Here is a 108,597-nt window from a genome sequence, read left to right on the forward strand (position 1 = left end):
GCCTCTGGAATGCCGCGAGACATGAGGTAGAACAACTCAATGTCATCGAAGCGACCAACGGTGGCTGCGTGGCCGGCGCCGGTAATTTCACCAGTCTCAATCTCCAGGTTAGGGATTGCATCCGCGCGAGCGCCCTCGGTCAGGATCAGGTTGTTATTGGTCTCGTAGGTATCAGTGCCCTGTGCATTGGAGCGAATGAGAACATCGCCCACCCAGCAGGTGCGGGCCTCATTTTGCTTAGTACCCTGCAGCGCGCCCTTATAAAGAACATGGGAACGGCAGTTAGGAACGGAGTGATCCACGAGCATGCGGTTCTCAAAGTACTGGCCTTCGTCCGCGAAGTACACGCCCAATAGCTCTGCGTCGCCACCTTGCTCGGTGAAGTTCACGCGCGGCACGATGCGTACTACTTCGCCGCCAAAAATGGCAGAGTTATGGCGTAGCACGGAATCGCGGCCGAGCTGGGCAACGTGGTTGGACAGGTGAACCGCATCGTCTTCCCAGTCAACGTCAACGACAACGGTCAAGTGAGCACCATCGCCCACGATGAACTCGACGTTATCCGCGTGGGTGCCGGAGCCGACATACTTCAAAATGACGGTAGCTTCGGCGTGGTGGCCTACCTCGATGGAGGTGGCGCCAAAGGACGTTACGCCCTCTCCCCTGCCGGTATAGGTGATGACGACGGGTTCTTCGACCTGAGCCTCTGCATCGATGGTGACAACCTGGCCTTCTGGCATGGAGGTCCATGCCTGTGCCGCGACACGATCAGACGGGGTACCTACACGGCCCAATCGTTCATCATCACGAGCGACGGTCTCGGAGCTTACGCCCGGGTGCTCACTCACGGTGACATCCTGGGCTACAGCCTCAGCAAACTCGCCATTATGCAGGCCACGGAGCTTGCGCAGGGAAACAAAGCGCCAGACCTCGTCACGGCCGTGAGGCACCGGGAAGTCCTCCACGTTGGTGGAGGTAAAGACATCACCCTTGGTGATCTTATCCGGATTGAATTCGTTCGAAGCGACCATTTTCTTTAGCCGACCGATCCTTCCATTTGCAGTTCGATGAGGCGGTTGAGCTCGAGGGCGTACTCCATCGGCAGCTCCTTAGCAATCGGCTCAACGAAGCCACGCACGATCATCGCCATTGCTTCTTCTTCCGCAATGCCGCGGGACATCAAGTAGAACAACTGCTCCTCAGAAACCTGGGAAACGGTTGCCTCATGGCCCAGCGTGACGTGGTCATTACGGATGTCGTTATACGGGTATGTATCCGAACGCGAGATATTGTCCACCAGCAACGCGTCGCACTCCACGTTAGAGGTGGAATGGTGCGCGTTCTGATTGACCTGCACCAAGCCGCGGTAAGCGGCGCGACCGCCGGCACGTGCCACCGACTTGGAAACGATATTGGAAGAGGTGTGCGGGGCCATGTGGGTCATCTTGGCACCGGTGTCTTGGAACTGGTCCTCACCAGCAAAAGCAACGGAGAGGACCTCGCCCTTTGCATATGGTCCGGTCATCCACACTGCCGGGTACTTCATCGTGACCTTGGAACCAATATTGCCGTCGACCCATTCCATGGTGCCGCCCTCTTCTACCTTGGTGCGCTTGGTCACCAAGTTGTAGACGTTGCTGGACCAGTTCTGAATGGTGGTGTAGCGGCAACGGCCGCCCTTCTTCACGATGATCTCCACTACTGCAGAGTGCAAAGAGTCAGACTTATAGATAGGTGCGGTACAGCCCTCGACGTAGTGCACATAGGCGTCCTCGTCAACGATGATGAGGGTGCGCTCAAACTGACCCATGTTTTCCGTGTTGATGCGGAAATAAGCCTGCAGCGGAATATCCACGTGCACGCCCTTTGGCACGTAAATGAAGGAGCCACCCGACCACACGGCGGAGTTCAGCGCGGAGAACTTATTATCGCCCGCGGGGATGACGGTACCGAAATACTCCTTGAAGAGCTCTGGGTAATCACGCAGCGCAGTGTCGGTATCGACGAAGATAACGCCCTGGCTTTCTAGGTCCTCACGAATCTGGTGGTAGACAACCTCAGATTCGTACTGGGCTGCCACGCCTGCAACGAGGCGCTGCTTTTCGGCCTCTGGAATGCCCAACTTATCGTAAGTGGCCTTAATGTCATCCGGGAGGTCTTCCCACGTCTGGGCCTGCTCCTCGGTGGACTTCACGTAGTACTTAATCTGGTCAAAATCGATGCCAGATAGGTCCGCGCCCCACGTGGGGATGGGCTTTTTATCAAAGATATTGAGAGCCTTTAGGCGCTGGTTAAGCATCCATTCTGGCTCGCCCTTCTTGGCGGAAATATCGCGTACTACATCTTCGTTTAAGCCGCGGCGAGCAGAAGCACCAGCCGCGTCCGAGTCGTGCCAGCCGTACTCATATGCACCAATGGAATCAATGATTTCATCATCGGTCATCTTGTTGTCGGGTGCCGATTGTGCCTGGGTCATGACTCGCTCCTTTCAGTATTTGTATTAACGGGTGTCAAGGGGATGTTAGTGGTACAGATTCCGTGACCTCCAGCAATGGAAGCCAAAGGCTGTACGTGTTTGCCTAATAAAGCAGAAAAGACTTCCTGTTCCGCCTCACACAGCTCTGGATGCTCGGCCGCCACGTGGGAGACCGGACAATGGTGTTGACAGATCTGCACTCCTTGGCCGGCGCGGTCCACCGTGGCGGCGTACCCGTGCTCATCCAAGACCTCGGCCAGCTTGCGAGCCACGTCTTCAACAGACTCGCCCTCTTCTATCAGAGGCCGAACATCTGCCACGAGGCGCTCAAAGCGGACTTTGGCAAAGTGTTTGACGGCCTCGGACCCGCCGACCGCGCGTAAAGCTGTCAGGGCCTCTGAGGCCAGATCATCATAAGCGTGACCGAATTGTGCGCGGCCACGATCGGTGAGGCGGAAGTATTTGGCTGGTCGCCCGCGACCAGAACCGCTGACCGCAGAGCCGCGGGGAGCGGGGCGGCGGCGCACGACCTCCGTCAGTTCCTCTTCCACCAAGTTGTCTAAGTGCCGGCGAATTCCGGCAGCAGAAAGGCCAAGGCGTTCACCCAAGTGGGAAGCGGTAACGGGCCCGTCTTTCAACAGCAACAGCATAACTTGACGGCGGGTATCACCATCCGTGGTGCGGGATTCCTTCGCCGGCTTCGGCGTAGCCACACTACGTTGCGGACTGCTCATGCTGGGACCTCCCTTCGCGCTTCAGACACTTACTGCCGCCCCGCAACGTCCTCCCGTAGCTCCGGGATGCTCGCCGCAGTTCAACAGCGCCTTCAATATTAGACAACACTAGTGTTCCTTAATTCATTCCGGAATGCCACCATTGGCCAAACTTCGGCGTGGCACGGGGGTGGCAACACTCCCCTAACGGCCCGACTCGACCGTGCTGCCCACGATGTGGGCGGGCCCGCTGGGGTTTAAGCAATTGATTCGCGTAAAGTCATATGCCATGACAGGCAAAATCCGCGGCTTATTTTCTGGCGTGAAGGCAGAGCTGCCGCAGCTGGGTACCGCTGGTTCCCGGTCGGCACGGTTACACGCCGAAGACACGGGGGCCGCCGAACCTGATTCTCGGTTTGATTTTGTCCCCGCCAATGCGGATGGCCTCAAGCGCACCACCACAGCACAGTGGCGGACATTTTTCATTCTGCGCTGGGTAGGCACGGTAGGCTCCCTGCTCATTGCGTTCGGCGCCCTAGGCGCCGGCGCACTCCCCGTGGTGGGCAATCCCTACGACAACGTGCCCTTCGGCTCCTTGATGTCCCGCATGCTGCAAACCTCCTCCGCCATTGTAATGGTGGGAGTAGGCCTATTGGTCTCCGCTTGGGTGTTCCTCGCCCCCTTTGTCGGAACCCCCTTGCGCCAACCTCAGGACAAGGCCACCGCCCCAGCGGGTGCTCGCCGTCTGGTGACCACGCATCAACTGTGGCAAACCTGGGCGGGGTGGGTCATCCCTTTGATTTTTACCGCCCCGCTATTCACCCAAGATATCTACTCCTACTTGGCTAATGGTTCCATCGTGGCACAGGGCATGGATCCATATTCTGCCGGGCCCGTTCAATTGCTAGGGGCAGGTAATAAGCTCGCCCGCTCCGTGCCGTTTATCTGGGCTAATTCCCCTTCCCCTTATGGCCCGGTAGCACTCGGCCTAGCAGCTGTGGTCAGCGCGGTTACTTCTAACTCCATCCTCTTGGGCGTTATCACCCATCGCCTATTGTCCATCGCCGGGATTATTGTTGCTGGTTGGGCCATAAGCTGTCTCGCGCGGCGCTGCCGGGTATCTCCAGAATCTGCACTGTGGCTCGGCATCCTCAACCCGCTGACCATCTTGCATCTAGTGGGCGGAATCCATAATGAGTCCATCATGTTGGGTTTGCTATTGGTGGGCATGGAACTGGGTCTCCGCGGCGTCGACAAGCTGGATGCCTCCCGACGCAGTGCCTACCTAGCCCTGGTAGCTTCCGGTTTTTGCCTTTCCTGTGCCGGAATGGTCAAGGTTACTGGCTTTATTGGGCTGGGCTTTGTGGGCATGGCCTACGCTCGCCGCCTCATCAACGCACACGGTACGGCACGCTGGAAGGCCCTGGCCTACGCCATCGCTTTGCAAATAATCGTTTTAGTAGCAACCGTTGCTCTTATTAGCGTCTGCACCGGCATTAGCTTGGGGTGGATTACCGGGCAAGGCGGGGCGGCGTCCATTCGCTCGTGGCTTTCTACGTCCACCGCCGTAGGCGTAGGTACCGGTTTTATCGGAATGCTCCTAGGCCTTGGCGACCACACCGAAGCCATTCTCACAGTCACCCGCACCTTTGGTGTTCTCGTGGCGGTAGCCTTCATGGCCCGCATGCTCTTTGCCACCTTGCGCGGCCACATCCACCCCGTGGGAGGACTCGGCATCGCCTCTTTAGTACTGGTTATCTTTTTCCCCGTCGTCCATCCGTGGTACATCCTATGGGCCGTACTACCTTTGGCCGCGTGGGCTAATAGGCTCATTTTCCGCTTCAGCGTCGTAGCCTATTCCGCAGCGATGAGCTTCTTTGTGCTGCCGCGCGGTCTCGGCCTTCCCCCCAGCACCATCATTGTGGTCTACGTGTCAGCCGCCTGTGCCTTCACTGCTATCGCCACCCTGTGGTGGGTTGCAGTGCGGCGCAGCGGAATCCGTGTCCTAAACTAATGCCACGTGAATTCCATTTCAGCCGACCGCCCAGCCCTAACCTTGGACAACGTGGTGAAGAAGTTTGGCTCCACCACTGCCGTAAACGGCCTTAGCCTCAGCGTTGCCCAGGGCGAGGTCTTTTGTCTCCTTGGCCCCAATGGCGCCGGAAAGTCCACGACGATTGAAATGTCAGAGGGCTTTCTCCATCCCACCAGCGGCACCATCGACGTCCTAGGGCTAAACCCAAGTACCGAACCAGATAGGGTGCGAGAAAAGGTCGGCATCATGCTCCAAGGCGGCGGTTCCTATTCCGGCATCCGCGTGCTAGAAATGCTGGAGCTTTCTGCCCGATACAGCGCCCAGCCTCTCTCCCCGCAGTGGCTACTAGAAACGTTGGGACTTGAGGGGGTGGCTCGCACCCCTTATCGCAGGCTATCTGGAGGACAACAGCAACGCCTGTCCCTCGCCTTGGCTATCATCGGACGACCCGAGTTGGTTTTTCTGGATGAACCTACGGCAGGCATGGATGCACAATCCCGGTTGGCGGTCTGGGACCTAGTCCGATCCCTGCAGCGTGATGGCGTAACCATCGTTCTAACCACCCACCTGATGGATGAGGCGGAGTCGCTGGCAGACCGCTTGGCCATCATGGATCATGGTCAGCTGGTAGCTCACGGCACCCCCGCAGAACTTACCGCCCAGACGGAATCGGCAGGGCTTAATTTCAGCACCGACATCGACGTAGATATGGAGGCCCTAGCTGCGGCGGGGATTAATGCCACCAAATCCCGTCCCCTGCATTACCGCTTGAGCCAAGCCGGCACTCCCGAGACCATCGCCACGCTCAGCGCTGAGCTCGCCCGCCAAGGAGTCTTACTGCGGTACTTAGATGCGGCCCACCGCAATCTGGAAGAGGTATTCCTTGACCTCACGGGCCGCCACTTGCGCAGCTAGCTGCAATCCCATCTTGGGAAAATATTCAATTCATTGCGTCGAGGAAAGAAGCCATTTATGAGCACTACCTTTAAACCCGGGACCTTTACTCCCGCCCCCAAGCGGACCAGCGCCGGCGCTATGCTGCTCGCGCAAGGCACGATGGAAGCTAAGCTCATGCTGCGCCACGGCGAACAGCAACTGCTCAGCGTCATCATTCCACTGGCCATCCTCATTGGTGCGGCCCACTTGGAGTCCGTTACCAAGCACGGCCTGCACGAGGTTTTCCCCATGGTGCTTGCAGTTGCGGCCACCTCTGCGGGCTTTACCGGTCAAGCTATTTCACTTGCCTTTGACCGACGCTACGGGGCCCTCAAGCGCACCGGGGCATCCGGGGTGCCGGCATGGGCCATTATCGGCGGCAAAATCCTCGGCGTGCTCACGATGGTGGTATTCCAAATCCTTGTCTTGGGTATAGCCGCCTTCATTTTGGGTCTGCGTATCAGCGCGGGTGGGGTGTTGCTCATGCTCCTCTCCCTTTTCTTTGGCGTCGCGGCTTTTACCGCCATGGGGCTACTGCTTGGCGGCACGCTTAGTTCAGAGATGGTGCTCGCGCTGGCCAACCTCATCTGGTTCCTGCTCCTCGGCGTGGTCGGGTGGACCCTATACTCCCAGGGATTGGGCGATAATGGCATCCTCAACGTGGTCCCCACCGTCGCTCTGGCAGGCGCACTTACCGACGCCTCCAATTCCACCTTCCCCGGCCTCGAACTTATTTCCTTGGTAGCTTGGCTCGCCGTGGCGTCGTTCGCAGCGGCCCGTTGGTTCCGCTTCGAGGGCTAAATGTGACTTTTGTCCGGTTCCGCCCGAAACAAGAGGAATTTTTATGCCCAAAATCTCCCGACTAGTAGGATGCTATGCGTGAATTACTGGACAAAAATCAAGCGCTTCTTTAAAGAAGCCGCCCCTACGCTGCAGCAACAGCGCCTCATCGCGCTCATCCTTCTCTTATGCCAGGGTGGCATTACCGTGTCTGGGTCCATTGTCCGCGTGACCGGCTCGGGACTCGGCTGCCCTACCTGGCCCGAGTGCCAGCCTGGCTCCCTTGTCCCCATGGAAGGCGCCGCTCCTGCACTGCACCAGGCCATCGAGTTTGGTAACCGCCTGCTCACGTTCGTCGTCACCGCTGCGGCGGTAGCCGCCGTCATCGCCATGCGCATGGCACGTCGGCGCACAGAGCTTAAGGTGTATGCATGGCTCAATGTCGCTGGCATTGTGCTGCAGGCGGTCATTGGCGGAATTTCTGTCCATCTCGACCTGCGCTGGTGGTCTGTAGCACTGCACTTCCTGCCATCAATGCTCTTGGTATGGCTGGCGGCAATGCTCTATTCCCGCATCTTGGAACCCGATGACGGAACGCCACGAGCACGATTCCCCCAGGCGATTCGCTTGCTCGCTGCAGTCGCAACAATTGCCCTCAGCATTGTTCTTATCACCGGCACTATGGTTACCGGTTCGGGCGTCCACTCTGGCGATTCCGGGGTCGGAATGGAAGGCCGCTTGCAGGTGGATACCGAAGCCATGGCCGTCACCCACGCCATGTGCATGTACGTCTACCTGACGCTTACCGTTATTACCATCTTCCTGCTCTATAAGAACCGTGCCCCACAGGACGCGAAGAAGGCGGGCTGGGTCCTCATCGCCTGCATCCTTATCCAGTGGGCCGTAGGCGTCTACCAGTTCTATATGAGCATTCCGCGCTGGACTGTTCCTTTCCACATTGGGCTATCCTCCTTCGTCACGGCCTATACCGCACTACTGTGGGCACACGGCGTACGCCGTACCGATGGCACCGCGGATCTCATCACCGGCTCCCCTAGCGGCGATGAAAAGTACGCCGCACGCCAAGCCTCGCTAGAAGCAGCACGCGCGACGGCTTAACACGCAGCGCAACCAGCCGGCCGAAGTCCTGCACTCGGCCGGCTTTTTGCGCTAGCCTGGCTATATGCACGCAATTCAGGTCACAGAAACCGGCGGACCAGAAGTACTTCGCTATACCGAAGTTCCCGCCCCCACCCCGAATGACGATGAGGTCTTGGTAGACGTCATCATGGCCGGCGTCAACTACATCGATACCTATTACCGTGAGGGTATCTATAATGCGACCGCCCCTTTCATTCCCGGATTCGAAGGTACTGGGCGAGTCGTCCACGACCCAAAGGGAGAAATTGCGGAAGGCACAATGGTGGCGTGGAACCAGGCCTTCGGCTCCTACGCCGAGAAGGTCTGCGTCCCGCGCGAGGGACTGGTGGCAGTCCCAGACGATTTCCAACCTGAGGTTGCAGCATCCATGTTGCTCCAAGGCATTACCGCGCACTATCTGGCGCACGGGGTCTATCAATTGGGCGAAGGTGCTTCTTGCCTGATTACCGCCGGTGCCGGCGGCGTGGGGCAAATCCTCACCCAGATGGCATCGTCGCTAGGCGCTACCGTTTATACCGTCGTGTCCACGGACGAAAAGGAAGAACTATCCTACGCGGCCGGGGCGGATAAGGTTTTTCGCTACGGCGAGGGACTCGCCGAGCAAGTTCGCCGCTACAACAGTGACAAGGGCGTCGACGTGGTTTATGACGGCGTCGGCAAAGCTACCTTCCAGGAATCGCTAGAGGCAGTACGTCCACGCGGCACCGTCGCGCTTTTTGGTGCCGCCTCTGGTCCGGTTGAGCCTATCGACCCACAGCTGCTGAACAAGCATGGGTCCATCTTCCTGACGCGGCCTTCCATCGGCGCATGGACGGCACAAGAGGGCGAGTTTCAAATGCGCGCCCAAGCAGTCGTCCAAGCTGTCATGGACGGCGACCTACGCTTTAACGTCACGGCCTCCTATCCTTTGGCAGAAGCCGCTGCGGCTCACCGCGACTTGCAGGATCGCAAGACTACCGGCTCCATCGTTCTGCGCGTCCAAGACGCCGACGGAGACGAGGACTAGCCCCACCTACGCCTAGAGCGCGGGAGAAAAGCAGCATTGCTTCTCCCGCGCTCTTTTTGCCCTGCTCTTGGAATGGGGCGCAGTTAGAATAACGTGGCCGACCAACCCAGCATCCGGCCTAAGGGCTCCCAGCCTAAGACTGCGTCGATGGACAAACCGATAAAGAGCACCGAAAGGTAGTTATTGGAGTAGATGAACAAGCGCATCGGCTTAACCTTGGCGCCGTTTTTCACTCCCTTATGCAAACGGATAGCCATCCACAGAAATACCGCGCCCGAAGCAACCGCTGCGACCAAGTAGATCCACGAAGCTGCGGGGACGATGAGTAGGGTCACGATAACCGTTCCAACGGTGTACCACACGATCTGGCGAGTGACTTCTGCTTCGCCCGCCACCACAGGCAGCATCGGCACGCCGGCTTTTCGGTAGTCTTCTTTGTACTTCATGGCCAGCGCCCACGTGTGCGGCGGGGTCCAGAAGAAGATGATGAGGAAGAGCACCACTGCCTGCCACCAGCGGTCAGGCTCTCCGGCTGGGGCATTATCCCGAATTACGGCCCAGCCAACCATGGCCGGCATACAGCCTGCGAGGCCGCCCCAGACGATGTTTTGCGCATTGCGCATCTTCAAAAACTTGGTGTAGACGAAGACATAGAAGAAGTTCGTCAACACGACGAAGAAAGCTGCGAGCCAAGAATGGGCAAGGAGGCCCAGCCACAGCACGGAAATAATAAGCATTACCCAGGCAAAAATGGCTGCGTTCCGCTTCGAAATCTTCGCTCTTACGAGCGGACGAGCCCTCGTGCGCTGCATCTTTTGATCCAACTCGTAGTCCACGACGTTATTGAACGTGTGGGCGGCGCCAGCGCCCAACCAGCCGCCGAAAATGGTCGACACGATGAGCCAAATATTGTCTGACACAGCCTCCACGCCGCGCTGCGCTTGGAGCATCGCCGGGATTGCGGCCACGAGGAGGAGCTCAATGATCCTCGGTTTCGTTAGCGCAAAATAGGCCTTGATGGTCTCCAAGGAATTCCTCCACTATCTGAACGTTGGTGAACTGTGCCTCGCGCATCTCCTGCGCGCGGTCACCCCTAGCGGTCGCACATGCCCGTGAAAAAGTTCCAGTTCTCTCACTCACATTTTTCGGCGCAGGCGCGAGAGGTTACAGACCCATGTCCGCTAGATTTGGCACACGCTTTTGCGTGCTCGCGTGCACCGCTTAGCCATGCCAGCATACCGGTTATGCCTGGCTTTCTATAATTGCGCACCGCCGGCTAAAAAATTACTAGACTTAATAAAGTTAAGTACTTTTTGCCTAGACGTAAGCGAGGCTTTTCGTGTCGAAAGATAAGTTGTCCCCAGAGCTCCAAACTATGGTTGAGCGCCGTTATCCGGAGGATTGGTCGGAGCTTGACACCCGCGCTATCGACACCGTGCGAGTACTAGCCGCCGACGCGGTACAAAAGTGCGGTTCCGGTCACCCCGGCACGGCAATGTCACTCGCTCCCCTCGCCTACACGCTCTACCAGCGGGTCATTAATCACGATCCCGCTGACGTGCACTGGGCCGGCCGTGACCGCTTCGTACTTTCGGTTGGCCACTCTTCCCTTACCCAGTACATCCAGCTCTACTTGGGCGGCTTTGGCTTGGAAATGGAAGACCTCGAGCAGCTGCGCACGTGGGGGTCACGCACCCCAGGCCACCCCGAGGTCCACCACACCGACGGTGTTGAAATCACCACTGGCCCCCTCGGCCAAGGTCTAGCGTCCTCCGTTGGAATGGCCATGGCGGCGCGTAAGGAGCGCGGCCTTTTCGATCCAGAAGCCCCTGCTGGTGAATCCCCCTTCGATCACTACATCTACACCATCGCCTCCGATGGCGACCTACAAGAAGGCGTTACCGCGGAGGCTTCTTCTCTGGCTGGCACGCAAAAGCTGGGCAACTTGATCGTCTTCTGGGACGATAACCGAATCTCTATTGAAGACGATACAAATATTGCCTTCAATGAAGATGTGGTGGCCCGATATGAGGCCTACGGCTGGCACGTCCAAACGGTGCAATCTGGAGAAGATGTCGTAGCCATTGAGGCTGCTGTCAAGGCTGCTCAAGCAGAAACCGATCGTCCGTCCTTCATCCGCGTAAAGACGGTTATCGGCTACCCTGCCCCGAATAAGATGAATACCGGCAGTGTCCACGGTGCTGCGTTGGGCGATGACGAGGTAGCTGCCACCAAGGAAGTCTTGGGCTTTGATCCGGAGCGCAGCTTCCACATCGATGATGAGGTCATTGCGCACACCCGCATGTTGCGCGAGCGCGGCGCAGAAAAACACTCTGCGTGGCAAGAAAAGTTCGACGCATGGGCTGCAGCTAATCCGGAGAATAAGGCACTTTTTGACCGCATGAATGCGCGCGAATTGCCGCAAGACTTCAGTGCTGATCTACCGGAATGGGAACCAGGCGAAACTTTGGCCACCCGCAAGGCTTCTGAAGCCGCCATCCAGGCCTTGGCTGCTTCTCTGCCGGAGATGTGGGGCGGTTCTGCCGACCTTGCCGGTTCTAATAACACCGTGATCAAGGGCGCGGATTCCTTCGGCCCCGCGGCCATTACTACCGATATGTGGTCGGCTCAACCCTATGGCCGCAACCTGCACTTCGGTATTCGCGAGCACGCAATGTCTGCGATTATGAACGGTATTGCTCTGCACGGTAATACCCGCGTCTACGGCGGCACCTTCCTTATCTTCTCCGAGTACCAGTACCCGGCTGTGCGCTTGGGTTCCCTGATGTCGACCGATACCTACTACGTGTGGACCCATGACTCCATCGGTTTGGGCGAAGATGGCCCTACCCACCAGCCAGTAGAGACTCTTTCTGCCCTGCGTGCCATTCCCAACCTGTCCGTTATCCGCCCTGCGGATGCCAACGAGACTGCACAGGCATGGGCGGCAGCCCTTGAGTACAAGGCCGCGCCTAAGGGCCTGGCGCTGAGCCGCCAGGGACTACCAGTGCTGGAAGGCACCAAGGAAAAGGCGCATGACGGCGTCCGCCGCGGTGCCTATGTTCTGGTGGAAAAGTCCAAGGAGACACCAGAGGTCATCCTTCTTGCTACAGGCTCTGAGGTGCAGCTCGCTGTCGCTGCCGCGAAGGAGCTAGAGGCAGCTGGAACGGCGACCCGCGTTGTGTCCGCACCCTGCCTCGAGTGGTTTGATGAGCAGGATGACGCTTACCGCGAATCTGTGCTCCCCAGCAAGGTGCAGGCGCGCGTTTCTATTGAGGCCGGTATTGCAATGCCATGGCATAAGTACACCGGTTCCTTTGGCCGCAGCATCTCCATTGAGCACTACGGCGCATCTGCTCCTGCAGGCGAGCTCTTTGAAAAGTTTGGATTCACCACTGCAGCGGTAGTTGAGGCGGCACAGGAGTCCCTAGCCGCCGCGAATAAGTAACCCCTAACAGGACTGGATAAGGATAAAGCATGAACCATATCTCGGAACTTGCCCAGCTGGGAACCTCGACCTGGCTTGATGATCTTTCTCGCGAGCGTCTCGTTTCCGGCAACCTCAAGGAAATCATTTCGACCAAGTCCATTGTGGGCGTGACCACCAACCCAGCGATTTTCGCTGCGGCGATGACCAATGGCACCGCTTACGACGCCGAGCTGGCAACGCTAAAGGAGTCAAAGGCCAGCGCCGATGAAGCGGTATACGCCCTTGCCATTGAAGACGTTCAAAATGCGTGTGACCTCTTTGCGGATATTTACTCCTCCACTGATGGGGCAGATGGCCGTGTATCCATTGAGGTCGATCCGCGAATTTCGGATGACCCTACCGCCACACTCGAACAGGCCCGTGAGCTGTGGTCGAAGGTCGATCGCCCTAATGTCATGATCAAGATTCCAGCCACCACCGGCTCCCTCCCAGCAATTGAGGATGCCCTGGCGGAAGGTATCAGTGTCAATGTCACCCTCATTTTCTCTGTGGAACGCTACCGCGCTGTCATCGAGTCCTTCCGTACCGGTCTCAAGCGTGCCGCCGAGTCCGGAAAGGACGTCGCAACTATCCACTCCGTAGCGTCCTTCTTCGTTTCCCGTTTGGATACCGAAGTAGACAAGCGCTTGGAGGCCATTGGCAGCGAGCAAGCTCTAGCACTGCGGGGCAAGGCGGGCGTCGCCAATGCACAGCGCGCCTATGCCCTCTTCCAGGACACTTTGCTTGACGACGCCGACTTGCCAGAAGGCTCCCACCTTCAGCGTCCATTGTGGGCTTCGACCGGTGTGAAAAATCCCGATTACCCAGCCACCTTGTACGTATCTGAGCTAGCCGGTCCGCATACGGTCAACACCATGCCGGAAAAGACCATCGATTCGGTTCTCGACCAAGGCAATCTTCACGGAGATGCCCTATCGGACAGCCGCGAGACGGCAGAAGGCGTCTTTGCCCAGCTAAACGAGGTTGGCATTGATTTCGACGATGTCTTTGCCGTGCTAGAGCGCGAGGGAGTAGAAAAGTTTGTTGCCGCTTGGAATGAACTACTTGCTTCCATCGAGGAACGACTCGCGTAAACTAGCCGTGTGACTTGTGCCCCGCCGAAGATTCGGCGGGGCATTCTGCCGCTAGAATATTAGCGAGCTAAAGGCCCATAAACTCAGGAAGGATTCTTCGTGACCGACTCAGCCGCTTGGGTCAACCCCTTGCGCAATGCCAGCGACAAGCGATTGCCGCGAATCGCAGGACCCGCGGGCATGGTCATCTTCGGCGTTACCGGTGACCTAGCATATAAAAAGCTTCTGCCCGCAATCTACGACCTAGCGAGCCGAGGTCTCTTGCCCGCTGGTTTTACCCTGGTGGGTTATGGTCGCCGTGACTGGGACAAGGTCGCATTTTGTGACTACGTTCGGTCAGCTGTAGTGGCGGGCTCGCGCACCGAATTTAATGAAGATGTCTGGCAGCACCTGTCGCAGGGCATCGAATTTGTCCAAGGTTCCTTCGATGATGCCGGCTTCGATCGCCTCTCCGCCCGCTTGGGCGAGCTAGACCGAGAGCGAGGAACCGGCAGCAACTGGGCATATTACCTTTCCGTTCCACCGGAGTTTTTCTCCAATATCTGCCACCAGCTGGAGCGGGTGGGCATGGCCAACTCCGTTGCAGACTCATGGCGCCGCGTCATCATTGAAAAGCCTTTCGGCCATGACCAGGAATCTGCACGCAAGCTCAATGAGATTGTCAACGCTGTCTTTCCTGAGTCCGCGGTGTTCCGCATCGACCACTATCTGGGCAAAGAAACGGTACAAAATATCTTGGCTTTGCGCTTTGCAAATCAGATTTTTGAGCCTATGTGGAATGCCCACTATATCGATCACGTCCAAATCACCATGGCTGAAGACATCGGCCTAGGCGGTCGCGCTGGCTACTATGATGGCATCGGCGCAGCTCGAGACGTCATCCAAAACCATCTTTTGCAGCTCTTGGCCCTCGTCGCGATGGAAGAACCGTCGTCCTTCGAGCCGGAAGAATTGCGGGCTGAAAAGGTAAAGGTCTTGCGCGCTACCCATGCCGTTCACCCTCTGAATAAGACCACTGCTCGCGGCCAATATTCCGCGGGGTGGCAAGGCTCCGAGTTTGTCAAGGGGTTGCGCGAGGAAGAAGGCTTCGATCCGGAATCCACAACGGAGACCTACGCTGCCTGTACCTTGGAAGTCAACTCCCGCCGCTGGGGAGGAGTACCTTTCTACCTGCGGACGGGCAAGCGCTTGGGCCGCAGAGTGACCGAGATTGCGCTAGTTTTCAAGGCGGCTCCTAACCAGCCATTCGTCGATGGTCAAACCGATGCGCTGGGCAGAAACGCGGTCGTTATCCGCGTGCAGCCGGATGAGGGTGTCACCATGCGCTTTGGTTCCAAGGTGCCCGGCTCCACTATGGAGGTGCGCGACGTCAATATGGACTTTGCCTACGCTGAGGCCTTTACCGAGGAATCCCCGGAGGCCTATGAGCGATTGATCTTGGATGCCCTCTTGGACGAGTCTTCGCTATTCCCCACCAATGAAGAGGTAGAACTTTCCTGGTCGATTTTGGACCCCATCATCGACTACTGGGCCGAAGCAGGACAGCCCGAGGAGTACCGCGCTGGCACCTGGGGACCAGAATCCGCCGATAAAATACTGCGTCGCCGGGGTCACTCCTGGCGCCGCCCATAGGAGGGACGCAGACAATGATTATTCCATTGCCCAATACCACTACGCGTGAAATCTCCAAGAAGTTAGTAGAGGCGCAAGAACATTACACCCTGACTACCGGCCGAGTGCTCACTCTAATCGTGGCGGCCCGTGAGGATGATGACCTTGAAAGCATTCTCGCTTCCGTGCGCGATGCCTCCCACGAGCACCCGTCACGTGTGTTGGTCGTAGTAACGGGAGACCCGCAGGTCGAAACCCACCTTGATGCACAGCTACGCGTGGGCGGCGAAGCAGGTGCCTCCGAGATGGTCATCATGAAGTTGCACGGTGCTTTGGCAAACCAAGACGAAGCAGTAGTCACGCCGCTGCTACTACCTGATACCCCGCTGGTCGCTTGGTGGCCTACTCTGTGCCCACCGGACCCTGCCTCCAGCTCGGTGGGAAAGTTGGCGCAGCGCCGCATAACTAACGTTGCCTTTGACGGACGCGTGACCGGCGAAGATCTTCGCACCCTATCTGCCGGGTACACGCCGAGTGATTCCGATATGTCTTGGGCTGCCATCACCTTGTGGCGCGGTGTCGTTGCCTCCGCCTTGGACCGTCATCCCCACGAGCCGGTGAAGTCGGTAGAGGTAGCAGGTCCGGCCGGCCACCCAGCCCCGGATTTCGCCGCTGGATGGTTGCTCGACCGCCTGGCAGTTCCCGTACATCGCACAGTGGCCGACTCCGAGGAGGACCACTTCCCAGTGACTCATTTGCGGTTCAATCGGGAGACAACCCACGTAGACGTCGATGTCATTGACGAGCGCACGGTGCGTGTGTGTGTTCCGGGTTCGCCGGAATCCTTGGTGAGCCTCAATAAGCGCTCACAAGCTGAGGTGCTTTCTGAAGAACTGCGCCATTTGGATGCCGATAAAACCTATGCACAAGCGCTCCGTGCACTAGCCCAGGTAGACTACAGTAATCAGTAAACGGCTTTAATCTGAATCTTTGTAAAGGATAGCGATACGTAATGGTAACTCTTCACCGCGTGAGCGATGTGGATGACCTTATCTCCCAGGCCGCACTGAAATTCGTGGATACCGTAGCGCGTATCCAAGCATCGGGTGGCGGCCTCCACGACGATGGTGTCGCGCGTGTTGTCCTCACTGGCGGCGGAGCCGGAATTGGCGTTCTCCACGAGTTGGCCCGTTTGGATTTCGCCGCACAGCAGCAAGGTGAAAATTTTCCTGCTCAGCGCATCGATTGGTCGCGTGTTCACGTTTTCTTCGGCGACGAACGCAATGTACCCGTTTCCGACGCAGATTCTAATGAGGGCCAGGCGCGCAATGCGTTGCTCAACCACGTAGATATCCCAAACCAAAATATTCACGGTTTTGATCTGGGCGCGGTGTCTATGGAAGCAGCGGCAAGCGCATACGAACCAGAGTTGAAGGAATTTGCCCCTCATGGTTTCGACCTACACCTACTAGGCATGGGTGAGGAGGGCCATATTAATTCCTTGTTCCCGCATTCCTCCGCTATTCGGGAGCAAGAAGAACTAGCTGTTCCCGTCCACGATTCCCCAAAGCCGCCCAGCGAGCGCATTACCCTCACCCTTCCGGCGGTCAATAAATCCGATCGCATTTGGCTCCTTGTGGCCGGCGAAGCCAAGTCGGAAGCGGCCAAGCACGTGGTAGAGGGCGCTGCGGCCGAGGAATGGCCGGCAGCCGGCGTACACGGTAGGAAGGAAACCGTTCTCTTCCTTGCCGATGACGCTGCTTCCGAGATATAAGCAGGCAATCCGCAGTGTGCGTTCGGGCACATTGCTTTTAGCGCCTGACGCCAATCGAAAAGCGCCGGCACCGCTTCCCCACTTTCAGATCCCCTAGGAAAATTAGTGGTAGGAAGCTAGTGCCGGCGCTTTCGCTATCCTGGCTTTTCGCTTAAGCGAAGGCTTGGATCAGGTTTAGGCCCACAATGCAGGCCAGCCAGATGATAACCATCACCACGGTGTAGCGATCCAAGTTCTTTTCCACGACGGTCGAGCCGGAAAGGTTCGACTGCACGCCACCGCCGAAGAGGCTGGACAGGCCGCCGCCTTTACCTTTGTGCAGCAGCACGAAGATGGACATCAAAATAGCTGCGATGACCAAGATGATTTCCAGTGCCAAGACCATGAGGATAATCCTTATTTCTAACATGCGCCTTGTGGTTGACTCTTGCCACCCACTAGCGCGGAATCGTACTTTTAGGCTTTGCGTCCAGCAAAGCAGTCACACCGGCCCACTGTACACGATGGCGCGGGCCGGAACCATTCCAACCCGCGCCGAACGCGAACCTGTGACAGGTGATATCTCCTGTTAGTTCAGGGCATTAGCTGCGTTGGCAGCCAACTTGGCAAACTCTTCGCCCACCAGGGAGGCGCCACCGATGAGGCCGCCGTCTACGTCTGGCTTGCTGACGATCTCCGCAACGGAATCAACCTTGACGGAACCGCCGTAGAGAATACGAATGCCTTCCGCTACCTCGTCACCGGCGAGCTCTTTCACGAGCTCGCGGATGGCGGCACAAACCTCTTGTGCGTCGTCTGCGGAGGCTACCTTGCCGGTACCAATGGCCCAGACCGGCTCATAAGCAATGACGGTCTTGGCAAGCTGCTCAGCGCTAAGGCCAGCCAAAGAATTACGGGTCTGGTTAACCACGTAGTCCACGTGAGTACCGGCCTCGCGAACGGCCAGTGGCTCGCCTACGCACACGATGGGGCTAATGTCATTATCCAAGGCTGCGGCGGCCTTTTCTGCGACGAGCTTATCGGTCTCGCCATGATACTGACGGCGCTCCGAGTGTCCCACGACTACCCAGCTGCAGCCGAGCTTGGCTAGCATTTGACCAGATACCTCGCCGGTGAACGCGCCAGACTCATGCTTAGAGATGTCCTGCGCGCCGTAGGTGATCTGCAACTTGTCGCCTTCTACCAGCGTCTGGATGGTGCGAATATCGGTAAACGGGACCATATAGGCCACGTCGACCTTTTCGTAGTAGTCCTTAGGCAGGGAGAACGCAAACTTTTGAACGGAACCGATAGCCTCGACGTGGTCGAGGTTCATCTTCCAGTTACCTGCGATAAGTGGCGTACGTGCCATGATTTTTCCTCTCTTTTAGCAAGTGACTCAGCAGATTTTAGGCTTCAAGGACGGAGACGCCCGGAAGCTCCTTGCCCTCTAGGTACTCAAGGGAGGCGCCGCCACCGGTGGAGATGTGGCTAAAGCCATCCTCGTCCAGGCCGAGCATGCGCACGGAGGCCGCGGAATCGCCGCCACCGACAACCGAGAAGGAGCCGTTGTTTTCGGTGGCGTCGATAATAGCCTGCGCGACGCCCGCAGTACCCTTGGAGAAGGCCTCCATTTCGAAGACACCCATCGGACCGTTCCAGAAGACGGTCTTGGAAGAAGCAAGCACCTCTGCGAAGTGCTCCACAGACTTTGGCCCGATGTCTAGGGACATCCAGCCCTCTGGGATGCCGTCGAGCTCGACAACCTGGTGTTCCGCATCCGCTGCGAACTTGCTTGCGGCAATGAGATCCACAGGAAGGACCAGCTTGTCACCGAAGCGTTCGAGCAGCTCCTTGCAGTTATCAATCTGGTCTTCTTGCAGGAGGGACTCCTGGACGTTGTAGCCCTTGGCGGCCAGAAGGGTGTAGCACATGCCGCCACCGATAATGACCTTGTCTGCCTTATCTGCTAACGCCTCAATTACGCCGAGCTTATCCGAGACCTTGGCGCCGCCAAGTACTACTACGTATGGGTGCTCCGGCTTCTGGGCCACGGTGGAAAGGACGGAGAGTTCCTTTTCTACGAGCTTGCCTGCGTAAGCCGGCAGGCGCTTTGCGACGTCATACACAGATGCCTGGGCACGGTGGACAACGCCAAAGCCATCGGAGACGAAAGCGCCATTATCGGCTGCCAAAGCAACGAGCTCATCAGCAAATGCGCCGCGCTCCGCTTCATCCTTGGAGGTCTCGCGAGAGTCGAAGCGGACATTTTCCACCAACATGACATCGCCATCGTTGAGCCCGTTCGCACGCTCATGAGCGTCCTCGCCGGTGACATCGCCGGCCAAGGCAACGTACTGGCCAAGAGCCTCGGACAGAGCTTCAGCGACTGGGGCCAAGGAGTACTTAGCGTTTACCTCTCCCTTGGGGCGGCCAAGGTGCGCGGACAGAATGACCTTAGCGCCGCCTTCCACCAAAGCCTTGATGGTGGGAAGAGAAGCGTTAATGCGACCCGGGTCAGTAATGTTTCCTTCTTCATCAAGGGGAACATTGAAATCAGAACGAACAAGGACGTGACGAGATTCGACGCCTTCCTTGAGAAGATCATCCAGAGTCTGGAAAGCCATTATTTTCTCCTTCTTAAATACGGATTGTTCACAAGGCTATAGATATAAGAATACCGGCCGCGACACAATGCCGTTTAGGCTTGCATCGGGGCCGGACTCTCATTATTAAAGCTCTAAGTTTAGAGCTTGTCTGCTACCAGGCTAGTCATACGTACAAGCTGGGAGGTGTATCCCCACTCATTGTCGTACCAGCCCAGAACCTTAACGAGGTTGCCGTTGGAGACCTTGGTCATGCCGGAGTCAAAAATGCAGCCGTGCGGGGAGGTTACGATATCGGTGGAAACCAGCGGGTCCTCGGTATAAGCGAGGGTGTCTTTGAGCTCGCCTTCAGCAGCTTCCTTCAGGGCGGCGTTAATCTCTTCAACGGTTACGTCGCGGGAAGCGGTAAACGTCAGGTCGGTAGCGGAGCCGGTGATAACTGGAACACGCATGGCGTAGCCATCCAGCTTGCCTTCCAGCTCAGGCAGTACCAGGGAGACAGCCTTAGCTGCGCCGGTGGAGGTAGGCACCATATTTACAGCAGCGGCGCGGGCGCGGCGCGGATCCTTGTGCGGTGCGTCTTGGATGCGCTGGTCGCCGGTGTAGGCGTGGACGGTGGTCATCAAGCCCTTTTCGATGCCGAACTTGTCATTGAGGACCTTTGCCATCGGCGCCAGGCAGTTGGTGGTGCAGGATGCTGCGGAAATAACATTGTGGTTTGCCGGATCGTAGGTGTCAGAGTTAACGCCATAGACGAAGGTTGCGTCTACTTCCTTGCCCGGAGCAGAGATGATGACCTTCTTAGCACCAGCCTCGAGGTGAGCCTTGGCGTCATTGCCATTGGTGAAACGGCCGGTGGACTCGATCACGAGGTCTACGTCGTATTCGCCCCACTTGAGCTGCTTCGGGTCCTTCTCCGCGGTAACCACGATGCGGTTACCGTTGACGGTAATGGATTCATCATCATGGGTAATCTCGCCATCGAAGCGGCCCAGTACGGAGTCGTACTTGAGCAGGTTAGCCAGCGTACCGTTATCGGTCAGGTCGTTTACTGCAACAACTTCGAGGTTGTTGTCGCCCTGAGCGACTGCACGGAAAAAGTTGCGGCCGATACGGCCAAAGCCATTGATACCTACGCGGATAGTCACTGTATTTCTCCTCAAAGAGTCGAGTAAATGTGCGTATGGGTATGTGCGCGGGCCCTTCGATATATTCGGTGCTTGAGAAGCGCCCGAGCGTTTTCCCTTACAATGCCGATACTACCGAGCGTTTTTTAACAGTGCAGTGCGCTAGCAGCCTTGAGAACTATCGGATGACAGATTATCCAAAAGAGCGTACACTTTCCCGATCCTTTTTATTTCTCCGCCATAAACCCGCTGGATACGCCCGAACACGTGGGTTTATGTGGACTTGACACCGTTAACGTGAAATATATCACTGTATATCCTCAAGGGTTACGCCCGCCTCTGTCCGGTCGGACATTTCCGAGCCTCAGTCCTGATGGCAATCAAGTCGACCGAATTGTTTTCGCCTCGACCATCACACGATATGCTTTCAATACTCACTGGCTCACATTCGCGTTTCAGTCCACTACATCTGTTCCAGCGCAATCGTTGGTCACCGTGAGAATGCTTCAGGTGCTCGTTATTCTTCAACGGGCAGGACCACCGTAGAACCCAAGGACGTCTCTTGTTCGAAATTAATACCTCTGCTGTGGGTGACAGCCTCGGGCTTACCGCCCTGGTGGCGATTCTCCCTCTCATCGCATTCTTTATCATGCTGCTCGGCGTCAAAGCGCGCGCACACACTTCTGGCGCCGTCGCCCTCGCAGTATCCCTTCTTATCGCCATCGTAGGCTTTTCTATGCCGGTAGATATGGCCTTGTCCTCCGCCGTGCGCGGCGGCCTTTTCGGACTACTTCCCATTGTCTGGGTAATCATTACCGCAATCTGGTTTTATGAAATCACCGTCGCTTCAGGACGCTTCGAGGACCTTCGTAAAACCTTCGACCTTCTAGGCGATGGCGATATTCGCATCCAAGCAATTCTTATCGCCTTTTGCTTTGGCGGCTTGCTAGAGGCCCTCGCCGGCTTCGGCGCACCCGTAGCCATTACCGCGACCATGATTATGGCACTCGGTGTAAAGCCCCTACGCGCAGCAATCGTAGTGCTCATTGCTAATACGGCCCCGGTTGCTTTCGGCGCGGTGGGCATCCCAGTGACCACCGCTGGCGAGGTCGCTGGACGCAGCGCTGAACAAACCCATGATATTGCCGCACTTATCTCTTTGCAGGTGCTCATCATCGCCGCCGTCGTGCCTTTCTTGATCGCCTTTATTTTGGACGGTGTCCGCGGCGTCAAGGAAACTGCGCCGGCAGCCGCAGTGATTGGCGTTTCCTTTGCCTTGGCACAGTGGCTGGCCGCAACGTTCTTTGCTTACCAGCTCACCAATGTTATCGCCTGCATCGTTTCCCTGGGCTGTGCCTTTGCCTTCCTCCGAGTGTGGAAGCCTAAGGGTGTTAAGGAGCTGCGCGAGCGCCTCGAGCTGCCCGCCGCTGAGTCGACCACTGACCTGAATGGTCGCCGCATTTGGATGGCGCTACTTCCCTACGCTGTAGTAACTATTGTTTTTGCTGTTGCTACTGCGGCCCCAGCCATCTTTGGTTTCCTCAAGCTCCACTTTGCTTGGCCTTTGCTGGATGACGCGATTATCGACGCCGACGGCAACCTTATGGACACTAGCTTCAGCTTCAATGTCTTTGGTAACCCAGGTACGCTCCTGCTGCTCTCGGGCATTATCGTTGCGGTTGTCTACCACTTCTTTAATGAAAATGGCCGCTACAGTCTCAGCTTCGGGCAGCCGGTCAGCGCTTTTGGGGACGTCGCCAGCCGCATGAAGTTCTCGGCCCTCACCATCATTCTGGTGCTGGCATTGGCTTATACGATGAACTACTCCGGCCAAACGATTGCTATTGGTGAGTTCGTCTCTTCTGCGGGCGGCATCTTCGCACTCTTCGCTCCGGTACTGGGCTGGATTGGTACAGCGGTCACCGGCTCCGATACCTCCGCCAATGCCCTCTTCGCCAACCTGCAGGTAGCAGCGGCCGAGCGTATCAGCGTGAACCCGGACCTCATGCTGGCCGCTAATACCGCAGGCGGCGTTGTGGGCAAGATGATCTCCCCGCAGTCCCTCGCTATTGCGGCCACCGCTGTAAAGATGGAAGGCAAGGAGTCTGTCATCCTGAAAAACGTAGTGGGCTACTCCGTGGTCTTCTTGGCCGTTGTGTGCATCATCGTGTTCTTGATGACCAACGCCCTCGGATTCCTCGTTCCCTAGGCATTTAATTCTCCGCGGCTAGCTGGTTTCCCCACCAGCTAGCTATCACAGAGGAAACTCCCCGCAGTAGCGGCTACCGCTTAGGTATCCGCGCTGCGGGGAGTTGTGTATGTGCCGGTGATTGCGGCGTTTAGGACTCTTTGAAGAGGTCGTCGGTGATCGCTTGGTTAGTATCGGGGATATCAAGCTCTTCCGCTCGCTTATCGGCCATAGATAGCAAGCGGCGAATACGCCCGGCTACCGCATCTTTAGTCATGGGAGGCTCAGCCAAGCGGCCCAATTCTTCCAGCGAGGCCTCACGGTGCTGCACGCGCAGGCGTCCTGCATCAGCAAGGTGCTCGGGGACGTCATCACCAAGGATCTCCATCGCTCGGTCAACGCGGGCCGCCGCGGTGACTGCAGCACGAGCCGAGCGACGGAGATTTGCATCATCGAAATTGTCCAAGCGCCGGGACGTATCGTGCGCCTCTCGCTTGACGCGCTTCTTTTCCCAGCTTAATCGCGTCTCCTGAGCGCCCATACGGGTCAACAGTGCCCCAATGGCATCGCCATCGCGGACGACGACGCGGTCTTCCCCGCGAGTTTCCTTGGTTTTGGCAGAAATGCCCAAGCGGCGGGCGCAACCCACTAGGGCCAATGCCGCCTCCTGGCACGGGCACGTAACTTCAAGCGCAGAAGAACGACCCGGCTCCGTGAGGCTGCCATGGGCTAGGAAGGCTCCGCGCCACGCTGCTTCGCTATCAGCGACGGTGCCGGAAATGACCTGCGGGGGCAAACCCACTACCGCGTGGCCGGAGCGGGTAATAAGGCCGAGACGGCGCGTAAGTTCCTTCGCCCCGGTGGAAATGCGCACCGTAACTCGGGATTTCTTCGTGGTTCCTGCTGGGCCCGCTACGTGACTATCAGCGGAAATCCCATAAAGCTCATCGAGTGCAGCGATCACGCGCCGCGCAATAGCGTGGCTTTCTAATTCCAACTCATAGGCCATGTTGTCGCCGGAAATATCTAGCTCGCCGGCGAATCGCAGCATCGCGGCTAGTTCGGCAGCGCGAGCGGACTGGCGTGGCACAACGACAGCCGTCAATTCTTCTTTGACCTGGTCGGTCAATGGTGTGGTCACCTAGTTCGCCCCATTTCTTTTCTCACAGTCACAAGATATACGCACAGGCCAGGGCCACTATGCAAGGCCCGGTGCGGTGAAAGGATTTCTGCCATCATACCGCGCGCGCTCAGGCACCGCGCAGTCGGCCGAACCCGAACGACGCGAGCGATGGGACTTTGCCGAGATGTATCAGCTCCGGTTGGGATCGCCAGTGTTGCGATAGTCCGAATACAGGTCGAGGAGTGCCGCAGACAGCTTCTCCGGATCGTGTTTATTGATGCTCCGGCCATTGTCATCAACTTCGCTCACATCCGCGAACGTGGCACGGGCACCAAGGGACTGGGCGGCGCGCTGGATATACACGCGCTCACTATCAGTAGGCAAAGCCGCCCCGTCCACCAGAATGCGATCAATGCGCAAATCCGGAGCGTGCTGAGAAAGCACATGCAAATGGCGCTCTGCGGAAAAACCATGCGTTTCGCCCGGCTCGGCGGAAAGGTTTAAAACAACTACGCGCAGCGCATCAGACGCAGAAATGGCTTCCACGACCTCAGGCACGAGAGTATGTGGCAATACCGAACTAAACCAAGAACCCGGGCCAATAGTAATTAGGTCCGCGCGCTCAATGGCATCGAGGACATCCGGATTTGCTTTGGGGTTTTCCGGCACGATACGCACACGCCGGACTTGCCCCGGTGTGGAGGCAACCGCGACCTGCCCCCGGACTTGGCGCATGACACGGGGGTCGTCGTCAAGCCCGGCTACTTCCGCCTCAATCTCTAAGGCTTGGTTGACCACAGGGAATACCCGGCCCTGGGAATTAGTAAGCTCTGCGATGGTATCTAACGCGGCCTGGTAATCACCGAGCACCTCGGTCAACCCTGCAATCATTAGATTGCCCACCGCATGCCCCGCCATTGCACCGGTGCCTCTAAAACGGTGCTGCAAGGTACGCGCCCAGAGGTCACCCACCGGATCACTATTAGCCAACGCAGCTAGCGCCATGCGCAGATCTCCAGGCGGGATTATTTCTAGCTCGCGGCGCAATCGGCCGGAGGAGCCACCATCATCTGCAACAGTAACAATGGCGGAAATGTCGCCTGCTCCGCTCAATCGGGCGGACAAAAGAGTCTGATAAAGTCCATGGCCGCCTCCTAGGCAGACCATGTGTGAAGGATTGGTCATAAAAGCGTTAAAACTCCTGCGCTCTAGCCTCGAGCAATATCCCTGTGCAAGGTGCTGACGTCCAAAGTGTCATTGTCCCGCAACCGTGCCGCAATAGCCTCTGCTACGGCAACGGAGCGGTGATGGCCACCCGTACAGCCCACGCCTAAAGTTATGAAATTCTTCCCTTCGTGCCGGTAACCATCCAGCATGGTGGAAAACATCCTTATGAAATTATCCACGAATTCCTGTGCCGCTGGCTGTGAGAGCACATACTGAGCAACCGGCTCATCCGTGCCACGGTATCTACGCAGCTCCGGTACCCAATAGGGATTGGGTAGGAAACGCACATCAACCACCAAATCTGCATCGCGGGGTGAACCATTTTTAAACCCAAAGGATTCAACGGTCACATGCTGCTTTTCATTTTGCATCTCACCAAACGCCGCCTCAATAGCACGGCGGAGATCATGAATGGATAGGTTGGTGGTGTCAATGATGATGTCCGCATGAGCTCGCACGTCTGCTACTGCTTGACGTTCGCGTTGGATGCCTACTTTGAGTGTGTCGCCCTCTTGCAACGGGTGGGTGCGGCGTACTGAATCAAAACGACGAATGAGCACGTCATCACGAGCATCCAAAAAGAGCACGGTGGGCTTCATATTTAATTCCGTGAGCTCTTCCATAATCTCTAGCAGAGACCCTGGAAACATGCGCGAGCGCACATCCGTTACGGCAGCAACCTTACCCACCGGAGTTTCTTCCTGATTGCACAACTTAAGCAGATCCACAATGGCGCGAGGCGGAATATTATGGGCCACATAGTAGCCCTTATCCTCAAATACTTTGGCAGCGGAACTCAACCCGCCGCCGGACATGCCGGTTATCAAAATGGGTGGAGTTTCGAAATGCGTCATGACTTTCAGTCTAGCGCTTTAGGATTCGCCGCTTCTAGGAGAATGCCGCTTATTTAGCCGCAGAACCGTGCAAATTCTCGTACACGGTCTGGGCAAGCTTTGGCCCAAAGCCATCAACCTCACAGATCTCTTCCACCGTGGCGGCCTTGAGCTTTTTCACCGAGCCAAAATACTTCACCAGATCGGTGCGCCGCTGCGGACCTAGGCCCGGAACTGAGTCGAGTACTGAAGAGCGCATTCGCTTAGAGCGCTGCTGCCGGTGATATGTAATGGCGAAGCGGTGCGCTTCATCGCGAATTTGCTGCAGGAGAAATAGAGCTTGCGAGTTTCGCGGCAAAATGACCGGCTCATCATCGCCGGGAACCCAGATTTCTTCGAGGCGCTTAGCCAGGCCCACCAAGGTCACATCCACGATGCCTAACTCATCGAATACTTCTTGAGCTGCGGCAACCTGGGGTGCGCCGCCATCCACAATGAAAAGCTGCGGTGGATACGCAAAGCGACCGCCTGCCTCGGCAGATTCTTCCGCCACTTTTTCTTCCGCGAAAGAGGACTCTTCTACTTCCTCATCCGGTTGGGCCAGCTTGTCTTCCTTATAGCGCTTAAACCGACGGCGAGTGACTTCTGCGATAGATCCGACGTCATCAGAGCGGCCATCGCCCGCTGCCTCTTTAATGCGGTAGCGCCTATAGTCCGACTTCTTGGGCAAACCATCTTCAAAAACAACCAAAGAAGCAACCACATCTGTGCCCTGAATATGGGAGATATCGGTACATTCGATGCGCAATGGGGCTTGCTCCATGCCCAAAGCCTCTTGAATATCTTGCAAAGCCGCCGACCGGGCGGTGAGGTCTCCCACCCGCTTGAGCTTGTGCTGGCGCAACTGCTCCTTGGCGTTTTTCTCCACCGTGGCCATGAGCTGCTTTTTATCGCCGCGCTGGGGAACGCGCAGGTCCACCTGGGCGCCACGCAGTTCCTCTAAGAGGGCGACGACCTGATCGGGTTCATCCGGCAGGGCCTGCACCAAAATTTGGCGTGGGATGACTTGGACACGGCGGGACTTCATGTGCGATTCCTGGTCCACCCCGCGCCGTTTTACGTCCGCAGCAAGCGCGGCGTCCTCGCGCGCCTCCTGCTTCTCTCGCTCCATTGCATCCGAATAGAACTGGATGAGGAAGTTTTGTACCAATGCCGGCAGCGCGGGATCAGGCTGGCCTTCTTCCAAGGGCTCAGAGCTAGCTTGGTCACCGGCTCGTTCTACTACCCACCCGCGCTGCCCGCGGATGCGTCCGTCACGCACATGGAAGATCTGCACCGCTGCTTCGAGTTCATCCGAGTTAAAAGCAATGAGATCGGCATCTGTACCGTCGGTGAAGACCACGGCCTGTTGCTCCATGATCTTGTCAATAGCGCCCAAGTCATCGCGTAGGCGTGCGGCGCGTTCGAACTCTAGATTCTCGGCGGCCTGCTCCATGTCATGGGTGAGTTTGCGGCGGACTGCACCGGTGTTTCCATTCATGAATGAAACGAGTTCATTGACGGTATCCCGGTGTTCTTCCTTGCTTACCCTGCCGATGCAGGGGGCATCGCATTTGCCGATGTAGCCCAATAAACACGGCCGCCCAAGGCGCTCGTGCCTGTTATAAACGCCCTTCGAACAGGTGCGCATGGGGAAGACGCGGGTGAGCAGGTCTAGGCTTTCGCGCACGGCCCAAGCATGGGAATACGGGCCGAAGTAGCGCACGCCCTTGCGGCGAGGGCCGCGGTAGAAAAAGGCGCGAGGAACTGTTTCTCCGACCGAAACCGCGAGCATAGGATAGGTTTTATCGTCGCGGTACATGACGTTGAAGTGGGGATCAAAGCGCTTAATCCACGTGTACTCCAACTGCAAGGCTTCTACCTCGCTGGCCACTACCGTCCATTCCACGGAATTGGCCGTGAGCACCATTTGGCGTGTGCGCGGGTGCAGCTGAGTAATGTCCTGAAAATAGTTCGATAGTCTCGCGCGCAGATTCTTGGCTTTGCCCACGTAGATTACGCGGCGGTTTTCATCGCGGAACTTATAGACGCCCGGGTCAGTGGGAATGGTTCCCGGAGCCGGGCGGTAGGTAGTGGGGTCAGCCAATTGTTAATCCTGTGGCATGTACTTAGCTTCCACGTCGCGGAAGCGGCGGACGTTGTCGATGACGGTGTCTTTATCACCAGACTGCAAAGCCCAGACGGGAACGAACTCGAACTCGGGAAGCTCAAGACGCGCCATACGTTGGCCCACGGGGAAGGACAGCCCATAGACCACCTGCCAGGGATAAAAGCGGGTACCCACAATATTGCGGACCTCTACCCCATCCTCATTGGCGCGCAGGCGCGGCCGGTTAAGGGCAACCCAAGACAAAATGGAAATAAGGAGGCCCACGCCGGGAAAGGCGAATTTGTCAATGGTGGTGACATGCGCGCCGGTAAAAGACACATCCAAGGTGATTCCCATGAAGATATGGATAGCCATAACGAGGATCACCCAGCCGATTGCCACCTTACGCAAAAAGGGCGAGGTCGCCTTAAACTCCCACGGCTTAGACGTTGTTTGGGCAAAGGGATCGGCACTGGTATAGGCCAATACTTCGGCGTCGCTAAGCTGCCGGCTTCGCTGCGGATTCTTTGGGGCCTGCGCCTCGTTCATGTGCATACTCCTCTGGAACGCCCCATAGTCCACCATGGTGGTCTAGCGTGGGGCGCTGACGCATTGCTAAAGGTTACTTTTCTGCTGCGTTTAGTCTACGCAACTGCAGGGCGGTATCTAAAGCCGCCATCATTGCCTCGGCGCCCTTGTTTTCTGCTGAGTCCGCAAAGCCGGCGCGATCAATTGCCTGCTGCTGGTCATTGACGGTAAGGACGCCGTTCGCTACCGGGGTGGATTCATCGAGCGCGATGCGGGTAAGCGCCTGGGTAACCGAGTCACAGACGTAGTCAAAATGCGGCGTTCCCCCACGGATAACGCAGCCCAATGCCACCACTGCATCGTATGTGCGGGCGGCCGCCTGGACAACAACGCCAAGTTCCAAGGCGCCAACTACGCGGTACTCGGCAACCTCGGCGCCATTTTCCGTAGCGGTCTGAACCGCCTGGGCGTGGAGCTGATCGCAGATCTCCGCGTTCCATGTCGCAGTCACCACGGCAACGCGCAGTCCACTGCCATCTACCTGGGCAATTTCGGGTAGGCCTTCTTTACTCATTTCTTTCCTTTCGCGTGATCTCCACAGAGCTACTAAAGATTTACTTATGCGCCTCATCCCACTGGGCAACCTGCGGAAGATCGTGGCCCATGCGGTCGCGCTTCGTACGCAGATATTCAATATTATCCGCATGCGCCGGGGTTGCTAGCGGGGTGTGATGACTTGCATCCACACCAAAACCGCTCAGGCCTTCGCCCTTATGTGGGTTATTAGTCAGTAGGTTCGCGGACTCTATTCCAAGATCACGCAGGATCTGGCCGGCTACGGAATACTCGCGTGCGTCTTCGGGCAGGCCTTGTTCTAGGTTGGCATCGACGGTGTCCATGCCAGCATCCTGCAGCCGGTATGCCTCCAACTTATGCAACAGACCAATGCCACGGCCTTCCTGACCGCGCAAGTAGATAACCACGCCGCTGCCTTCCTGACTGATAAGGCGCATGGATTCATGCAGTTGCGGACCGCAATCGCAGCGCCGCGAGCCAAAGGCATCACCGGTTAGGCATTCCGAATGGACTCGCACCATGACCTCACGCGCGCCGCGCAGCTGGGCGGGATCGCCTGCCACCAGCGCGACATGCTCCTGTCCATCTATTTCATGACGGTAGCCAATGGCGGTGAAATGACCATACTCGGTGGGAAGCTGGGTGCTTACCTGGCGAATGACCTGGTTCTCATTATGGCGGCGCCACTCGATGAGCTGTGCAATAGAGATCATAGACAGGCCGTGCTTATCTGCGAAGCGGCGCAGCTCTGGCGACCGTGCCATGTCCGTGGGGTCATCCTCAGACACGATCTCACACAGCACACCGGCCGGTCGCAGGCCCGCCAATCGGGCAAGGTCAATGGAAGCCTCCGTATGGCCATCACGCTCTAGAACACCACCAGGGCGCGCGCACAACGGCACCACGTGACCCGGGCGGGTGAATTCTCCCGGCGTGGTATCAGGGTTTGCTAGCCGGCGAATAGTTTCTGCCCGCGAGGTCGCAGAAATACCGGTACTACCCGTAGCTGCGTCCACCGTCACCGTATAGGCGGTGCCGCGCACATCCTCGTTGACCGCCAACATCGGCGGTAGATTCAGGCGGTTACAATCTTCTGGCAACAATGGTGCGCAGATATATCCAGAAGAGTAGCGCACCATAAAGGCCACCAGTTCCGGGGTGGCTAGCTCAGCGGCGAAAATCAGGTCGCCTTCATTTTCGCGATCCTCGTCATCGATAACAACTACCGGCTTACCAGCGGCGATATCCGCTATGGCCTGCTCAATGGAATCAAGACGGATACAATTATCACTCGCGCTCATAAGGTAGCAGTCTAGTCCTTGCCCTCAGGGGTTAGCGCTTCGGGGTGAAGCATCTTTTCTACGTACTTGGCCAGCACATCCACCTCGAGGTTGACTTCTCCTCCCACTGGCAATGCACCGTGAATGGTATCCCGCAAAGTGGTGGGGATAAGGGATACCTCGAACCAGTCCGGCCCCACGCCGCTAATAGTCAGCGAGGTGCCACTAACGGCAATTGAGCCTTTTTCTACGACGTACCGGGCAAGCTCGGCGGGCAAGCTAAACCGGAGGATATCCCAGTTCTCGGAGGTAGTCCGGCTCTGCAGCGTCGCGGTGCCATCCACGTGTCCTTGCATGATGTGACCGCCTAGCCGGGTGGTAGGCAGCAATGCCGGTTCCACATTGACCGAATCGCCCTCAGCTAGGCGGCCCAGAGCTGTCCGGTCGAGGGACTCCTGCATCACATCTGCGCAAAATATATCTCCAGATAAATCCGCCACGGTGAGGCATACGCCGTTGATAGCAATGGAATCCCCCAGTGCAGCCTCCGCGACGGTGCGCGGGGCGCGAATGCTCAAGCGCAAGGCGTCCGCGTGCGGTTCCATACCGGCTACGGTGCCCAACTCTTGTACTAGCCCAGTAAACACATCCAGCCTTTCTCGTTATCTGCTAATCCGCGCGTCTAGCGCACGTATTCAATTAGAACGTCATCACCCAGCGCCTTCATTCCCACGCGCTGGAATCGGGTGGCCCCCGCCAGAGTCTGGGACATGGGATGGGCGAGCACGCCACGGCCTTCCCCCAGCAACAGGGGCGCAATATAGGCAGAGATAGCATCGACCAAGTCGGCCTTGAGGAAGCTACTGGCGAGTCCGGCGCCGCCTTCTACAAGGACGTCGCGTGCCCCGCTGGCGTAGAGCTCGTATAACGCTTCCTCGATGCTGTCGTAGTGCTCGTACCCCAACTCGCGCAGGTTGCTGGCCGCATCACCGGCCGATTCCAAATCACGCTTGCCAATAATCACGCGGCGCGGCTGGTGTTCCCGCAAACTGCCGTCGCTAAACCGCGCGGTAAGTGACGGGTTATCAGCAAGCGCAGTGCCGGTGCCGACGATGATGGCGTCGCGGTGAGCCCTATCTGCATGCACCCAATCGCGCGCCGCTTCGCCCGTAATCCACTGGCTTGACCCATCCGCTGCGGCAGTAAAGCCATCCAGCGTCTGGGCGAACTTTAAGGTTACGTGCGGCCTGCGTGCTTTCATGGCAAAGAGCCAAGGCACGAGCGCATCATCGGCGTGCGGGGGCTTTTCCAGCTTGGCGACGTCCACCCCAGCCTCCGCCAACACGCGCGCTCCACCGGCGGCCTGCGGAGTGGGGTCTGCATGAAGGTAGTACACGCGAGCCACGCCGGCATCGATAAACGCCTGTGCGCACGGACCCGTGCGACCGGTATGCGCACACGGCTCCAAGGTGACCACGGCGGTGGCTCCTCGCGCCCTATCGCCAGCCTCGCGCAACGCCATGACCTCGGCATGCGCGCCTCCCACGGGCTGCGTAGCACCGACGCCCACGATGTCACCGGCAGTGGACACGATGACCGCGCCCACTGGCGGGTTGGGGCTCGTGGTTCCACGCACCTCAGCTCCCGCGGCCATTGCCCGAGACAGCGCTGCGGAAAGGGTACTCTCCTCTAGCTCCGCGCCCACTAGGCACCAGCCGCCAATTCACGCAGCTGATGTACGATCCCGGCGGGATCTTCTGCCTTGAATACGGCCGAGCCAGCTACAAAAGCATCGCACCCAGCCGCGGCGGCTTGGGCGATGGTGTCTGGCGAAATTCCGCCATCAATCTCGATGACGGTGTCGAGCCCCTGCTCATCAATGCTTTGGCGCAGCACCCGGACCTTTTCCAGCATCTCTGGCATGAATTTCTGCCCGCCAAAACCAGGCTCCACGGACATCACGAGCACCTCATCAAAGTGATGCAATTTATCCAGCCACGGTTCGATAGCCGTACCCGGCTTAATGGAAAAGGCAGCACGCACCCCTAGTTCTCGAATGCTCTGCGCCACATCCACCGCCGCCTGCTCATCGGCGACAGCCTCCACGTGGAAGATAATGGTATGCGCACCCGCCTTGGCATAGGTCTCCACCCATTGCTCGGGTTCCTCGATCATGAGGTGGACATCCAATGGTTTATTGGTAAGCCGATGGACCGTTGCCGTGATATCCGGGCCGAAGGACAGGTTGGGCACGAAGTGCCCGTCCATAATGTCCACATGGACCCAGTCTGCGGTTTCAATCGCCGCTAATTCCTCGCCCAAGCGAGAAAAATCAGCGGCCAAGATGGAAGGGGAAATAATCGGTGCGGACATGCCCACTAGTCTATCGCGATTAGTCAGCAGCGCGGCGCAGAGCCGCAAAGAACATAGCATCGGTACCGTGCCGATGTGGCCACATTTGCACGGATTTTTCGTGCCCCACATCGCCCATATCAGGAATGAGCCCATGTGCGTCTAGCTCTGTGGCACCGAGCTCGCGTACGGCGCGGTCGACGATGCCACGAGTCTCGCGCAAGTCTGGCGAACACGTGGAATAAATGACCACACCGCCTGGGCGCACCAGGTTTAAGGCCGAGGATAAAAGCTCAAATTGCAGCTGAGTAAGCTCGGCAATGTCGGACTCAGACTTGCGCCACCGCGCCTCGGGGCGGCGACGGAGTGCGCCGAGTCCGGAACACGGGGCATCGACAAGCACTCGGTCAAACCCCTGACCCACGCCCGGATTGCGTCCATCTGCCACATGAACGTCCACAGGTAAATCACTTACCGTTTTTTCAATCAGAGCCGCACGGTGCGGGGATACCTCCACCGCGTCCACGTGCGCGGAGTCGATGCGGGCAAGCGCACCCATTAAGGCCGCTTTACCGCCGGGACCGGCGCAGAGATCCAGCCACCGACCAGTGTCTTCGCCCTCCACCGGCGCTTCACATACCGCGCGGGCGATAAGCTGCGAGCCTTCATCTTGGACTGCAGCCAAACCCTGACGTACCGGCTCCAATTGGCCGGGATCGCCGGACTCCATATACACGGCGTAGGGGGAAAAGCGCCCTTCCTCATTGCCGGTCACAAGTGCTAATTCTTCGGCCGAGATTTCCCCGGGACGGGCCACCAGATGCACCGCAGGCCTATCGGAGTCCGCAGCCAGGGCGGCCTCTAGCTCGCCCAGCCCCAGCACACGACTAAACGATTCCGCGATCCAGGTGGGATGGGCATGTTTGAAGGCAATGCCGGCGATTTCTCCCTCCGGGGCAAGCTTGTCCAGCCACGCCTTGGCCGACGTGCGGGTAATGGTGCGCATAATGCCATTGGCAAAACCCTTGGCCTTGACCTCACCGCTGGCTTCCACCAAGCGCACGGTGGTATCAACCGCCGCATGGGCCTCCACGCGGGTATAGAGAACCTGATACGCGCCCAAGCGCAAGGCATCAACCACAGCTGGAGAAATGGCTTCGAGGCTGCGCGAGGAGCATTCTGCGATGACGGCATCTACTACGCCGAGGGTGCGGAGGGTGCCGTAGGTGATCTCGGTGGCAAAGGCGGCGTCTCGCCCGGTGAGCTTTTGCTTACGCAGTGCTGTGGGCAAGATGAGGTTGGCAAAGGCATCGTCATCGCTCACCCGACGCACGACGTCGAAAGCCACCGCACGCGGCGCGTCCACACCAGCGGTCAGTGCAGCCTGAATCAGACTGCCTTCCTGGCGCTTGCCGGAACGCTGACCAGAAGCATGAGCCTGTCGACCTCTGCGGTGGCCGTTACGTCCACCATGTTGCTGCTGGTGCGGGCGGCCACCACGGCCTTTCGCTCCACCGGATTTCCGGGGGTCCTGCGGCTTGCCTTCCGGCGACTTATCACCAGATTTACTACGGGAACGGAAACCACCACTCATTGGAACTTCACCTCGGCATCCTTGCCTAGTCCGCGGGCCCAGTCGGCCGCATTCATCATTTTCTTGCCTGGTGGCTGGATTTTACCCAGCTGGACCGGCTGCGTTGCGGTACCAACAAAAACGGCGTTCTTTGCAATGTAGAGCTGCCCAGGCTCTAAGTGCTCCGGTACCGCGGCTGCTGCCTCCACGGGGCTTACTGGTCCCACTTTTACCCGGGCCTCGTCCCACATGGTCCATGCGCCAGGACCTGGGGTGTGCGCACGAATATGCCGGTCGATGGCAAAGGCAGGCTGGGACCACTCCACGCGAGCTTGTGCGGTAGAGATTTTCGGGGCATAGGTGGCCTCGCCCTGCTGCGGTTGTGCCTCCAACTGACCCGCCGCTAGGCCATCCATGGTGGCGACGAGCAGATCGCCGCCGGAATAGGCAAGGCGAGTGAGCAGGTCATCGGCAGTATCGGTGGTGCGGATTTCCTCCGTCACGGTGCCCAGCACCGGACCGGTATCTAGGCCTTCTTCAATGCGGAACGTAGATGCGCCGGTAATCTCATCACCGGCAGCTATGGCAGCTTGTACCGGTGCCGCGCCACGCCATGCCGGGAGCAGGGAAAAATGCAGGTTCACCCAACCATGCTGCGGCAGCTCCAGCAGGTCCTTGGTGACCAGATTGCCATAAGCCACCACCGGAATTGCCTCGGGTTCGAGCTCCCGCAGGCGGGCACGCAGGGCCTGCCCGTCCTCCGTGTCTGGACGCAAGCTGCTAGGAGTTAGCACTTCGATGCCATGTTCTTGGGCTACTGCTTTCACCGGGCTGGGGTGAAGGCTACGGCCGCGGCCCTTCCTAGCATCTGGGCGGGTAATTACCGCCACCACCTCATGCGAGGAGGCAATTAGCTTTTCCAAGGCCACAACAGCGGGCTCAGGGGTACCGGCAAAAATAATCCGCATGCGGGGAAACTCTCCTATTAATCTCGTTCAAACTACTAGGCTACAACGCCGTAGCGCTGCCGCCACAGTAAGCGGGCTATGAGGCGTTAAACCACTCGGATTCACGGATGGCGCGCATAACGTCTTTTCGGTCCACGGCATCGAGGCGCTGCAGGAAAAGCACTCCATCGAGATGGTCTGTTTCATGCTGGATGCACCGAGCCATCAGCCCCGCAGCCACCATGGATAAGGGGCGGCCCTCTATATCCTGACCGCTGACAAAGACGCGGTTGAAGCGGGTGGTTTGCGCGCTAATGCCGGGAATAGAAAGACATCCTTCCGGGCCTATTTGCTGCTGCGCGCCCAACGGCGTCCAGACGGGATTAACAATCGCGCCACGCAAGCCAGATTGGGTATGCGAGCAGTCATAGACAAAAATCCGTTTGAGTATGCCCACTTGATTGGCCGCCAGCCCTACTCCCCCAGCTTCGTCCATGGTCTCGAGCATACCGTTGGCCAAAATGCGCAGTCCGCGATCGAACGTGCTTACTTCTTCTGCGCGACTGCCCAAGACAGGGTCGCCGTAGATACGGATTCCGCGAAGAGACATGGCAATCACACCTTTCTGATGCGCCGAAATAAAGCCGGACTGACAATGGAGGGTTTCCCCGTCGAGACTAGCGCATAAGCCCTAGCCACCCGATACGGCTAACCCACGTGGATAGGATCAACCACGATACGCAGTGGCAAGTCATCCTTGCGCGCGCTACGCGCCGCGTTTGCACTGCGCAAGGCGCGCCCTAATTGGGAACGAGGCCCCAGTGGGGTGCGGATCACCAGCCGCTGCGCGGGACCAAAGCGCTGGCTATCGTAGTCGCCGGGCAGGCTATGGCCCGGGGGAAGAGGAACTGGGCCCAAAACCTCCGCATGCTCAGGAAGATCCACAAGCTCAGCAAAGCCATCCAGGGACGCATCCGCACCATCAATGGCGGCAAAGTGCACCGCAGGTGGGAATCTTACTTCTCGTCGGGCAGCAAGCTCGGCTGCGGCCGCGCCAACCATATCCCAGCGCAAGAAATGCTGAACCACGCTAAGAGACTCATCGGCAGCCACAATTACCCGGCCGCCCTTGAAATGCGGCTGCACTAGCGTGGCCGCCTGCGCCCACTTCGATAACGTGTCTTCAGTAGCACGCAGATCTTGGCGGTTGAGCAATGCACCAGCGTCCAAGAGCAGCGCCGCACCGTAGGCGCCATCTCGTACATTCGGTTCGGCGCCAGGGGTGGCGATGACAAGGGCCGGCGCATTATCCACTGCCTCGAGGATCTTATTTCCGCCAGAGACCACTACCCGGGTATTAGGAAAGGCACGGCCCAATTCCTCCGCGGTGCGCTCTGAGCCTAAAACGATGGCGCGCAGGCGCGGGGATCCGCATTCACTGCAGCGATGGCGCGCCTCGATGCGACCGCACCAGCGGCAGGTGGGCATTCCTGTCTCCTCCGCGCCGCCCTTGCTTGGCGACGCCCCCGTCGGCGGCAGCCCCAATGGCCCGTTGCAGTGCCGGCAGCGCGCCGGCGCGCGGCATCGGCCGCAGGCCAAAATTGGTGCGTATCCCTTGCGCGGTACTTGCACCAATACCGGCTCTCCCCTATCCAGCGCCTGATGGGCGGCTTGGAAGGCCTGTGCCTGAACTGAAGTGGTGCCGCCTTCTAAATCGCGAGCAATCGATAGACCGAATGGGCCTACCGCCTCAATGGCTGGGCAACGCGCCCCGATCGTTTGTTCTTTGGCGACCACATCGTGCGCCCAGCCTGACTCCACGAGGAGCTGCGTTTCCGCAGTCCGCGAATGGTTTGCCAAGACCATGCTGCAACCTTCAAAAGCAGAACGGGTGGTTAGCACTTCCCTGGCATGGACATAAGGTTTGAGGTTATCTACCAAATTATCGTTGCCATCATCGAGGATAACCGCCAGCTGTAGATGTTTTACTGGGGCGAAGGCGGCGGACCTAGTACCAATTACGACGCGCGCCTGGCCTACCAGGGCTGATAGGTAGCGGCGGTAGCGGGCCTGCGGGCCCATACTATTAGTCAGCACTGTAATCTGCTTCGCCCCTAATACCTGGCGAAGGGCGGCTTCTACCGCATCAACGCTCTTCTGGTCCGGGGCAACTAAGAGCACCCCGCCTCCGTCTAACGCCACCTTGGCCGCGAGCGCAGCTAAGGCATGCGCCCAATCATCGCCCGGGGCGATTTGCCATGCGGCACGGGCGAGCTTGCCAGACAGGATTGAATCAACGAAAGCCTCACCATGCTCATAAGCAGACCACCCCGAAAGGTCAGGCTCGCTCGTGGTACCGAGCTCCTCCCACGGGGTTTCCAAATCGGATTCCTCCGCCTTGGCGTGCCTAGGTGGAATAGCAGAGCGGATAATATCTGAGCGCACTCCGCCATAGCGGTCCGCTAGGGCGTCGATAAGCCGGGCAAGCTGCGGCGGATACACCTGGAACGGTGAGATGATGCGCTCGATAAAGCGCAGGTTACCGCCAAATTCAGAATCATGCAGCCGCTCTAGCACTATCGCATCAACCAAGCGTCCATTAAAGCGGATGCGGACCTTAATGCCCGGCTGAACGTCCTCCGAATCTGCCTCTTCTACAAGGTAATCAAAACCCCGGTCAAGGTGCGCGACCCCTAAAAGAGGCAACACCCGCACAACCGGTTTCCGGGTGGCGGGTGTTTTCTTAGGCATAAGCCCCGATTCTACAGACCGGCGGCCGCGCGCAGTGCTTCTACTCGGTTCAACTGTTCCCATGGCAGCTCAACATCGGTACGGCCAAAGTGACCATAAGCCGCAGTCTGGGCATAAATGGGCCGTAGCAGGTCGAGTTCGCGGATAATCGCGGCTGGACGCAGGTCGAATACCTGATTTACCGCAACCTGAATATTCGCATCGCTCAGGCCTTCCTTAGCAGTGCCGAACGTCTCCACGTACAAGCCCACCGGCTTAGCACGACCAATTGCGTAGGCAACCTGAACTTCGGCGCGATCCGCCAAACCAGCGGCGACGATATTCTTAGCCACCCAGCGCATTGCATAAGCAGCGGAGCGGTCTACCTTGCTGGGGTCCTTACCGGAGAAGGCGCCACCGCCGTGACGAGCCATACCACCGTAGGTATCGACGATGATCTTCCGGCCGGTAAGACCGGCATCACCCATGGGTCCACCGAGAATGAAAGACCCTGAAGGGTTGACCAACAACGTCGTGTCTTCGGTGTAGTACTTCTCCAAGCCCGCGTCCTTAATGACCCATTCAAGGACCTCGCTGCGCAATGGGCCCTCCAGCCAAGCGCTATCAACCTCAGTATCGTGCTGAGTAGAAATCACCACGGTATCTAGGTGGGAAGGCTCATTGTCATCGGTATAGGCGAAGGTCACCTGGGTCTTGCCATCCGGACGCAGGTGATCCACGATGCCCTCCTTGCGCACCTGCGTCAGGCGGCGAGAAAGCCGGTGTGCCAAGGCGATAGGCAGGGGCATATACTCGGCGGTCTCATTGGAGGCATAGCCGAACATCAAGCCCTGATCACCTGCACCAGCGGTGTCATTTTCCTCGTCATAGTCCTCGTCATGGGCGCGGGCTTCGGTGGAGTTATCTACGCCGGCGCCGATCTCCTGGGACTGCTCACCGATGGCAATATTGACACCGCAGGTATTGCCATCAAATCCCACCTCAGAGGAGGTAAAGCCAATGGACTTTAGGGTATCGCGCACGAGCGCCGGGATTTCTACATATGCCTCGGTGCGTACCTCTCCCACCACGTGAACCTGACCGGTGGTAACCAACGTCTCAACGGCGACGCGGGATACGGGATCCTTTTCCAGCAGGGCATCGAGGATGGCGTCCGAGATGGCGTCACAAATCTTATCGGGATGGCCTTCCGTAACGGACTCGCTGGTAAAAAGACGAGTTGCCACTGCAGCGTTATCAGTCACAAAAACTTCCTTCGTTCTCACTGTTGATTCGATGCTGTGGGTTTTCTACGCCCAAGCCTAATACCTCGCAATCCTAGACCAAGCGGTCTATAAATGCAATTTTAGCTGTCTACACCCGAAACATTTCATTCACAGCCGCCAAAATCTGTGCGGCGACTACTTGTTTCGAGCCATGTTCCACCCGTTGCGGCGCGGAATCTGGCCGCAAAATCCATCCCTCATTCGACTTTTGGCCAAAGGTCTTGGCCCTACCGACCTCATTGGCCATAAGCACATCGCAGCCTTTGCGAACAAACTTTTCTTGGGCATATTCCAAGGCAGACTTGTGGGCGTCACCCGTTTCGGCGGCAAACCCCACAATCACACACTCCGCCGGAATCTCCGAGCGCTCTCGTGCGGCCACAAGCCCTTTGAGGACATCCGGGTTTTCTACCAAATGTAGGGCCGAGAGTGCGTCGTCTGCTTGCCCCTTCTTCATCTTTGACTCAGCTGCCTCCGCGGGGCGGAAATCAGAAACTGCGGCAGCCATAATGATCACGTCCGCATCACGGGCCTCTTCGTGCATCGCTTCCTCCAGTTCCCGGGTGGAAACAATGTGGCGCACCTTCGTACCGCTGGGGACAGGCAGCTGCGCAGTATTCCCAGCCACAAGGGTGACCTGAGCCCCCTTCTGGGCGGCCCATTCCGCGAGCGCGAATCCCTGCCTACCAGAAGATCGATTACCCAAGTACCGCACTGGGTCCAGTTCTTCCTGGGTGCCTCCCGCTGATATGACTACCCTTTTGTCTTGCCAGGTATGTTCAACCCGGTAACCAGCCAATTCGGTGCGCACTACCTCAGCAATCTGCTCCGGCTCCGGAAGGCGACCAGGACCTGAGTCCTTGCCGGTCAAACGGCCATGGGCGGGCTCAATAACCGTAATACCGCGCCGCCGCAAAGTAGCGACGTTGTCTTGCGTGGCGGGATTGTGCCACATCTCTGTATGCATGGCCGGAGCAATGATGACCGGGCACGTCGCCACCAACACGGTCGCCGTAAGTAGATCATCAGCCCGACCGGCGGCCAGTCGCGCGATTAGATCCGCAGTTGCGGGCGCAATTACCACAGCATCCGCCCGCTGCCCGATGTTAACGTGCTGCACCTCATCCACAGCCTCAAAAACGCTGGTGGAAACCGGGTGGCCGGACAGGGCTTCAAACGTTGCAGCGCCAACAAAGTTTAGTGCGCTTTCCGTAGGGACAACGCGCACATCATCGCCCGCCTCCTTGAGATTGCGCACAAGGTGGCACGCTTTGTAGGCGGCGATGCCGCCAGCAACGCCTACAACAATATTGCGAGAGCTATCTTTTTCAATCACACCGCACGATGGTACCTGGCGGCACAAAGAAAGGCCCCACTCGCCGCCCCGGGAAGGTGCACCCCTAGCCGGGGATACACGTCCGTGGCGACGCGTGGAGCCTACAAGCTATTGCACGCTTGTGCGCTAGCTACTTGCCTTCCTCGTGGTCCAGCAAGCCAGCGTCAATTTCGCGCAATGCGATGGACAAAGGCTTTTCGCCTGGCTCTGGAGTAACCAGTGGGCCTACGAATTCGAAGACACCTTCATCCTGCTCTTGGTAGTAGCTATTGATCTGGCGGGCGCGCTTAGCAGCGAAGATGACCAAAGCGTACTTAGAGGAAACCTTGTCCAAAAGCTCATCGATCGGGGGATCAGTAATGCCGATCGGATCATCAAATACTGGCTCCGCCTTTGCGGCTTCAGTGTTAGAAGGGGTGGTCACGTTAGTCACATGCACCTTTACATTGATTGAAGATGGTCAAAAAGGAGGTCTATGCCTGCAGGATATCACTGATGGCAGCCACTGCCTGGTCCAAATCCTCGTTAACAACGACGTGGTCGAACTCATCCTGTGCGGCTAGTTCCTCATGCGCAGTTTGCAACCTACGGTCAATGACGTCTTGCGGCTCGGTACCGCGGCCGGTGAGCCGCTCCACAAGCACGTCCCATGATGGGGGTGCCAAAAAGACCAAGTCTGCCTCCGGCAGTGCTTTCTTAACACTCCTAGCGCCCGCAAGATCAACCTCAACGAGCACTGGGCGTCCTGCGGCCAAAGCTTCCTCTACCGGCTGAGCAGGGGTTCCAGAGCGCTGCAATCCACCGTGAATATCAGCCCATTCGAGCATTTCCCCGGCGTCGATTCGCTGCTGGAAGGCTTCTGGGGTGACGAAGAAGTAGTCGACACCATCCTGCTCCCCGGGACGGGGCTGGCGCGTAGTCATCGACACGCTAAAGTACAGCCCCTCGACGTCACTGCGCAGACGCGAAACCACGGTGGATTTTCCCACTGCGGATGGCCCCGCCAGAACGACGAGGCGACCGCGTGCAGTTGCGTCAGCCATGGTTGTAACTATTCGCCGTAACCGAAACGCTCGAGGAGAGCACGACGCTGACGCTCACCCAAGCCGCGCAGACGACGGGTCTGAGCGATCTCCAGGTCCTCCATGATTTCCTTAGCCTTGACCTTGCCAACCTTCGGCAGAGCCTCGAGGAGTGCAGAAACCTTGGTCTTGCCGATGATCTCATCGGTCTCAGCCTTTTCGAGCACGTCCTTCAGGTCGGTCTCGCCGCGCTTGAGCGCAGCCTTGAGCTCAGCGCGAGCCTTACGGGCCTCAGCGGCCTTTGCGAGAGCTTCCTTGCGCTGCTCATCAGTCAACTTTGGAAGGGCCACGGGTTTCCTCCGATTCATTAGATTGATTCTGTTACGTCTAGTACTTGGTACCAGATTACGGTTGCCTAACGCAGTTTATACACCGCGGAAAGTTATCAATAACCTTCGGGCAAACCGACTTCTGGTAATCCTAGCACTGCTCATTGAACGGTGACGATTAGCGGGTCCAAAAGCACGCCTATTTTAGCACGTCACCGCACATACCTTAAACAAAGTACCAGGTAAGCAGCGCGGCCAGTAATCTGCCACGCCGCCCCTTTTAGTCCCGGAACTCCTGCGCCACGCGATTCACCGCTTTGCGCAGGTCAGCGACAGCAGGTCCTTGTTCCAATACTGCTCGGGACACGTTCGCGAATCCCAGCGATGGCCGAGCAGAGACAATGCTGTGCACCTGCTCTGGGCCAGCACCTTGGGCGCCAACGCCTGGCAGAAGAACCGGGCCATTGAGCGCATCCAGGCGAGGTGGATTGTCCAAAGTAGCCCCAACGACTACCCCGATGTCTCCCGGCTTGTCGGCCTTGTGCGCCGCTACATTGAGCGCGGCACATTCATCGACCACTCCTTGTGCGATGGTGCTCTCCTCGCCTACTGGGACGGCTTGGATGGCACGTGCCTCCGGGTTGGAGGTAGCCGCCAAGACGAATACGCCGCGGCCGGTTTCTTCGGCCTTGCTAAACACCGGGCCTAACGCACCAACGCCTAGATAGGGAGACACGGTCACCGAATCTGCGCGCAGGGGTGAGCTATCACCTAGCCAAGCATCTACGTAGCCGGCCATGGTCGAGCCAATATCGCCACGCTTGGCATCGGCCACGGTCAGGCATCCCACCTCGCGTAGGGACGCCAAGACGTCCTCGAGGACCGCAAACCCCTGGGAACCGAAGCGCTCGAAGAAGGCAACCTGCGGCTTTACCAAGGCAGCGGTATCGCTGAAGGCTTCTACGCAGCGCATGCTGAAGGTCCGCAGACCATCAGCGGTGGGCTCCAGTCCCCACTTTTCCAGCAGATACGGATGCGGGTCTATACCCACACAGAGGCGACCACGCGCCTGGCCCGCTGCCTCAAGCAGCTCACCAAATCCCTTAGTTTTGTGGGCCATGCTCAAGCTCCTGAAGCGCGCGTACCTGCAGGTTGCCAATGCGCATCGCTTCGATACCTTGGACGGCTGCGGTTACGCCCTGCACGGTGGTTACCAGCGGGATTTCCATGTGGACCGCGGCAGCGCGGATATCGTAACCGTCGTGGCGCGCGCCTGCAGAGCCCGCAGGGGTGTTGAGAATCCAGTCGATTTCACCGTTGAAGATCTTATCCACGATGGACTCTTCGCCTTCCTTAGCCTCAGAGACCTTGGCGGCAACCTCACATTCGATGCCATTGCGGCGCAGCATCTGCGCCGTACCGGCGGTAGCGACGATGTTGTAACCCATGTTCGCCAAGCGCTGGATCGGGAAAATCAAGGTGCGCTTGTCCCGGTTGGCGACGGATACGAAGATAGTGCCCTCCGTAGGCGGCACGGCGAAGGCAGCGATTTCGCCTTTGGCGTAGGCCGCACCGAAGTTGGTAGCCAAGCCCATAACCTCACCGGTGGACTTCATTTCCGGCGACAGCAGCGTATCGAGCAGGCTGCCATCGGGCCGGCGGAAGCGGTTAAACGGCAAGACCGCTTCTTTGACTGCGATCGGGTGCTCCAGCGGCAAGGAACCACCGTCATATTCAGAAGGAATCATGCCTTCGGCGCGCAGGTCCGCGATGGTAGAGCCCATCATGACGCGAGAAGCTGCCTTAGCTAGTGGAACGCCGGTCGCCTTGGAGACAAATGGCACGGTACGGGAAGCACGTGGGTTGGCCTCGATGACGTAGAGGATGTCGTCCTTCAGGGCGAACTGAACGTTCATCAGGCCCTTGACGCCAATACCCTCCGCTAGAAGTCGGGTGGAGGTGCGGACCTTTTCGATATCCTCTGGCCCCAGCGTCATAGGCGGCAGAGCACAGGAAGAGTCACCCGAGTGGATGCCGGCTTCCTCGATGTGCTCCATCACACCGCCCAAGTAGACCTCGTTGCCGTCGCAGAGTGCGTCAACGTCGATCTCTATGGCGGAGTCCAAGAAGCGGTCCACCAAGACCGGGTGGTCCGGGGAAAGCTCGGTAGCACGCTCGATATAGTCTTCCAGCGCCTTTTCGTCGTAGACGATCTCCATACCACGGCCGCCCAGGACATAGGACGGGCGGACCAATACTGGGTAGCCGATAGAGGAGGCAACCTCGCGCGCCTCAGCAAAGGAGGTGGCGGTGCCATACTCTGGTGCTGCCAATTCGGCTTCGTCGAGGACCTTGCCAAACTCGCCGCGGTCCTCAGCGGAGTCAATAGCTGCTGGGCTGGTGCCAACAACTGGTACTCCTGCCTCCTCCAATCGGGCTGCAAGGCCCAGTGGAGTCTGGCCGCCGAGCTGAACAATGACGCCGGCAACATCACCGGAAGCGGCCTCCGCGTGGTAGACCTCCATAACGTCCTCGAAGGTCAACGGCTCAAAGTAGAGGCGGTCCGCGGTGTCATAGTCAGTGGACACGGTCTCTGGGTTGCAGTTGACCATGACGGTCTCATAGCCCTGCTCCGAGAGCTCGAGAGCTGCGTGCACGCAGGAGTAGTCAAATTCGATACCCTGACCGATGCGGTTCGGTCCGGAGCCCAGAATAATGACCTTACCCTTGGAGCCCTCCGGTGCGGGGCGAACCTCGGTCTCGGCTTCCGGATCAAGCTCATAGGAGCTGTAGTGGTATGGGGTCTGTGCCTCGAACTCGCCGGCACAGGTGTCAACGGTCTTGTAGACAGGGCGGATACCCATGCGCCAGCGCAGGCTGCGTACGCCATCTTCGCCGTTGAATTCGGGGCGGAGGGCGGCAATCTGGGCGTCGGAAAGCCCAAAGACCTTGGCCTCGCGCAGCAGCTCCTCGGTGAGCACTGGGGCATCGATAAGCTCCTGGCGGAAGGCGACCAACGTGGCCAGCTCAGCAATGAACCACGGGTCTACGCCGGAAGCCTCATGGACCTCGTCCACCGAGGCGCCGAGGCGCAGGGCCAATTCAATGTCGTACATGCGGCCCTCGGTCGGGCGCTCTAGATCCTTGAGTACCGCCTTGAGGTCACCAGCGCGCTCGCCGGCGAAGTACTCATCTGGCTTGGTCCAGAAGCCATTGGGCTTGTTTTCCAAAGAACGCATGACCTTATTGAGGCCCGCGATGTAGTTGCGGCCAATTCCCATGGCCTCACCCACGGACTTCATGGTGGTCGTCAAGGTATCGTCTGCGCCTGGGAACTTCTCAAAGGCAAAGCGCGGGGCCTTGACAATGACGTAGTCCAAGGTGGGCTCGAATGCGGCCTTGGTCTCGCCGGTGATGTCGTTTTGTACCTCATCCAAGGTGTAGCCGATGGCGAGCTTGGCAGCCAGCTTGGCAATGGGGAAGCCGGTGGCCTTGGACGCCAGCGCGGAGGAACGGGACACGCGCGGGTTCATCTCGATGACGATAATGCGGCCATCATCCGGGTTGACGGCGAACTGGATATTGCAGCCACCGGTATCGACGCCGACCTCGCGGATAATCGCGATACCAAGGTCGCGCATCTTCTGGAACTCACGGTCGGTCAGGGTCAGCGCTGGGGCAACCGTAACGGAATCGCCGGTGTGCACGCCGAGGGCGTCAACGTTTTCGATGGAGGCCACGACCACGACGTTGTCGTCGCCATCGCGCATGAGCTCGAGCTCGTATTCCTTCCAGCCGAGAATAGACTCCTCAATAAGCACGTTGGCCTCAGGGGACGCGGCCAGGCCGCCGCCGGCAATGCGGTCTAGGTCCTCACTATTGAAGGCCAGACCTGAGCCCAAACCACCCATGGTAAAGGAGGGGCGGACCACTACGGGCAGGCCGAGCTTGTCGACGATCTCGTGTACCTCATCCATGTTGTGGCATACCGCGGAGCGAGCGGACTCGCCGCCAATGGAGGCGACAATATCCTTGAATTTCTGGCGGTCTTCGCCGCGCTCAATGGCGTCAATATCGGCGCCGATGAGCTCAATGCCGTACTTGTCCAGAATCCCCTTGCGGTCCAACTGAACCGCCGCATTCAGCGCGGTCTGACCGCCCAGGGTGGCCAGCACGGCGTCAATGGGGTGGCCCTCTTCTTGCTCTTTGACCAGAATCTTTTCGATGTAGTCCGGCTCGATGGGCTCAACGTAAGTGTGGTCCGCGAACTCGGGGTCCGTCATGATGGTGGCCGGGTTGGAATTGACCAGGGTCACCCTCAAGCCTTCCTCCTTGAGCACGCGGCAGGCCTGCGTGCCGGAATAGTCGAACTCGCAGGCCTGGCCGATGACGATAGGGCCGGAGCCGATGACCAGGACGTGGTTGATGTCGTTGCGCTTTGGCATAGTTTTTCTTCCTTTTCCTGGTTGTTTACTTATTCGGGGTGTGGTTAGCCATCAGTTCTTCGAACTGATCAAAAAGTGGATTAGCATCGTGCGGTCCAGCTGCGGACTCGGGGTGATACTGCACGGAATAGGCCATGCCATTCTTCAAAGCAACGCCCTCTACGGTGTCGTCATTGAGGCAGATGTGGGTGACCTGCGCGGGGCCAAAGTCCGTGGCGAACTCTGCGTCCTTGCTGTCTAGGTCATAGCCTTCCGGTGCCTTGAGCGCGAAGCCGTGATTCTGCGAGGTGATGTCGATCTTGCCGGTTAAGTTATTGCGCACCGGAACGTTGATGCCGCGGTGACCGAACTTCATCTTGTAGGTATCCAGGCCCAGCGCGCGCCCGAGGAGCTGGTTGCCAAAGCAGATGCCGAAGAACGGAATCTTTGCTTCAAGTACTTGCTTGATGATGCCTACCATCTCATCGGCCGTAGCCGGGTCGCCCGGGCCATTGGAGACGAAGACGCCATCCGGGTTATAGGACTTCACCTTGTCAAAGGAGGCATTTGCAGGCACAACGATGGTCTCAATCCCGCGCTGGGAGAAGTGGCGCGGAGTCGCGGTCTTCACACCCATATCAAAGGCAACGACGGTGTACTTCTTCTCCCCCACGGCCTCAACCGTGTAGGGCTCGTCCGTAGATACCTCCGCGGCGAGATCAGCGCCCTCCATGGAGTCCTGGGCTTTTACTTCCTTTAGCAGCTCCTCTACTGGACGCTGCGCATCCTCGCCGGAAAAGAGCCCGGCGGCGATAGAGCCGTAGTTGCGCAGATGGCGTACCAAGGTGCGGGTATCAATACCGCGAATACCGATGACGCCCTGCTTCTCCATCTCTTCACTCAGGCTGCGCTCTGCGCGCCAGTTGGATACGCGCTGGGCGAGGTCGCGGATAACGAGGCCAGCAACCCAAATACGGTTGCCATGGGACTCATTGTCCTCATCATTCCACCCGGTATTGCCAATATGCGGTGCTGCGGAAACCACAATCTGGCGGTGGTAGGACGGGTCCGTCATGGTTTCCTGGTAGCCGGTCATCGCCGTGGTAAATACGGCCTCACCCAAGGTGGTGCCGGTGGCACCAAAGCCATAACCGCGGAAGGTGCGCCCGTCCGCGAGAACGAGGATTGCTGGGGTTCTATCAGTCACGTCGTGGCCTTTCTCTGCCATATAGGTGGTCTCAGTGTGCAAGGTTAGTCTTCTTCGGAGGCTGCCAAGTCAAAAGTGACGGCTCCTCGCAAAATGGTGTGGGTAACGCGGGCGCCGAACTCTTCACCTGCATACGGGTTGTTTTCGGACTTGGATGCCAGCTTGGAGGAATCAGACACCCAGTGGTGGGCTGGGTCCACAATGGTCAAGTTCGCGGGCTCGCCTTCTGCGATGGGACGGCCGTGACCCGGCAGGCGGGTGATTTCCGCCGGGCGCTCGGACATGACGCGGGCGACAAAACGCCAATCGGCCAGCCCGGTCTCAACGAAGATTTTGGCGATAACGGCCAGGGAAGATTCCAGGCCCAGCATGCCTGGGCGGGCATTTTCAAACTCCACGCACTTGTCCTCGGAGCCGTGCGGGGCATGGTCAGTGGCCACGCAGTCGATGGTGCCGTCGAGCAGCGCCTGGCGCAGGGCTTCGGTATCGCGCTCCTCGCGCAACGGCGGGTTAACGCGGAAGAGGCCATCGTAGGTGCGCAGCTTATCGTCAGTCATCAACAGGTGGTGCGGGGTGACCTCAGCGGTCAGCGGGATGTCCTGCTCCTTGGCCCACTTGAGTAGCTCCACGGTTCCCTGAGTGGACGCGTGACAAATGTGTACGCGATTGCCATAGTCGCGCGCCAAGAGGGCATCGCGGGCGACGATAGATTCTTCCGCCACGCGCGGCCAACCGCGCAGGCCTAGTTTGGCTGCGGTCTCGCCTTCGTGGGCCGAAGCACCCCCGGTCATGCGGTCATCCTCGGCGTGCTGAGCCAGCAGTACATCCATACCCTTGGCGTATTCCAAGGCGCGACGCATCAGCTGCGGGTCCTGGACGCACTTGCCATCATCGGAGAACATGCGGACCTTGGCATCCGAGCGGGCCATCATGCCAAACTCGGTAAGGGTCTTGCCCTCCAGGCCCTTGGTAATAGAGCCCACTGGGTGGACGTCGCACAGCGCTAAGGCCTGGGATTTAGCCCACACTGATTCCGCGATGATCGGCTGATCGGTCACCGGGTTGGTATTGGCCATAGTAAACACGGCGGTGAAACCACCCTTAGCGGCAGCCTTGGAGCCGGTCTCGATGGTTTCGGTGTCCTCACGGCCGGGCTCGCGCAGGTGCACGTGCATATCTACGAGCCCCGGTAGCAGAACGTTGCCCTCGCCATCAATGACCTTAGCGTCTTGTGCCGCAACGTCACCGCCAATGGCTGAAATAACGCCATCTTTAACCAGCACACTGGTGGGCTCGCCTTCGCCATACAAGCGCACATTCTTAATCACAAGTGGGGATTCCGCCGGCGCGGAAAGGCGACCGGTTTCTGGGTAAGTAGTCATTTTCTCTCCCTAAGGTTGATTGCGGGTCGCGATATTAAATGCCGGCGTTTTCGCCATTGGTCAGCAGCGTAAACAGCACGGCCATGCGGGCGTGCACGCCGTTGTGTACCTGCTGCAGGACGGCGGTTTTATCCAGATCAGCCACGCCATAGTTGATCTCCATGCCGCGCAGCATAGGGCCAGGGTGCATGACAATGGCGTCTTTGTGCATTGCCGCCGCGCGGTCCTTGGACAGGCCGAAGAGGTTGGCGTATTCGCGGTGGGACGGGAAGAAACCGCCATTCATGCGTTCTTGCTGCACGCGCAGCATCATGACCACATCGGCCTCGGCGATCTCTGCATCAAAGTCATAGGACACGCGCACGGGCCAATTCTCCACCCCGAAGGGCATGAGCGTAGCTGGCCCCACGAGGGTTACCTCTGCCCCCAGCGTGTTAAGCAAATCCACGTTAGAGCGCACCACGCGCGAGTGCAGGCAATCGCCCACAATTTTCACTTTGAGACCGGCAAAGCCTTGCTCGCCCTGCAAGCCGAGTCGTTGCCGCATGGTTACCGCGTCAAGCAGCGCCTGCGTTGGGTGCTGGTGGGCGCCATCACCGGCGTTGATAACGGAGGGGCCCTTGCCCTCAGGGGCTACCCACTGGGCCAGCTGCTGCGGTGCACCAGAGGAAGGGTGACGCATGATGATCGCATCGGCGCCGATGGCGGCCAAGGTAAGGCCCGTATCCTTCAGGGACTCGCCCTTCTTTACCGAGGAGGTGGAGGCGGATAGGTTGATGACGTCCGCCGACATCCACTTGCCGGCCGTTTCAAAGGAGGAACGGGTGCGAGTGGAGTTTTCATAAAAAAGCGTATAGATGGTGCGCCCGCGCAAGGTAGGAAGCTTTTTAACTTCGCGACCTTCGAGGGCCTCGCGGAAGCGATCCGCTTCATCCATCAGGCCGATAATTTCAGCCTTATCGAGCTCCGCCATATCGATGAGGTGCTTCATGGTTATGCCTCCCCCTTCTCAGTGCCTGCGGCATCGAGGTTGACGGCAGCTCGGGTCAGCACGACTGCGTCTCGACCGTCAATCTCATTGTTATATACGGTGACGTCTTCTTCTCGCGCGGTAGGCAGGTTTTTGCCCACATAATCTGCGCGGATGGGAACTTCGCGGTGGCCGCGGTCTACCAGAACTGCGAGCTGGATAATATCGGGCCGGCCAACGTCGCTTAGCGCATCAAGGGCGGCGCGAATCGTGCGGCCGGAATACAAAACATCATCAACCAGGATGACAATCGCGTTATCGATACCGCCGGTAGGAATGGTGGTGGGTTGCAATGCGCGATGCGGCTTATTGAGCAAATCATCGCGGTAGAGGGTGATATCGAGGGAGCCCCATGGGACTTCTACCCCGGAAAATTCTGCGATCTTAAGTGCAAGACGCTGTGCTAGCGGCACGCCACCAGAGGGAATGCCAAGCAGAATGACCCGCGGAGCCTCCGCGGAATCGAGCGCCGTTTTTTCAATGATCTGGTGCGCGATGCGTGCAACGGTACGCGAGACATCATCGGAGCTTAAAAGCTCCAATTGTTTCGCGGTAGCGTTAGTTTCACTCATCGTGACCTCCTTCCCCGCCTCACGGTGCGGTCTTTAAAGGATGCCGATAGATGGTCTCAAAAGTGTCTATGGTGTTAGACACAAGATACTTTAGCACCCCACCCGCCATTCGGGTGAGGCAACCCAGAAAGGTACATCGACGGTGAGTTTTTCTGTACAGCACGTAGTCCCTGCACCCCGCACAGATGTCTGGGCCTGGCATACCCGCCCAGGTGCTCTCACCCGGCTCAACGCCCCGTTCGCCTTTATGACCCCAGTGCAACAAGCACAGAGCCTGGGTGATGGCACTTCGATTCTGCGCTTGCCTGGTGGCCTGCAGTGGAAGGCACAACATGTGTTGTCCCGTTACCAGGAGGGTTATTCCTTTAGTGATGAGTGCGTCAATTCCCCGCTGCGCCAGCTGACTCAGTGGCGCCACACCCACACCTTCGCCGAGGACCCAGCCGGTACCCGGGTGACGGATGAGGTGGACACGCGCGTTCCTTCCGCCGCATTGAAATCAGTCTTTGCCTATCGTCAGCATCAGCTGATTGAAGACTTTGCCTTCTTCAAGCGGCTGCGCGATGCAGGACTTAATACCCAACCATTGACCATTGCGATGACAGGTTCGCGCGGCAGTGTCGGCACGGCGCTTACCGCGCAACTACGTACCGCCGGCCATACAGTGATCCAGCTCGTGCGTGGTAAGGCGGGCAGTGGCCAGCGCCACTGGAATACCAACCTCCCCGATCCGCACTTGCTAGACGGCGTGGACGTCCTTGTCCACCTTGCGGGCGAGCCCATCTTCGGCCGTTTTAATGAGGAACACAAGGCTGCCATTCGGGATTCCCGCGTGGGCCCTACCCGGAGCTTGGCTCGCATCGCCGGCGAAACGCCATCCGTAAAAGCCATGGTCTGTGCCTCTGCTATCGGCTTTTATGGCGCAAACCGGGGCGAGGAAGTCTTAACTGAGGACTCCGAACCGGGCGAGGGATTCTTAGCCGATGTCGTGCGCCAGTGGGAGGACGCCTGCGAACCCGCCCGCGCAGCGGGCACCCGCGTAGTCAATATCCGCACCGGCATTGCCATGTCAGGCGGCTCCGGCCTACTGCCGCTGCTCCGAGCCCTCTTCTCCACCGGACTGGGTGGCCCCTTTGGCGATGGGGAATTCTGGTTTAGCTGGGTTGCCATCGATGACCTCACGGATGCCTATTTCCGCGCCATTGTGGATGATTCGCTTGCCGGCCCGGTCAATGCGGCCTCCCCCAATCCTGTGCTCAATAAGGATTTTGTGGCTGCATTGGGCAAAGAACTCCACCGGCCGGCTATTGTGCCCGTGCCCTCCTTTGGTCCTGCGCTCTTGCTCGGGCGCGAGGGCGCCCAGGAGTTAGCCTTGGCAGAACAGCGCGTAGCCCCCACCGTGCTCACCGAGCTCGGTCATAGCTTCCGCTACTCCACTATCGACGCCGCCTTGGCGCATGAACTGGGTGGCGAAAGCCTCTGCTAGTTGCGGGCCACTCCCCGTGGACGCCCCAGACACGTTTGGCGCAGCGCCACCGGAGTGCGACGCAATTTGTCGGTCAGCCAAAGGTTGTGGGCAGTGATTCACCATCGCAGCTCTTTGCGGCAACGCGCACGTACTGCACCACCCCGATATAACTTCCGAGCAAGACCTGCGGTGTTCTTCTCCTGCCGGAAAGCACGGGTGTAGTTAGGTAGGCTAGGAAGGGTTGACCTTAACCCCGATTAGTACATGGATTGAGACTGTTTAAGTGTCTGAAGAACCAACACTGTATCCCGATACGCCGGTAGAGCCCGTTACTCTCGAGCGTATTGGTGAGATCTTTGAGTCCGAAAACCTCGAGTACCGCCTAGAAGAGCAGCCTGTAGGCGAGGACGAGACCGTACGTATCCTGCGTACCGGCTTTTCCAATGTTGCCATTGCTATGCAGGTTCGCGATAACGTCCTTGTCGCCGATTCTGTCTGGCGCGGCAACGTCCCTTCTTCTGAGGGACCAAGCCTGCTGATGGTTCTCAACCAGTGGAACCAGCAGCACTTTGCACCGACCCTGCGCTTTTTCGAATCCGCAGAAAACAATCTCGCGGTCTCCGGTGTGCGCGAAGTTAATGTGGAGCACGGCCTTTCCCGAAACCAGATTGGTTCCTTTGTGATGTCCACCCTGGACTCCATGCTGCAGTCCTTCGCCTTCGTCGAGGAACATTACCCACAGCTCGTGACCTGGGAGGAGCACAACCATGACTAATGCATCTACGGAAAATAACCTGCCAGAAATCAGCCTGGACCGCGTTATCGAGGCGATGCGCGCCTTCGATATCGAGCTGACCACAATGGATGCAGATATCGAGGCGGCCACCGCTAACCTCAATGGTCTGCCTACCATGTTCGCGGTACTAGACTCCGTTGTTATCGTTCGCTGCGACGTGCCTACCGACGCCGCCTATTCCAAGGCCGACGCTGGCCTATTCTTGGCTGCAAACCAGATCAACTCGGTAGCTTTCGGTGCGCGCGCGGTTATCTCAGAGCACGATGACATGCTCGTCGTGCGCACCGAGCGCGATATCCCCGCTGCCGCTGGTATGAATGACGAACAGCTGCAGGCAGCCTTAAAATCTGCAGTAGACGGCGTAATTCGTGGGCAGGACGCCATGGTCTCTGCTGCAGAAGAGATGGCCAAGCTTGGCTCCGAAACTGCTGGCAAGGCCAGCACGGAAGGCGATAACTCGGGTGCTGGAGATGCCACGAGTTAGCTAAGCCCGCCAAAGAACCAAGCTCCCTGAGCCCGCCGTTCCTCACATGGAAAAGGCGGCAGAAAGGGAGCTTTTTGTGCACAATTACTCGGCGTCGAGAATGCGTTGGCGTTCTTCTTCCGGATCAAAATTCGGTGCGGGCCAAGAAAGCTCTAGGTGGCGCAACGCGTCCACGATGAGGAATTTCAGCGCCATGCGGGCATATTTCTTATTGTCTGTGGGGATTACGTACCACGGTGCCCAGATTTCATCCGTTCGGCGAATGGCATCTTCATAAGCAGCCATGTACTCGTCCCAGTATCCGCGCTCCTCAATATCGGATGGGTCGTATTTCCAATATTTGTCCTCGCGTTCGGTGCGCTCAAGCAAGTTTTCTTTTTGGAACTGTGGAGAGATATGCAGGAATATCTTTAAGATCTTGACGTTTTGGCCGGCAAGTTCCTGCTCATAGTCCCGGATGGCTGCAAAACGGCAGTCCACTTCGTCTTCGTCTACCCATTTATGCACCCGCTGGATGAGCACATCTTCATAATGGGAGCGGTCGAAGGCCACAATCTGGCCCGGCACGGGGTCATGTTTGCGAATGCGCCACAAAAAGTCGTGCTCCAGCTCCTCCTCTGTCGGCTTACCAAAGCCGACAGTTTTGGTGCCCTGCGGGTCAAAGACCGAAAAGACATTACGGATGGCGCCGCCTTTGCCGGAGGTGTCCATTCCTTGTAAAACTACGAGCAAGGAAGGAGCGCCTTCTTCGTGGGCGCGGCCATTGGCAAAGAGACGCTCCTGAAGGTCGTAAAGCTCTTCATCGTAATGCCCGAAACGATCAGCTAGGTCAGATTTGGAGCCACTGAAGCCTGGTGTAGTGGTGGGGTCCACATCAGCGAGGCGGAAATTCCTCCCTGCCCTCAGGCCCAGTGCATCATGAATCTTAAATTTGCCCATGCCTACCATGGTACAAAAATACCGCCCGCAGCCAGCCTGGTATTTCAACCAAGCCAGCTGCGGACGGAAAATGGCTCACGCTAAGGGGCGCGGCTACTACTCGCCGGTATTACTGGGCCGAGTCTTCCGCTGGTGCGGAGGCCTCATCAGTTGCGGCTGCGTTGCCCGCAGTCTCTGCTGATTCGACCGGGGACACGGTATCCGTCGTGTCTTCATCCGCAGCAGTATCGTGCCCGTCTTCTTCTAGGCCCTGGTGTTCTGCAGACATTGGGCTTTCGGCGGAGCGGGACTGCGCCACATCGTCCAATACCGCGTGGATATACGGTGCCGCCTGCTCATTGGAGTACTGAGAGGCGATTTCGACGCCTTCTACTACAGCGGTAGCAGTAGGAATATCGGGATTGAAGAGCAGTTCCCAGACCGAAACGCGCAGGATAGCACGATCTACTGCAGGAATGCGGTGTAGCTCCCAGTCCTCGGAAAGGTAGCGAGAGATAGTCTCATCGATGACATCAAGCTCTTCCGCTGCCCCCTTGATAATGACCTTGGTGTACTCGGCAATCGGCGCTACCGCATTGCGATCCTCGCGCGCCAAAGCGATGCGGTCCTCCACGATGGCTACGGGATCGATGTCTCGATTCTCAGCTTCGTATAGGATGTCCGCGGCGCGGCGACGTGCACGATAGCGCGCGGTGTGCCGCTTGTAGTTAATGTCGCGCTTAGGGGTGTTATCAGACACAGCCAGATGCCCTAGTTGTTGACGCGGGAGAGGTACTCACCGGTGCGGGTATCGATCTTGAGAACATTGCCGATCTCGATAAACAGCGGAACCTGGATCTCCGCGCCGGTCTCCAAGGTGGCAGGCTTAGTGCCGCCGGAGGAACGGTCACCCTGCAGGCCAGGCTCGGTGTGCTCGACCTTGAGGTCTACGGAAATAGGCAGCTCTGCGAACAGCGCCTCATCCTCGTAGAAGGAAACTTGTACGCGCATGTTCTCCAGCAGGAAGCGAGCGGCATCGCCAAACTTCTCCGGCGGGAGCTCGAACTGCTCAAAGGTCTTCTCATCCATGACGACGTAGCTGGTGCCATCGTTGTAGAGGTAGGTCATATCGCGGCGGTCCACGGTAGCGGTCTCTACCTTCACGCCTGCGTTCCAGGTCTTGTCCACGGTCTTGCCGGAGACAACATCCTTAAGCTTGGTACGCACGAAGGCTGGGCCCTTGCCCGGCTTTACGTGCTGGAACTCAACGATCTGCATCAGTTTGTTGTCGATCTTCAGAACGAGGCCGTTCTTGAAATCAGTAGTATCAGCCATTGCGGTTAAACTCCCGAAATTGTGGACTAAAGGTTGAAAACAATGATCAAGCCTACCGGACAACTGCCTTTCGGGGTATTACTGGTCCCCCATTTCCGCCCCACACTTCTGCCCTATCTTGGCTAAAAGAGAAACTTCCGCAGCTTGTGACCATACGCAGCAGGTGGAGAACAGACACGTAATGGTTTTTATCCAACGATAACTGGCTGTACGGTACAGTCTTGCCGTATTAATTTTTCACATTTCTACCAAGGATTTTTGCGATGCCTTTCAAGAAGCTTTCTGCTGTGGCTACCGTGACTGGCGCAGCTTTAGCAGCACTTAGCGCTCCCCAAGCATTGGCGGCGGATGCCCAAACCGTGATGTTCGGCGATTCTATCTTCGCTAACCCTACCTATGGCCAGATCGGGACAACCTCCAGCCTGTCCCCCGCAGCAGACACTGCTCTCTCGTCTGCTACCCATGGCATTGAAGACACCCCGGGTGCACCTTCCCCGCAGGGCTGCCCGCAGGGTCACAGCAATGTAGGCCGCGAACTTGAGCGGGTTTCTGGCCAGCACGTAGCCAACTACGCCTGTTCTGCCGCGAAAGCCGCCGGCCAGTCGCACCGCAAGGACTTCGAGGAGCAGATAAACGGGGCCATTGCCAATAACGATCTCAATGGTGCGACCAAGAATGTTTTGATTCAGTTCGGCGCCAACGACCTCCAGGAAATTTTGCGGCCATCGCTGTCTTCCGCCAATCCTTATTTTGACGGCATGAAGCGTTCCATCCAGCGCGTCCGTCAGGCCGCGCCTCATGCGCACATCACCGTGGTAGGGTATCCCGCCATCTCCGCCCGTAACGGCGCCGTATGCCCAATACGCACGTCTGCGCCGGGTTCCACCGACGCCGGTTTTAATCTGGATTATGCAGGCCTAGTGCGCACCGGCGAGGACCAAGTCAATAGCGCGATGTACAAGGCAGCACGTGCCAACGGTGTCCAGTACTACGACCTACGCGCCGATTCCATCAACCATGGCATGTGTGCGCCGGATAGCACACGCTGGATTTCCGGCAAGTGGGAGTACTCCGTACCGCACAACCTTTTCAACCACCTCACGCACCTGGGCAACCGCAACGTCGCCCAGCTGCTCAACTCCAAGGTGCTCAGCCACTAGGCGGGTAGCTCGGTAAACTCCTTCGTCGCGGCGGTGATGATCTTCGGCGCGCCATCGGTAATGATAAGAGTATCTTCGATGCGCACACCGCCCTTGCCAGGCACGTAAATGCCCGGCTCGATGGTCAAGGTCATGCCCGCGGCCAGTTCGCCCTTCCCGGTCTGGGCGGCGAAGGGCGCCTCGTGTACGTCGAGGCCTACTCCGTGGCCAGTCGAGTGCACAAAGTAATCGCCATAGCCGGCGGCGGAAATAATGTCGCGGCAAGCTGCGTCGACGTCGGCAAGCTTAGCGCCCGGCACCGACGCTGCCACGCCCGCTTTCTGGGCGCGTAGCACCACATCATAAATTTCTTTAGCAAAGTCATTCGCCGCGCCCACGACGTAAGTGCGCGTGCAGTCGGAGTTGAACCCCCGCAGATGCGCACCGAAGTCGATGGTCACCAAATCTCCGTCCTCGATGACCCGATCGTCCGCACCATGGTGTGGCATGGCCGAATTGGGACCGGAAGCGACGATGGTATCGAAGCTCACCCGCTCCGAGCCGAGCATGCGCATCCGGTACTCCAAATCGGCAGCCACCTGGCGCTCCGTGCGGCCGGCACGCAGCTCGCCTGCGGCCAGGAGATCCTCCAGCGCCTGATTAGCCAGCGCGGCAATTTCCTCCAGCTTTTCCAGCTCGAGTGGGTCTTTAAACAGCCGAATATCTTCAATCACGCCAGTAACGGGGACCAAGGTGACTGACTCTGGGGCCGAATCTTCGAGTTCCTTCAATTCAGATACCGTCAGGTAGTCTGCCTCAAAGCCCACGCGGACCGGTCCTTGCACATCGGCGAATTGCTGCAGGAGCACCTTGCCTACAGCGCGCCCCTGAATAGCTTCCAGATCAGGGACCTCGCGGGAAATCTGCGTGGTGTAGCGGCCATCGGTAGCAACCTGTGCGGAAAGATCCTTGCGCAAAAGCAGACCACCATTGGATCCGGAAAACCCCGAAAGATAACGCACATGCGTGAGGTGGGTTACTAAAACGGCATCGATGCGCTGGCTGGCCAGTGTCGCGGCAAGCTTGCGGCGCCGGTCACTAAAGCGGGTATCTGCCAAAGCCATGATTTAATCCTCCTGGGTTGACTGCGGTGTTGAAAGTATTCACCCAGTATATCGACCTTGCCACCGCGGTCGGGCCGTTTTCTTTCCGCCCGGACGCCACGAAGCCCAGTGGGACGCTTCTATTGGCAGAGGTAGTCCACTGCCGCAACATAACCAAAGACCCCCAAGCCAGCAATCACACCGCGGGCAATCGGACTGAGATAGGAGTGATGGCGGAAGGGCTCGCGTGCATGCACATTGGAGATATGCACTTCGACGAATCCGGCTCCCTCCGCCACTTCAGCCAGGGCATCGCGCAAAGCCACCGAGGTATGGGTAAACCCGCCAGGGTTGATAATCACGGGATAGCCCGCATCCGCGGCGGCATGTACCTCTTCAATGAGCTCGCCCTCATGGTTGGATTGAAAACATTCCACCTCTACCCCGTGTTCGGCGGCACGCGAGGCAATCATGCGCTCCACATCGGCCAAGGTGGTTGAGCCGTAGACATCCGGTTGTCGCTTTCCCAAGCGGTTTAAGTTCGGGCCGTTGAGAACAATAATCTTCATCTTCTACTCCGAAATCGCGGCGTAGGCCGCCTCGAGCTCGTCCAAGTCAGGGCCTTCCAGGCGGGTGGTCTCACCCACCCCAGTCAAGGCCACAAACCGAATTTGGCCGTCCCTGTTCTTCTTATCATGGGTCATGGCCTCATACAGGTCGGCGAAATGGCCTGCCTTATACCGCGTGGGAAGCCCAATGCTGTGCAGGATCCGGCGGTGCTTTTCCACCAGTTGAGCATCAATGAGGCCGCGGGAATGCGACAGGTGGGCGATAAACATGATGCCCACTGCCACCGCGTTGCCATGGCGCCATTCGTAGTTCTCATGGCGCTCTACAGCATGGCCAAAAGTGTGGCCGTAGTTCAGCGTTTCGCGCATACCTGACTCTTTCAAGTCTTGGCTTACCACGGCGGCTTTTACTGCGATGGAGCGTTCTATTAATTCTGGCAAGAAGCCCTGCGGGTCCACGCAGGCCCCAGGGTTGTCCTCATAGCGTTCCAGAATTACCGGGTCATGGATGAAACCAGTTTTGATGATCTCCGCCGAACCGGCAACGATTTCCGCCTCGGGCAGGGTGTCAAGGCGCTCTAGGTCCACAAAGACGGAATCCGGCTCGTGAAAGGCGCCGACAAGATTCTTCCCGGCCGCCGTATTGATGCCGGTTTTGCCGCCCACGGCGGCATCAACCATGGCCAATAGCGTTGTAGGCACCTGGATAATCTTGATGCCACGCATCCACCCAGCCGCCACAAACCCCGCCATATCGGTGGTGGCACCACCGCCTAGGCCGATGATGACGTCACGCCGGTTAAAGCCGTTCTCCCCCAGCTTGTCCCATACACCGCCAACGACGCTGAGCTGCTTGGCCGCCTCAGCATCGGGAACCTCAATGAGCACGGGCACGACCCCCTGGGTCCCAACGAGTTCCGCTAGGTGCTCGGCGGCGGCGCGCAGCGGCGGTTGGAAGACAATGCCTGCCCGGCTAGCGCCAATCTCCGCGCAGCGCTGCGCGATGTCTTCATTGAGACCGGCGCCAATGCGAACTTTATAAGGCTGCGGTCCATTAACGGCAATGGTGGGCATGGTGGTCCTTTCCGTTCGCCGCCGAGGCAGTGTGGCGAGGAACAAGTACGAGCGCAGCGGGCAGCTAAAGGGTATCGAGGAAACCGAGAATATCGCCTACTACCTGCTGCGGGGTTCGGGTATCTGTGCGCACTCGATAATCGGCAACCTCCTGGTAATACGGGCGCCGCACGTCCACTAGGTTTCGGTAATGTTCGAGGGGGTCAGCGGCTGCAAGAACCGGCCGATTGCTATCACCGGAGGTGCGCCTTGCTCCTTCTTCAGGGGAAATATCCAAAAAAATTACCGTGTGCCGCTCCAGGAGGTCACGAGTGGACTCCGTGAGCACTGCCCCGCCGCCGAGACTTACGACCCCATCGGTACGCAACGCGGCCGCAACGTGTTGCGCTTCAAGCGCACGGAAGTCCTGCTCACCGAGCTCGCTAAAGACTTCCCCGCAAGGCTTTGCTTGTGCCTGTTCAATAAGGTGGTCAGAGTCAGTAAATTCACAGCTCAGGGCATGGGATAGGCGGCGGCCAAGTGTGGATTTACCCGCGCCTGGCGGGCCAACCAAAACAACGCGTGGGCGGGGTTGGCCCGTAACGGCGGTTGGGGTGGTCATAACTTACTCCTGGTCAAAAGCAAGGCGGTCCGAAACGTATCTATCATACGCGGCAATAGCCTGAGAGGTTTCTTCGAGGCTATCTCCGCCGAATTTCTCAAGCACAGCGCGCGCAAGAACAAGGGCAACCATGGCTTCTGCTACGACGCCGGCCGCCGGAACCGCGCAGACATCGGAGCGCTGGTGAATGGCAGTTGCCTCGGCGCCGGATTCCATATCAACGGTGCGCAATGCGCGCGGGACGGTAGAGATTGGTTTCATCGCCGCCCGGACACGAAGCTGCTGCCCATTAGTCATGCCGCCTTCGAGGCCACCTGCGCGATTGGTGAGGCGGGAAATGCCCTCAGCGGTACGCACCATTTCATCGTGAGCAGCGGAGCCGCGCCGCCGAGCCTCTGCGAAGCCATCACCGATTTCCACGCCCTTGATAGCTTGAATGCCCATCAAAGCGCTGGCTAATTGCGCATCCAAACGGTCATCGCCGGAAATGTGCGAGCCCAGTCCAATAGGCAGGCCATCTACCACGACTTCGACGATGCCGCCCAAGGTATCGCCTTGTTTCTTGGCGGTTTCGATTTCTGCAATCATGGAGGCCTCTGCCTCCTTATCACAGGCGCGCACGGGTGAATCATCGATAGCCTCGATGTCCGCGAACGCCGGCGCAGGGCCCTCATAAGGCTCAGAAGCCCCAATAGAAATGACGTGGGAGAGTACCTCGATGCCGAGGGTCTCGCGCAGGAAGTTGCGCGCGACGGTAGCGGCAGCCACACGCGCTGCAGTCTCACGCGCGGAGGAACGCTCCAGAATGGGGCGCGCTTCACTATGGCGGTATTTCACCATTCCGGCAAAATCCGCGTGGCCTGGACGCGGCCTAGTCAGGGCTGCACCCCGTCCAGAATTCATGGCCTTTATATTTTCTTCATCGTCCATATCCAGTGGATCGGCCGACATGATGGTGGTCCACTTCGGCCACTCCGTATTGCCAATCATGATGGCAATAGGGCTACCCAGAGTCAGCCCGTGGCGGACTCCGCCGAGCACGGAAACCTCATCAGCCTCAAACTTCATGCGGGCGCCACGGCCGTAGCCAAGGCGGCGCCGGGAAAGCTGATGCGAAATATCGGCGCGGGTAATTGGGACCCCGGCGGGCATGTGCTCCAGCAGAGAAATAAGAGCTTGGCCGTGGGATTCACCTGCAGTAGTCCAACGAAGCATGCGGGTATTATCGCACGATGAGGCCAATCCGGTATGAACTTGGCCCCGCAATATATTCTTCCACCCCCTCAAAAAGGGTAAACACAAGCCACGACGATTGCCGCCGCCAATAACATCGCGGGGCCATGCGCGCTTTCTTTCTGCCCAGCACACACAGACCAGCCGAGCGTTAACAGGGACGCGCAGCCGCTCGCCGCCACCACCCCTATAAACCCAGCAAAATGCCCTACCAGCATCCCCAAGGGCACGGCCAGCTTAATATCGCCGCCACCCACCCCTGCATGGGCCAGCCCAAGCACGAGGTATATCCCCGGCCACCACAGCCCGCCCCAGTTGGCAAGTACAAGTGACAACGCAGCGGCTGGCAGCGTCAACCAGTCGGGCAAGCGGCGATGCCGCAAGTCCCACCAAGACAGCGCCGCGGCCCAAAGGCAATAAACAATTCCCCCAAAGATCAACACGGGACTTAGAGTAAAGCGAGGTACCGCCTAGCGCTCGAGGCTTTCACTCAGAGGGCGAATTGTGCAGCGTGAGCCAGACGCGAAGGATAGCCCGCACTTGTCCAGGCCTCGTTTTATTTGACAGTTTGCGACCGCCGCTGCAATTCCTCATTCAATGCATTTAGCATCTCTTCCCGCGGTGCGGCCACGCCGGTAAATTGCTCGAACTGGCTAAATGCTTGATATGCGAGCATGACATGTCCGCCGACGGACTTGTACCCGTTGGCCGCCGCGCACGTGGTCAGCGGCGTGGGCCAGGGATCATAAATGACGTCGAGCACCGGTGCGTGGGCGATGTCGAAGACGCAGTCCTCCACCGCAGCGGCGGGAACGGTGGATACAATGACATCGGCTGCGCGAGACAGTGCAGATAGGTCACCATCGAAACCGGTGAAAGAAAGCTCCAGTCCCAGCTCTTGGGCAAGTGGCCGTAGCTCGGCGCTACGGTCCGAGCGATTGAGCACGGTGACGGTAGACACTCCGCGCTCAGCCAGCGCCCACAAAGCTGGACGCGCTGTGCCCCCAGCTCCAATGAGCATCGCGTGCCGTGCGGGGGAATCCCCCAAAAGTTCTATGAGCGCGCCACGCACGCCTTCGGTGTCGGTATTGTCTGCAAACCACCCTTCTTCTTTACGCACCAGGGTGTTTGCGGAACCTATCAGCTGTGCGCGCTCGCTTACGGTATCCGCAAAGCGGAGGGCGGCGAACTTACCCGGCATGGTGACGGAGAACCCTACGAACTCAGGGGTACTCCCCCTCACCAGATCCGGCAAGCCCTCCGCAGCCGTTTCAAAGCGGGTGTAGTCCCAACCTTCGAGCCCAGCAGCCTCGTAGCCAGCATTGTGGAGCACCGGAGACAGTGAGTGCTCGATGGGGCTACCAAGGACTGCCGCACGTGGCATCGGTTCTACCTCTTCGTGGTTTTGCGACTTTATTTGGCGGGCTGCTCGGCAGCGGCGTCGCCGTTGCCGGAACCAGCGCCCTCCCCTTCGCGCTTGGAGTCAAGCACGCCGGAGCGGATGGCGTCATCAACGCGGCCCAAGTGCTCATCGTAGGTATCGGAGAAGACGGTGGTGCCTTCTTCGTCCACGGTGACAAAGAACTTCCAATTGCCCTCAGCAGGCTGCTCCATGGCCTTGATTGCATCATCCGAAGGAGAAGCAATCGGGGTATCCGGCAGGCCCTCTTTTGCGTAGGTATTCCACGGAGTCTTTTCCTCACGGGCCTTATCGGTGGTGGCCAGCTCAACGTCTTCCAAGCCATAGTTCACGGTGGAGTCAAACTCCAAGCGCATCGGCTCGTCCAGACGGTTGAGGATGACGCGGGCGACCTTGTCGAACTCACCTGCTGGCGCCTCGCGCTCCACTAGGGATGCGGAAGTAAGCAGCTCATAAGGGCTCAGACCGATAGCCTGGGCGCGTTCTTCGATCTTGGTCTCGTTGTAGCGCTTGGTAGAGCGGGTAATGAGGTCCTTCAAAATATCCTTGGCCTCCATATTGGGGTCCAGGACGTACTGGCCTGGAGCGATAAGGCCCTCAATGCGCTTAGGATCGTTGCCGCGCTTGTTGATGGCCGCGAGTGCCCACTGTGGCGCACCCAGCTCAGCAGGATCAGTTTCCGCAGCGACCTTTTCTAGGTCTTCCTTCTTCAGGCAGTTGCCATCGTTGCAGCTGACCTCAGAAATCAAGGAGTAGATGCCATAACGAACGTCTCCACCAACAACCTTGACGTCCTCCAAGGTTGCGCCGCCTTGGACTTCGAGCATGTCGACGCGGTTATTCTTATCCAATAGCGCCTCTACCGCGGCGTTGGCACTCATCTCTTCCTGCAGACGGTAGAAGCCAGGTTGGATTTGGCTTGCGCTATGGTTCATAGACGCAGCAGAGTCAAAGGCGTCTTGGGTCTTGACCACATTCTTTTCCACCAGTGCAGGACCGAGCTCGGACATCGACGAGCCTTCCGGCACCTCCACCAGCTGGGTGGTACCGTTGCCGGTTCCCTCATAATCGGCAGAGGTATTGCCGAGACGGAATCCGATGTAGATAAGGGCACCAAGGATAACGATGATCGACGCAATGATAACGGCAATGCCGCGCTGGCGGCGCTTGACGTGTTTCGGCTCCATCGATCGACCGAGACGTTCTTGATTACGGCTCACTTGTTTTAGTCTCCTGAGTTTGAAGGCTGATCTATTGCATCCCTTGGACGGAGAGCATTTGCACGCCCGTCCAACCATGTCTGCAATATCTCCACCGCTGCTGCTTGGTCGATGACTTTACGGCCCTTCTTTTCGGACACGCCTGACGCGCGCAGCGCGGTGGTCGCTGCCACGGTAGTCAAACGCTCATCAGCCAAACGTACTGGTGGTGGAACTTTATCCATATTTGCATTTCGATTCAACCGACGGCGGATCCGAAACGCAATTTCTTTAGCATGTTTTACGCTTTTTGAGCCATTTCCCTGCAAATCTCGTGGCAGCCCCACGATGACCTCGACCGCCTCATAAAAATCAATCAATTCTAGGATCCGGTCGATATCACCCTTATCGCGGTCCTTAAACCCGGTTTCGCGGTGAACGGTCTCCACTGGGGTGGCAAGCGTTGCTTCCCTATTGGACACTGCTACGCCGATGCGCACAGTACCGACGTCAAGCGCGAGCCGGCGGCCCTGCCCCGGATCATCAACCCCGGGGATATCTGGTTCCACTTGTGCCACGTTCGAACTCCTACAGGGACTCGAGCATATCCTCGACGGCGGCAAAGCCGCGCTCTGCACCTGCAGCTGAAGAACCGGAGCCCTGGGCCATGTCCGGCTTACCGCCGCCGCGGCCATCAACGTACTGGCCAAATTGCTTGACGACGTCCCCGGACTTCACACCGCGTTCGACGGCCTTGTCGGTGGCTGCCACGATGAACGGGAACTTGCCCTTGTCCTGGGCGCCCAAGACGATGACGGCTTCTTCCTCGCGCAGGCGGTTACGCAGGTCCGTAGCCACGGTGCGCAGGTCCCCACCGGTGGTTCCATCCGGCAACGTCAGCGCAATAACCTTGAAACCATTGATGTCCTTGGCGGCGCCGACAAACTCGGAGGCACGCGCAGCCAGCTGCTGCTTGCGCAGGGTTTCGATTTCCTTTTCTGCTGCCTTGAGCTTCTCAGATAGCTGAGCAATGCGCTCAGGCAGGTCCTCGGTCTGCACCTTAAGCTCGCGGGAGACTCCTTCCACCAAGGCGGTTTCCTTGGAGTAGTAACGGAAGGCATCCATACCGGAGTAAGCCTCAATGCGGCGAGCGCCAGAGCCTACGGAAGATTCACCCAGCACGGAAACCGGGCCGATTTCAGCGGAGGATCCCACGTGGGTACCGCCGCATAGCTCGATGGAGAACGGTCCGCCGATTTCTACCACGCGGACTTCCTTGCCGTAGTTCTCACCAAAGAGCGCCATGGCGCCCATGGCCTTAGCCTCTTCCAAGGAGGTCTCGATGGTGTTGACGGCAAAATTGGAGTCAATTGCCTGGTTGGTAATCAAGGCAATTTCTTCCAGCTGGGCCTGGCTGAGCTGTTCGGTGTAGTTGAAGTCAAACCGTAGGTAACCCGGGCGGTTCATAGAACCAGCCTGGACCGCGGTGGGGCCAAGCACCTGGCGCAGTGCGGCGTGAATGAGGTGCGTAGCAGAGTGAGCCTGGGCAGCGCCGTGGCGCCACTGCTCGTCGACGCCCGCCTCAACCGACATGCCCAGGTCTAGGCCGCCAGCCGTAACCGTGGCTTTGTGGACCCACAGCTTCTTGCCAATCTTTTGGACGTCATTGACCTCCAGCAAGGACTCGCCGGCCACAATGCGCCCGCGATCAGCCATCTGGCCGCCCGCCTCGGCATAAAGTGGGGTGTGGTCCAAAATGACCTCGACCTCTTCACCCTCGTGGACTTCATCGACCTTTTCTCCGCCGCGGACAAGGCCGATCACGCGGGCGTCGGAAGTAAGCTCCTCGTAGCCGGTGAAGACGGTGGGGTTATTGTCTACCCAGTCGCGGTAGAGGGAAAGGTCAGTGTGCCCGTGCTTCTTGGCCTGGTTATCGGCCTTGGCGCGGCGGCGCTGCTCACCCATGGCATCGTTGAAGCCATCCATGTCCACCTCAAGGCCCGCTTCCTGGGCCATTTCCAGCGTCAAGTCGATGGGGAAACCATAGGTATCGTGCAGCTCAAAGGCCTTCTCACCAGGCAGGACCTTTGCGGTCTTCGCGCGAGAGGTGGACTTGAGCTCCTGCACGGCATCGTCGAAGAGGCGGGTTCCGGACTCCAGAGTCTTGAGGAAGGCCTTTTCTTCGTTGACGGCCACGCGCAGAATGCGCTCACGGTTGTCCGCAATCTCCGGATAAGACGGAGTCATGGTATCCATGACCGTGTTCATGAAGCGCTCCATGGTGGCACCGGTAGCGCCCAGCAGCTTGGCGGAACGGATAATGCGGCGCAGCAGGCGACGCAGGATATATCCGCGGCCCTCATTGCCCGGGGTTACGCCATCCAAGATGAGCATCATGCCGGTGCGGGAGTGGTCCGCTACCACTCGGAAGCGGATATTGTCTTCCTGAGAGGCTTTATCGCCGTAGGTGGCACCGGTAAGTTCCTCAGCTACGTCAATGACTGGACGCAGCAGGTCTGTTTCGTAGACGTTGTCTACGCCCTGCAAAATGCAGGCCACGCGCTCGATGCCAAGGCCAGTATCGATGTTCTTCTTGGGCAGCTCGCCAACGATTTCAAAATTGCCCTTACCAATGCCCTCGCCGCGTTCGTTTTGCATGAAGACCAAGTTCCAGATCTCCATGTAGCGGTTATCATCGGCAATGGGTCCGCCGTCCTTGCCGTACTCAGGACCGCGATCGAAATAAATCTCGGAGCACGGGCCACATGGTCCAGGGATACCCATGGACCAGTAGTTATCCTCCATGCCGAGGCGCTGAATGCGCTCTTCAGGAACGCCAATCTTATCGCGCCAGATTTCGGCGGCCTCATCATCATCCAGGTACACCGTCACCCACAAGCGTTCTGGGTCTAAACCAAAACCGCCCTCCTCAACGGAGCGGGTAAGCAAGGTCCAGGCATTGGTGATGGCGCCTTCCTTGAAGTACTGGCCAAAGGAGAAGTTTCCGGCCATCTGGAAGAAGGTGTTGTGGCGGGTGGTAATGCCCACCTCTTCAATATCAAGGGTGCGCACGCACTTCTGAATAGAGGTGGCTAGCCCCTTGGCAAAGGGCGGATTCTGCTGGCCCAGGAAGTAGGGCTTGAATGGAACCATGCCCGCGTTTACGAAAAGCAGGTTAGGGTCATCCAGGATCAGCGAGGCACTTGGTACCGCCTCGTGACCAGAATTGACGAAGTGCTGGGTAAACCGTTCCCGGATCTCATGAGTCTTCACGAGCAACAATCCTAACTGTATGAGCTTTCATCTTCTATCGAGAAGTTTCTAACCCGCCCAACTTTACCCTTCGCCGCACCGCAATTTCCCTTGGGTAGGTATCAGCGCGGCCGGCGAGCGTTTTTACCGAGAGAACGCTTGCCGCGAATAATGCTGCGCAAGCGGCCTATATAGTCATAAACGCGCTTTTCAGCTCCATGATCGGTGGGTTCATAATATACGGAGCCTTCCAACTCATCGGGCAGGTATTGCTGTTCTACTACGCCGCGGGGATCATCGTGGGGGTAAACATAGCCCACGGCATTTCCCATCCGCTTTGCGCCCTCGTAGTGTCCATCGCGCAGATGCGCCGGCACGTGGCCCACCTTGCCGGCGGCCACATCTGCCTGGGCCTGCGTGATGGCGGAGATTACTGATGGAGACTTCGGCGCGGTGGCCAGATGGATGGTGGCCTGCGCCAAGGGAATTCTCGCCTCCGGCATTCCGATGAGCTGTGCGGCCTCGGCCGCCGCCACAGCTACCTGGAGCGCAGTGGGATCGGCCATACCGATGTCTTCGGAGGCATGCACTATGAGCCTGCGCGCTATAAAGCGCGGATCCTCTCCCGCTTCCACCATGCGGGCTAGATAGTGCAGCGCAGCATCAACATCGGAACCACGAATGGATTTAATAAACGCAGAGACCACATCGTAGTGTTGGTCGCCGTCGCGGTCATAGCGCACGACCGCCTTATTGACGTTGTCTGTGACCGTCTGTGCGGTAATTTCCCCGCCGTCGGCGACCGCCTCGGCCGCCGCCTCCAGGTAGGTCAATGTGCGCCGCGCATCACCGCCGGCCAAAAGAACTAGCTGCTCCAAGGCCTCGTCGGCGATCCGAATCTTGCGCTCGCCCAAGCCTCGATCGCTTTCTAGCGCGCGTTTGGCGACGCCCCTTAGGTCGTCGTCGCTTAGCGAATGCAGCTGCAAAAGCAGCGAGCGCGACAGGAGCGGCGCCACAACGGAAAATGAGGGATTTTCCGTCGTCGCCGCCACGAGCAGTACGGTGCGGTTTTCCACGGCCGCGAGCAGCGCATCCTGTTGGGTTTTAGAAAATCGATGTACCTCATCGATAAAAAGCACCGTCCGGCGCCCGTGAATGAGCTCTTGCCGGGCGTGGGTGATGACCTCGCGGACCTGCTTCACGCCCGAATCGAGCGCGGATAGACCCACAAAATTCTGCCCCATCTGGCTCGCAATAAGAGAGGCAATCGTGGTCTTGCCAGTACCTGGCGGGCCATACAAAATGACAGAGGCCTCCCCTGAGCCTTCCACTAGGCGGCGCAATGGCTTGCCAGGAGCCAAAAGGTGGTCTTGTCCGACCACTTCATCCAAGCTCTGCGGGCGCATGCGCGCCGCCAGCGGCGATCCTGCGTGGGTGGCAAAGAGGTTCTTCCCAGGCAAAGACGCGGCATTGTCCCCGGGAGTGGGCCCGCCAAAGAGTGAGTCTTGAGACACTAAAAACCTACCTCCTAGCAGTGTGCGGGCACATCAAAGTTATCTATTCATCATCCAAGCGACGCGCAATTGCGCTGCCAAACTCTGCGATGGGTGCGCAGGCGGGGCCGTCGCAGCGCGCGGCATAGCGCGACAGCGCCTCAAAGGTTTCGTACAGATCGCGGCGTACCAGCAATTCATCTTCCGTAAACGGCCCGTGATCGGCCGGGCGCAAGATCGAATGCTGCGGATCGTGGAAGACCTCGGCTTCTCCCCTGACCAAGGCCACCAGCCCTTCAATGCCGCCTGCTTGCATGGTGGTCACGCTCGACAGCGCCCAGCCGATAAGTGAAGCCACGATGAGTCCATGGATCTCTTCCGGATCAGAAAACAGCGGCCACACGTCTGCTACCGCACGAGACCAGGCGGAGATAAAAATATCTGCCTCCTCGTCCGTAATCGGCTTAGAAAACAGGAACTGTGGGAAACCGGCAATAACGCAGGCTACATCGAAGCCCACATTGCGGAATCCCGCCCATTCATAATCCAAGAAGTGCAGGTGCTGCGAGACGATAATATTATCTGGAGAAAGGTCAAAGGGGGTAAAGGCCCGGTCTTTTCCGGAGGCCAAAGACCTGGCTGCTTGCCTTGCTAGCTCACGGAAGCTTTCGGGGGCTTCGAGCCCTGCCGTATCCAGCAAATCAAGGCCGATTCCGATGGAGCCTTCCAATGCCTCATCACGCACGGATTGGTGCGGGGCCAATTCCGGGTTCTTGCGCAACATGCGGCTAAGCAAGGTTTCATAATCCTGCTCATGCCCGGCGGTCCCCGCATGCATGTGGCCCAGTGCGCTGCCCAGCGAGCGCAGCACTCGGACGCGGTCGGCATCGGTGGATTGAACCAGGACATCGGCAAGCGTTTCGCCCTCTCCCAAGTCCGTCAAAACGATAATGCGCTTATCTAAATCATGAGCGAGCAGCACCGGGCCAGGGCGCACATCTTCAGATAACGCGGTAGTAAATTGATAAGCCACAACCTCACGCAGCATTGCGGCATCATCAACGCCATAGCCTGTGACCGGGTTGTATTTAATGACTACCGAGCGGTGAGGCAGGAAGGCGCCGGGGGCAATCCTTGCGCGCAGGACCATTGCATTGCCGGAGCCGTCCAAGCGCTCTACGCTCGACATCTCCGGGGTGCCACCAAAACGGCGCGACAACATCTCCGAGGCGGCCTTGATGACGTCCTCGGGCGATAGCACAGTATCGTTTTCATCCATAGTTCTATCCAGTATGCCCCCTCACACCAAAGCGGGGCCACAAGTTCGCCCGCAGCGAAAATGGCCACGGCCTACGATGTGCCCCGCACGGTGTGCCTCAGCGGCTGAGGTTCAAGCTATCTGCTTATTTCTCCTCAGCAGTCTCTCCCGCAGTGGAACCGGCCTTGTCCTGTTCCTTCTTCTTTTCCGGCTTGTAGTCTACGCCGGTTTCCTTGCGCTGTGCGGCAGGGATTGGTGCAGGGGCATCGGTAAGCGGGTCTACGCCGCCGCCGGACTTCGGGAACGCAATGACGTCGCGGATGGAGTCGAAGCCGCCCAGCAGGGAGACAATGCGGTCCCAGCCAAAGGCGATGCCGCCGTGTGGCGGGGCGCCATAAGAGAAGGCATCGAGCAGGAAGCCAAACTTCTCCTGAGCTTCCTCGTCCCCAATTCCCATGACATCAAAGACGCGCTTTTGCACGTCTTCCTGGTGGATACGGATGGAACCGCCGCCAATCTCATTGCCGTTGCAGACAATGTCATAAGCGTAGGCGGTAGCCTCGCCCGGGTTCTGGTCAAAGGAATCAATCCACTCCGGCTTCGGGGAGGTGAAGGCATGGTGGACCGCGGTCCACTTGGAGTGACCCAAAGCGACGTCACCGGACGCGGTTGCGTCGGCAGAAGGCTCGAAGAGCGGGGCATCAACAACCCACGTAAAGGCCCAGTCGCCTTCCTTGATAAGGTCCAGCTTCTTTGCAATCTCGCCGCGCGCAGCACCCAGCAGGGCACGTGAAGACTTGGTGTCGCCAGCGGCAAAGAAGATGGCATCGCCTGGCTTGGCGCCGACGTGCTCGGCGATGCCCTCGCGCTCGGCGTCGGTAATGTTCTTAGCTACCGGGCCGCCCAATGTGCCGTCCTCACCCACGGTGATATAAGCCAAGCCCTTCGCACCGCGCTGCTTAGCCCAGTCCTGCCAAGCATCAAACTGACGGCGCGGCTGGGAGGCGCCGCCCTCCATAACCACAGCGCCCACGTATTCATTCTGGAAGACGCGGAAGGTGGTGTCCTTAAAGAACTCGGTGCACTCTACAATCTTGATGTCGAAGCGCAGGTCTGGCTTATCAGAGCCGTAGTACTTCATCGCATCAGCGTAGGTCATGCGCGGGATAGGAGTCTTAATCTCGTAGCCAATGAGCTTCCACAGCTCGGTAACGATCTCTTCTGCCAAGGCGATGACATCGTCCTGGTCTACAAAGGACATCTCCACGTCCAGCTGCGTAAACTCCGGCTGGCGGTCGGCGCGGAAATCCTCATCGCGGTAGCAACGAGCAATCTGGTAGTAGCGCTCCATGCCAGCGACCATGAGCAGCTGCTTGAACAGCTGCGGGGACTGTGGCAGTGCGTACCACGTGCCTGGCTTCAAGCGCGCCGGCACCAGGAAGTCACGCGCACCCTCCGGGGTGGAACGAGTCAAGGTCGGAGTCTCAATTTCTGCAAAGTCATGAGAATCCAGCACCTTGCGGGCTGCACGGTTAGCAGCAGAACGCAGGCGCAGGGCCTTCGCCTGGCGCTCACGGCGCAGGTCCAAGTAGCGGTACTTCAAGCGAGTCTCCTCGCCTACCTCACCCGAGGTCGAAGGATCATCAACCTGGAACGGCAGCGCTGCAGATTTATTGAGCACCTCGAGATCCGCGACATTGACCTCAATCTCGCCGGACGGCAGGTTGGGGTTCTCAGAGCCTTCCGGGCGTGGCTCTACGGTACCGGTAACCTTCACGCAGTATTCGGAGCGCAGGTCGTGGGCGCGTTCTGCCACGTCAGATTCACGGAAGACAACCTGGGCGATGCCAGAGCGATCGCGCAGGTCAATGAATATCACACCACCGTGATCGCGGCGGCGGGAAACCCAACCGGTTAGGGTGACGGTCTCTCCTGCGAGTTCTTTGCGGAGCTCACCAGCTAAGTGGGTACGCAGCACTGTTGTTCAATCCCTTCTGAAAATTGTGTCACTTGCGGGTCCCGCCACGCGTAAACAGCGCGCGCCAAACCAAGCACAAGACTAGGAACGTGCACAATCCTACATCCCTACCGGTACATGCAGCGTAGTAAGGTAGACGCAGCACCGCCCCGAAAGCGGAAAAGGTTGCTTCCTCCCCCTGTTTCCTTGCCCCCTTGTGTACCCATCTTCATCCTGTGTTTTAAGGGGGCCATGTGGCACTATTTAGACATGACTTTTAGATCTGGTGCCGATTTCGGCGGCAAGGAAACTCGTTCCGGTGGCGGCGGCGGTGGCATCGCCATCGGCGGTGGCGTCGGCTCGATTGTTTTGCTTGGCCTTTTCTTCCTACTTGGCGGTAACCCCTCAGACTTGGGCGCGATTTTAGGCAACGAACAGTCTCAGTCCGATGGCGCCGCGCAGGGCGATAGCCCAGAATGCAAAACTGCAGAAGATGGCAATACCAAAGATGAATGCCTGGTAGAGTTCACCGGCCGCAGCGTGGACAACGTTTGGTCCAAGGTGCTGCCAGAACAGGCAAATATCCAATACACCGAACCGGAGCGCGTGGTCTTCCACGGTGGCGTTAATACCGGATGCGGCGCGGCATCCTCTTCTACCGGCCCCTTCTATTGCCCACGCGATGAGTCCGCCTACTTCGATACCGAGTTCTTTGATTCCCTGCGCAATTTCGGCGCGGAAAATGCCCCTTTGGCCCGCATGTACATCGTGGCCCACGAGTTTGGCCACCACATTCAAAACCTGGAGGGCACCCTCGGCTTGTCGGACTATAACAACCCCGGCGCCGATTCCAACGCCGTAAAGATCGAGCTGCAGGCTGACTGCTACGCCGGGCTGTGGGCCTCCTACGCCGACAAGGGTGACAACCCCTTGCTAGAGCCCATTACCAAAGAACAGGTCTCGGATGCTGTCGCCGCTGCCCAAGCGGTGGGCGATGACAATATTCAACGCCGTTCCGGCGGCCAGGTCCAGCCTGACTCCTGGACCCATGGCTCTTCTGAACAACGCGAGAAGGCATTCCTCGCTGGCTATAACTCCGGCAAGATGTCCCAGTGCGACACCTTGGAGCGCGGCGCTTACCGCGGCTAAAAACTACTTTTGGCCGCCGCCTATCCTCTAAGAGCCAAGACCGACTCTCCACCTCCGCTAGCCATACCGACTGTGCCGGGGCTAGCGGATTTTCTTATCCCTATCCCAGGGCGCTGCAAGCACTCCGCGCTTGGCGACGCCCTCCCTTTCCACCTTTCTCCACACTGGCACCTATCACCATTCACCGAGCTAGTGCATTCTTGGTCGCTTTCATGACCTTAAAACCCTGCGCTCCATTGTGAACGCAAAGAACTCCTTTCCCACGCCCGCTATTACAAATCAGAGCTCATCGCTCAGCCGCACGCAGCAGTGGTACAGCAGATTTCCACCCTCCGGGACATAGTGGTGTCCCCTCCCGAGACCCTTCGCGTCCTGCAGCCGCATCGATGGGTCGCCGCGGATTTCAGCGATAAGCACAAACTCGATGCCGCCGACAGTGCGGATAGAGCGAGGTATCAAGAGCCCAGCGATCGCGCCATCTTTCTGGCCCGCACGGTAAGTGTGCAGGAACCGATGGATTGCCCATCAGAAACCGATAGCCTGGGGAACCGCCCGTGCGCAGCCGTCATCACAGAACACGGCAAAGTAAATGAGACTCCGCTGTGGTTGGTTGCACCGGCGGACCTACCGGTACTAATGGATGCCCTAGAATGGGAATGATTCGCCAGCCGTTCACACTGCGTCTTTTACCCCTGGGCACCGCAGAGAAAGGTAACCATGCACTTCGGCATCTTCAGTATCGGGGATTTAACCACTGACCCCAACTCAGGAAAAACTCCCTCTGAGGCCGAGCGCATCCGCAACTTAACGGAGATTGCACTCAAGGCCGAGGAGGTAGGCCTTGATGTCTTTGCCACCGGCGAGCACCACAACCCGCCCTTCGTGCCGTCCTCACCTACCACGCACTTGGCCTATATCGCCGCGCAGACTAAGCGCTTGCAGCTCTCGACTGCAACGACTCTTATTACTACAAATGACCCGGTCAAGATCGCAGAGGACTATGCCTTCCTGCAGCACCTTGCACAAGGACGAGTAGACCTCATGCTGGGCCGCGGAAATACGGGCCCGGTCTATCCGTGGTTTGGCAAGGATATCCAGCAGGGCATTTCCTTGGCTATTGAAAATTATCACCTGCTGCGCAGGCTCTGGCGCGAGCCAGTTGTTAATTGGCAAGGAAAGTTCCGCACAGGCTTGGAAGGGTTTACCGCCACCCCGGCGCCGCTGGATGGAATTCCACCCTTTGTCTGGCACGGCTCAATTCGTTCGCCGCAAATTGCCGAGCAAGCTGCTTATTACGGCGATGGTTTCTTCCATAACAATATCTTTTGGAATAAGGAACACACTGCTCAGATGGTAGATCTCTACCGCCGTCGTTTTGCAAGCTACGGCCACGGCCAAGCGGACCAAGCGATTGTAGGCCTTGGTGGCCAGGTCTTTATCGGCGATACCGAGCAAGAGGCTAAAGATTTCTTCCGCCCCTACTTCGACAATGCCCCGGTCTATGGACACGGCCCCAGCCTCGAAGAATTCACGGCCCAGACCCCATTGACCGTTGGCACCGTGGAGCAAGTAATTGAAAAGACCCTCAGTTTTGCTGACTGGGCCGGGGACTACCAGCGTCAGCTTTTCCTCATCGATCATGCCGGGCTACCGCAAGAAGTAGTCCTCGAGCAGATAGAAATCCTTGGCACCCAAGTAGTCCCCGAGCTGCGACGACGCTTTGAACAACGCCGTCCCAGCCACGTTCCTTCTCACCCGCCGACGCACGCTAGCTTGCTCGCTGAGCCCAATTCTTCTCACCTGCAGGTCAGCCCTGGAAAGGAACACTAGTTATGCGCTCCCTACTCGTTATTTCAGCTGGCTTATCGCAACCGTCTTCCTCTCGCCGGCTGGCAGACATGCTTGCAGAGGCTACCCGCGCCAAAATCTCCGCGCGCGGTGAAGGGACCCAGATCGACGTCATTGAGATTCGCGATCTGGCTTTCGAACTAGCTACTGCCATGACAGATCGGACTGCGTCGACGCCGGAGTTGGCCCGGGCCCAAGAGTGCATTGCTCAGGCCGATGGACTTATTGCCGTCACCCCTGTATTTCAGGGAAGCTACTCAGGCCTCTTCAAGATGTTCTTTGATACCTTGAAGCCCCATGCACTAGACGATCTTCCCACCATTATCGCAGCTACAGCTGGTTCTTCGCGCCACTCCCTAATTTTGGATTACGCGCTTCGCCCACTGTTTAATCAACTCCACGCAAATATCGTGCCAACGGGAGTTTTTCAGGCTGCGGAAGACTTGGGCACTCCAGAAGGAGAACGCATTGTCACCCGCATTGAACGCTCTGCCATTCAGCTAGCTGACCAAATGGTTGCCCCCAGGGACAGGGTGTCTGGAATCGCTGGCGAGCTGGAGGGGTTGGGTGGCCGTTCTACTGTGCGGCTAGCCAAGGAGAACTTCATCCCCTTGGGAAAGCTCCTGAATGGATACGGCGACTAGGCCACAGGCCGCGGTCTGTACTTCGCATAGGCGGCGATTGATAGAAGGTGTGACTTTCGCTACGCTGGGCACAGAAAATTTGCCTCTCCCCTCGCTTCCGGCTTTGCCCCTTGATACGAGAAAAGCCCCTAGGAGCCAAACACATATCCACCCAGAAAGGTTCGGCACAGCTTAACTATGACAATTAGCGTCACGGACATCTTCTCCATCGGCATCGGCCCGTCCTCTTCGCACACCGTTGGGCCTATGCGCGCGGCTAAGCAATTCCTCGATTCCCTCGAGAAGCACCCGGCGAAGGTGTATACCGAGTTGCGTGGTTCTCTTTCCGCCACTGGCCGCGGGCATGCCTCTGACCGCGCGGTCATCCTCGGTCTCGCTGGCTGGGATCCACTGAGCGTGCCTATCGACGCCGAGCCGCACGCAGGTGGATTTATCCCCAGTGAAGGATCCATTTCTGGCCCCCGCGGCACGGTGGACTATGAGATCGTCTTTGATAACGAGCCACTTCCTCAACACCCCAATGGCATGATTTTTAGTGCTTGGGACGAAAGTGGCAACCTCATCGCAGAAAAAGAAGAGTACTTTTCTGTCGGCGGCGGCTTTATTCTCTCTCGCTCCGAGCTTGATGCAGAAGTCGCCGAAAGCAATGAGGTGCCCGCTGGCGTAGCCGCAGCGCAGGTTGATGACACCGTTCCTTATCATTTCACCACGGGCGAAGAATTGCTCAATCTGTGCGAGGCTCATGACAAGGCAATCTGGGAGATTGTGCTAGCCAACGAAGAAGCCTTGCACCGTGACGAGGGCGGCGCCGAATTCGTTTTGCGGCACCTTGATCTGGTCTGGGACATCATGCGGGAGTGTGTGACCGAAGGTATTTCCACCAAGGGCCTACTACCGGGAGGGTTGCGTGTGCCGCGTCGCGCCCCAAAGATGTACGCCCAGTTGCTGGAAAATCAGGATGACACCAGCTGCGGTTTCTCCGCCATGGAGTGGGTTAACCTCTATGCCCTCGCAGTCAATGAGCAAAACGCGGCCGGTGGCCGCGTCATTACCGCACCGACCAATGGTGCGTGCGGCATCATTCCAGCGGTACTGCATTACGCGCGCGATTTCCGCGCAGACTTCACCCGTTCTACCGCCCGGCGCTACCTATTGACCGCCGGTGCTATCGGCATGATCATCAAAGAAAATGCGTCCATCTCGGGAGCTGAGGTGGGCTGCCAAGGCGAGGTAGGTTCCGCCTCCGCTATGGCCGCTGCGGGTATGGCAGAGCTGCTCGGCGCTACTCCGGCGCAGGTAGAAAATGCCGCGGAGATCGCATTGGAGCATAACTTGGGCCTGACCTGCGACCCAGTTGGCGGATTGGTGCAGATTCCGTGCATCGAACGCAATGCGATCGGTGCGGTTAAATCCATCAATGCCGCACGCATGGCCAAGATGGGCGAAGGCACTCATCATGTGACCTTGGATAATGCAGTGCAAACTATGGCAGAGACCGGCCGCGATATGCTCTCCAAATACAAGGAAACCTCCCTGGGCGGATTGGCTAAGACCATGGGCTTTAGTGTGTCCCAGGTGGAGTGCTAAAACAGACTCCATGCGCGCAGATGCCCTTCACCGCCGCACAGCTATTATTGCCGCGGCGTGTCAGTTATTCCGATCCCACGGCGATAATGTCGCTTTGGATAAGGTAGCCGCACAGGCCGGGGTGAGTGTAGCCACCGTCTATCGCAACTTCCCTAACCGCGCGAGCCTTATCCGCGCTTGCGCAGAATATATGGGCGATGCCTTTGCGAGGTTCCAACAGCGTCTCATCGCTGACTTTGAGGATCCTAAGCATTCCGGCAATGATTATGTCCGCGCCTATGCCACCCATATCCTTACCATGGAGCTTAATACCCTTATCCCTGCCTTCATCCCCCAGGATTTGGATTCTCTGAGCCCCGAGCTAACCGCTCAGCGTGATCTCTTGGAGAGCAATGGGCGCAGGTTTATTGAGCTTGGGCAACAGCACGGCGAGATCGGACCCGGAGTCACCCACCTCGAATTCATTGTGGGACTCCTGAGTCTGGCGCGGCCCCGCGAGGTCGATGTTGAGGCCTACCAACCCGACCTGCAAGAAAAGATTATTGATCTTTACCTGGCGGGCATTAAAAGAGGGCACCGCGCCTAAGCGCGATGCCCACCAGCTACAGAAACTTAAGCCTCGCCGTGCATTTCGCGTGTAAGGACGGAAACTAGGTCAGAGACATTGACGTCGTGCTGCTCGTGCGCGGCTAGGTCCTTGAGCGCAACGGTGCCGTTTTCTAGCTCCTGCTCGCCCAGTACCAGAGCGAAGCGCGCACCTGCGCGGTCCGCACCCTTCATCGCGCCCTTGAGGCCACGGTCTCCAAAAGACATATCCGCGGAAATGCCGGCTTTGCGGAGATCATTGATAAGAGTGGTCATGGTGCGCTTTGCAGAGGCACCCAGCGCCACGCCAAAGACGTCCACGCGAGAATCTACGCCTTCTAGGGTGATGCCCTCGGCTTCAAGAGCCAGCAGGGCGCGGTCGACGCCCAAGCCATAGCCGATGCCGGATAGGTCTTGGCCTCCTAGCTGGGCCATCAGTCCGTCGTAGCGTCCACCGCCACCGATACCTGACTGCGCACCAAGGCCGTCGTGGACGAACTCGAAGCAGGTCTTAGTGTAGTAATCCAGTCCGCGCACCATGCGCGGATTAATCTCATAAGCTACGCCCATATCATCCAACATGCCGGTTACGGTCTCGAAATGCTCGCGGCATTCCGCATTAAGGTGGTCGAGCATCAAGGGGGCATCGACAAGCTGCTCTTGGACCTCCGGACGCTTATCATCCAGCACACGCAGAGGATTGATCTCAGCACGGTGGCGGGTCTCTTCATCCAAATCGAGCTTAAAGAGGAACTCCTGCAGCTTCTCCCGGTAAGCCGGGCGGCAATTGCGATCGCCTAAGCTGGTGAGCTCGAGGCGGAAGCCGCTGAGCCCCAGCGCGCGGAAGGAACGGTCTGCCAAAGCAATGACCTCGGCGTCTAGCGCGGGATCGTCGACACCAATTGCCTCCACGCCCACCTGCTGGAGCTGGCGGTAGCGGCCGGCTTGCGGGCGTTCGTAGCGGAAGAACGGACCAAAATAGTTAAGCTTCACGGGCAGTTGGCCACGGTCCAAGTTGTGCTCGATGACAGAACGCATCACGCCGGCGGTGCCCTCTGGGCGCAAAGTAACGGAGCGGTCACCGCGATCGGCGAAGGTGTACATCTCTTTAGATACCACGTCGGTGGACTCGCCTACGCCACGAGCAAAGAGTGCGGTGTCTTCAAAAATGGGCAGCTCAATGTGCTGGAAGCCGGAGAGATGTGCCTGCTCCACCATGGTCTGGCGCACCTTATAGAATGCGGCCGACTGCGGTGGGAAATAGTCTGGGACACCTTTAGGAGCGGACAGGGCCTGAAACTGCTTTTTATTACTCACGGGTATTACAGTACCTCCCTCAATGTAGCGAAGAAGGGATTGGTCGCCCTCTCCTTACGCATGGTTGTGGTGGGACCATGGCCGGGCAGAATGTCGAGGTTATCCGCCAAACTCCATACTGGTCCCGCGAGGGACTTCTGCATGGCTTTGGGATCCGAGTGAGGTAGGTCGGTGCGACCAATGGCACCGGCAAAGAGCACATCACCAGTTAAGGCAAAGTCCTCAGCGACGATCATGGTGCATCCCGGAGAATGCCCGGGTGCGTGCTTCAAGCTGAAGGTGTGGCCGAGGAGTTCTAGGGTTGCTCCGTCTTGTAGCTCGCGCACGTCGTTGATGGGGGTCATATGGGCGGCGTCGAAAAGCTCCTGTGCCTGGGGCGAAACACCTTCGCCGCTGGCGAGCATAAACTTGTCAGCGGGGTGGATATAAACAGGGATATCGAGCTTTTCGGCAAGGGATCCGGCGTCGCGGGTGTGGTCAATGTGGCCGTGGGTAAGCACGATAGCCTCATAGTCCAAGTCATGCTCTAGGACTTTTTCCATCGCATCCATGCCGGGATCGACGATAAAGGCGCGACGGCCCTCCGCAATCACATAGGTATTGGTCTGAAAGGGACCGGCAGTAAAACCGAAAATTTCCATACCCACCACCCTAGCTGCCCAGATAATAAAGAGCCGTCCGGCCCCGTCTTCGTAGATGAACCTCGACCAGCAACGCCGTGAGGCCTAGCTCAAAACATCCCACACCTTCTCGTAGTCAAGCTGGGTGACAACACCTGGAACCATTTGTGTGTGCATCACCCGGTGATTTTCATCGGCCACGACCACGGAGCGGGCAAGGAGGCCTTCCAATACGGAATCGCGTACGGTCACGCCGAACTTCTCTCCAAAATCCGATCGAAATGCGGAGGCGGCGATGACATCAGCAATGCCTTCCGCAGCGCAAAAACGCTTGAGGGTAAAAGGCAAGTCACGAGAAACGCAAAGAAGCTTAGTGTTATCTAGCTGCGCAACCTGCTCATGGAAACGGCGCAGTTGCTCCTGGCAGGAAGGGGTTTCGATAGAGGGAAAGATGGAGATAATAAGGCGCGTGCCCGCGAAAGTCTCATTGTTAATCTGACTCAGGTCCGTACCGATGAGTTCGAATTCGGGCAGCGGGTCTCCCACTGCGGGAAGTTCACCAACGGTGGGTGTTGGCGGGTCGATAAAATCTGGTTCAACCATAGAAACCAGAGTACTTATGACTTGGCTCAATAGCCATTGACTAGCCCGATTTACGTGCCCACGCTTTCTTCGAAGTATGGAACCGCTAAACTCGGTCAGGTTGAATCATGCCACCGAAAATCGCTAGAAAGGTTGACTCCCGGTGCCAAATAATAAAAAGCGCGGCGAAGAGGCGCTGAGCAAGCTCGAGCGCGAGCTAAAATCCCGCGAACGCAAGCAAAAGACACGCCCGCTGGGCGTTGTCTTCGCGTCCCTCGTAGTAATCCTCGCCCTGGTAGGCGGTATTTACTACTTGTCGACCCGCGAAGGCGACGATGAGAAGGTACAGGCTGAGGAGTCCTCCGCAGCTGAGACCTCGCAGCAAACCCCACAGGCACAGCCCGTTGCAGATAAGCGTGCAAAGGCTCTGCCGGATACCGTGACCTGTAAGTACGAGGACACCGGTCAAGATTCCAATGGTGCGACTAAGCCGAATGGAAAGGATATTTCCACCAAGGGCACCGTTACCGTTTCCTTTGAGACTTCTCAGGGCACCATTGAGATGGAGATGGATCGTGCCAAGGCGCCGTGTGCCACCAACGCAATTTCTGAGTTGGCAAAGTCTGGCTACTACGACAACACCGTTTGCCACCGTATGACCTCGGGTGGTCTCAACGTCTTGCAGTGTGGCGATCCGACCGGTTCCGGTTCCGGCGGCCCTGGCTTCAGCTTCGCTGATGAGTACCCCACCGACGAGGTGGATGAGAAGGATGCCCAGAACCCCGTTATCTACCCGCGCGGCTCCGTCGCCATGGCAAATAGCGGTCCAGACACCAATGGTTCTCAGTTCTTCCTCAACTATGACGATTCTGAGTTGACCCCGAACTACACCTACTTCGCCACCATTACCGATGAAGGTATGAAGACGATGGACAAGATTGCCAAGAACGGTGTCGAAGGCGGCCAGCCAGACGGCAAGCCAGCAAAGGAAGTCAAGATCAAGAAGGCAACCGTCAAGGCCTAGGCGCTTTAAAAGCCCTGCTTGGCGACGCCTCCCCCTGCCACCACCGCACACCCCCTAACGGGGGCAAGGGTTAAGCCCCGCACATTCGTCACTTTCACAACGTACGGACGCGCCGGGGCTTTTACTTTCCTTAATTTAACCTGAGCCTGAATATGAGCCCTTAGCTGCAGAAACACTAAGCCTCTAAAATTCCCCTAGTTCACACTAGCCACAAGAGTAAACTTGCAGCACACAGCAGACTTTCAGATATTTCAGCGAGTAAACAGAGACCTGCCAATACTGTTGCGGAAGCCTGTCAGCCTGTCTAGTATTTGAAACGTCTTTGAACGCACCAAGCTTGTTAGGAATCAAAAATGAAGCTTTTCTCCCGCAAGGCACTCGTTGCCGGCGCAACCGCTCTGTCCATGACCTTCGCTGGCACCACCGTTGCTACCGCTGCCGAGACCACTCCAGCGTCCTCCACCGAGAACAAGGAGTCCGCCGCTGCGACCACCACCAATGGCGCTGAGCCGACCGAGGAGGGTTCCTCCATCAAGGATATGGATCCTAAGGAAATCAAGGCTTGGATCGGCGTTGTTACCTCCGTCATCGGCGCTCTGGGCACCCTGTTCGCCTTCGCAAACAAGTACCTCGACCTGCCTTTCGGCAACAAGTAAGGTCACCGCTTCATAGCGATTCTTAAGCCGCTGCATTCCAAATGGGAATGCAGCGGCTTTTTTGTAGGCTTTTGAGCAATCGGAAGAACTGCTCGACGCTAGTGCTTTCGAGTCTTAGGAATGCTTCTAGGACTCTTTGGCGTCTTCAATGTACTCGGACCCTACGAGGTCTTTGAAAAGCTCTGGATCGATTGTTTGACCGACCCTGATGACAGAGATATGACCCGTGGGCTCCAGGATCATAATCTGTACGTCCTGCATACGGCTAATGCCTGCCTTGCGGGCAGCAGAATAGATATCTGACTTAGTAATATGTGCCAGGTTCAAGTTATCCTCAACCATTTTCCCGCGAAATACTAGGAGAACTGGGCGCCGGTCAAGAAAGCGAGTCCACTTCACCACTTTGCGGATAGTACCGAACGCGGCCTCTAGAGCCATCAGAGTAGTCAAACCGATTACGCCGGCGGCCAGGGTCGGTGGATTACCCACAATGACACGGCCTGCAACCGCGCCGAACATAATGATGATGATGGCATCTGAGGCCGTCATGGAAGTAAGGACCCGGGAGCCAAATATCTTCACTAGGACCATGAAGGATAGATAAATGCCCAAAGTGGCCAATACGACAACGGGGATACGGTGCCATTCAATGCCTAGTTGATAGGTAATTTCGCGCAGGAAGAGGTCTAGAGTATCCACGGTTGATTAGGTTACCTGGCTGCTGCACGGCATACAGAAAAGGCGGAGCGATACTCCCCCGTTCAGGAAGAACCGCTCCGCCTAGCGCCGTGATGGCTTAGAGGTGGAATTGCTTGCGCAGGTCCTCAATCATCTTGCGCGCTGGGGCAGGAAGAATCTGCGGGTTCATACCCACAACCGCAACACCAGCTACCAGCGCCGCAACAATGGCAAATACTGCGCTGCCCATGGAAGAACCGTTAGAGGACAAGGAGGAACCCTTCGGCTCGGGCTTAGCACCCGGCTCCTGGGAGCCCTCGCCGCTTACCTCGATAGGCAGAGTTGCCTTTGTGCCGGCGTCAGTGGTGATTTCGAGGTTTTGCTTGCCGCTGAGGTTTTCTGGAACGGTGAGCTTTACCGTTGCACGTCCGCGCTCGCCAAATTGCGCATCGCCTTCCTGGGCAGCGTTGTCGATGTCGACGGTCTGCTCAGCGTCACCCAACTTCACGGTTGCCTTCTTGGCAATCGGCTCACCCTCGGTGGAGTAATTAAGGCTAGACAGATTGACGGTAATTTCCTTACCCGGCTTCACCTCACCTTCAACGTGGGCACCGATTTGACCTTGTCCGGTGCGGACCTCAGATTCACCCGACTTGATGTAGTCAATCATGGCCTGAGTGTCCATGTAGCCCACATCGTTTTTGTCCTTGATGGAACCAGCGTTGAAATAGCCATCGCCGCCGGCTTCTTCGTCACTAGAAGCAAGGAAGGACGACAACGCGATGGAATAATCCTTCTTCGGGTCAATCTGTTCGCCGTTGATGGTCACGGACTTTACCCGCTCACCCTTATTGGCCTTCTGGTCGTAGACCACCTGCACATTATTGGAAAGCCCCATGGCCAAGCGCGGACGGCTGCCTTCCTGCCACTGGTTTTCCAAAGCATTGATGAACTCCTCGCCGGAAATCTTTGCGGTAATCACGGAGTTACCAAACGGCTGCACCTCAAAGATGTCCTTGTAGGTAACGTCGCCACCCTTCAGGTCAGCACGCACACCACCGGCGTTCATGACACCGATCTCGATATCCTTACCTACCTGCTTGCTCATGGCATAGCGTTGGCCATCTGCGATGAAGTTATTGAGGGTGGATTCTACGCCACGGTTGGAGCCTGCCTCTGCGCCTTTGTCAGAGCCACGGAACAGGTCCTGCTTGACGTTTCCTGCAGTCTTGGAGCCTTCTACCTCGGCTTCCTTTTGTGCCTTTTCCACCACAGCTGCAATGCCAGCGTCCGGCTCGACAGCGGTAGCGTCGGTAGCATCGTACTGGCTGAGTTTGATGTCGGTTACCTTCTTGGCGGACTTGTCAAAGGTAATGTCGACGTCGTTAAGCAACTTGCCATACTCATGCCCCTGCGCCCATTGCAACGGGAGTGCACCTTCGCGCGGGACTTCGCCCTTGGTGCGCTGGTGAGTATCGCCGCCGAAAAGCACGTCTACGTCTTTACTGAAGCCCTCGGCATATTCTTGGGCATCCTCGTGGAAAAGGGCGACAACAACGTCCGCTTCGCCGGACTCCTTTAGCCGGGCGGCCTCTTCATTGGTTGCCTTTACTGGATCCGTGAAGGTAACGCCCGGGATCTTGGCCGCAGATACCTTGTACTTGGTATTTTCCGTCACGGTTCCGACATAGCCCACCTTGACGCCGTCCACGTCTTCAACGTGAGAAGGCTTAAGCAAGGGCTTGCCGTCTTTCAGCACGTTGGCACCCAAGATGGGATACGTGGAGTTCGGCTGAATGCGCTCGGTTAGATCCTCGGTGCCCTTATCAAACTCGTGGTTGCCCACTGCGGATACCTTCATGCCCATCTGATTGAGAGCCTCAAGGGTGTACTTGTCATCAGAAATTGCAGATACAAAGGCAGAGCCGCCTACGTTATCGCCCGAAGAAGTCAGGTTGAATTCCTGACCTTCATTCACCTGCTTGATTAGGGACTGCAAACGAGCCACGCCAATTTCATCGCCGGCCTTTGCTGGGTCGCCGATCTTGTCCTCCAAGTGACCGTGAATATCGGTGATATTGGTGACAGAGATGGTGGTCTTGTTTTCTTGTGCGACCGCCTGCGCGCCGGAGAGAGCTACAGCGGATACGGTAGTGGCGGCCACAAGTTGGCCGATGCGGCGAAACTGCATTGAAATACTCCTAGATTGTAGAAAGCAACAGGATAATTTATATCGCTTTACTAACAACTTGGCAGGAGAAACTAAGCTCGCTTGCTGGGGATTTACCTGGCAGAAGCCGAAAATTCATACACTGGTAACCAGCCCGAAGCCTTCGCGTTGCTTGCCCCGCCCCTCCTTGAGGGTAAGGAGAAAGCGCGCTAAGCAGTTACTCGGTAAACGTCGAAGACGCCTTCCGTATTGCGCAAGGTCGTCATTAACGTGCCCAGCTGCTTGGTGTCTGACACCGAGAACGTAAACCTAACCGTCGCAATGTGGTCATCTCCCCGGTTGGAGTTCATAGTCAAAACGTTGATGTTCTCATCACTCATAACGCGGGTGAGCTCTGAAAGAAGGCCTTGCCGGTCAAGGGCTTCCAATTGCAACGTCGCAGAGAAAGCACCGGTAGCGGAGGTCCCAGAAGACCAGGCCACCTCTAGCATGCGCTCGGGTTCTGCTTTGAGCTTTTCCGCGTTGGTGCAGTCGGCTCGGTGCACTGATACTCCGCCGCCTCGGGTTACGAAACCAAAGATGGTATCGCCTGGTACAGGCTGGCAGCATTTGGCGAGCTTGGCCATTACATCAGGGCTGCCCTCCACCAAGATGCCGGTGCCCGATGCGGAGTCCTCGGTGTGCTGGGCACGGGAATTTTCAATCTCAGACAGCGGCGTGCGCGAGGCCAAAGTGTCAATTGCATCGTCCTGGTCCCCAAACATGGCAACCAATTGATTGGCAACATGTTGCGCAGATACTTGGCCCGCGCCGATGGCGGTATACAGCGAATCGACATCAGCGTGGTGCAGCTGCTCCGCCACCTGCTTCATAGATCTGGCGGTAAACAGGCGGTGCATCGGCAGGCCGCCTCGCTGGACCTCAGTGGCTAGGGCATCTCGCCCTGCCTCCAAATGTTCTTCGCGGCGCTCTTTGGCAAACCACTGCCGTACCTTGGTCTTAGCGCGTGCAGATACCAGAAAGTCCTGCCAATCACGGGACGGGCCTGCGTTAGGGTCTTTAGAAGTAAAGATCTCAACCTTGTCACCGGATTTTAGCTTCGATTCCAGTGCTACCAGCTTGCCATTGACCTTGGCACCGATACACCTATGCCCCACTTCGGTATGTACTGCATAGGCAAAGTCCACCGGAGTAGAACCTGCGGGCAGATTTACTACGTCACCCTTAGGGGTAAAGGCAAAGATTTGCTTAGCGGTAAGGTCATAGCGCAAGGAGTCTAGGAACTCATTAGGGTCAGCTGCTTCCTTCTGCCAGTCCAGAAGTTGGCGCATCCACGCCATCTGGTCCACTTCTTCTTGGTGGCCCGAGTTTTTGCCCTTGGTTTCCTTGTAGCGCCAGTGAGCGGCCACGCCGAATTCGGCATTGTAGTGCATCTCGTGGGTGCGTACCTGGACCTCCAGCGTGGCACCACCATCGCCTAGCACTGTGGTGTGCAGCGATTGATAGACACCAAATCGCGGCGAAGAAATATAGTCCTTAAAGCGCCCGGGCAGAGCTTGGTAGATCGAGTGAACCACGCCAATTGCGGCATAACAGCTATTGACATCCTCTACTAGGATGCGGATACCCACTAGGTCAAAAATCTCTGCAAAGTCGCGGCCACGTACGATCATCTTTTGGTAGATGGACCAGTAGTGCTTTGGCCGGCCCATAACCTCAGCTTCAATGCCGTTTTCCTTCAATGCCGCACTAACTTGGCTAATGATCTCTTTGAGCGCGCGGTCACGCGAGGGGGCGCGGTCTGCCACCATGCGCACAATCTCGTCGTACTTTTTGGGGTACAGGATGGCAAAGGATAGGTCCTCCAGCTCCCACTTCACACTGGCCATGCCTAAGCGGTGAGCTAATGGAGCGATAACCTCGAGGGTTTGGCGCGCCTTTTTGGCCTGCTTTTCGGGCGGGAGGAACCGCATCGTACGCATATTGTGCAGGCGGTCGCTTACCTTAATGACCAAGACGCGCGGGTCAGTGGCCATGGCTACGATCATCTTGCGGATGGTTTCCGCCTCTGCGGCCGAGCCCAGCGCCACCTTATCCAACTTCGTCACACCGTCAACCAGCCGGGCCACCTCGGGGCCGAAATCCCTGGTGAGGTCGTCTAAGGAGTAGTCCGTATCCTCCACCGTATCGTGCAAGAGCGCTGCCACGATGGTGGTGGTGTCCATACCAATTTCCGCAGCGATCGTAGCAACGGCAAGTGGGTGGGTGATATAAGGTTCTCCAGATTTGCGGAAAACCCCTTCATGCAGACGCTCGGCGGTGTTATAAGCACGATTGAGCAGGTCTGAGTCGGCCTTAGGGTGAAACTTGCGGTGGATGGACATCAGCGGGTCCAGCACCGGATTCACCCTGACTCGGCCGCCTGTGAGCGAACGGGCAAGGCGAGCCGACATGCTACGCATACCGCCGCCGGTCTGGCGCTTTACGGGTTTATCCATGGCCATTTCTACCGCCCTTCACAGTGCCACGGGCCATATTGGCCTCATATTCGTCTAGATCGTGGGATCTAGCTTAGACACTTCATCTTAGTCTGTGGCATTTAGCACAATGAGCGGCGGGCCGGATAAACGCTCACGCCCATTGAGGCCTTTGACTTCCAGCACAACGACGTTGCCGGCAACCTCGGCACCCGCGGACTCGAGCAGAAGTTTCGCACCATGGAGGGTGCCACCGGTGGCTAGGACGTCGTCGACAAGCACTACGCGCTTGCCCTTGATGTCGACGCCGCTGGCCGGAATCTCCAGCGCCGCCGAGCCGTATTCCAGCTCGTATTCCTCGGTGTATACCGGAGGAGGAAGCTTGCCCTTCTTGCGGATGGCTAGGATACCCAGGCCCATCTTGTAGGCCACGGCCGAGCCGAGGAGGAAGCCACGGGCATCTAGGCCACCGATCATTTCCGCGCCCAGTTCCTCGCAGGCGGCCGCTAAGCCGTCTACGACGGTGCGAAAAGCCTCTGGGTCTGCCAAAACTGGGGTGAGATCTTCGAAGAGGATACCCTCCTCTGGGAAGTCTTGAACGAGGCGAACCTTATCCTTGAGAGCCTGTGCTGCTGATTCGTAGTGCGAACTCATAATCTTCCTTGAGAAATAATTGCGAGAGGTCGTTAACGGCCGCTGTTGCGGGTCCTACTTCTTTTCGGTTGGAGCGGTGCTACGCCAGCGATCCATATTCCAACCGATGCCCGAGACGCCAGTGTACGGCAGGACACCTTCCACGTCGCGGCGGACGAGGAAGACACGCGGCTGCGCGGAGAGCGGAATGGACGGAATATCCTTCCACAAAGCTTCTTCTGTCTTCTTAAGCTCCGCAGAGTTTTTCATACTAGCTTCGACCGCGGAGTACTCCGTCTGAGGATCTACCGGTCCAAGGAAAGCGTCGACGGTAGGTGCCCAGGTTTCTGGATCCATTTCCAGGTAGTGCTGAGACATAAACTCCGCAGACGCATCCTCGATGGTGATTCCGGCCGGCTCACAGGATGCACGGAGCTGTTCCACCATAGCTGCGTAACGCTTATCCGGTCCTAAGTAGCCGACCTTGATGGTCGTTCCATTCAGATTCCCCGCCTGCGCCAGATCGGTACCCTGGTGCTCCTTACCCACTTTGTCGAGGCCGCCGGCAACCGGGTTGGTGACGGAAACGGTGCGCACATAAGCCGGTGGCACCTCTACGCCAGAGGCCGCGGAGCTTGCCTGAGCCACCGCCTGCTGATCGACGCACGCAGCGAAGCTCTCGCGCGCCCACGGCTCGGCGAATACCCCAGCCTCAGACAGCGTCAGCGTATCCGTTAGCTCGCCTACCATTGGGGTAGCTTCATAGGAGTCCTCCCCTGACTCACTTTGATTCCGGTCAAGCCAGTCAGGGGTTGCATTGGCGGCGTCGACCACGCGCAGTGCCCCCTTATCTACCAGCTTGTGCGCGTCAGCATCCGCTGGCCACACCACAACGTGGTCCTCGGCTGGCGCATCCCCAAAGTATTTTTCGTTCGCTTTGAGGATAACCTCGCCCTCATCGCCTATCTTGTCGATGACATAGGGGCCAAAAGACACTTGCAGTTTTGGATCGAGTTGATCCTTTGCCACGGAAAAGCCATACCGCCATGCCTGAGCAACTGGATCTAGCGCCTGCATATCTTCGGCTGCCAGCGCCGCATTAAGCTCCTCAAGGCTCAACCCAGCCTTTTCTGCCAGCGCATGGGCGGGCATGACCGTTCCGGCGCCAAACATATGGCGCCAGCGCTGCCCCTGATCCTTATTAAAGGTCAACGTAAACGATTTGCTGTGGGGTTCGCAGCTGAAATTCGCAATGTCATTCATCAGCGGCATATGGGAGGCGAATTCAGCCGGATGGGTGCCGGCAACGTAAGTCAAATAGTAATCATCACAGGTCACGGGAGTGCCATCGGAAAAGACGGCATCCTCGGCCAAGGTCAGCTGGACGCTGCGCTGGTCGCTGCCCTCAGCGGGCGGGAGCTCTTCCGTTTCTACTAGGTCTGCATTGGGGATCAATTCGCCCGCGGGACCAGGTACGAAAAGGCCAGGATATAGGCGCGTGGACAACAGTCCGGCGGAGCTGGCAGAACCAAAGGAGGTGCCTGCGTTGGTAGTGGCCAGACGGGAATTTACCTGGTACCCAAAGTATCCATAGGATTCTGGTTCCTGGGGCGCAGCCGAAGACTCATCCTCGCCACCCTGCCCGCTGCAGGCAGATGCAGCCAGGGCGAGTGCGGATACGCATGAAGCAAGGGCCCGCCTCCCCCTATGACGTCCTCCAGAACTGCTCTTTTCCTTAAGCATGGTTATGTGCCCTCACTTCAGCTAGCGATCCGCCTGAATTTTACTACCGGAAGTTACCTGCCTGGCCGCCACGTTGCGCCAGGGTGTCCGGTGGACTCCGCCGATTCGGCCTCATTGCCAGCCGGGGTGGACTGAGCACTTACTGGCGAAACCACGGTGCGCCCCGCTGCGGGTGCGTCATCTTCTGCAGCACCCTTCTCATCCTTACCAGCACGGTAGTCCGCTACTCGCTTATTGTGGCGCTTAGTCTTCTTGGACATATTGGCGAAGGTGACAACCAATGGCGTAGCGAAGAAGATGGAGGAGAAAATACCCTCAACCACACCGATGAGCTGGATGAGTGCCAAATCGCGCAGGGTACCAATGCCCATGAGCCACACGGCCACCACGAAGAGCGCGATAATCGGCAGCGCAGAAATCACCGAGGTAGAAATCGAGCGCATGACCGTCTGGTTAATCGCCAGGTTCGTCAGCTCAGCAAAGGTCTTCTTGCGCTGTCCCTCCAGGCCTTCCGTGTTCTCGTTGATCTTGTCAAAGACGATGACCGAGTCATACATGGAGAAGGTCAGGACGGTAAGCAGACCGATAATGACAGCAGGGGAAACCTGGAATCCGAAGAGCGCATAAATGCCGGCAATAATCACGCCGTCTGCAATCAGGGCGATGATAGCGGCAAAAGCCATGTTCTTCTGCAAGCGAATGGCCACATAAACGGTGGCAGCTACCAAGAAGACCAGCATGGCGATAAGCATGCGCTGGGTAATGGCAGAACCCCAAGACTCAGATACCGTGGACGAACCGATGGCATCCGGGGTGGCCTTACCTTCTTCATCCTTCGGCTTAAAGTCCTCGTAGATAGCGGTACGAGCCGCATTCACCTCTTCTTGGCTGAGGCGTTCGGAGACAATCTCCAAGGTCTCGGAGTTGCCGGAGCCTACGATATGTACCTGCTCGGGTTCTACGCCGGTGGAATCTTCAAAGACGCGTCCTACTTCTTCTTCCTTAAGGTCCCCTGCCGGCATGGACAGCGTAGTGCCGCCTTCGAAGTCAATCGAGAGGCTGAAGCCGCGAATTAGGATTGCGGCCACGGCCGCCACGATCAGCGCGGCGGTGATGCCGTACCACAGCTTGGTGCGGCCAATGAAGTCATAACCGCGCTCATCCTCGTAGAGGCGGTCCATTCGGGAAATCTTGTGCTTAGTCGAAACAGCCATGCTTATTTCTCCTCATCTTCCGCAGCATCAACGGGACGTGCGGTTCCTGCGGCAGTATGTGCTGCCGTTTCTGTGGTGGCTGCCTCCTTGGTTGCGGAGGTTTTAGTGGAGCCTGCTTTGCGATGCCCCGAGCCGAAATAGCCGCGTTCACGACGCTCTTCCACCAAGGCGTAGATACCGCCAAGGCCGTTCATCGAAGGCTTGGCTGCAGCTGGACGGCGGCCCACCAATTGCATCAGTGGTGCCATGACCAAGAAGGATACGACAAGGTCGAAGACCGTGGTCAGGCCCATGGTAAAGGCGAAGCCCTTAACCTCACCGATGGCCAGGAAGTAGACCACTACGGAGCCGATGAGGGTCACCGCGTTACCGGTCACGATGGTGGCGCGAGCACGCTCCCACGCCTTTTGCGTAGCGGAGCGGAAAGTGCGTCCCTCTAGCAGCTCATCCTTGATGCGCTCGTAGTAGACCACGAAGGAGTCGGCCGTTGCACCCACACCGATGACCAGACCGGCAATACCGGAGAGATCCAGTGAGTAGCCGATCCAACGACCCAGCAGCACCAAGGCACCATAGGTCAACAGGCCAGAAGCAATGAGGAAGGCGAGGGAGACGCCGGCCAGTGCGCGGAAGTAGTACAGCGAATAAGCCATCACGAGTACCAAGCCGACTAGGCCCGCGATAAGGCCGGCCTGCAGGGCAGCCTTACCCAGTGTCGGCGGAATGGACTCAATGGTACCGCCCGGCTCGCCATTTTCACCGGCGAAGGACAGCGGCAGTGCGCCATACTTCAAGTTATTGGCCAGGTTCTGTGCTTCCTCTTGGCTGAAATCACCAGTAATAGAGGTTGCGGAGCCAACTGGAGTTGCGCCCTGGATGACCGGTGCAGAGATAACTGCGGAGTCAAGGGTAATGGCGACTTGGTCGTTGAGGTGTTCCTTGGTGAGGTCCGCCCACGTCTGGGAACCATTTGGTCCATCTCCGGTCTTGAAAGAGAAGTTGATCTCCATTTGGCCGGTTTTGTTGTTCATACCGCCTTCGATAGGACCATTGGTATTGATCTCATTGCCGGTTAGGCGGGTGCCATTTTCATCCTTGATGCCGTTAAGAAGTGGCGCGGGCTCGAGGACGTACGGGTTGCCCTTGGAATAATCACAGGTAACAAATGGCTTAGCCGGATCGTCCGCGCCAGCCAGCGGATCGGTATCGCCCTGACAGGTCATCAGCATCGAAGCTGCGGCTTGGGTCGTCGGATCCTCGGACTGGCGGTCCTTGAGCAACATCTCCGTGATTTCATCACGGCGCTTCGACTGCTCAATGGAGTTGCTTGGCCCATCTAGGGGCTTAGCGCTGACCTTTGGAGCCTTCTTCTCCTTTGGCTTCTGTCCGGTCATCTGCGCTTCCTGCGCAGAGATGGCCTTGACGCCTTGATCCATCTGCTTGTTCGCTTCGTCTGCGCTCAGCACGCCATACTTTACCCAGCGGTTGGCCATGTCTTCTAGTTCCTTATTGAGCTTGCCCATATCCGGCATGGATGGCTTAGCCACTGGGCGGAAGAAGAGCTGCGAGGTCTTACCTACGGCCTGTGCTTGGGAAGCGTCCTCTCCTGGCACGGTAATAACCAGGGTATTGCCGTTAATGACAACCTCAGAGCCAGAAACGCCCATACCATTGACACGCTGTTCCAAGATGGTGCGTGCTTGTTTGAGCTGGTCCTGAGTGGGTTCCTCGCCTTGCGGAGCAAGCGTTACGCGAGTACCGCCCTGCAGATCAATGCCGAGCTTCGGCGTGCTTTGACGGCTACCAGTAAGAAAGATAAGCGCATAGATAACAACCACAATGAGGACGAATAACGCGATAGCGCGCTTCGGCCATTGGCGTTGGCTATTTTTCATAGCGCGACGGGGTGATGCGGACAACGATAATCTCCTGTGCTGCTTATAACAGGGTGTTTAGACAATAAATACGGCCCGACCGAATGGCGCAGGCACGTCAACAACGCACAATCGTACGTCATGAGACGGAATTTTCCTTAACGAGGGCCTGATAAGACCCAAAGTGTGATGGGGTCTACGCTCCACAAAGTTCCCACCACCTAGCAAACGCTAAGATAGTTCTCAGGAAAGGCGGGGTTAGTTCTTCCCCTCGCCGTCGAACGGAGGGATATTCTCATCAGGCAGGTTATCTTTCGTATCGCCTTGTGCTTCCTCAGCAGCCGCAGGGCGCTCGAGCTCATTGGCCTCCTGCTCGGTGCGAATCACGGCCATCTTGTCAAAAGTAACCACCACTCCTGGGGCAATTTCTAGATCCACATCCTTGTCACTGGTGTTACGCACCACGCCGTGCACACCGCCCGCGGTAACGATGGAATCGCCCGGCTTGAGGGAATTTTGTAGGGCCTGCATATCATTTTGGCGCTGGCGCTGCTTTCGCATAGCCATGAAAGAGGGAATGACGAACAGGATGCCAATAATGATGAGAATGATGATTTCCATAGCTTCCTAGTGTGCCAGACGGAAGTGGACACAAAAACCAGAATGCTTAACCAAGTAGGCTGGCGCCTGGAATTAAAACAGGCCGGCTGCCCCCTCAGGAGGAGTAAGCCCCAAGTGACGCCACGCGGCGGCGGTAGCTACGCGGCCGCGTCCTGTTCGCGCAATCATCCCGGCACGCACCAGGTAGGGCTCACACACCTCCTCCACCGTCGAGGGTTCCTCGCCCACCGCAATGGCAAGGGTGCTCACGCCGACTGGTCCGCCGCCGTGCCCCTTAATTAAGGCATCGAGTACCGCCCGGTCCAAGCGATCGAGGCCCATTTCATCCACGTCGAAGACCTCGAGCGCCCCCTGGGCCGCGCTAAGATCAATCAGACCCGAGCCGTTGACCTCGGCATAGTCGCGAACGCGGCGCAACAGACGGTTAGCAATACGCGGGGTGCCACGCGAACGAGAACCAATTTCTACCGCTGCATCATGGTCAATATGTACGTCTAAGATGTGCGCCGCACGCTTAATCACCTGAGTTAAGTCAGCCGTGTCGTAGTACTCCATTTGCGCAGTAAAGCCGAATCGATCACGCAGGGGGCCAGTAAGCATGCCGGCGCGTGTTGTAGCCCCTACCAGGGTAAAAGGCGGGATTTCCAGCGGAATGGAGGTAGCACCAGGCCCCTTGCCTACGATGACGTCAATACGGAAATCTTCCATCGCCATATACAGCATTTCTTCCGCCGGACGAGCAATACGGTGGATCTCATCGATGAAAAGCACGTCACCCTCCATCAGATTAGAAAGCATGGCGGCCAAATCGCCGGCGCGCTCTAAGGCAGGCCCCGAAGTCATACGCAGTGAGGTCCCCAACTCCTGGGAGATAATCATCGCCATGGTGGTCTTACCCAGACCAGGCGGGCCAGAGAGCAGAACGTGGTCCGGCGTAACTCCGCGATTCTTAGCGCCTTTGAGCACCAAGGAAAGCTGCTCGCGCACCTTGGGCTGGCCTATAAACTCATCTAGCGACTTCGGGCGCAATGACCGCTCAATATCATGTTCCTCGGAGTGTGCGGTCGCTTCGACGTCGCTATTGCGCTGCGAGGAATGCGCCGCGTCGACGCCGTCGGGGAGGTTAAATTCGGTGCGCTCAATATCGGACATGATTGTTCAGCCTTCCTACCTGCCGTTACTTTTTCTTGCCCAGCTGCGCTAGAGCCGCACGCAAGAGGGAAGACGTATCGGCATCAGGGTTCTCCGCGTATGCCGCTTCCACCACAGGCCGCGCTCCCTTATCAGTAAACCCAAGACCAATGAGCGCTTCCGTCACGCTTTCTACCACGGCCCCGCCGGCTGGCGCGACGGCGGTATCGCTGGCACCTGCAGTAGAGGGCTCGCTTGGCGCAAAGGCAGCCACCTTATCTTTCAGCTCCAATGCTAAGCGCTGAGCCATACGCTTGCCGACGCCCGGGATAGATTGCAGCGCCTTCACGTCTTCCGCACCAATTACAGCTGCGAGCTCCCCTGCGCCCATGACCGAAAGCGCCGCCAAAGCAAGCTTTGGTCCGAGCCCCGACACGGATTGCAGAACTTGGAACATCTCGCGGTCCTCATCAGCGCTAAAGCCATAAAGAGTCAGGGAGTCTTCCTTGACCACCAAGTTGGTGAGAACCGTAGCTGGTTCCCCGCGGCGCAAAGTGCCCAGCGTTTTTGGGGCGGCCAAGAACTTGTATCCCACACCTGCACAATCGATGACCCCATGGTCGAGCCCAATATGGATTACCTCTCCACGCAGTGCAGCAATCATTGGCTTCCTATCCTTTTCTCTCAGTAAATTTCTCTACCGCTTCTTAGCTTGTCCGCGCACGCCACTTGTCTTGGCTCCAAGCCCAAGACCATTCTGGTCCATCCGCGCAATGGCAGGGGCGCGCCAGCAATGACACACCGCCAAGGCGAGTGCATCGGCGGCGTCGGCAGGCTTGGGCGGCTCCGTCAACCCCAGAATACGGGTGATCATAGTGGTCATCTGCTTTTTATCGGCGCGTCCATTTCCAGAGATTGCCTTTTTCACCTCGGATGGGGTGTACATATACACCGGAATATCGCGCTCAGCTGCAGCCAGCACCAACACCCCTACCACGTGGGCAGTTTGCATGACCGTGGAGACCTGGCCGCGTTCGAAGACTCGCTCGATCGCTACCACATCCGGCGTATAGTCATCCATCCATTCTTTCGCTGCCACTGAAAGACGCAGGAGGCGCTCCGTTAAGTCTTTATCGCTAGGGGTACGAACCACGCCTACAGAAACCGGGAGGATTGCTCGGCCGCGACCAGCTTGAACCACGGAAAGTCCGCAACGCGTCAAGCCCGGGTCAATCCCCATCACGCGCATTCCTTCTAGGTTCATCTCTCCCCCATTGTCATGTCAGCGCCTTATCGCACCGCCTACTGCCCCCATTATGGACTACACACAGGTGTTCTACAAACGTAGCAGTCCACCCCACCATAGCGAAGCGCCGGCAGCGCCTCCGGCGAGCAATTCTCGCGGAGCGCTCCCGGCGCTACATAGCCGCCGCTATTGCGGCGAAGAGGTGATTAACCCTCGTTCAACTCGGCTAGTACCTCATCGGACAGGTCCATGTTGGTGTAGACGTTTTGCACGTCATCGGAGTCTTCCAAAGCATCAATGAGGCGGAAAATCTTCTTGGCATCGTTGGCATCAAGCGGCACCTCAACAGAAGCGCGGAAGTCATTATCAGAGTCATCGACCTCAATATCGGCTTCCTTGAGCGCGTCCTTAACGGCCTGCACATCCGTCGGAGCGCAGACGATTTCGAACTTCTCGCCCTGGTCCTTTACCTCTTCCGCGCCAGCTTCTAGCACGGCCATCAAAACATCGTCTTCCGTCAGCTCGCCCTTTTCTATTAGGACGTAGCCGGTACGGGTGAACATATAGGCCACGGAGCCGGATTCGCCCAAGTTGCCGCCGTTTTTAGACATAGCGGTACGCACGTCGGTCGCCGCACGGTTGCGGTTATCCGTAAGGCACTCAATGAGCATGGCCACGCCGTTGGGGCCATAGCCTTCGTACATGATGGTTTCCCAGTCGGCGCCGCCGGCTTCCTCACCGGATCCACGCTTGCGAGCACGCTCAATATTGTCATTGGGGACGGAGGCCTTCTTGGCCTTCTTGATCATGTCATCAAGGGTTGGGTTAGCCGCTGGGTCACCACCGCCGGTGCGGGCCGCCACTTCGATATTCTTGATCAGCTTGGCAAATTCCTTGCCACGCTTTGCATCGTTGGCAGCCTTTTTATGCTTGGTAGTTGCCCATTTCGAGTGGCCTGACATGTAGTCCCTTTCTAATCGGGTGCTGAAACTGGTGGCAATTATACGTGTGCTGCATGAATGCGTGAAAGCGACCCCCTTATAAGCGGGGCATATTTACACGTTGTGCCAATTGCCATGGGCGGAGCCGCTGCCCAGCTTTTCATCCAAGAAGCGCGTGAGGCCCTCTTGATTGACCAAAGCCACCAATTCGCCCTCCTCCGTAAAGAGCTTGCCGCGCGCAATTGCCGTTCCTTGAAATGCTGAGGGTGATACTTGCTCATATAAGAGCCATTCATCCACGCGAATAGGACGCAGGAACCAAATGGCATGGTCGAGGCTGGCCAACTGCACTTTCTCTACTTGATGCGGAAGGAGCGCGGAGCGGATGAGAGTCATATCCGACATGTAGGTCAGCGCGGCGCGGTGGAAAGCCGGATCCTGCGGAAGCTCAACGGTATTGCGAAACCAGATATGACGAAATCCTGCACCGGTGCGTTCCGCTGCCACAGGGTCTCGGCCTTCCTCTGGTACCAAGCGGATATCCCATTCCTCCCACTCTTTGAGGATGATGCGGGTGGAGTAAGGCGCACCGCCACCGGAACGAGCTGTTTCTTCGGGCCCAGGTACCTCCGGCATGGGATCTTGGTGCTGCGGTCCGCAGTCCCCATCGCGATGGAAGCTCGCCATGGCAGAGAAAAGTAGCGTGCCCCCTTGGTAGGCGCGTACCTGCCGGTTGGCAAAGGATCTGCCGTCCCGAATGCGCTCGACCCGCAACTCAATCGGCCGGCTCGCGTCACCAGGCCCCACAAAATAGCCGTGCAGGGAGTGAACCTCTTTCCCGGAAACGGTGCGTTGGGCCGCGGCCACTGCTTGGCCAGCAATATGTCCGCCGAAGGTACGCTCAATCCGCGACTCCACCGCCGGGCCACTAAAGACATCGTCCGCTCCCGTTTTCTCTATGTCCAAAATCTCGCGGATGGCCGCCATCTCCACACTCCCAATGTCCTAAATCACTACCGCTAGCAATTGTCGTCCACACTACTAAAAGGCCGAGCCGCCGATTCCTTTTCTCATTATCTCTCCCCCATTTTTTGGCATAAGTGGAAGAATTTTCTAGAAGAAACTATGTCCGCCACCGAAGTGAGCGCTCTTTGAATAAAGTCTTTTGGGTGAAACGCCTCGCTTCTGTTCCTGCAGTTTGGATTGGGTGGGTTATCGCCCGCCTGTGCCTTGTATATCTACTCAAGATTGACCACAGTCCCAGGGGCGATGTCGCATATTATTTTGCGGGTATCTACGGCGACGACCCAACTCAAATGACCGAGTACCCTCATGCAGGCACGTGGCCTACGGTGCTTTTGGGGTGGCTCACCGGTGAAAATATCACCGCTTTCTATATCGGCTTTACCATCATGACGCTGCTTGTCGACGCCGCGTTTTTAGCCCTGCTGCTGCGCCACCATCCCACCCAACCGCGCGCTTTTTGGGCCGCGTGGTTCTGGGTTTTCTTCGGCACCGCGGCAGGCCATGCCTTTGTGTGGCGCCTCGATATTTTCCCCTCCCTAGCCGTCGCCGGAGCAGCCGCCCTTCTGGCTACCCATCCCCTTATTGCCTCGGCGTTACTGGGCTTTGCCACCACCATGAAGCTTTGGCCCGGAGTGCTCGCCGCAGGCTTAGTGGGCCGCTTCAATAGGTCTGCGACCTGGCAACGCCTGCTCGTCTTCTTCTGCACCATCATTGCAGTCTGCGCCATAACGGTTGCCACCTGTGGCACCGAACGCTTACTTTCACCTTTAAACTACCAGGGCGTGCGCGGACTCCAGTTGGAGTCCATCCCGGCGACCTTCCTGTTGCTGCAAGCGCATCGCCACCCCGGCCGCTGGGATTTGGGCTACGCCGCTTCCAAGAGCTTTGAGATCTCCGGGCCCGGCGTGGATACCGCCATCAGGTGGAGCACCATAGCCATCATTATCATGCTGGTGTTTGCGGTGGGATGGGCGCTCTACCGGCTGTGTGCCGGCGGATGGACCACGCGCACCACCATGGCGTTCTTTAGCGTTATGGTCTTGCTCCTTATCGCGACCAATAAGGTTTTCTCCCCGCAATACATCGTCTGGCTCGGCCCGCTGCTTGCAGTGGTGATCCGCCAGCGACTTCCACAAGGGTTTACTACCTTGCGGGTAGTCCAGCGCCTGCTAGCGGTCTGCGCCATTATCGCCGCTGCGCTGGGTACTTTGGTCTATCCGTTTAACTACGACTACATCTGGCATTACGTGGGCGAGAATATGTTCCCCGTGTATCTCTTGGTGGCCCGCAATATTCTCATCGTGGTTATGGCCATCATTGGGCTTATATGGTTTGCGCTCGAGGTGGCGCTGGCTGGAAAACTGGAACGCGCAGGAATTCACCAGCCACACGCGCCAAGCGCCCTGGCACAGCCGGTTTTACGCCGCCGAGGCGGCCGGCACTCGCTTCGGTCATAAAACCGCTCAGCAGGCTACTCAGCCAGCATGTAGTCAAAGTATTCCGGCAGCTTTGCGGTGCCGCCCAGATGGAAAAGCCGCACCGCAGGGCGCAGACGCAAAGCACGAGTATCGCTGACCGCTTCGTTATAAAAGCGGTGGGCGAGCTGGATACGCCCTTCGGCGTCGGCAAGCGCAGCGGGGCGGCGCTCTGCGGGAAACTCCCGCACAATGGCGGCAGAAAGCTCCCGCTCGGCCAGCGTGCGCGGTTCGAAGTGGCCTTGGTAAAGCTCGGTGGATTCGGCTCTTTGGGCCAGGGCCGCCAGGCCCGGTGCCACTGCCGCTGTGACCGCTGCCCTGCGGTCTAGGGCCGCCTGTAGCTGTGCCAGCGAGGCATCGGTGCGAATGTGCAGTGAGTTGAGCCGCTGAGCGGTAAAAAGCGCCCAGGACCCCACGATGATGAGCAGAAAGAGGACTAGCGCAATTTCAATGGCCATTAGCGCTTCACCCTCACCTTGGTTCCGTCCTGGACGGTTTCATAGACCTGCATAACAGCTGCTGCCACATGGTCCCAGTCATACGTGCTGGCACGCTCGACACCATTGCGTGTCAGCCGAACCCGGTACTCGGCATCATCAAGCACCTCACTTAAGACGCGCGCCAGATCTTCACTATCCTCATTGCGGAAGAGTGCGCCGGCAGGCTCATCAGAATCGGCGTTGCACACCGCGCGGAAGGCTTCAAGGTCAGAAGCAACTACTGCCGCGCCGGCCGCCATGGCCTCTACTAACACAATGCCGAAACTTTCGCCCCCAGTATTTGGGGCCACGTATACATCGGCGCGGCCGAGGATCTCGGCCTTTTCGGCATCGCTGACTCGGCCGACAAAATCTACGCCTTCTACCTCGCGAGCACGGCCGCCACCCATGATGGTAACGCGGAGGGGGTGGTCTATCTGGCGGAGCGCACGAAGCAGGATATCCAGCCCCTTGCGCGGCTCGTCGAGCCTGCCTAAGAAGACTACTTCTAAAGGATCTCCGGGGGCCTTGGCTGGGCTGCGGCGCCGTGCCTGCGCGTATACCGATGTATCCACGCCGTTGGGAATGAGGACTGGGTCTCCGCCCAATTGCTCCACCTGCCAGCGGCGCGCCATATCTGAAACCGCGATACCGCCGCGGATCTTTTCCAAAAAAGGCGCGAGGAAAGGCTTGGCAAGGGTCAAGACCAGCGAGCTCGACGCGGAGGCGTGATACGTGGCCACCAACGGTCCCTGCGCTACGGCCAGCGCGGTCATGGAAAAGCTCGGGGAATTGGGCTCATGGATGTGCAAAACATCAAAGTCGCCATCTTTGATAAAGCGTTTGACCTTGCGCGTTACCTGAGGTCCGACGGACAGGCGGGCCACCGAACCGTTATAAGCAATGGGAAAAGCCGGGCCTCCCTTGACCACAAAATCAGGCAGCGGCGTGGAGTCAGAAGCGGGGCCGATGACTTGAACATAGTGCCCTTGCTCTATATATACAGTGGCTAGATCAAGGATATGGGCTTGAACTCCGCCCGGTTCATCAAAGGAGTAGGGGCACACGATGCCGATCCGCATTATTTCTCGCCTTCCTGCCGTGCACCAGCGTGGCGGCTATCACGGGCCTTGTGCGCGGCGCGCGCTTGCCGACGCCTCTCAATATCGACATTCCACTGCGGCTGCAGCATATGCCAATCCTCCGGATGCCGGCGAATATTGGCAGCGAAGCCATCGGCCATGCGTTGCGTAGTCTCTTGTACGTTTGTTACCTCAAGTTCCGGAGACACCGATAGGCCCCAGCCCTCTCCCTTAAACCATGAGTGCACCACATGGAGGGCGGCACCAGTCTCCAGCGCAAGGCGGGCGGGTCCGGCGGCCATATTGGCCTCCTCCCCCATGAAATCTACGCTCACACCACTTCGAGTCAGGTCACGCTCGGCCAGCAGGCACACCACGCCGCCAGCTTCTAATACTTCTTTGAGGCGAGCAAAAGGCGAGGCTTCGCCCCCGGTGAGGGGAAGGACCTCAAAACCGAGGGTTTCGCGGTAGTCCACAAAGGCGTCGAAAAGCACTGCGGGCTTCAAGCGCTCTGCGACAGTGGTGAACTGGCCATAGTGGCCCACGAGGAAGACACCCGCCATGTCCCAATTACCCGAATGTGGGAGGGCCAAAATAGTGCCGCGTCCGGATTGAGCGGAAGCATCAAAATGCTCGAGACCTTCCAAGCCGCTGAGTAAGCGCTCGTGCAGGCTGGCATCGCCGTGGATAGCCGGCAGGCGGAAGGCCTCCATCCAATAGCGCATATAGGAGCGAACGGAATCGCGTACCAGCGCGCGGGTAACGTTTTCTGGCCCCACCACGCGGGCAAGGTTGCGGCGCAAGCCTTCCATTCCGCGGCCATTGCTGCTGGCAAAATCTGCGCCCCACCGAAACAGCGTGCGCGCAATGGGCTCAGGCAGCCGACGCACCACCTTCCACCCCGCGAGGTAGCCCGCCGCGGAGAGGTCTTCTTTATCCCACATGGTGTTAAAACCTCCTGGTTTTTCGGTGGTGCTCAGCGAGCTAGTGCTGCTCCTGGCGGGCAGCGATGACCATGCGCTGGCACACGGTGAAGATGGAGCCAACGGCAAGGATCCACAGCGCTACCTCGATAGCATGCGGAACGCCAAGGCCCTCAAGGCCAATGCCGCCCAAGCCCAAGATAAGCCGCTCAGGGCGCTCGATGAGGCCGCCGACCATCTTGAACCCAGACGCCTCTCCCCTAGCCTTGATATAGGAAATGACCTGGGAACATACCAAGGTGACAAAGCAAGCGATGACCGTAATGCGGGAAGAATCCGCGGAATAAATCAGCCACCACGCAATAGCGCTAAACAAGGCACCATCGGTGATTCGATCGCAGGAAGCATCCAAGGTCGCGCCAAAGGCGGTGGCTTTGCCAGTCAGACGCGCCATGGTGCCGTCGAGCATGTCAAAGGCGGCAAAGAGGCCGGATAATACGGCAGCGGAAAACAGGTGACCGGTAGGAATGAGGATCACCGAAATAGCAATGGTGACAATGGTTCCCACAATAGTGACCACATTCGGGGTCAGGCCCAGCTTTAAAAAGGCCTTCGCTATAGGTTCCACCACCACGGCGGCGGGCTTTCGCCCATGCACGCTAAGCACGCGAATCCTCCTCTTCCATCTCGCGCCAACCTTCTGCCAGCACGCGGCGTGTATCCTGCAGAAGCTGCGGTAATACCTTAGTCCCATCAAGGACAGTCATAAAGTTACTATCCCCAGGCCACCTTGGCACCACATGCAGGTGCAGGTGATCTCCCACGGAGCCTCCTGAAGCGCGACCCAAGTTCAAACCTACGTTAATGGCCTCTGGGTGAGAGACGCGTTTGAGTACCCGGATAGCCTTTTGCGCAAACTCCATCAGCTCTTGAGATTCCTCTTGCGTTAGGTTCTCAAGCTGAGATTCTTTACGGTACGGCACCACCATGAGGTGTCCAGCGTTGTACGGAAAGAGGTTTAGCAATGCATAAACGCTCTTGCCGCGGGCGATGATGAGCCCGTCTTCGTCGCTACCCTGCGGGGCGGCAACGAAGGGGTCCTCAGAGCGCTTGGCTATATAAGCCATGCGATAAGGTGCCCACAGCCGTTCTAGACGGTCCGGGTCGCCCGCGCCTGAGTCAACGAAGGTCCCCTCCACCGCTCCATTGTCGAAAGCGGCGGAGCTTTCGGTCTCGCGCGTCTTTTTAGCGTCGGGCACTGATGAGCTCTTCAGTCGGCTGCTCGTTATTGCGTTCTGCGACCCACGCAGTGATGAGTTCCACAGCCTCATTCACTGGCACACCGTTGACCTGGGTGCCATCTAGGAAGCGGAAGGACACGGCGCCGGCTTCCACATCGCGGGCACCGGCGACCAGCATGAATGGGACCTTTCCGGTGGTGTGATTGCGAATCTTTTTCTGCATGCGGTCATCGGAGGTATCCACATCGGCGCGGATTCCCTTCTGGCGCAGCTGTGCGGCAACTTCTTCAAGGTGCGGGGAGAATTCATCTGCCACCGGGATACCCACCACCTGGTGCGGCGCCAGCCAAGCTGGGAATGCGCCAGCGTAGTGCTCCAGCAGCACACCAAAGAAACGTTCAATGGAGCCAAAGAGCGCACGGTGAATCATGATCGGGCGCTTCTTTGTTCCGTCCGAAGCGGTGTACTCCAGCTCGAAACGCTCGGGCAAGTTGAAGTCCAATTGCACGGTAGACATCTGCCAGGTACGGCCAATGGCATCGCGGGCCTGGACAGAAATCTTTGGACCGTAGAACGCGGCGCCGGCTGGGTCCGGTACCAGCTCCAAGCCAGACTTTTCCGCGACCGACTGCAAGATGGAAGTCGAGCGCTCCCAAATCTCGTCGGAACCGACGAACTTATTCGGATCCTTGGTGGAAAGCTCCAGGTAGAAATCAGACAGGCCATAGTCCTTCAGCAAGGAGATGATGAAGTCTAGGACCTTGGTGAGTTCTTCTTCCAGCTGTTCTTCGGTGCAGTAAATGTGCGCGTCGTCCTGGGTAAAGCCGCGGGCACGGGTCAGACCGTGGACCACGCCGGACTTTTCGTAGCGGTAGACGGTGCCGAACTCAAATAGGCGCAGCGGTAACTCGCGGTAGGAACGGCCACGGGATGCAAAAATCAGGTTGTGCATCGGGCAGTTCATGGGCTTGGCGTAGTAGTCCTGCGGCTCCTTGACGGTATTGCCTTCTTCGTCATACTCGCCATCGAGCTGCATTGGCGGGAACATGCCATCGGCGTAGAAGTCCAGGTGGCCCGACTTCTTGAAGAGATCACCCTTGGTGATATGCGGAGTGTTGACAAAGGAATAGCCGGCCTGGACGTGGCGGTTGCGAGAGTGGTTTTCCATCTCCATGCGCACGGTGGCACCATTCGGGTGGAATACCGGGAAACCGGAGCCAATCTCATCTGGGAAGGAGAAGAGGTCTAGCTCTTGGCCCAAGCGGCGATGGTCGCGCTTTTCAGCCTCTTCCACCATGGTCTGGTAGGCCTCCAGGGCCTCCTTGGACTCAAAAGCGGTGCCGTAAATGCGCTGCAGGCCAGCCTTAGACTGATCTCCGCGCCAGTATGCAGCAGAAGAGCGGGTTAGCGTGAAGGCCGGGATGTACTTGGTGGTTGGAACGTGCGGTCCGCGGCAGAGGTCGAACCACTCTACTTCCCCGGTGCGCGGGTTGATGTTGTCATAGTGGGTCAGATCGCCAGAACCAACCTCGGCGGCCTCATCGGAGTCAGGGTCAACGTTGCCCTTGTCCTGGACCAGCTCGAGCTTGAAGGGTTCTCCGGCAAGCGCCTGCTCCGCTTCTGCAGCGGATTCGTAAACGTGGCGCTCAAAACGCTGGCCTCCCTTAATGATCTTCTTCATGCGCTTTTCAATCGCCTTGAGATCTTCCGGGGTGAAAGGCTCCGCGGTTTGAAAATCGAAGTAGAAGCCATTTTCAATGGCCGGGCCGATGCCCAGCTTGGTGCCGGGGAATTCGGCCTGCACGGCCTGCGCCATAACGTGGCCGCAGGAGTGGCGGATTACCGCGCGACCGTCTTCCTCGCAGGCGGCTACCGGGGTGAAGGTGGATTCCGTGTCGGGGGTGTGCGACAAATCAAAGAGAGTGCCGTCTTCACCGCGAACGACTACGACAGCCTCAGGGCCCTTATTGGGAAGATTGAGCTCTCGCATTGCTGCGCCCACGGCCTGGCCGGCGGGCACGGTGAAGGAATCGTAATTGACCGGTACTGCGGGAATGAGTTCCGCCATAATCGCGCTCCTTTATGCGCTCGTGCGTCGGCGGCATACCTGGCCGCGTCCGCTATTTAAATTTACGGATAGCTATTCTACAACCCTGCATACTCGCAAAGCGATTTCGCCCACCAAGATTCACGCCCATCCGCGTCGAGGGTGCCCGGCGGGCAGAAATACATAGCGGAGCCGATATGGGTCAGCCACTCATTCATCAGGTCAGATTTATCCAAACGGGCCTGGATAGGCTCGAATTGCTTGGTGGGATCCTGCTGATAGCAGATGAAAACCTGGCCGATATTGGAAAGCTGCCCATCCTTGCCATCGGGGGCCAGCTCATAGTTATACGGCCGGCGTAGGATGCGTTGCTCCGGATGATCAGCAGGTGGCGCGGCCACGGCCATGTGCGAGTTTTTATCAATCACCGGCAAGCCGTAGTCATCTACCGCATCGAAATCTGCAGCATCAAATTCTTCTTCACCGGTAAGCGGGGCGCCGGTGTCAAGCTTACGGCCCACCGCATTTTCACGGGAGGAGCGATCCAGCTTCTCCCACGTATCCACGTTCATGCGAATGCGACGCACCACCATGGCCGTTCCCCCTTGCGCCCACTTCGGCCCTTCATCGATCCACACTTGGGCTGCAAAATCTTCCTCGCTGCGCGGGTTAACGGTGCCGTCCTTTTGCCCGAACATATTGCGCGCAGTAGCGCCCTTTTCGTGGCTGCCATAGGCATTAATAAATCCCTGCTGCAGCCACTTCACACTGGCATAGTGCTCACCGGCTCGCACCATGTGGCGCAGTGCATAAGTATTCATCAACGGGTCATCGCAACAAATCTGAAGGACAATATCGCTTTGTCCCCATTGTCGTTGCAGCTCATCACGCTTAAAGGAACGCACATCTCCCAACCAGTGTGGTTTCTCCACGCCGAGCAGGGAGAATACCTTCTGGCCTAGACCGCAGGTGATGGTCAAGTTGGCGGGCTGTTGCACCATTTCCGGTTCCAGGGTGCCCAGCGGCGGCTCCCCCGTACACAGCGCGCGGGCGTCCTCGGTCCACAATTTCATCAGGCTGGCAAACCCCCGCTTGTCGACGCCCCTTTTAAAGTCAAACCCCACCAGATTCAGGTGAGCCTGCTCTGCGGTAGCAATGCCCGCCTGATGCTCGCCGTCAAAAGCCACGAGGGCGTCGGCAAGCGCAGGCTGTTCCTGTGCCCCAGCATCCGGGGAAGAGCCCTGGTTATTGCAGCCTGCCAACGCGAAGGCGCTGGTCGATACCGCAGCGCCAGTGAGAAATCCCCTTCTGCTGAACCCAGACATGGTTAGTGGTCGTGGCCTTCCTTATTGTGGGACATATCTCCGTGCTCCATGTGGGACATATCGTGGCCTTCCATATCGCCGTAGTCCTCATCCCCGGAAGGCATGCTACGCGTTTGGATCTCGCCCAGATCGAGCTCTTCGCCGCCTTCTAGCTTCACCTTAAGGTCAAGGGATTCACCGGGAGCGATGTGGTTTCCCATTTCCATGAGCATGAAGTGGTCACCGCCTGGTGCAAGTTCGTGGGACTCGCCGGCCTTGACCACCAACGGGCTCGACATTTCCTGCATCTTGCCATCGACGGTCTCATGGATCTGGTTCACCTTGGCATTAAGACTGGTGGAAAAACCGGTGATAGCGATGTCCTTATCGGTGTGGTTCACCAAGGTGCCAAAAATAGCAGTCATGTCTTTATCTTCGTTGGCACGCACGACCGCGTCTTCGAAGGTCAGGTCCTCGGCTGCGGCGGGGGAGGACTTCTCCGCAGCGCTGGAGGTGGCATCAACCTTCGACTCGGTGGAGTCATTTTGGTTCTGCGGGGAGCAACCCGCCAGGGCAAGGCCGGCCACAGTTAACCCCACAAGGGCAATGCTAGAAATCTTGGACATTATTTTTCACCTTCCGAATCAATGCGACGAGACTTGCCAATAAATAGGGCAACTACTGCGGCAATTGCCAAAACGCCGCCCACGCCCAAAATGATTTTCAGCGACATCGGCAGCCCCTCGGTTGCTTCCTGGTCTGTCGCGTCAGACTCGCCAGCCTCGGGGTTTTCGGCCCCGTCACCTTTAACGGAAAATTCCACACCACCGCGAGTAGCGTGTCCATCCGAAGACGTGATTTGGAAACCCACCTGGTAGTTGCCCGGCCCAGGGTTAACCCCCTCAGGAGTCTCAATTGTGAGGTCTCGTTCATGGAGCTGCGGTTCCTGGCTAAAGAGCTTCTCACCGGTATCGGCGTTGGTTACGGCAAAGGTGTTGAAGTCCTCTTTGGGGATGCCAGAAAACTCAAGGGTGATTTCCTTAGGGAACTCATCGAGTAGATCGCCGTCTTTGACCGAACCGCCAATAACGGAGTCGTGCGCGAATGCGGCAGGCATCGACCCGCCCAAGACCAGTGCGGCTGTGCCCACTGCTGCGGCTGTGCGGCGCAGCCAAGGTACGCGGTAGCCCATAGATAGCTCCTTTGTGATGTTGGAAAAGCACAAGTTGAATTGTCAGACATACTAGCCCCGCGACTTGCCATAGCGGCAATCACAAAAGCAGCGCGTCGAGTCATATGTCGGCTTGAACTGGGCTCGAGTTCCGCTTCCTTAATAAAAAGAGGTATTTATCACTATTTAAGCCAAGTTGACTCAATTCCAGCGGACCTAGCCTTAGGACCTCTCCCCCTGCCGGGCATTAAAAAACGGACCAGAAACCATCAGAGCAAAAATAACCAGGGCGACGCCAACACCGATGAGCGTCAAAGGCCACGCCCCGCTGCCACTGCCTCCAGCCGCATCTGCCGCAGTAAGGCCCATAAAGAAAAGCACAGTCCCCGAAACAAAAGACGCGAAGCCGCAGGCTCCAACCAATAGCGGTACCACTAGTGCGCGTGACATCTTTCCTCCTCCGCTTTGGGTTATGACTCTTCAAAGGCAAGCGTATCGCACAGCACACGGAAGGAGACAAGAAAAAGCCGCCCCGTCTCTGGGGCGGCTACATGGAGCGGATGACGAGACTCGAACTCGCGACCCTCACCTTGGCAAGGTGATGCGCTACCAACTGCGCTACATCCGCACAACAAACCGGAGTTTGCTACAGAGCCTAAAAAGAGACTCTCGTGCGCGATACTGGGATTGAACCAGTGACCTCTTCCGTGTCAGGGAAGCGCTCTCCCACTGAGCTAATCGCGCTTAATGCCCGAAGGCATTAAGAAGTTGAGGTGGAAACGGGAATCGAACCCGTGTGCACGGTTTTGCAGACCGTTGCCTCACCACTCGGCCATTCCACCGTGGCGATACCGCCTCACACAATACAGTGCTGGAGCGGATGACGAGACTCGAACTCGCGACCCTCACCTTGGCAAGGTGATGCGCTACCAACTGCGCTACATCCGCA

Annotated in this window: 97 protein-coding genes and 4 tRNA genes (1 of these 101 running past the window's edge); 23 read left to right on the forward strand and 78 right to left on the reverse strand. The window is 57.9% G+C overall.

Annotation, left to right across the window (positions count from 1 at the left end):
• The 3 genes in view from sufD to WMQ00_RS03485 are tightly spaced (at most 5 nt apart) and all read right to left on the reverse strand, a layout consistent with a single transcriptional unit that may run on beyond the window.
• Positions 1 to 1,031, reverse strand: partial view of a Fe-S cluster assembly protein SufD gene (sufD, locus tag WMQ00_RS03475; protein ID WP_049360807.1) — the 5' portion only. Its footprint begins 124 nt before the window's first position; 1,031 of the gene's 1,155 nt are visible here — the first part of the coding sequence; it begins with the start codon at positions 1,029 to 1,031; the stop codon falls past the left edge of the window.
• A 5-nt stretch (positions 1,032 to 1,036) separates the two neighbouring features.
• On the reverse strand, positions 1,037 to 2,476 hold the full coding sequence (gene sufB / locus WMQ00_RS03480) for a Fe-S cluster assembly protein SufB (protein WP_023021511.1): 1,440 nt from the start codon (positions 2,474 to 2,476) through the stop codon (positions 1,037 to 1,039).
• Positions 2,473 to 3,210 (reverse strand): helix-turn-helix transcriptional regulator, encoded by a 738-nt coding sequence (locus WMQ00_RS03485; RefSeq protein WP_239203998.1) that lies wholly within the window; start codon positions 3,208 to 3,210, stop codon positions 2,473 to 2,475. The genes sufB and WMQ00_RS03485 overlap by 4 nt, the downstream gene beginning before the upstream one ends.
• Before the next feature lie 268 nt (positions 3,211 to 3,478).
• Between WMQ00_RS03485 and mptB the strand changes: the two genes are divergently transcribed.
• The 5 genes from mptB (at position 3,479) to WMQ00_RS03510 (ending at position 9,107) form a co-directional block, all read left to right on the forward strand.
• Positions 3,479 to 5,203, forward strand: a complete 1,725-nt coding sequence (gene mptB, locus WMQ00_RS03490; protein WP_248098370.1) for a polyprenol phosphomannose-dependent alpha 1,6 mannosyltransferase MptB — start codon at positions 3,479 to 3,481, stop codon at positions 5,201 to 5,203.
• A gap of 6 nt (positions 5,204 to 5,209) precedes the next feature.
• The gene (locus WMQ00_RS03495) at positions 5,210 to 6,139 is read left to right on the forward strand and encodes an ABC transporter ATP-binding protein (protein WP_340440668.1); all 930 of its coding nucleotides are present in this window, start codon (positions 5,210 to 5,212) and stop codon (positions 6,137 to 6,139) included.
• Between the two features lie 57 nt (positions 6,140 to 6,196).
• A complete protein-coding gene (locus WMQ00_RS03500; protein WP_340440669.1) occupies positions 6,197 to 6,961 on the forward strand; it encodes an ABC transporter permease in 765 nt (254 codons plus the stop codon).
• A gap of 69 nt (positions 6,962 to 7,030) precedes the next feature.
• Positions 7,031 to 8,059 (forward strand): COX15/CtaA family protein, encoded by a 1,029-nt coding sequence (locus tag WMQ00_RS03505; protein ID WP_034655361.1) that lies wholly within the window; start codon positions 7,031 to 7,033, stop codon positions 8,057 to 8,059.
• Between the two features lie 64 nt (positions 8,060 to 8,123).
• Complete coding sequence (locus WMQ00_RS03510) at positions 8,124 to 9,107, forward strand: quinone oxidoreductase family protein (protein WP_023021505.1); 984 nt, start codon at positions 8,124 to 8,126, stop codon at positions 9,105 to 9,107.
• Between the two features lie 83 nt (positions 9,108 to 9,190).
• Here the strand turns inward: WMQ00_RS03510 and WMQ00_RS03515 are convergent, their stop codons facing one another.
• The gene (locus tag WMQ00_RS03515) at positions 9,191 to 10,135 is read right to left on the reverse strand and encodes a heme o synthase (protein WP_023021504.1); all 945 of its coding nucleotides are present in this window, start codon (positions 10,133 to 10,135) and stop codon (positions 9,191 to 9,193) included.
• A gap of 347 nt (positions 10,136 to 10,482) precedes the next feature.
• On the opposite strand from WMQ00_RS03515, the gene tkt reads away from it, so the two are divergent.
• From tkt to pgl, 5 genes are all read left to right on the forward strand, one after another.
• On the forward strand, positions 10,483 to 12,555 hold the full coding sequence (gene tkt / locus WMQ00_RS03520) for a transketolase (RefSeq protein WP_340440682.1): 2,073 nt from the start codon (positions 10,483 to 10,485) through the stop codon (positions 12,553 to 12,555).
• A 29-nt stretch (positions 12,556 to 12,584) separates the two neighbouring features.
• Positions 12,585 to 13,670, forward strand: a complete 1,086-nt coding sequence (gene tal / locus WMQ00_RS03525; RefSeq protein WP_023021502.1) for a transaldolase — start codon at positions 12,585 to 12,587, stop codon at positions 13,668 to 13,670.
• 99 nt (positions 13,671 to 13,769) lie between these two features.
• On the forward strand, positions 13,770 to 15,302 hold the full coding sequence (gene zwf, locus WMQ00_RS03530; protein WP_023021501.1) for a glucose-6-phosphate dehydrogenase: 1,533 nt from the start codon (positions 13,770 to 13,772) through the stop codon (positions 15,300 to 15,302).
• 14 nt (positions 15,303 to 15,316) lie between these two features.
• Entirely contained in the window at positions 15,317 to 16,252 is a 936-nt protein-coding gene (locus tag WMQ00_RS03535; RefSeq protein ID WP_340440670.1) for a glucose-6-phosphate dehydrogenase assembly protein OpcA, read from the forward strand.
• A gap of 41 nt (positions 16,253 to 16,293) precedes the next feature.
• On the forward strand, positions 16,294 to 17,055 hold the full coding sequence (pgl, locus tag WMQ00_RS03540; RefSeq protein ID WP_023021499.1) for a 6-phosphogluconolactonase: 762 nt from the start codon (positions 16,294 to 16,296) through the stop codon (positions 17,053 to 17,055).
• A 151-nt stretch (positions 17,056 to 17,206) separates the two neighbouring features.
• On the opposite strand, the gene secG is transcribed toward pgl, so the two are convergent.
• The 4 genes from secG to gap form a co-directional block, all read right to left on the reverse strand.
• Positions 17,207 to 17,440: a preprotein translocase subunit SecG gene (secG, locus tag WMQ00_RS03545; RefSeq protein ID WP_005324856.1), complete on the reverse strand. Its 234-nt coding sequence runs from the start codon at positions 17,438 to 17,440 to the stop codon at positions 17,207 to 17,209.
• A 183-nt stretch (positions 17,441 to 17,623) separates the two neighbouring features.
• Complete coding sequence (tpiA, locus tag WMQ00_RS03550; RefSeq protein ID WP_023021498.1) at positions 17,624 to 18,406, reverse strand: triose-phosphate isomerase; 783 nt, start codon at positions 18,404 to 18,406, stop codon at positions 17,624 to 17,626.
• Positions 18,407 to 18,443: 37 nt separating this feature from the next.
• The gene (locus tag WMQ00_RS03555; RefSeq protein WP_023021497.1) at positions 18,444 to 19,661 is read right to left on the reverse strand and encodes a phosphoglycerate kinase; all 1,218 of its coding nucleotides are present in this window, start codon (positions 19,659 to 19,661) and stop codon (positions 18,444 to 18,446) included.
• Positions 19,662 to 19,780: 119 nt separating this feature from the next.
• Positions 19,781 to 20,788 (reverse strand): type I glyceraldehyde-3-phosphate dehydrogenase, encoded by a 1,008-nt coding sequence (gene gap / locus WMQ00_RS03560; protein ID WP_301732046.1) that lies wholly within the window; start codon positions 20,786 to 20,788, stop codon positions 19,781 to 19,783.
• A 541-nt stretch (positions 20,789 to 21,329) separates the two neighbouring features.
• Between gap and WMQ00_RS03565 the strand changes: the two genes are divergently transcribed.
• Entirely contained in the window at positions 21,330 to 22,976 is a 1,647-nt protein-coding gene (locus tag WMQ00_RS03565; RefSeq protein ID WP_200287483.1) for an L-lactate permease, read from the forward strand.
• 130 nt (positions 22,977 to 23,106) lie between these two features.
• Here WMQ00_RS03565 and whiA read toward each other — a convergent pair whose 3' ends face one another.
• From whiA to pyrR, 25 genes are all read right to left on the reverse strand, one after another.
• A complete protein-coding gene (gene whiA, locus WMQ00_RS03570; RefSeq protein ID WP_023021494.1) occupies positions 23,107 to 24,096 on the reverse strand; it encodes a DNA-binding protein WhiA in 990 nt (329 codons plus the stop codon).
• A gap of 171 nt (positions 24,097 to 24,267) precedes the next feature.
• Complete coding sequence (locus WMQ00_RS03575) at positions 24,268 to 25,263, reverse strand: gluconeogenesis factor YvcK family protein (protein ID WP_200287481.1); 996 nt, start codon at positions 25,261 to 25,263, stop codon at positions 24,268 to 24,270.
• Positions 25,264 to 25,286: 23 nt separating this feature from the next.
• Positions 25,287 to 26,168, reverse strand: a complete 882-nt coding sequence (gene rapZ, locus WMQ00_RS03580; RefSeq protein WP_200289037.1) for an RNase adapter RapZ — start codon at positions 26,166 to 26,168, stop codon at positions 25,287 to 25,289.
• A gap of 40 nt (positions 26,169 to 26,208) precedes the next feature.
• Complete coding sequence (uvrC, locus tag WMQ00_RS03585) at positions 26,209 to 28,284, reverse strand: excinuclease ABC subunit UvrC (protein WP_340440671.1); 2,076 nt, start codon at positions 28,282 to 28,284, stop codon at positions 26,209 to 26,211.
• A gap of 3 nt (positions 28,285 to 28,287) precedes the next feature.
• Complete coding sequence (locus WMQ00_RS03590; RefSeq protein WP_023021490.1) at positions 28,288 to 28,836, reverse strand: PH domain-containing protein; 549 nt, start codon at positions 28,834 to 28,836, stop codon at positions 28,288 to 28,290.
• 73 nt (positions 28,837 to 28,909) lie between these two features.
• The gene (gene ribH, locus WMQ00_RS03595; RefSeq protein WP_200287477.1) at positions 28,910 to 29,389 is read right to left on the reverse strand and encodes a 6,7-dimethyl-8-ribityllumazine synthase; all 480 of its coding nucleotides are present in this window, start codon (positions 29,387 to 29,389) and stop codon (positions 28,910 to 28,912) included.
• 40 nt (positions 29,390 to 29,429) lie between these two features.
• Complete coding sequence (locus WMQ00_RS03600; RefSeq protein ID WP_340440672.1) at positions 29,430 to 30,692, reverse strand: bifunctional 3,4-dihydroxy-2-butanone-4-phosphate synthase/GTP cyclohydrolase II; 1,263 nt, start codon at positions 30,690 to 30,692, stop codon at positions 29,430 to 29,432.
• A gap of 11 nt (positions 30,693 to 30,703) precedes the next feature.
• Positions 30,704 to 31,318 carry a riboflavin synthase gene (locus WMQ00_RS03605; protein ID WP_200287473.1) on the reverse strand — a complete coding sequence of 205 codons (615 nt, stop codon included), beginning with the start codon at positions 31,316 to 31,318 and terminating at the stop codon, positions 30,704 to 30,706.
• A gap of 35 nt (positions 31,319 to 31,353) precedes the next feature.
• Entirely contained in the window at positions 31,354 to 32,376 is a 1,023-nt protein-coding gene (ribD, locus tag WMQ00_RS03610; protein WP_023021486.1) for a bifunctional diaminohydroxyphosphoribosylaminopyrimidine deaminase/5-amino-6-(5-phosphoribosylamino)uracil reductase RibD, read from the reverse strand.
• The gene (gene rpe, locus WMQ00_RS03615) at positions 32,376 to 33,044 is read right to left on the reverse strand and encodes a ribulose-phosphate 3-epimerase (RefSeq protein ID WP_034655367.1); all 669 of its coding nucleotides are present in this window, start codon (positions 33,042 to 33,044) and stop codon (positions 32,376 to 32,378) included. Before rpe ends, ribD begins: the two co-directional genes overlap by 1 nt.
• A 19-nt stretch (positions 33,045 to 33,063) precedes the next feature.
• Positions 33,064 to 34,617: an RsmB/NOP family class I SAM-dependent RNA methyltransferase gene (locus WMQ00_RS03620; RefSeq protein ID WP_023021484.1), complete on the reverse strand. Its 1,554-nt coding sequence runs from the start codon at positions 34,615 to 34,617 to the stop codon at positions 33,064 to 33,066.
• Positions 34,614 to 35,564: a methionyl-tRNA formyltransferase gene (gene fmt, locus WMQ00_RS03625; RefSeq protein WP_023021483.1), complete on the reverse strand. Its 951-nt coding sequence runs from the start codon at positions 35,562 to 35,564 to the stop codon at positions 34,614 to 34,616. The genes WMQ00_RS03620 and fmt overlap by 4 nt, the downstream gene beginning before the upstream one ends.
• A 76-nt stretch (positions 35,565 to 35,640) precedes the next feature.
• Positions 35,641 to 36,153, reverse strand: a complete 513-nt coding sequence (gene def, locus WMQ00_RS03630; protein ID WP_023021482.1) for a peptide deformylase — start codon at positions 36,151 to 36,153, stop codon at positions 35,641 to 35,643.
• Positions 36,154 to 36,251: 98 nt separating this feature from the next.
• Positions 36,252 to 38,294 (reverse strand): primosomal protein N', encoded by a 2,043-nt coding sequence (locus WMQ00_RS03635; protein ID WP_200287471.1) that lies wholly within the window; start codon positions 38,292 to 38,294, stop codon positions 36,252 to 36,254.
• 11 nt (positions 38,295 to 38,305) lie between these two features.
• Positions 38,306 to 39,538: a methionine adenosyltransferase gene (metK, locus tag WMQ00_RS03640; RefSeq protein ID WP_340440673.1), complete on the reverse strand. Its 1,233-nt coding sequence runs from the start codon at positions 39,536 to 39,538 to the stop codon at positions 38,306 to 38,308.
• Positions 39,539 to 39,647: 109 nt separating this feature from the next.
• The gene (coaBC, locus tag WMQ00_RS03645; RefSeq protein WP_200287469.1) at positions 39,648 to 40,895 is read right to left on the reverse strand and encodes a bifunctional phosphopantothenoylcysteine decarboxylase/phosphopantothenate--cysteine ligase CoaBC; all 1,248 of its coding nucleotides are present in this window, start codon (positions 40,893 to 40,895) and stop codon (positions 39,648 to 39,650) included.
• Between the two features lie 130 nt (positions 40,896 to 41,025).
• Complete coding sequence (rpoZ, locus tag WMQ00_RS03650) at positions 41,026 to 41,328, reverse strand: DNA-directed RNA polymerase subunit omega (protein ID WP_005324891.1); 303 nt, start codon at positions 41,326 to 41,328, stop codon at positions 41,026 to 41,028.
• A gap of 40 nt (positions 41,329 to 41,368) precedes the next feature.
• Entirely contained in the window at positions 41,369 to 41,938 is a 570-nt protein-coding gene (gene gmk, locus WMQ00_RS03655) for a guanylate kinase (protein WP_023021478.1), read from the reverse strand.
• An 8-nt stretch (positions 41,939 to 41,946) separates the two neighbouring features.
• On the reverse strand, positions 41,947 to 42,267 hold the full coding sequence (gene mihF / locus WMQ00_RS03660; protein WP_005328460.1) for an integration host factor, actinobacterial type: 321 nt from the start codon (positions 42,265 to 42,267) through the stop codon (positions 41,947 to 41,949).
• 259 nt (positions 42,268 to 42,526) lie between these two features.
• Complete coding sequence (gene pyrF / locus WMQ00_RS03665) at positions 42,527 to 43,366, reverse strand: orotidine-5'-phosphate decarboxylase (RefSeq protein WP_340440422.1); 840 nt, start codon at positions 43,364 to 43,366, stop codon at positions 42,527 to 42,529.
• Positions 43,350 to 46,691 (reverse strand): carbamoyl-phosphate synthase large subunit, encoded by a 3,342-nt coding sequence (carB, locus tag WMQ00_RS03670; RefSeq protein WP_340440674.1) that lies wholly within the window; start codon positions 46,689 to 46,691, stop codon positions 43,350 to 43,352. Before carB ends, pyrF begins: the two co-directional genes overlap by 17 nt.
• Positions 46,692 to 46,716: 25 nt before the next feature.
• Positions 46,717 to 47,898: a glutamine-hydrolyzing carbamoyl-phosphate synthase small subunit gene (gene carA / locus WMQ00_RS03675; RefSeq protein WP_023021475.1), complete on the reverse strand. Its 1,182-nt coding sequence runs from the start codon at positions 47,896 to 47,898 to the stop codon at positions 46,717 to 46,719.
• A 23-nt stretch (positions 47,899 to 47,921) separates the two neighbouring features.
• On the reverse strand, positions 47,922 to 49,259 hold the full coding sequence (locus WMQ00_RS03680; protein WP_023021474.1) for a dihydroorotase: 1,338 nt from the start codon (positions 49,257 to 49,259) through the stop codon (positions 47,922 to 47,924).
• Between the two features lie 34 nt (positions 49,260 to 49,293).
• Complete coding sequence (locus WMQ00_RS03685; RefSeq protein WP_340440675.1) at positions 49,294 to 50,250, reverse strand: aspartate carbamoyltransferase catalytic subunit; 957 nt, start codon at positions 50,248 to 50,250, stop codon at positions 49,294 to 49,296.
• A 2-nt stretch (positions 50,251 to 50,252) separates the two neighbouring features.
• A complete protein-coding gene (gene pyrR / locus WMQ00_RS03690; protein ID WP_049360744.1) occupies positions 50,253 to 50,861 on the reverse strand; it encodes a bifunctional pyr operon transcriptional regulator/uracil phosphoribosyltransferase PyrR in 609 nt (202 codons plus the stop codon).
• A gap of 142 nt (positions 50,862 to 51,003) precedes the next feature.
• Here pyrR and WMQ00_RS03695 point away from each other — a divergent pair, with 142 nt between their 5' ends.
• The 3 genes from WMQ00_RS03695 (at position 51,004) to WMQ00_RS03705 (ending at position 53,609) form a co-directional block, all read left to right on the forward strand.
• Positions 51,004 to 52,347, forward strand: a complete 1,344-nt coding sequence (locus WMQ00_RS03695) for a TIGR01777 family oxidoreductase (protein ID WP_239207654.1) — start codon at positions 51,004 to 51,006, stop codon at positions 52,345 to 52,347.
• Between the two features lie 265 nt (positions 52,348 to 52,612).
• A complete protein-coding gene (locus tag WMQ00_RS03700; protein WP_239207653.1) occupies positions 52,613 to 53,104 on the forward strand; it encodes a YbjN domain-containing protein in 492 nt (163 codons plus the stop codon).
• Positions 53,097 to 53,609 carry a YbjN domain-containing protein gene (locus WMQ00_RS03705; protein WP_239207652.1) on the forward strand — a complete coding sequence of 171 codons (513 nt, stop codon included), beginning with the start codon at positions 53,097 to 53,099 and terminating at the stop codon, positions 53,607 to 53,609. The genes WMQ00_RS03700 and WMQ00_RS03705 overlap by 8 nt, the downstream gene beginning before the upstream one ends.
• Positions 53,610 to 53,693: 84 nt before the next feature.
• Here the strand turns inward: WMQ00_RS03705 and WMQ00_RS03710 are convergent, their stop codons facing one another.
• The 3 genes from WMQ00_RS03710 to efp form a co-directional block, all read right to left on the reverse strand.
• Complete coding sequence (locus WMQ00_RS03710; protein WP_340440676.1) at positions 53,694 to 54,548, reverse strand: PPK2 family polyphosphate kinase; 855 nt, start codon at positions 54,546 to 54,548, stop codon at positions 53,694 to 53,696.
• 109 nt (positions 54,549 to 54,657) lie between these two features.
• The gene (gene nusB, locus WMQ00_RS03715; RefSeq protein WP_200287450.1) at positions 54,658 to 55,287 is read right to left on the reverse strand and encodes a transcription antitermination factor NusB; all 630 of its coding nucleotides are present in this window, start codon (positions 55,285 to 55,287) and stop codon (positions 54,658 to 54,660) included.
• An 11-nt stretch (positions 55,288 to 55,298) separates the two neighbouring features.
• On the reverse strand, positions 55,299 to 55,862 hold the full coding sequence (gene efp, locus WMQ00_RS03720) for an elongation factor P (RefSeq protein WP_023021466.1): 564 nt from the start codon (positions 55,860 to 55,862) through the stop codon (positions 55,299 to 55,301).
• A gap of 263 nt (positions 55,863 to 56,125) precedes the next feature.
• Here efp and WMQ00_RS03725 point away from each other — a divergent pair, with 263 nt between their 5' ends.
• Positions 56,126 to 57,022, forward strand: coding sequence for a GDSL-type esterase/lipase family protein (locus WMQ00_RS03725; protein WP_239207649.1), 897 nt, complete (start codon positions 56,126 to 56,128; stop codon positions 57,020 to 57,022).
• Here WMQ00_RS03725 and WMQ00_RS03730 read toward each other — a convergent pair.
• From WMQ00_RS03730 to aspS, 13 genes are all read right to left on the reverse strand, one after another.
• Positions 57,019 to 58,125, reverse strand: coding sequence for a M24 family metallopeptidase (locus tag WMQ00_RS03730; protein ID WP_086587596.1), 1,107 nt, complete (start codon positions 58,123 to 58,125; stop codon positions 57,019 to 57,021). The genes WMQ00_RS03725 and WMQ00_RS03730 overlap by 4 nt on opposite strands.
• 119 nt (positions 58,126 to 58,244) lie before the next feature.
• On the reverse strand, positions 58,245 to 58,673 hold the full coding sequence (gene aroQ, locus WMQ00_RS03735) for a type II 3-dehydroquinate dehydratase (protein ID WP_200287445.1): 429 nt from the start codon (positions 58,671 to 58,673) through the stop codon (positions 58,245 to 58,247).
• Between the two features lie 3 nt (positions 58,674 to 58,676).
• Positions 58,677 to 59,747 carry a 3-dehydroquinate synthase gene (aroB, locus tag WMQ00_RS03740; RefSeq protein ID WP_200287443.1) on the reverse strand — a complete coding sequence of 357 codons (1,071 nt, stop codon included), beginning with the start codon at positions 59,745 to 59,747 and terminating at the stop codon, positions 58,677 to 58,679.
• Between the two features lie 64 nt (positions 59,748 to 59,811).
• A complete protein-coding gene (locus WMQ00_RS03745; RefSeq protein WP_023021461.1) occupies positions 59,812 to 60,348 on the reverse strand; it encodes a shikimate kinase in 537 nt (178 codons plus the stop codon).
• A gap of 3 nt (positions 60,349 to 60,351) precedes the next feature.
• Positions 60,352 to 61,563, reverse strand: a complete 1,212-nt coding sequence (aroC, locus tag WMQ00_RS03750; protein WP_284835366.1) for a chorismate synthase — start codon at positions 61,561 to 61,563, stop codon at positions 60,352 to 60,354.
• A 68-nt stretch (positions 61,564 to 61,631) separates the two neighbouring features.
• The gene (locus tag WMQ00_RS03755) at positions 61,632 to 62,024 is read right to left on the reverse strand and encodes an A24 family peptidase (RefSeq protein ID WP_284835367.1); all 393 of its coding nucleotides are present in this window, start codon (positions 62,022 to 62,024) and stop codon (positions 61,632 to 61,634) included.
• A gap of 113 nt (positions 62,025 to 62,137) precedes the next feature.
• A complete protein-coding gene (locus WMQ00_RS03760; RefSeq protein ID WP_259824612.1) occupies positions 62,138 to 62,965 on the reverse strand; it encodes a shikimate dehydrogenase in 828 nt (275 codons plus the stop codon).
• Between the two features lie 29 nt (positions 62,966 to 62,994).
• Positions 62,995 to 64,188, reverse strand: a complete 1,194-nt coding sequence (gene mltG, locus WMQ00_RS03765; RefSeq protein ID WP_340440683.1) for an endolytic transglycosylase MltG — start codon at positions 64,186 to 64,188, stop codon at positions 62,995 to 62,997.
• Between the two features lie 38 nt (positions 64,189 to 64,226).
• Positions 64,227 to 64,778 (reverse strand): Holliday junction resolvase RuvX, encoded by a 552-nt coding sequence (ruvX, locus tag WMQ00_RS03770; RefSeq protein WP_023021457.1) that lies wholly within the window; start codon positions 64,776 to 64,778, stop codon positions 64,227 to 64,229.
• Between the two features lie 10 nt (positions 64,779 to 64,788).
• Positions 64,789 to 67,473 (reverse strand): alanine--tRNA ligase, encoded by a 2,685-nt coding sequence (gene alaS, locus WMQ00_RS03775; RefSeq protein ID WP_340440677.1) that lies wholly within the window; start codon positions 67,471 to 67,473, stop codon positions 64,789 to 64,791.
• A 101-nt stretch (positions 67,474 to 67,574) separates the two neighbouring features.
• The gene (locus tag WMQ00_RS03780) at positions 67,575 to 68,966 is read right to left on the reverse strand and encodes a replication-associated recombination protein A (RefSeq protein ID WP_200287433.1); all 1,392 of its coding nucleotides are present in this window, start codon (positions 68,964 to 68,966) and stop codon (positions 67,575 to 67,577) included.
• Between the two features lie 43 nt (positions 68,967 to 69,009).
• On the reverse strand, positions 69,010 to 70,224 hold the full coding sequence (locus WMQ00_RS03785) for a phosphotransferase (protein ID WP_239204067.1): 1,215 nt from the start codon (positions 70,222 to 70,224) through the stop codon (positions 69,010 to 69,012).
• Between the two features lie 124 nt (positions 70,225 to 70,348).
• Entirely contained in the window at positions 70,349 to 72,181 is a 1,833-nt protein-coding gene (gene aspS / locus WMQ00_RS03790; RefSeq protein WP_023021453.1) for an aspartate--tRNA ligase, read from the reverse strand.
• 249 nt (positions 72,182 to 72,430) lie between these two features.
• On the opposite strand from aspS, the gene ypfJ reads away from it, so the two are divergent.
• The 5 genes from ypfJ (at position 72,431) to WMQ00_RS03815 (ending at position 77,974) form a co-directional block, all read left to right on the forward strand.
• Complete coding sequence (gene ypfJ, locus WMQ00_RS03795) at positions 72,431 to 73,309, forward strand: KPN_02809 family neutral zinc metallopeptidase (RefSeq protein WP_340440678.1); 879 nt, start codon at positions 72,431 to 72,433, stop codon at positions 73,307 to 73,309.
• Between the two features lie 717 nt (positions 73,310 to 74,026).
• Positions 74,027 to 75,139 (forward strand): LLM class flavin-dependent oxidoreductase, encoded by a 1,113-nt coding sequence (locus WMQ00_RS03800; RefSeq protein WP_340440679.1) that lies wholly within the window; start codon positions 74,027 to 74,029, stop codon positions 75,137 to 75,139.
• Positions 75,140 to 75,141: 2 nt separating this feature from the next.
• The gene (locus tag WMQ00_RS03805; RefSeq protein WP_023021449.1) at positions 75,142 to 75,801 is read left to right on the forward strand and encodes an FMN reductase; all 660 of its coding nucleotides are present in this window, start codon (positions 75,142 to 75,144) and stop codon (positions 75,799 to 75,801) included.
• Positions 75,802 to 75,978: 177 nt separating this feature from the next.
• Complete coding sequence (locus WMQ00_RS03810; RefSeq protein ID WP_023027859.1) at positions 75,979 to 77,388, forward strand: L-serine ammonia-lyase; 1,410 nt, start codon at positions 75,979 to 75,981, stop codon at positions 77,386 to 77,388.
• A 10-nt stretch (positions 77,389 to 77,398) separates the two neighbouring features.
• Positions 77,399 to 77,974 carry a TetR/AcrR family transcriptional regulator gene (locus WMQ00_RS03815; protein WP_023021447.1) on the forward strand — a complete coding sequence of 192 codons (576 nt, stop codon included), beginning with the start codon at positions 77,399 to 77,401 and terminating at the stop codon, positions 77,972 to 77,974.
• A 26-nt stretch (positions 77,975 to 78,000) separates the two neighbouring features.
• Here WMQ00_RS03815 and hisS read toward each other — a convergent pair whose 3' ends face one another.
• The 3 genes from hisS to tpx all read right to left on the reverse strand — a co-directional run bounded on the left by hisS (position 78,001) and on the right by tpx (position 80,513).
• Positions 78,001 to 79,290, reverse strand: a complete 1,290-nt coding sequence (gene hisS / locus WMQ00_RS03820) for a histidine--tRNA ligase (RefSeq protein ID WP_049360699.1) — start codon at positions 79,288 to 79,290, stop codon at positions 78,001 to 78,003.
• A 5-nt stretch (positions 79,291 to 79,295) separates the two neighbouring features.
• Positions 79,296 to 79,931 carry an MBL fold metallo-hydrolase gene (locus WMQ00_RS03825; protein WP_200287425.1) on the reverse strand — a complete coding sequence of 212 codons (636 nt, stop codon included), beginning with the start codon at positions 79,929 to 79,931 and terminating at the stop codon, positions 79,296 to 79,298.
• Positions 79,932 to 80,015: 84 nt separating this feature from the next.
• Positions 80,016 to 80,513 carry a thiol peroxidase gene (gene tpx / locus WMQ00_RS03830; RefSeq protein WP_200287423.1) on the reverse strand — a complete coding sequence of 166 codons (498 nt, stop codon included), beginning with the start codon at positions 80,511 to 80,513 and terminating at the stop codon, positions 80,016 to 80,018.
• 142 nt (positions 80,514 to 80,655) lie between these two features.
• Here tpx and WMQ00_RS03835 point away from each other — a divergent pair, with 142 nt between their 5' ends.
• Positions 80,656 to 81,516, forward strand: a complete 861-nt coding sequence (locus tag WMQ00_RS03835; RefSeq protein WP_200287421.1) for a peptidylprolyl isomerase — start codon at positions 80,656 to 80,658, stop codon at positions 81,514 to 81,516.
• A 353-nt stretch (positions 81,517 to 81,869) separates the two neighbouring features.
• Positions 81,870 to 82,172, forward strand: coding sequence for a hypothetical protein (locus WMQ00_RS03840; protein WP_200287419.1), 303 nt, complete (start codon positions 81,870 to 81,872; stop codon positions 82,170 to 82,172).
• A 126-nt stretch (positions 82,173 to 82,298) separates the two neighbouring features.
• Here the strand turns inward: WMQ00_RS03840 and WMQ00_RS03845 are convergent, their stop codons facing one another.
• The 13 genes from WMQ00_RS03845 to WMQ00_RS03905 all read right to left on the reverse strand — a co-directional run bounded on the left by WMQ00_RS03845 (position 82,299) and on the right by WMQ00_RS03905 (position 97,887).
• On the reverse strand, positions 82,299 to 82,871 hold the full coding sequence (locus tag WMQ00_RS03845; RefSeq protein WP_200287417.1) for a DUF421 domain-containing protein: 573 nt from the start codon (positions 82,869 to 82,871) through the stop codon (positions 82,299 to 82,301).
• A gap of 97 nt (positions 82,872 to 82,968) precedes the next feature.
• Positions 82,969 to 85,041 (reverse strand): bifunctional metallophosphatase/5'-nucleotidase, encoded by a 2,073-nt coding sequence (locus tag WMQ00_RS03850; RefSeq protein ID WP_023021440.1) that lies wholly within the window; start codon positions 85,039 to 85,041, stop codon positions 82,969 to 82,971.
• 188 nt (positions 85,042 to 85,229) lie between these two features.
• Positions 85,230 to 87,518, reverse strand: coding sequence for a RelA/SpoT family protein (locus tag WMQ00_RS03855; protein ID WP_156900699.1), 2,289 nt, complete (start codon positions 87,516 to 87,518; stop codon positions 85,230 to 85,232).
• An 87-nt stretch (positions 87,519 to 87,605) separates the two neighbouring features.
• On the reverse strand, positions 87,606 to 88,151 hold the full coding sequence (locus WMQ00_RS03860; RefSeq protein WP_023021438.1) for an adenine phosphoribosyltransferase: 546 nt from the start codon (positions 88,149 to 88,151) through the stop codon (positions 87,606 to 87,608).
• 54 nt (positions 88,152 to 88,205) lie between these two features.
• Positions 88,206 to 89,873, reverse strand: coding sequence for an ABC transporter substrate-binding protein (locus WMQ00_RS03865; RefSeq protein ID WP_200287415.1), 1,668 nt, complete (start codon positions 89,871 to 89,873; stop codon positions 88,206 to 88,208).
• A gap of 53 nt (positions 89,874 to 89,926) precedes the next feature.
• Complete coding sequence (secF, locus tag WMQ00_RS03870) at positions 89,927 to 91,087, reverse strand: protein translocase subunit SecF (RefSeq protein ID WP_200287413.1); 1,161 nt, start codon at positions 91,085 to 91,087, stop codon at positions 89,927 to 89,929.
• A 2-nt stretch (positions 91,088 to 91,089) separates the two neighbouring features.
• Positions 91,090 to 92,982 (reverse strand): protein translocase subunit SecD, encoded by a 1,893-nt coding sequence (gene secD / locus WMQ00_RS03875; RefSeq protein ID WP_340440680.1) that lies wholly within the window; start codon positions 92,980 to 92,982, stop codon positions 91,090 to 91,092.
• A gap of 237 nt (positions 92,983 to 93,219) precedes the next feature.
• Entirely contained in the window at positions 93,220 to 93,582 is a 363-nt protein-coding gene (gene yajC, locus WMQ00_RS03880; RefSeq protein WP_200287409.1) for a preprotein translocase subunit YajC, read from the reverse strand.
• A gap of 72 nt (positions 93,583 to 93,654) precedes the next feature.
• Positions 93,655 to 94,734, reverse strand: a complete 1,080-nt coding sequence (gene ruvB, locus WMQ00_RS03885) for a Holliday junction branch migration DNA helicase RuvB (protein WP_200287408.1) — start codon at positions 94,732 to 94,734, stop codon at positions 93,655 to 93,657.
• 25 nt (positions 94,735 to 94,759) lie between these two features.
• A complete protein-coding gene (ruvA, locus tag WMQ00_RS03890; protein ID WP_200287406.1) occupies positions 94,760 to 95,377 on the reverse strand; it encodes a Holliday junction branch migration protein RuvA in 618 nt (205 codons plus the stop codon).
• Between the two features lie 33 nt (positions 95,378 to 95,410).
• Positions 95,411 to 95,977 carry a crossover junction endodeoxyribonuclease RuvC gene (gene ruvC / locus WMQ00_RS03895; protein ID WP_200287404.1) on the reverse strand — a complete coding sequence of 189 codons (567 nt, stop codon included), beginning with the start codon at positions 95,975 to 95,977 and terminating at the stop codon, positions 95,411 to 95,413.
• A 188-nt stretch (positions 95,978 to 96,165) separates the two neighbouring features.
• Positions 96,166 to 96,921 (reverse strand): YebC/PmpR family DNA-binding transcriptional regulator, encoded by a 756-nt coding sequence (locus WMQ00_RS03900; RefSeq protein ID WP_023021430.1) that lies wholly within the window; start codon positions 96,919 to 96,921, stop codon positions 96,166 to 96,168.
• 93 nt (positions 96,922 to 97,014) lie between these two features.
• Positions 97,015 to 97,887 carry an acyl-CoA thioesterase gene (locus WMQ00_RS03905; RefSeq protein WP_340440681.1) on the reverse strand — a complete coding sequence of 291 codons (873 nt, stop codon included), beginning with the start codon at positions 97,885 to 97,887 and terminating at the stop codon, positions 97,015 to 97,017.
• Positions 97,888 to 98,216: 329 nt separating this feature from the next.
• On the opposite strand from WMQ00_RS03905, the gene WMQ00_RS03910 reads away from it, so the two are divergent.
• The gene (locus WMQ00_RS03910) at positions 98,217 to 99,383 is read left to right on the forward strand and encodes a DUF2029 domain-containing protein (protein WP_234288094.1); all 1,167 of its coding nucleotides are present in this window, start codon (positions 98,217 to 98,219) and stop codon (positions 99,381 to 99,383) included.
• A 14-nt stretch (positions 99,384 to 99,397) separates the two neighbouring features.
• Here WMQ00_RS03910 and WMQ00_RS03915 read toward each other — a convergent pair whose 3' ends face one another.
• The 13 genes from WMQ00_RS03915 to WMQ00_RS03975 all read right to left on the reverse strand — a co-directional run bounded on the left by WMQ00_RS03915 (position 99,398) and on the right by WMQ00_RS03975 (position 108,596).
• Complete coding sequence (locus WMQ00_RS03915; RefSeq protein ID WP_086587568.1) at positions 99,398 to 99,859, reverse strand: hypothetical protein; 462 nt, start codon at positions 99,857 to 99,859, stop codon at positions 99,398 to 99,400.
• Positions 99,859 to 100,962: a glycosyltransferase family 4 protein gene (locus WMQ00_RS03920; RefSeq protein ID WP_200287399.1), complete on the reverse strand. Its 1,104-nt coding sequence runs from the start codon at positions 100,960 to 100,962 to the stop codon at positions 99,859 to 99,861. The genes WMQ00_RS03915 and WMQ00_RS03920 overlap by 1 nt, the downstream gene beginning before the upstream one ends.
• Complete coding sequence (locus WMQ00_RS03925) at positions 100,962 to 101,906, reverse strand: phosphatidylinositol mannoside acyltransferase (protein WP_200287397.1); 945 nt, start codon at positions 101,904 to 101,906, stop codon at positions 100,962 to 100,964. The genes WMQ00_RS03920 and WMQ00_RS03925 overlap by 1 nt, the downstream gene beginning before the upstream one ends.
• 40 nt (positions 101,907 to 101,946) lie before the next feature.
• Positions 101,947 to 102,552, reverse strand: a complete 606-nt coding sequence (gene pgsA, locus WMQ00_RS03930; protein ID WP_049360666.1) for a phosphatidylinositol phosphate synthase — start codon at positions 102,550 to 102,552, stop codon at positions 101,947 to 101,949.
• A complete protein-coding gene (locus tag WMQ00_RS03935; RefSeq protein WP_408918441.1) occupies positions 102,545 to 103,144 on the reverse strand; it encodes an HIT family protein in 600 nt (199 codons plus the stop codon). The genes pgsA and WMQ00_RS03935 overlap by 8 nt, the downstream gene beginning before the upstream one ends.
• Positions 103,131 to 105,194, reverse strand: coding sequence for a threonine--tRNA ligase (thrS, locus tag WMQ00_RS03940; RefSeq protein WP_023021422.1), 2,064 nt, complete (start codon positions 105,192 to 105,194; stop codon positions 103,131 to 103,133). Before thrS ends, WMQ00_RS03935 begins: the two co-directional genes overlap by 14 nt.
• 77 nt (positions 105,195 to 105,271) lie before the next feature.
• Positions 105,272 to 106,498: a Dyp-type peroxidase gene (locus WMQ00_RS03945; protein ID WP_200287396.1), complete on the reverse strand. Its 1,227-nt coding sequence runs from the start codon at positions 106,496 to 106,498 to the stop codon at positions 105,272 to 105,274.
• Between the two features lie 2 nt (positions 106,499 to 106,500).
• Positions 106,501 to 107,103: a copper chaperone PCu(A)C gene (locus WMQ00_RS03950; protein WP_200287394.1), complete on the reverse strand. Its 603-nt coding sequence runs from the start codon at positions 107,101 to 107,103 to the stop codon at positions 106,501 to 106,503.
• Positions 107,103 to 107,669: a copper resistance CopC family protein gene (locus WMQ00_RS03955; protein ID WP_200287392.1), complete on the reverse strand. Its 567-nt coding sequence runs from the start codon at positions 107,667 to 107,669 to the stop codon at positions 107,103 to 107,105. Before WMQ00_RS03955 ends, WMQ00_RS03950 begins: the two co-directional genes overlap by 1 nt.
• 531 nt (positions 107,670 to 108,200) lie before the next feature.
• A tRNA-Gly gene (locus WMQ00_RS03960) sits at positions 108,201 to 108,276 on the reverse strand.
• Positions 108,277 to 108,320: 44 nt separating this feature from the next.
• A tRNA-Val gene (locus WMQ00_RS03965) sits at positions 108,321 to 108,392 on the reverse strand.
• A 27-nt stretch (positions 108,393 to 108,419) separates the two neighbouring features.
• Positions 108,420 to 108,490 (reverse strand) — tRNA-Cys (locus WMQ00_RS03970).
• A 30-nt stretch (positions 108,491 to 108,520) separates the two neighbouring features.
• Positions 108,521 to 108,596: transfer RNA gene (locus WMQ00_RS03975), tRNA-Gly, on the reverse strand.
• Between the last annotated feature and the right edge of the window lies 1 nt (position 108,597).

It is taken from the genome of Corynebacterium sp. KPL2825 (assembly GCF_037908445.1).
In the GTDB taxonomy this organism is placed as follows: Bacteria; Actinomycetota; Actinomycetes; order Mycobacteriales; family Mycobacteriaceae; genus Corynebacterium; species Corynebacterium kefirresidentii.

Coding starts and splice junctions, on each gene's coding strand:
- WMQ00_RS03705 (WP_239207652.1), top strand. CDS start 53,097: ATGACTAATGCATCTACGGAAAATAACCTGCCAGAAATCAGCCTGGAC.
- WMQ00_RS03575 (WP_200287481.1), bottom strand. CDS start 25,263: ATGACCAATCCTTCACACATGGTCTGCCTAGGAGGCGGCCATGGACTT.
- mptB (WP_248098370.1), top strand. CDS start 3,479: ATGACAGGCAAAATCCGCGGCTTATTTTCTGGCGTGAAGGCAGAGCTG.
- WMQ00_RS03600 (WP_340440672.1), bottom strand. CDS start 30,692: ATGAGCGCGAGTGATAATTGTATCCGTCTTGATTCCATTGAGCAGGCC.
- ruvA (WP_200287406.1), bottom strand. CDS start 95,377: ATGATTGCTGCACTGCGTGGAGAGGTAATCCATATTGGGCTCGACCAT.
- sufB (WP_023021511.1), bottom strand. CDS start 2,476: ATGACCCAGGCACAATCGGCACCCGACAACAAGATGACCGATGATGAA.
- aroB (WP_200287443.1), bottom strand. CDS start 59,747: ATGCCCACCATTGCCGTTAATGGACCGCAGCCTTATAAAGTTCGCATT.
- secG (WP_005324856.1), bottom strand. CDS start 17,440: ATGGTCTTGGCACTGGAAATCATCTTGGTCATCGCAGCTATTTTGATG.
- WMQ00_RS03910 (WP_234288094.1), top strand. CDS start 98,217: ATGACCGAGTACCCTCATGCAGGCACGTGGCCTACGGTGCTTTTGGGG.
- WMQ00_RS03745 (WP_023021461.1), bottom strand. CDS start 60,348: ATGACCACCCCAACCGCCGTTACGGGCCAACCCCGCCCACGCGTTGTT.
- WMQ00_RS03920 (WP_200287399.1), bottom strand. CDS start 100,962: ATGCGGATCGGCATCGTGTGCCCCTACTCCTTTGATGAACCGGGCGGA.
- carB (WP_340440674.1), bottom strand. CDS start 46,691: ATGCCAAAGCGCAACGACATCAACCACGTCCTGGTCATCGGCTCCGGC.
- WMQ00_RS03535 (WP_340440670.1), top strand. CDS start 15,317: ATGATTATTCCATTGCCCAATACCACTACGCGTGAAATCTCCAAGAAG.
- WMQ00_RS03850 (WP_023021440.1), bottom strand. CDS start 85,041: ATGCAGTTTCGCCGCATCGGCCAACTTGTGGCCGCCACTACCGTATCC.
- secD (WP_340440680.1), bottom strand. CDS start 92,982: ATGAAAAATAGCCAACGCCAATGGCCGAAGCGCGCTATCGCGTTATTC.
- WMQ00_RS03925 (WP_200287397.1), bottom strand. CDS start 101,906: ATGTGGGATAAAGAAGACCTCTCCGCGGCGGGCTACCTCGCGGGGTGG.
- WMQ00_RS03815 (WP_023021447.1), top strand. CDS start 77,399: ATGCGCGCAGATGCCCTTCACCGCCGCACAGCTATTATTGCCGCGGCG.
- WMQ00_RS03760 (WP_259824612.1), bottom strand. CDS start 62,965: ATGCCACGTGCGGCAGTCCTTGGTAGCCCCATCGAGCACTCACTGTCT.
- yajC (WP_200287409.1), bottom strand. CDS start 93,582: ATGGAAATCATCATTCTCATCATTATTGGCATCCTGTTCGTCATTCCC.
- ypfJ (WP_340440678.1), top strand. CDS start 72,431: ATGACTTTTAGATCTGGTGCCGATTTCGGCGGCAAGGAAACTCGTTCC.
- efp (WP_023021466.1), bottom strand. CDS start 55,862: ATGGCTGATACTACTGATTTCAAGAACGGCCTCGTTCTGAAGATCGAC.
- WMQ00_RS03685 (WP_340440675.1), bottom strand. CDS start 50,250: ATGAAGCACCTCATCGATATGGCGGAGCTCGATAAGGCTGAAATTATC.
- WMQ00_RS03510 (WP_023021505.1), top strand. CDS start 8,124: ATGCACGCAATTCAGGTCACAGAAACCGGCGGACCAGAAGTACTTCGC.
- WMQ00_RS03555 (WP_023021497.1), bottom strand. CDS start 19,661: ATGGCTTTCCAGACTCTGGATGATCTTCTCAAGGAAGGCGTCGAATCT.
- WMQ00_RS03730 (WP_086587596.1), bottom strand. CDS start 58,125: ATGGCTTTGGCAGATACCCGCTTTAGTGACCGGCGCCGCAAGCTTGCC.
- pyrR (WP_049360744.1), bottom strand. CDS start 50,861: ATGAGTGAAACTAACGCTACCGCGAAACAATTGGAGCTTTTAAGCTCC.
- WMQ00_RS03915 (WP_086587568.1), bottom strand. CDS start 99,859: ATGGCCATTGAAATTGCGCTAGTCCTCTTTCTGCTCATCATCGTGGGG.
- tal (WP_023021502.1), top strand. CDS start 12,585: ATGAACCATATCTCGGAACTTGCCCAGCTGGGAACCTCGACCTGGCTT.
- WMQ00_RS03860 (WP_023021438.1), bottom strand. CDS start 88,151: ATGAGTTCGCACTACGAATCAGCAGCACAGGCTCTCAAGGATAAGGTT.
- thrS (WP_023021422.1), bottom strand. CDS start 105,194: ATGGCGGAACTCATTCCCGCAGTACCGGTCAATTACGATTCCTTCACC.
- gmk (WP_023021478.1), bottom strand. CDS start 41,938: ATGGCTGACGCAACTGCACGCGGTCGCCTCGTCGTTCTGGCGGGGCCA.
- WMQ00_RS03855 (WP_156900699.1), bottom strand. CDS start 87,518: ATGGATAAACCCGTAAAGCGCCAGACCGGCGGCGGTATGCGTAGCATG.
- WMQ00_RS03680 (WP_023021474.1), bottom strand. CDS start 49,259: ATGACTACTTACCCAGAAACCGGTCGCCTTTCCGCGCCGGCGGAATCC.
- WMQ00_RS03900 (WP_023021430.1), bottom strand. CDS start 96,921: ATGTCAGGCCACTCGAAATGGGCAACTACCAAGCATAAAAAGGCTGCC.
- aroC (WP_284835366.1), bottom strand. CDS start 61,563: ATGCTTCGTTGGACTACTGCAGGTGAATCCCACGGCCAAGCTCTTATT.
- aroQ (WP_200287445.1), bottom strand. CDS start 58,673: ATGAAGATTATTGTTCTCAACGGCCCGAACTTAAACCGCTTGGGAAAG.
- WMQ00_RS03945 (WP_200287396.1), bottom strand. CDS start 106,498: ATGTCTGGGTTCAGCAGAAGGGGATTTCTCACTGGCGCTGCGGTATCG.
- WMQ00_RS03635 (WP_200287471.1), bottom strand. CDS start 38,294: ATGCCTAAGAAAACACCCGCCACCCGGAAACCGGTTGTGCGGGTGTTG.
- WMQ00_RS03955 (WP_200287392.1), bottom strand. CDS start 107,669: ATGGGCTACCGCGTACCTTGGCTGCGCCGCACAGCCGCAGCAGTGGGC.
- WMQ00_RS03590 (WP_023021490.1), bottom strand. CDS start 28,836: ATGAACGAGGCGCAGGCCCCAAAGAATCCGCAGCGAAGCCGGCAGCTT.
- WMQ00_RS03505 (WP_034655361.1), top strand. CDS start 7,031: ATGCTATGCGTGAATTACTGGACAAAAATCAAGCGCTTCTTTAAAGAA.
- pgl (WP_023021499.1), top strand. CDS start 16,294: ATGGTAACTCTTCACCGCGTGAGCGATGTGGATGACCTTATCTCCCAG.
- ruvC (WP_200287404.1), bottom strand. CDS start 95,977: ATGAACCTAGAAGGAATGCGCGTGATGGGGATTGACCCGGGCTTGACG.
- WMQ00_RS03810 (WP_023027859.1), top strand. CDS start 75,979: ATGACAATTAGCGTCACGGACATCTTCTCCATCGGCATCGGCCCGTCC.
- def (WP_023021482.1), bottom strand. CDS start 36,153: ATGTCTCTTCGCGGAATCCGTATCTACGGCGACCCTGTCTTGGGCAGT.
- tkt (WP_340440682.1), top strand. CDS start 10,483: ATGGTTGAGCGCCGTTATCCGGAGGATTGGTCGGAGCTTGACACCCGC.
- WMQ00_RS03800 (WP_340440679.1), top strand. CDS start 74,027: ATGCACTTCGGCATCTTCAGTATCGGGGATTTAACCACTGACCCCAAC.
- tpiA (WP_023021498.1), bottom strand. CDS start 18,406: ATGGCACGTACGCCACTTATCGCAGGTAACTGGAAGATGAACCTCGAC.
- tpx (WP_200287423.1), bottom strand. CDS start 80,513: ATGGTTGAACCAGATTTTATCGACCCGCCAACACCCACCGTTGGTGAA.
- rpe (WP_034655367.1), bottom strand. CDS start 33,044: ATGTCCGCACCGATTATTTCCCCTTCCATCTTGGCCGCTGATTTTTCT.
- WMQ00_RS03485 (WP_239203998.1), bottom strand. CDS start 3,210: ATGAGCAGTCCGCAACGTAGTGTGGCTACGCCGAAGCCGGCGAAGGAA.
- WMQ00_RS03825 (WP_200287425.1), bottom strand. CDS start 79,931: ATGGAAATTTTCGGTTTTACTGCCGGTCCCTTTCAGACCAATACCTAT.
- WMQ00_RS03805 (WP_023021449.1), top strand. CDS start 75,142: ATGCGCTCCCTACTCGTTATTTCAGCTGGCTTATCGCAACCGTCTTCC.
- WMQ00_RS03725 (WP_239207649.1), top strand. CDS start 56,126: ATGCCTTTCAAGAAGCTTTCTGCTGTGGCTACCGTGACTGGCGCAGCT.
- pyrF (WP_340440422.1), bottom strand. CDS start 43,366: ATGGCCCACAAAACTAAGGGATTTGGTGAGCTGCTTGAGGCAGCGGGC.
- carA (WP_023021475.1), bottom strand. CDS start 47,898: ATGGCAGAGAAAGGCCACGACGTGACTGATAGAACCCCAGCAATCCTC.
- WMQ00_RS03950 (WP_200287394.1), bottom strand. CDS start 107,103: ATGTCCAAGATTTCTAGCATTGCCCTTGTGGGGTTAACTGTGGCCGGC.
- mltG (WP_340440683.1), bottom strand. CDS start 64,188: ATGGAGCCGAAACACGTCAAGCGCCGCCAGCGCGGCATTGCCGTTATC.
- WMQ00_RS03840 (WP_200287419.1), top strand. CDS start 81,870: ATGAAGCTTTTCTCCCGCAAGGCACTCGTTGCCGGCGCAACCGCTCTG.
- ruvB (WP_200287408.1), bottom strand. CDS start 94,734: ATGTCCGATATTGAGCGCACCGAATTTAACCTCCCCGACGGCGTCGAC.
- WMQ00_RS03785 (WP_239204067.1), bottom strand. CDS start 70,224: ATGGATGAAAACGATACTGTGCTATCGCCCGAGGACGTCATCAAGGCC.
- WMQ00_RS03710 (WP_340440676.1), bottom strand. CDS start 54,548: ATGGGCAAATTTAAGATTCATGATGCACTGGGCCTGAGGGCAGGGAGG.
- secF (WP_200287413.1), bottom strand. CDS start 91,087: ATGGCTGTTTCGACTAAGCACAAGATTTCCCGAATGGACCGCCTCTAC.
- WMQ00_RS03865 (WP_200287415.1), bottom strand. CDS start 89,873: ATGCTTAAGGAAAAGAGCAGTTCTGGAGGACGTCATAGGGGGAGGCGG.
- fmt (WP_023021483.1), bottom strand. CDS start 35,564: ATGCGGATTATTTTTGCCGGTACCCCTGAGCCCGCTGTTGTGGCCTTG.
- ribH (WP_200287477.1), bottom strand. CDS start 29,389: ATGAGTAAAGAAGGCCTACCCGAAATTGCCCAGGTAGATGGCAGTGGA.
- WMQ00_RS03905 (WP_340440681.1), bottom strand. CDS start 97,887: ATGGCGGCCATCCGCGAGATTTTGGACATAGAGAAAACGGGAGCGGAC.
- WMQ00_RS03500 (WP_340440669.1), top strand. CDS start 6,197: ATGAGCACTACCTTTAAACCCGGGACCTTTACTCCCGCCCCCAAGCGG.
- WMQ00_RS03620 (WP_023021484.1), bottom strand. CDS start 34,617: ATGAGTGGTGGTTTCCGTTCCCGTAGTAAATCTGGTGATAAGTCGCCG.